Annotated in this window: 112 protein-coding genes, 1 tRNA gene, 1 other RNA gene and 1 riboswitch (1 of these 115 only partly in view); of the genes, 50 read left to right on the top strand and 64 right to left on the bottom strand. The window is 67.6% G+C overall.

Features of this window, described 5'->3' with window-relative positions; all coding sequences use genetic code 11:
* Together VGV37_RS19155 and rpoH are read left to right on the top strand one after the other, a co-directional pair.
* Window positions 1-425, top strand: partial view of an RluA family pseudouridine synthase gene (locus tag VGV37_RS19155; protein WP_326881341.1) — the 3' portion only. It extends 556 nt beyond the left edge of the window; 425 of the gene's 981 nt are visible here — the last part of the coding sequence; its start codon lies beyond the left edge, outside the window; it ends in the stop codon at window positions 423-425.
* Between the two features lie 126 nt (window positions 426-551).
* Complete coding sequence (rpoH, locus tag VGV37_RS19150; protein ID WP_326881340.1) at window positions 552-1,439, top strand: RNA polymerase sigma factor RpoH; 888 nt, start codon at window positions 552-554, stop codon at window positions 1,437-1,439.
* A gap of 18 nt (window positions 1,440-1,457) precedes the next feature.
* Here rpoH and VGV37_RS19145 read toward each other — a convergent pair whose 3' ends face one another.
* From VGV37_RS19145 to VGV37_RS19115, 7 genes are all read right to left on the bottom strand, one after another.
* Entirely contained in the window at window positions 1,458-2,630 is a 1,173-nt protein-coding gene (locus VGV37_RS19145) for an acyltransferase (RefSeq protein WP_326881339.1), read from the bottom strand.
* A 96-nt stretch (window positions 2,631-2,726) separates the two neighbouring features.
* Window positions 2,727-3,263 carry a hypothetical protein gene (locus tag VGV37_RS19140; RefSeq protein WP_326881338.1) on the bottom strand — a complete coding sequence of 179 codons (537 nt, stop codon included), beginning with the start codon at window positions 3,261-3,263 and terminating at the stop codon, window positions 2,727-2,729.
* A 1-nt stretch (window position 3,264) separates the two neighbouring features.
* Window positions 3,265-5,277 carry a hypothetical protein gene (locus VGV37_RS19135; protein WP_326881337.1) on the bottom strand — a complete coding sequence of 671 codons (2,013 nt, stop codon included), beginning with the start codon at window positions 5,275-5,277 and terminating at the stop codon, window positions 3,265-3,267.
* A 139-nt stretch (window positions 5,278-5,416) separates the two neighbouring features.
* Window positions 5,417-5,959, bottom strand: coding sequence for a hypothetical protein (locus VGV37_RS19130; RefSeq protein WP_326881336.1), 543 nt, complete (start codon window positions 5,957-5,959; stop codon window positions 5,417-5,419).
* A gap of 8 nt (window positions 5,960-5,967) precedes the next feature.
* A complete protein-coding gene (locus tag VGV37_RS19125; protein ID WP_326881335.1) occupies window positions 5,968-7,998 on the bottom strand; it encodes a serine/threonine-protein kinase in 2,031 nt (676 codons plus the stop codon).
* Window positions 7,999-8,092: 94 nt separating this feature from the next.
* Window positions 8,093-9,385, bottom strand: coding sequence for an adenylosuccinate synthase (locus tag VGV37_RS19120; RefSeq protein WP_326881334.1), 1,293 nt, complete (start codon window positions 9,383-9,385; stop codon window positions 8,093-8,095).
* A gap of 103 nt (window positions 9,386-9,488) precedes the next feature.
* Window positions 9,489-10,667 (bottom strand): ATP phosphoribosyltransferase regulatory subunit, encoded by a 1,179-nt coding sequence (locus VGV37_RS19115; protein WP_326881420.1) that lies wholly within the window; start codon window positions 10,665-10,667, stop codon window positions 9,489-9,491.
* 143 nt (window positions 10,668-10,810) lie between these two features.
* Between VGV37_RS19115 and VGV37_RS19110 the strand changes: the two genes are divergently transcribed.
* Window positions 10,811-11,977 (top strand): mandelate racemase/muconate lactonizing enzyme family protein, encoded by a 1,167-nt coding sequence (locus tag VGV37_RS19110; protein ID WP_326881333.1) that lies wholly within the window; start codon window positions 10,811-10,813, stop codon window positions 11,975-11,977.
* A gap of 83 nt (window positions 11,978-12,060) precedes the next feature.
* Here the strand turns inward: VGV37_RS19110 and VGV37_RS19105 are convergent, their stop codons facing one another.
* The 4 genes from VGV37_RS19105 to VGV37_RS19090 form a co-directional block, all read right to left on the bottom strand.
* Entirely contained in the window at window positions 12,061-13,209 is a 1,149-nt protein-coding gene (locus VGV37_RS19105) for a phosphoserine transaminase (protein WP_326881332.1), read from the bottom strand.
* A gap of 205 nt (window positions 13,210-13,414) precedes the next feature.
* Complete coding sequence (locus VGV37_RS19100) at window positions 13,415-14,383, bottom strand: threo-3-hydroxy-L-aspartate ammonia-lyase (RefSeq protein WP_326881331.1); 969 nt, start codon at window positions 14,381-14,383, stop codon at window positions 13,415-13,417.
* 25 nt (window positions 14,384-14,408) lie between these two features.
* Window positions 14,409-15,221, bottom strand: coding sequence for a PhzF family phenazine biosynthesis protein (locus VGV37_RS19095; RefSeq protein WP_326881330.1), 813 nt, complete (start codon window positions 15,219-15,221; stop codon window positions 14,409-14,411).
* An 18-nt stretch (window positions 15,222-15,239) separates the two neighbouring features.
* Window positions 15,240-15,455, bottom strand: a complete 216-nt coding sequence (locus VGV37_RS19090; protein ID WP_326881329.1) for a hypothetical protein — start codon at window positions 15,453-15,455, stop codon at window positions 15,240-15,242.
* 91 nt (window positions 15,456-15,546) lie between these two features.
* Between VGV37_RS19090 and VGV37_RS19085 the strand changes: the two genes are divergently transcribed.
* Together VGV37_RS19085 and VGV37_RS19080 are read left to right on the top strand one after the other, a co-directional pair.
* Window positions 15,547-16,935, top strand: coding sequence for a PLP-dependent aminotransferase family protein (locus VGV37_RS19085; RefSeq protein WP_326881328.1), 1,389 nt, complete (start codon window positions 15,547-15,549; stop codon window positions 16,933-16,935).
* A gap of 72 nt (window positions 16,936-17,007) precedes the next feature.
* Complete coding sequence (locus VGV37_RS19080) at window positions 17,008-17,226, top strand: glycine zipper 2TM domain-containing protein (protein ID WP_326881327.1); 219 nt, start codon at window positions 17,008-17,010, stop codon at window positions 17,224-17,226.
* Between the two features lie 25 nt (window positions 17,227-17,251).
* On the opposite strand, the gene lspA is transcribed toward VGV37_RS19080, so the two are convergent.
* The 22 genes from lspA to VGV37_RS18970 form a co-directional block, all read right to left on the bottom strand.
* Window positions 17,252-17,746 carry a signal peptidase II gene (gene lspA, locus VGV37_RS19075; RefSeq protein ID WP_326881326.1) on the bottom strand — a complete coding sequence of 165 codons (495 nt, stop codon included), beginning with the start codon at window positions 17,744-17,746 and terminating at the stop codon, window positions 17,252-17,254.
* Between the two features lie 15 nt (window positions 17,747-17,761).
* Entirely contained in the window at window positions 17,762-18,556 is a 795-nt protein-coding gene (gene thiD / locus VGV37_RS19070) for a bifunctional hydroxymethylpyrimidine kinase/phosphomethylpyrimidine kinase (protein WP_326881325.1), read from the bottom strand.
* Complete coding sequence (glmM, locus tag VGV37_RS19065; RefSeq protein WP_414638035.1) at window positions 18,553-19,926, bottom strand: phosphoglucosamine mutase; 1,374 nt, start codon at window positions 19,924-19,926, stop codon at window positions 18,553-18,555. Before glmM ends, thiD begins: the two co-directional genes overlap by 4 nt.
* On the bottom strand, window positions 19,923-21,014 hold the full coding sequence (gene folP, locus VGV37_RS19060) for a dihydropteroate synthase (RefSeq protein WP_326881323.1): 1,092 nt from the start codon (window positions 21,012-21,014) through the stop codon (window positions 19,923-19,925). The genes glmM and folP overlap by 4 nt, the downstream gene beginning before the upstream one ends.
* 137 nt (window positions 21,015-21,151) lie before the next feature.
* Window positions 21,152-23,083, bottom strand: a complete 1,932-nt coding sequence (ftsH, locus tag VGV37_RS19055; RefSeq protein WP_326881322.1) for an ATP-dependent zinc metalloprotease FtsH — start codon at window positions 23,081-23,083, stop codon at window positions 21,152-21,154.
* 126 nt (window positions 23,084-23,209) lie between these two features.
* A complete protein-coding gene (tilS, locus tag VGV37_RS19050; protein ID WP_326881321.1) occupies window positions 23,210-24,526 on the bottom strand; it encodes a tRNA lysidine(34) synthetase TilS in 1,317 nt (438 codons plus the stop codon).
* 53 nt (window positions 24,527-24,579) lie between these two features.
* Window positions 24,580-25,587, bottom strand: coding sequence for a tol-pal system protein YbgF (gene ybgF, locus VGV37_RS19045; RefSeq protein ID WP_326881320.1), 1,008 nt, complete (start codon window positions 25,585-25,587; stop codon window positions 24,580-24,582).
* Between the two features lie 257 nt (window positions 25,588-25,844).
* Window positions 25,845-26,324, bottom strand: coding sequence for a peptidoglycan-associated lipoprotein Pal (gene pal, locus VGV37_RS19040; RefSeq protein WP_326881319.1), 480 nt, complete (start codon window positions 26,322-26,324; stop codon window positions 25,845-25,847).
* A gap of 157 nt (window positions 26,325-26,481) precedes the next feature.
* Complete coding sequence (gene tolB, locus VGV37_RS19035) at window positions 26,482-27,828, bottom strand: Tol-Pal system beta propeller repeat protein TolB (RefSeq protein WP_326881318.1); 1,347 nt, start codon at window positions 27,826-27,828, stop codon at window positions 26,482-26,484.
* Complete coding sequence (locus VGV37_RS19030) at window positions 27,825-28,793, bottom strand: cell envelope integrity protein TolA (RefSeq protein WP_326881317.1); 969 nt, start codon at window positions 28,791-28,793, stop codon at window positions 27,825-27,827. The genes tolB and VGV37_RS19030 overlap by 4 nt, the downstream gene beginning before the upstream one ends.
* A 104-nt stretch (window positions 28,794-28,897) precedes the next feature.
* Window positions 28,898-29,371: a protein TolR gene (gene tolR, locus VGV37_RS19025; protein WP_326881316.1), complete on the bottom strand. Its 474-nt coding sequence runs from the start codon at window positions 29,369-29,371 to the stop codon at window positions 28,898-28,900.
* Window positions 29,372-29,375: 4 nt separating this feature from the next.
* Window positions 29,376-30,098: a protein TolQ gene (tolQ, locus tag VGV37_RS19020; protein ID WP_326881315.1), complete on the bottom strand. Its 723-nt coding sequence runs from the start codon at window positions 30,096-30,098 to the stop codon at window positions 29,376-29,378.
* On the bottom strand, window positions 30,077-30,565 hold the full coding sequence (ybgC, locus tag VGV37_RS19015) for a tol-pal system-associated acyl-CoA thioesterase (RefSeq protein ID WP_326881314.1): 489 nt from the start codon (window positions 30,563-30,565) through the stop codon (window positions 30,077-30,079). Before ybgC ends, tolQ begins: the two co-directional genes overlap by 22 nt.
* Window positions 30,562-31,551 (bottom strand): Holliday junction branch migration DNA helicase RuvB, encoded by a 990-nt coding sequence (ruvB, locus tag VGV37_RS19010; protein WP_414638039.1) that lies wholly within the window; start codon window positions 31,549-31,551, stop codon window positions 30,562-30,564. Before ruvB ends, ybgC begins: the two co-directional genes overlap by 4 nt.
* Window positions 31,552-31,610: 59 nt before the next feature.
* Complete coding sequence (ruvA, locus tag VGV37_RS19005; RefSeq protein WP_326881419.1) at window positions 31,611-32,234, bottom strand: Holliday junction branch migration protein RuvA; 624 nt, start codon at window positions 32,232-32,234, stop codon at window positions 31,611-31,613.
* Window positions 32,234-32,752, bottom strand: coding sequence for a crossover junction endodeoxyribonuclease RuvC (gene ruvC, locus VGV37_RS19000; protein ID WP_326881312.1), 519 nt, complete (start codon window positions 32,750-32,752; stop codon window positions 32,234-32,236). The genes ruvA and ruvC overlap by 1 nt, the downstream gene beginning before the upstream one ends.
* Before the next feature lie 10 nt (window positions 32,753-32,762).
* Window positions 32,763-33,515 carry a YebC/PmpR family DNA-binding transcriptional regulator gene (locus VGV37_RS18995; RefSeq protein WP_326881311.1) on the bottom strand — a complete coding sequence of 251 codons (753 nt, stop codon included), beginning with the start codon at window positions 33,513-33,515 and terminating at the stop codon, window positions 32,763-32,765.
* A gap of 160 nt (window positions 33,516-33,675) precedes the next feature.
* On the bottom strand, window positions 33,676-34,488 hold the full coding sequence (locus tag VGV37_RS18990; protein WP_326881310.1) for a TIGR00282 family metallophosphoesterase: 813 nt from the start codon (window positions 34,486-34,488) through the stop codon (window positions 33,676-33,678).
* Between the two features lie 55 nt (window positions 34,489-34,543).
* On the bottom strand, window positions 34,544-35,128 hold the full coding sequence (locus tag VGV37_RS18985) for a 5-formyltetrahydrofolate cyclo-ligase (RefSeq protein ID WP_326881309.1): 585 nt from the start codon (window positions 35,126-35,128) through the stop codon (window positions 34,544-34,546).
* Between the two features lie 34 nt (window positions 35,129-35,162).
* Window positions 35,163-35,319, bottom strand: a non-coding RNA gene (ssrS, locus tag VGV37_RS18980) — 6S RNA.
* A gap of 8 nt (window positions 35,320-35,327) precedes the next feature.
* The gene (locus tag VGV37_RS18975) at window positions 35,328-35,717 is read right to left on the bottom strand and encodes a cell division protein ZapA (protein ID WP_326881308.1); all 390 of its coding nucleotides are present in this window, start codon (window positions 35,715-35,717) and stop codon (window positions 35,328-35,330) included.
* Between the two features lie 3 nt (window positions 35,718-35,720).
* On the bottom strand, window positions 35,721-35,945 hold the full coding sequence (locus tag VGV37_RS18970; protein ID WP_326881307.1) for a hypothetical protein: 225 nt from the start codon (window positions 35,943-35,945) through the stop codon (window positions 35,721-35,723).
* A 306-nt stretch (window positions 35,946-36,251) separates the two neighbouring features.
* Between VGV37_RS18970 and tkt the strand changes: the two genes are divergently transcribed.
* The 5 genes from tkt (at window position 36,252) to thiE (ending at window position 41,511) form a co-directional block, all read left to right on the top strand.
* Window positions 36,252-38,279 (top strand): transketolase, encoded by a 2,028-nt coding sequence (gene tkt, locus VGV37_RS18965; protein WP_326881306.1) that lies wholly within the window; start codon window positions 36,252-36,254, stop codon window positions 38,277-38,279.
* A 98-nt stretch (window positions 38,280-38,377) separates the two neighbouring features.
* Window positions 38,378-39,388 (top strand): type I glyceraldehyde-3-phosphate dehydrogenase, encoded by a 1,011-nt coding sequence (gap, locus tag VGV37_RS18960; RefSeq protein WP_326881305.1) that lies wholly within the window; start codon window positions 38,378-38,380, stop codon window positions 39,386-39,388.
* A 9-nt stretch (window positions 39,389-39,397) separates the two neighbouring features.
* On the top strand, window positions 39,398-39,826 hold the full coding sequence (locus VGV37_RS18955) for a hypothetical protein (RefSeq protein ID WP_326881304.1): 429 nt from the start codon (window positions 39,398-39,400) through the stop codon (window positions 39,824-39,826).
* Between the two features lie 102 nt (window positions 39,827-39,928).
* Window positions 39,929-40,858, top strand: coding sequence for a class I fructose-bisphosphate aldolase (locus VGV37_RS18950; RefSeq protein WP_326881303.1), 930 nt, complete (start codon window positions 39,929-39,931; stop codon window positions 40,856-40,858).
* Window positions 40,858-41,511, top strand: a complete 654-nt coding sequence (gene thiE / locus VGV37_RS18945) for a thiamine phosphate synthase (RefSeq protein ID WP_326881302.1) — start codon at window positions 40,858-40,860, stop codon at window positions 41,509-41,511. The genes VGV37_RS18950 and thiE overlap by 1 nt, the downstream gene beginning before the upstream one ends.
* Here thiE and VGV37_RS18940 read toward each other — a convergent pair.
* A complete protein-coding gene (locus tag VGV37_RS18940) occupies window positions 41,508-42,347 on the bottom strand; it encodes an EamA family transporter (RefSeq protein WP_326881301.1) in 840 nt (279 codons plus the stop codon). The two genes, thiE and VGV37_RS18940, sit on opposite strands and share 4 nt — an antisense overlap.
* Before the next feature lie 104 nt (window positions 42,348-42,451).
* On the opposite strand from VGV37_RS18940, the gene gcvA reads away from it, so the two are divergent.
* Window positions 42,452-43,429 (top strand): transcriptional regulator GcvA, encoded by a 978-nt coding sequence (gcvA, locus tag VGV37_RS18935; protein ID WP_326881300.1) that lies wholly within the window; start codon window positions 42,452-42,454, stop codon window positions 43,427-43,429.
* On the opposite strand, the gene VGV37_RS18930 is transcribed toward gcvA, so the two are convergent.
* Both VGV37_RS18930 and epmA read right to left on the bottom strand, forming a co-directional pair.
* Window positions 43,330-43,806, bottom strand: coding sequence for a cytochrome c (locus VGV37_RS18930; protein WP_326881299.1), 477 nt, complete (start codon window positions 43,804-43,806; stop codon window positions 43,330-43,332). The two genes, gcvA and VGV37_RS18930, sit on opposite strands and share 100 nt — an antisense overlap.
* 76 nt (window positions 43,807-43,882) lie before the next feature.
* On the bottom strand, window positions 43,883-44,920 hold the full coding sequence (epmA, locus tag VGV37_RS18925; protein WP_326881298.1) for an EF-P lysine aminoacylase EpmA: 1,038 nt from the start codon (window positions 44,918-44,920) through the stop codon (window positions 43,883-43,885).
* Between the two features lie 151 nt (window positions 44,921-45,071).
* Here epmA and efp point away from each other — a divergent pair, with 151 nt between their 5' ends.
* The 4 genes from efp (at window position 45,072) to VGV37_RS18905 (ending at window position 48,754) form a co-directional block, all read left to right on the top strand.
* A complete protein-coding gene (efp, locus tag VGV37_RS18920; protein WP_326881297.1) occupies window positions 45,072-45,638 on the top strand; it encodes an elongation factor P in 567 nt (188 codons plus the stop codon).
* 4 nt (window positions 45,639-45,642) lie between these two features.
* The gene (locus VGV37_RS18915; RefSeq protein WP_326881296.1) at window positions 45,643-46,440 is read left to right on the top strand and encodes an inositol monophosphatase family protein; all 798 of its coding nucleotides are present in this window, start codon (window positions 45,643-45,645) and stop codon (window positions 46,438-46,440) included.
* Between the two features lie 160 nt (window positions 46,441-46,600).
* The gene (locus VGV37_RS18910) at window positions 46,601-47,746 is read left to right on the top strand and encodes a flagellar motor protein MotA (RefSeq protein ID WP_326881295.1); all 1,146 of its coding nucleotides are present in this window, start codon (window positions 46,601-46,603) and stop codon (window positions 47,744-47,746) included.
* Between the two features lie 3 nt (window positions 47,747-47,749).
* Complete coding sequence (locus VGV37_RS18905; protein WP_326881294.1) at window positions 47,750-48,754, top strand: peptidoglycan -binding protein; 1,005 nt, start codon at window positions 47,750-47,752, stop codon at window positions 48,752-48,754.
* Window positions 48,755-48,907: 153 nt separating this feature from the next.
* Here the strand turns inward: VGV37_RS18905 and VGV37_RS18900 are convergent, their stop codons facing one another.
* Window positions 48,908-49,135 carry a DUF1127 domain-containing protein gene (locus VGV37_RS18900; protein ID WP_326881293.1) on the bottom strand — a complete coding sequence of 76 codons (228 nt, stop codon included), beginning with the start codon at window positions 49,133-49,135 and terminating at the stop codon, window positions 48,908-48,910.
* Window positions 49,136-49,250: 115 nt separating this feature from the next.
* Here VGV37_RS18900 and VGV37_RS18895 point away from each other — a divergent pair, with 115 nt between their 5' ends.
* A complete protein-coding gene (locus VGV37_RS18895; RefSeq protein ID WP_326881292.1) occupies window positions 49,251-50,171 on the top strand; it encodes a transcriptional regulator GcvA in 921 nt (306 codons plus the stop codon).
* On the opposite strand, the gene mutY is transcribed toward VGV37_RS18895, so the two are convergent.
* Complete coding sequence (mutY, locus tag VGV37_RS18890) at window positions 50,149-51,246, bottom strand: A/G-specific adenine glycosylase (protein WP_326881291.1); 1,098 nt, start codon at window positions 51,244-51,246, stop codon at window positions 50,149-50,151. The two genes, VGV37_RS18895 and mutY, sit on opposite strands and share 23 nt — an antisense overlap.
* Window positions 51,247-51,267: 21 nt before the next feature.
* Here mutY and VGV37_RS18885 point away from each other — a divergent pair, with 21 nt between their 5' ends.
* From VGV37_RS18885 to VGV37_RS18840, 10 genes are all read left to right on the top strand, one after another.
* The gene (locus VGV37_RS18885) at window positions 51,268-51,759 is read left to right on the top strand and encodes a DUF721 domain-containing protein (RefSeq protein ID WP_326881290.1); all 492 of its coding nucleotides are present in this window, start codon (window positions 51,268-51,270) and stop codon (window positions 51,757-51,759) included.
* 27 nt (window positions 51,760-51,786) lie between these two features.
* Entirely contained in the window at window positions 51,787-52,410 is a 624-nt protein-coding gene (locus VGV37_RS18880; protein WP_326881289.1) for a DsbA family protein, read from the top strand.
* 25 nt (window positions 52,411-52,435) lie between these two features.
* Complete coding sequence (gene smc / locus VGV37_RS18875) at window positions 52,436-55,903, top strand: chromosome segregation protein SMC (protein WP_326881288.1); 3,468 nt, start codon at window positions 52,436-52,438, stop codon at window positions 55,901-55,903.
* 78 nt (window positions 55,904-55,981) lie between these two features.
* Window positions 55,982-56,392, top strand: a complete 411-nt coding sequence (locus VGV37_RS18870; protein WP_326881287.1) for an AtpZ/AtpI family protein — start codon at window positions 55,982-55,984, stop codon at window positions 56,390-56,392.
* Window positions 56,393-56,419: 27 nt separating this feature from the next.
* Window positions 56,420-57,145: a F0F1 ATP synthase subunit A gene (locus VGV37_RS18865; RefSeq protein ID WP_326881286.1), complete on the top strand. Its 726-nt coding sequence runs from the start codon at window positions 56,420-56,422 to the stop codon at window positions 57,143-57,145.
* 102 nt (window positions 57,146-57,247) lie between these two features.
* Window positions 57,248-57,472, top strand: coding sequence for an ATP synthase subunit C family protein (locus tag VGV37_RS18860; RefSeq protein ID WP_326881285.1), 225 nt, complete (start codon window positions 57,248-57,250; stop codon window positions 57,470-57,472).
* An 81-nt stretch (window positions 57,473-57,553) separates the two neighbouring features.
* A complete protein-coding gene (locus VGV37_RS18855; protein WP_326881284.1) occupies window positions 57,554-58,045 on the top strand; it encodes a F0F1 ATP synthase subunit B' in 492 nt (163 codons plus the stop codon).
* A complete protein-coding gene (locus VGV37_RS18850; RefSeq protein WP_326881283.1) occupies window positions 58,045-58,533 on the top strand; it encodes a F0F1 ATP synthase subunit B in 489 nt (162 codons plus the stop codon). The genes VGV37_RS18855 and VGV37_RS18850 overlap by 1 nt, the downstream gene beginning before the upstream one ends.
* Before the next feature lie 125 nt (window positions 58,534-58,658).
* Window positions 58,659-60,083 (top strand): cardiolipin synthase, encoded by a 1,425-nt coding sequence (gene cls, locus VGV37_RS18845; protein WP_326881282.1) that lies wholly within the window; start codon window positions 58,659-58,661, stop codon window positions 60,081-60,083.
* Between the two features lie 169 nt (window positions 60,084-60,252).
* A complete protein-coding gene (locus VGV37_RS18840) occupies window positions 60,253-62,088 on the top strand; it encodes a potassium/proton antiporter (protein ID WP_326881281.1) in 1,836 nt (611 codons plus the stop codon).
* 13 nt (window positions 62,089-62,101) lie between these two features.
* On the opposite strand, the gene VGV37_RS18835 is transcribed toward VGV37_RS18840, so the two are convergent.
* Complete coding sequence (locus VGV37_RS18835; RefSeq protein ID WP_326881280.1) at window positions 62,102-62,614, bottom strand: hypothetical protein; 513 nt, start codon at window positions 62,612-62,614, stop codon at window positions 62,102-62,104.
* 261 nt (window positions 62,615-62,875) lie between these two features.
* Between VGV37_RS18835 and VGV37_RS18830 the strand changes: the two genes are divergently transcribed.
* Entirely contained in the window at window positions 62,876-63,835 is a 960-nt protein-coding gene (locus VGV37_RS18830; protein WP_326881418.1) for a homoserine kinase, read from the top strand.
* Window positions 63,825-64,301, top strand: coding sequence for a ribonuclease HI (gene rnhA / locus VGV37_RS18825; RefSeq protein WP_326881279.1), 477 nt, complete (start codon window positions 63,825-63,827; stop codon window positions 64,299-64,301). The genes VGV37_RS18830 and rnhA overlap by 11 nt, the downstream gene beginning before the upstream one ends.
* Before the next feature lie 44 nt (window positions 64,302-64,345).
* Here rnhA and VGV37_RS18820 read toward each other — a convergent pair whose 3' ends face one another.
* Window positions 64,346-64,825 (bottom strand): peroxiredoxin, encoded by a 480-nt coding sequence (locus VGV37_RS18820; RefSeq protein ID WP_326881278.1) that lies wholly within the window; start codon window positions 64,823-64,825, stop codon window positions 64,346-64,348.
* A gap of 86 nt (window positions 64,826-64,911) precedes the next feature.
* Window positions 64,912-67,002 (bottom strand): protein-disulfide reductase DsbD family protein, encoded by a 2,091-nt coding sequence (locus VGV37_RS18815; RefSeq protein WP_326881277.1) that lies wholly within the window; start codon window positions 67,000-67,002, stop codon window positions 64,912-64,914.
* A gap of 112 nt (window positions 67,003-67,114) precedes the next feature.
* Between VGV37_RS18815 and VGV37_RS18810 the strand changes: the two genes are divergently transcribed.
* Window positions 67,115-67,726 (top strand): YqgE/AlgH family protein, encoded by a 612-nt coding sequence (locus tag VGV37_RS18810; RefSeq protein WP_326881276.1) that lies wholly within the window; start codon window positions 67,115-67,117, stop codon window positions 67,724-67,726.
* 143 nt (window positions 67,727-67,869) lie between these two features.
* The gene (locus VGV37_RS18805) at window positions 67,870-69,771 is read left to right on the top strand and encodes a PAS domain S-box protein (protein ID WP_326881275.1); all 1,902 of its coding nucleotides are present in this window, start codon (window positions 67,870-67,872) and stop codon (window positions 69,769-69,771) included.
* Window positions 69,772-69,817: 46 nt separating this feature from the next.
* Here VGV37_RS18805 and VGV37_RS18800 read toward each other — a convergent pair whose 3' ends face one another.
* From VGV37_RS18800 to VGV37_RS18755, 10 genes are all read right to left on the bottom strand, one after another.
* Entirely contained in the window at window positions 69,818-70,447 is a 630-nt protein-coding gene (locus tag VGV37_RS18800) for a GNAT family protein (protein ID WP_326881274.1), read from the bottom strand.
* Window positions 70,448-70,504: 57 nt separating this feature from the next.
* Entirely contained in the window at window positions 70,505-71,764 is a 1,260-nt protein-coding gene (locus VGV37_RS18795) for a pitrilysin family protein (RefSeq protein WP_326881273.1), read from the bottom strand.
* Entirely contained in the window at window positions 71,761-73,179 is a 1,419-nt protein-coding gene (gene thrC, locus VGV37_RS18790; protein ID WP_326881272.1) for a threonine synthase, read from the bottom strand. The genes VGV37_RS18795 and thrC overlap by 4 nt, the downstream gene beginning before the upstream one ends.
* A gap of 90 nt (window positions 73,180-73,269) precedes the next feature.
* Window positions 73,270-74,046: a MetQ/NlpA family ABC transporter substrate-binding protein gene (locus VGV37_RS18785; RefSeq protein ID WP_326881271.1), complete on the bottom strand. Its 777-nt coding sequence runs from the start codon at window positions 74,044-74,046 to the stop codon at window positions 73,270-73,272.
* A gap of 13 nt (window positions 74,047-74,059) precedes the next feature.
* The gene (locus VGV37_RS18780; RefSeq protein ID WP_326881270.1) at window positions 74,060-74,713 is read right to left on the bottom strand and encodes a methionine ABC transporter permease; all 654 of its coding nucleotides are present in this window, start codon (window positions 74,711-74,713) and stop codon (window positions 74,060-74,062) included.
* Window positions 74,682-75,731 (bottom strand): methionine ABC transporter ATP-binding protein, encoded by a 1,050-nt coding sequence (locus VGV37_RS18775; protein WP_414638038.1) that lies wholly within the window; start codon window positions 75,729-75,731, stop codon window positions 74,682-74,684. The genes VGV37_RS18780 and VGV37_RS18775 overlap by 32 nt, the downstream gene beginning before the upstream one ends.
* Window positions 75,732-75,804: 73 nt before the next feature.
* Window positions 75,805-75,882, bottom strand: a riboswitch (SAM riboswitch).
* Window positions 75,883-75,961: 79 nt separating this feature from the next.
* A complete protein-coding gene (locus tag VGV37_RS18770) occupies window positions 75,962-76,468 on the bottom strand; it encodes an RES family NAD+ phosphorylase (protein WP_326881268.1) in 507 nt (168 codons plus the stop codon).
* Entirely contained in the window at window positions 76,465-76,950 is a 486-nt protein-coding gene (gene parS, locus VGV37_RS18765) for a type II toxin-antitoxin system Xre/ParS family antitoxin (RefSeq protein ID WP_326881267.1), read from the bottom strand. The genes VGV37_RS18770 and parS overlap by 4 nt, the downstream gene beginning before the upstream one ends.
* Before the next feature lie 68 nt (window positions 76,951-77,018).
* A complete protein-coding gene (locus VGV37_RS18760) occupies window positions 77,019-78,509 on the bottom strand; it encodes a carboxypeptidase M32 (RefSeq protein ID WP_326881266.1) in 1,491 nt (496 codons plus the stop codon).
* Window positions 78,506-79,285 carry an SURF1 family protein gene (locus VGV37_RS18755; protein WP_326881265.1) on the bottom strand — a complete coding sequence of 260 codons (780 nt, stop codon included), beginning with the start codon at window positions 79,283-79,285 and terminating at the stop codon, window positions 78,506-78,508. Before VGV37_RS18755 ends, VGV37_RS18760 begins: the two co-directional genes overlap by 4 nt.
* Window positions 79,286-79,304: 19 nt before the next feature.
* Between VGV37_RS18755 and VGV37_RS18750 the strand changes: the two genes are divergently transcribed.
* Window positions 79,305-79,418 (top strand) — tRNA-Ser (locus tag VGV37_RS18750).
* Between the two features lie 5 nt (window positions 79,419-79,423).
* Here the strand turns inward: VGV37_RS18750 and VGV37_RS18745 are convergent.
* The 6 genes from VGV37_RS18745 to coxB form a co-directional block, all read right to left on the bottom strand.
* On the bottom strand, window positions 79,424-80,239 hold the full coding sequence (locus VGV37_RS18745; RefSeq protein WP_326881264.1) for a cytochrome c oxidase subunit 3: 816 nt from the start codon (window positions 80,237-80,239) through the stop codon (window positions 79,424-79,426).
* Window positions 80,236-80,892, bottom strand: coding sequence for a cytochrome c oxidase assembly protein (locus tag VGV37_RS18740; RefSeq protein ID WP_326881263.1), 657 nt, complete (start codon window positions 80,890-80,892; stop codon window positions 80,236-80,238). Before VGV37_RS18740 ends, VGV37_RS18745 begins: the two co-directional genes overlap by 4 nt.
* Window positions 80,893-80,896: 4 nt before the next feature.
* Entirely contained in the window at window positions 80,897-81,019 is a 123-nt protein-coding gene (locus tag VGV37_RS18735) for a hypothetical protein (protein WP_326881262.1), read from the bottom strand.
* An 8-nt stretch (window positions 81,020-81,027) separates the two neighbouring features.
* Window positions 81,028-81,948, bottom strand: coding sequence for a heme o synthase (cyoE, locus tag VGV37_RS18730; RefSeq protein ID WP_414638031.1), 921 nt, complete (start codon window positions 81,946-81,948; stop codon window positions 81,028-81,030).
* 76 nt (window positions 81,949-82,024) lie between these two features.
* Window positions 82,025-83,620, bottom strand: coding sequence for a cytochrome c oxidase subunit I (ctaD, locus tag VGV37_RS18725; RefSeq protein WP_326881261.1), 1,596 nt, complete (start codon window positions 83,618-83,620; stop codon window positions 82,025-82,027).
* An 88-nt stretch (window positions 83,621-83,708) separates the two neighbouring features.
* Window positions 83,709-84,548 carry a cytochrome c oxidase subunit II gene (gene coxB / locus VGV37_RS18720; RefSeq protein WP_326881260.1) on the bottom strand — a complete coding sequence of 280 codons (840 nt, stop codon included), beginning with the start codon at window positions 84,546-84,548 and terminating at the stop codon, window positions 83,709-83,711.
* Between the two features lie 301 nt (window positions 84,549-84,849).
* On the opposite strand from coxB, the gene tldD reads away from it, so the two are divergent.
* Genes tldD through VGV37_RS18705 form a run of 3 tightly spaced genes read left to right on the top strand, consistent with a single transcriptional unit; the run spans window position 84,850 to window position 88,880 of the window.
* Window positions 84,850-86,283: a metalloprotease TldD gene (gene tldD / locus VGV37_RS18715; protein WP_326881259.1), complete on the top strand. Its 1,434-nt coding sequence runs from the start codon at window positions 84,850-84,852 to the stop codon at window positions 86,281-86,283.
* A 31-nt stretch (window positions 86,284-86,314) separates the two neighbouring features.
* Entirely contained in the window at window positions 86,315-88,285 is a 1,971-nt protein-coding gene (locus tag VGV37_RS18710) for a hypothetical protein (protein WP_326881258.1), read from the top strand.
* Window positions 88,286-88,292: 7 nt separating this feature from the next.
* Entirely contained in the window at window positions 88,293-88,880 is a 588-nt protein-coding gene (locus tag VGV37_RS18705) for a GNAT family N-acetyltransferase (protein ID WP_326881257.1), read from the top strand.
* Here the strand turns inward: VGV37_RS18705 and VGV37_RS18700 are convergent.
* Together VGV37_RS18700 and VGV37_RS18695 are read right to left on the bottom strand one after the other, a co-directional pair.
* Window positions 88,867-90,024 (bottom strand): MFS transporter, encoded by a 1,158-nt coding sequence (locus VGV37_RS18700; protein WP_326881256.1) that lies wholly within the window; start codon window positions 90,022-90,024, stop codon window positions 88,867-88,869. The two genes, VGV37_RS18705 and VGV37_RS18700, sit on opposite strands and share 14 nt — an antisense overlap.
* The gene (locus tag VGV37_RS18695; protein WP_326881255.1) at window positions 90,021-90,764 is read right to left on the bottom strand and encodes an SDR family NAD(P)-dependent oxidoreductase; all 744 of its coding nucleotides are present in this window, start codon (window positions 90,762-90,764) and stop codon (window positions 90,021-90,023) included. The genes VGV37_RS18700 and VGV37_RS18695 overlap by 4 nt, the downstream gene beginning before the upstream one ends.
* Window positions 90,765-90,862: 98 nt before the next feature.
* Here VGV37_RS18695 and VGV37_RS18690 point away from each other — a divergent pair, with 98 nt between their 5' ends.
* The 3 genes from VGV37_RS18690 to VGV37_RS18680 are packed head-to-tail and all read left to right on the top strand — an operon-like array spanning window position 90,863 to window position 92,398.
* Complete coding sequence (locus tag VGV37_RS18690) at window positions 90,863-91,477, top strand: TetR/AcrR family transcriptional regulator (RefSeq protein ID WP_326881254.1); 615 nt, start codon at window positions 90,863-90,865, stop codon at window positions 91,475-91,477.
* Window positions 91,478-91,508: 31 nt separating this feature from the next.
* Window positions 91,509-91,982 (top strand): hypothetical protein, encoded by a 474-nt coding sequence (locus tag VGV37_RS18685; protein ID WP_326881253.1) that lies wholly within the window; start codon window positions 91,509-91,511, stop codon window positions 91,980-91,982.
* Complete coding sequence (locus VGV37_RS18680) at window positions 91,979-92,398, top strand: secondary thiamine-phosphate synthase enzyme YjbQ (protein WP_326881252.1); 420 nt, start codon at window positions 91,979-91,981, stop codon at window positions 92,396-92,398. The genes VGV37_RS18685 and VGV37_RS18680 overlap by 4 nt, the downstream gene beginning before the upstream one ends.
* Here VGV37_RS18680 and VGV37_RS18675 read toward each other — a convergent pair.
* The 3 genes from VGV37_RS18675 to VGV37_RS18665 are packed head-to-tail and all read right to left on the bottom strand — an operon-like array spanning window position 92,395 to window position 96,030.
* The gene (locus VGV37_RS18675; RefSeq protein ID WP_326881251.1) at window positions 92,395-93,759 is read right to left on the bottom strand and encodes a PQQ-dependent sugar dehydrogenase; all 1,365 of its coding nucleotides are present in this window, start codon (window positions 93,757-93,759) and stop codon (window positions 92,395-92,397) included. The two genes, VGV37_RS18680 and VGV37_RS18675, sit on opposite strands and share 4 nt — an antisense overlap.
* A gap of 58 nt (window positions 93,760-93,817) precedes the next feature.
* On the bottom strand, window positions 93,818-95,182 hold the full coding sequence (locus VGV37_RS18670; protein ID WP_326881250.1) for a glutamate--cysteine ligase: 1,365 nt from the start codon (window positions 95,180-95,182) through the stop codon (window positions 93,818-93,820).
* A 56-nt stretch (window positions 95,183-95,238) separates the two neighbouring features.
* Window positions 95,239-96,030 (bottom strand): 16S rRNA (uracil(1498)-N(3))-methyltransferase, encoded by a 792-nt coding sequence (locus VGV37_RS18665; protein WP_326881249.1) that lies wholly within the window; start codon window positions 96,028-96,030, stop codon window positions 95,239-95,241.
* Window positions 96,031-96,193: 163 nt separating this feature from the next.
* On the opposite strand from VGV37_RS18665, the gene VGV37_RS18660 reads away from it, so the two are divergent.
* The 5 genes from VGV37_RS18660 to VGV37_RS18640 all read left to right on the top strand — a co-directional run bounded on the left by VGV37_RS18660 (window position 96,194) and on the right by VGV37_RS18640 (window position 100,198).
* Complete coding sequence (locus VGV37_RS18660) at window positions 96,194-97,069, top strand: hypothetical protein (RefSeq protein ID WP_326881248.1); 876 nt, start codon at window positions 96,194-96,196, stop codon at window positions 97,067-97,069.
* 27 nt (window positions 97,070-97,096) lie between these two features.
* Window positions 97,097-97,753, top strand: coding sequence for a DUF2491 family protein (locus tag VGV37_RS18655; RefSeq protein ID WP_326881247.1), 657 nt, complete (start codon window positions 97,097-97,099; stop codon window positions 97,751-97,753).
* A 32-nt stretch (window positions 97,754-97,785) separates the two neighbouring features.
* Entirely contained in the window at window positions 97,786-98,562 is a 777-nt protein-coding gene (locus VGV37_RS18650; protein WP_326881246.1) for a hypothetical protein, read from the top strand.
* 62 nt (window positions 98,563-98,624) lie between these two features.
* Window positions 98,625-99,539, top strand: coding sequence for a 4-hydroxybenzoate octaprenyltransferase (ubiA, locus tag VGV37_RS18645; RefSeq protein WP_326881245.1), 915 nt, complete (start codon window positions 98,625-98,627; stop codon window positions 99,537-99,539).
* A complete protein-coding gene (locus VGV37_RS18640; RefSeq protein WP_326881244.1) occupies window positions 99,536-100,198 on the top strand; it encodes a class I SAM-dependent methyltransferase in 663 nt (220 codons plus the stop codon). The genes ubiA and VGV37_RS18640 overlap by 4 nt, the downstream gene beginning before the upstream one ends.
* A 16-nt stretch (window positions 100,199-100,214) precedes the next feature.
* On the opposite strand, the gene VGV37_RS18635 is transcribed toward VGV37_RS18640, so the two are convergent.
* Complete coding sequence (locus VGV37_RS18635) at window positions 100,215-100,454, bottom strand: DUF4170 domain-containing protein (RefSeq protein ID WP_326881243.1); 240 nt, start codon at window positions 100,452-100,454, stop codon at window positions 100,215-100,217.
* Between the two features lie 155 nt (window positions 100,455-100,609).
* Here VGV37_RS18635 and VGV37_RS18630 point away from each other — a divergent pair, with 155 nt between their 5' ends.
* Window positions 100,610-102,118, top strand: a complete 1,509-nt coding sequence (locus VGV37_RS18630; protein ID WP_326881242.1) for a UbiD family decarboxylase — start codon at window positions 100,610-100,612, stop codon at window positions 102,116-102,118.
* A 23-nt stretch (window positions 102,119-102,141) separates the two neighbouring features.
* Entirely contained in the window at window positions 102,142-102,669 is a 528-nt protein-coding gene (locus tag VGV37_RS18625; protein WP_326881241.1) for an O-acetyl-ADP-ribose deacetylase, read from the top strand.
* A gap of 12 nt (window positions 102,670-102,681) precedes the next feature.
* Here VGV37_RS18625 and VGV37_RS18620 read toward each other — a convergent pair whose 3' ends face one another.
* Entirely contained in the window at window positions 102,682-104,367 is a 1,686-nt protein-coding gene (locus VGV37_RS18620) for a formate--tetrahydrofolate ligase (RefSeq protein ID WP_326881240.1), read from the bottom strand.
* 199 nt (window positions 104,368-104,566) lie between these two features.
* On the opposite strand from VGV37_RS18620, the gene VGV37_RS18615 reads away from it, so the two are divergent.
* From VGV37_RS18615 to VGV37_RS18590, 6 genes are all read left to right on the top strand, one after another.
* Window positions 104,567-105,910: a TldD/PmbA family protein gene (locus VGV37_RS18615; RefSeq protein ID WP_326881239.1), complete on the top strand. Its 1,344-nt coding sequence runs from the start codon at window positions 104,567-104,569 to the stop codon at window positions 105,908-105,910.
* Between the two features lie 168 nt (window positions 105,911-106,078).
* Window positions 106,079-106,888, top strand: coding sequence for a UDP-2,3-diacylglucosamine diphosphatase (locus VGV37_RS18610; protein ID WP_326881238.1), 810 nt, complete (start codon window positions 106,079-106,081; stop codon window positions 106,886-106,888).
* 38 nt (window positions 106,889-106,926) lie between these two features.
* Window positions 106,927-107,928 carry a glycosyltransferase family 1 protein gene (locus VGV37_RS18605; RefSeq protein WP_326881237.1) on the top strand — a complete coding sequence of 334 codons (1,002 nt, stop codon included), beginning with the start codon at window positions 106,927-106,929 and terminating at the stop codon, window positions 107,926-107,928.
* Window positions 107,929-108,043: 115 nt separating this feature from the next.
* Window positions 108,044-109,894 carry an ABC transporter ATP-binding protein gene (locus VGV37_RS18600; protein ID WP_326881236.1) on the top strand — a complete coding sequence of 617 codons (1,851 nt, stop codon included), beginning with the start codon at window positions 108,044-108,046 and terminating at the stop codon, window positions 109,892-109,894.
* Window positions 109,895-109,897: 3 nt separating this feature from the next.
* Window positions 109,898-110,599 carry a lysophospholipid acyltransferase family protein gene (locus VGV37_RS18595; protein WP_326881235.1) on the top strand — a complete coding sequence of 234 codons (702 nt, stop codon included), beginning with the start codon at window positions 109,898-109,900 and terminating at the stop codon, window positions 110,597-110,599.
* Entirely contained in the window at window positions 110,596-111,894 is a 1,299-nt protein-coding gene (locus tag VGV37_RS18590; protein ID WP_326881234.1) for a 3-deoxy-D-manno-octulosonic acid transferase, read from the top strand. Before VGV37_RS18595 ends, VGV37_RS18590 begins: the two co-directional genes overlap by 4 nt.
* Window positions 111,895-111,927 lie beyond the last annotated feature (33 nt).

The raw sequence follows: 111,927 nt of genomic DNA, 5'->3' as shown, positions 1-111,927 counted from the left end.
GGGGCATGCCGAACCCGCGCGAGGGCGAGATCGATGGGCCGATCGGCCGCAGTTCGACAAACCGCAAGAAGATGGCGGTCGTCGCCGCCGGCAAACCGGCACTGACCCGCTACAAAGTGGTGCGGCCGCTCGGCCTTGCTGCCGCCCTGGTTGAATGTCGCCTGGCGACGGGACGAACCCACCAGATACGCGTTCACATGACGGAGATCGGCCATCCGCTGATCGGCGACCAGACCTATGGACGGCTTCGGTCCGGCCGTCTCAAGGGCCTCGACCCGGCCGCAGCGACCGCAGCCAGCCAATTCCCCCGCCAGGCCCTGCATGCCTGGCTCCTGGGCTTCGAGCATCCGACCACCGGCGAACATTTGAGTTTCAAGAGCGCGCTGCCCGCAGATCTCGCAGAGCTGGTAGCCATTCTGGAATGATTCAAAACTGGACAGTTTCCAAAACACGTCCTAGTGTTTTGGACATTCGGGCTCAAACGACGGGGGAATCCAGCCGCCGATTTTCGGCGGAAGGAGGCGCGTCGGCCCGAGATATGGAGTGACGAGATGGCTGGTGGCAATCTTCCGAGCCTCAGCGCCGACGGCAACCTGTCGCGGTATCTGCAAGAAATTCGCAAGTTCCCCATGCTCGAACCCGAGCAGGAATTCATGCTGGCCAAGCGCTGGCAGGAGCACGAAGACCCGGCCGCCGCCCAGACGCTGGTGACGAGCCATCTGCGGCTGGTCGCCAAGATCGCGATGGGCTATCGCGGCTACGGTCTACCCCTGTCGGAGCTCGTTTCCGAGGGCAACGTCGGCATGATGCAGGCGGTCAAGCGGTTCGATCCGGACCGTGGCTTCCGGCTCGCGACCTATGCCATGTGGTGGATCCGCGCCGCGATCCAGGAATATATCCTGCACAGCTGGTCGCTGGTGAAGATGGGCACGACGGCGGCCCAGAAGAAGCTGTTCTTCAACCTGCGCAAGCTCAAGGGCCAATTGCAGGCGATCGAGGACGGCGACCTGCCGCCGGAAATCGTGACCACGATCGCGACGAAGCTCGAAGTGCCGGAGAGCGACGTGGTCAACATGAACCGGCGCCTGGCCAGCCCCGACCATTCGCTGAACGCGCCGCTGCGCGTCGATGGCGAGGGCGAGTGGCAGGATTGGCTGGTCGACCAGGAAGAGAGCCAGGAAGCCAAGCTGGGCGACCGGCAGGAACTGGGATTGCGCCGCGACCTGCTGAAGAACGCCATGAAGACTCTGAACGACCGCGAGCGTCACATCCTGACCGAACGGCGCCTGCGCGACGAGCCGGTGACGCTCGAGGATCTTTCGCGCAAATACAACATCTCGCGTGAGCGCGTGCGCCAGATCGAGGTCCGGGCCTTCGAAAAGCTGCAGAAGGCGATCAAGTCGGCCGCCATGGGCCAGCGGCTGCTCAGCGCCAACTGAGCCCGTCGCCGACGGACCTCAGAGTACTCCGGTTTCCGGCTTCGGCGTTGCACTGCCGCGTTGCATGGCATCGATCAGGCGACGCCCGACCCGGATCATCGGGGCTTCGATGGTCTCGTAGCTGACCCAAGAGGCCGCGAAGGTGAGCAGGACGGTCACCGCGAAGCCGACCGCATAGGCGGCGATCGCCGCCACCCCGGGCACCTGGGTGTGCAGCGTGCCGGGAAAGGCCCGGAAGATCTCCAACACGAAGAAATGCAGCAGGTAGGCGCTGAAGCTGACCTTGCCCATCGCCGCGACCGGGCGGCTGACGAGCAGGCTCCGATTGGCCGACAGGGCCAGGACCAGTCCCGCCAAGGGCAGGCTCACGGCCTGACCGGCCGGGATCGGCGGACGGTCCCCCATGAAATGTCCGAGCGGCAGGTATGCCAGGGTGCAGAACGCCAGGATCGAGACGAGGGCCAGCGCCGTGCTCCACCGTGCCAGGACGGCATGAAGATCGCCACGGACCTGCAAGGCACGCAGCGCGAAGAATACGACGCCCCCCAAGGCAAAGACCGCGGCCTCGTTCGGGAACCAGAAGAACAGGAAGTTGCTGATCGTCGCGGCCGGATAGTGCGGGGACAGGATGGCGAGCGCCGCGAGGTTGACACCGGTCCCGACGCCGACGCAAAGCGCGAGAGCGAGCAGGGAGCGCCGGAAACTATCAACGACCGTCGCGAAGATCGGGAACAGCAGATAGAACGTGAATTCGACGCTGATGCTCCAACCGCCCGGAACGACGGACCAGGCGTCCGGTGCGGTCAGCCATGCCGGAGACAAGGCATTGACGAACGTGGCCGTTCTCGCGATCTGCGCCACGCTGAATTCCTCGGGCGGGAAGGCGAAGAAATACAGGATGCCGGCAGCATAATAGGCAGGGGCGATTCGAAAGAACCGTCGAATGAAAAAGGCCCGGACGTCGAGGACGCCGCGTGCCGCTTCCGAATGCCAGGACATGAGCAGCGTCACGGCGCTCGCCAGAAAGAACAACTGGACGCCGAACCACCCGCTGGTGGTGACGATTTTCACCGGATACGGCAGGTCGGGAAATTCGTAGGTCAGATGGCAGGCGATGACCATCAGGATCGCATACCCGCGCAGGCAGTCGATGTAGAGCAGGTGCGGCTTCTTCTTGGTAGTTCCCGGCATTCATCCCATTCCGAGCTGACGTCTGCTGCATTGTAGAAATGAGCTTGTCCAAGAGCCGGCGGATGAAATCATCGACGGTTTAACAAAACTTGAATCTCAGGTCTCGACCTCGTCGCCCCATTCGTCCTTGAGCGCCTGTTGACGCTCGATGGCCGTTTCCCGGGCGCGTTCGATCCGGCGCTGGACCACGGTGGTGATCACCGCCGGCGCCAGATAATACAGCATCCAGCCGAACAGCGCCGCGCCATAGAGCGCTACCCAGGTATAGCCGGTCGACAGGAACGTGAACACCTGGTCCAACGAGTTGTTCTCGTGCCAGAGCTTGATCGCGAAGGGCAGGGAGCTCGCGAAATTGAGCGGCGCCACGGTACGGATCAGCGATTGCCCCGGTGTGTCGTCAATCAGCCAGGCGACCATGGTCGGCACCAGCGCCAGGGTCATCAACAGGCAGATCGGCCGCTCGAACAGGGCCAGCACCAGCATGACCACGACGGCCAACGCCAAAGTAACCTTCTTGCCGTTCCCCGGAGCCGGCGCGCGCCGCTGCACCTCGACGCTGTGCAGGCCTTCGCGACCGCTGTTGCGCGGCGGCGCGGGTTTGGCGCCGGGGCGGGGTGCCGGTGGCCGGGCCATGTCAGATCACCCCCATGGCGAACAGGGTCACGGCGACGATCGCGCTCGAGATCAGGCTGGCGATCTTCACCGCGACCGAGTGGCCGGCGACCTTGGCGGTCGAGTTCAGTTCCTCGGTCTGCCGCTCGCATTTTTCCAGCTGCTTGACCATCTGCTGGAACTCCAGCCGGGCGCGCTGGAAGCGCTGGGCGTCCTTGCGCTGCTCGTCGGCACTGTCGAGATAGTCGGCCAGCTTGCGGAGATTGTTTTCCTTCAGCACCGCCGACAGCCCGTTCTGCAGGCGCGTCCGGGTGTAGCGGCTCTTGAACCGCTCGATCACCGGCTTCGCCTGGTGGGCGAACAGCCCGATCAGTGCCGGCACCAGCTGGGGCCCGTAATTTTCCTGCAGAAAGGCCAACAGCCGCAGGTTTCCCAGGATGCGGGTCGCAGGATCGGCCTGGACGAGCGCGTACAACAGCCCGTCGTCGACATCCATCTCATGGACGGCGATGAAAGCCGCGATATGGCGGTCGACGGGCCAGATGTCGATCGTCTTGGCCTGGACCCCGAATTCGATCGCGGCCAGGAGATCGGGCGTACGATCGACGTAGCGCTGCTCGATGAAGGGCGAAAGGCAGTGCAATCCCGGCATCATCTCGTACGCGACCCGTTCGATGCCGTAGCCCGGCCGCTTGTCCTCCAGATGGCGCAGCATCTTGTCGAAGAAGCGGATCGTCGCCTGGTCCTCGCCCTTCGCCGACCCCTGGCGCAGGCACCAGAACTGCGGCAGACGCGCCTGCAGCAGTTCGGCCGGCAGCAGCAGATCCCCGCCGTTCAGCATGGTCACCGCCAGGAGCGCGCCGATCCCGTCGACCGCGGTCGACGCGTCGCGGTACCGGATCGGTGCCGCGGGATCGAGCGCCATCAGCATGCGGCTGACCAGTTGCGCATTCTGGCCGGCCGGTCCGGCCGTCGAATCGTTGCGCGTCGCGAACGCCGTATTGATCGCCTCGACCACCTGCTTGTCGCCGAGGGTCCGGGTGATCCATTGCTCGAAACTCTGGCCGCGCAGCACCCGGCCGGCCGGCTCGGGCTGCATCATGTCGAGGGCGAGCGCCACGTGCCGCGCCGTCATGCATTCCTCGCCCTCGAGCTCGAAGGCGCGCTGGGCGCGGGCCGGCTGCGGGACCAGTTTGGCGGTCATGCGGCGGCCGTCGAGCCACATCTGGACGTCGCCCAGCCGCCAGCGGCCCTGCGGCTCGTCGATCAGCAGGCCGCGAACCAGCTCGCCGATCCCGGTCGGCACCCGCTGTTCGTTCACCAGGGTGAAGAACGAACCACGCTTGATCTTGTCCTCGACGATCTTCTCTTCGCTGACGCCGGCGCCCGGCATCTTGCCGAACAGCAGATGCAGGACCATCACGCCCAGGGCATAGAGATCCTGGGTCGGCGACCCGGCACCCCGGGCGTGGGACTGGGCCATCGCGCCCTCGATCGTTTCGTAGACGACCGATTGATAGAGGCCGGGCGGCGCCGTCACGCAGTCACCGAGCATGGCGACCCGCCGGTTCGCGTCGCGAAAGAAGATGTTGCCGGGCCGGATGCCGCGATGGGGCAGGCCTTCGCGCTCCAGGTCGATCAGGGTCTGAATGATCGGTGCCACGATATGGGCGACGAGCGCTTCCTCGCTCCATGGCTCGATCACGTTTTCGCCCGGCCCCGCCAGCCGGTCGCCGAGCGGCTGTTCGAACACCATGGCGAACATGCGCCGGTTGGCCGGCGCCCAATCGACCGCGCCGACTTCGACCGGCGTCAGCACGCCGTAGCTCTTCAACAGCTGGAGCTTGCGCACCGCTTCCATGCGCGGCGGCATCTTCGGATCGCAGATCAGGGCGAAATGGCGGCTGCCTTGGGCCTTCGTATCCCGGGCCGCGAAGGCCGGCGCCGATGGCGAACGAAATCCGGCCAGCGGCTCGTCATACTGAATATCGAAGCGGTCTTTCAGCCGCACTGTCGCCCCGGACGTGGCCGACATACCGGGATTCGTCTGCGGCAGGACCGACATCCGCGCCTTTCACTCTCAAAATATGCGGCGCTCTGCCACAGCCGGTACGATCATACCGGCTTCGACTATGGCCATGCAATGATCCGCGAGAAGCTGCCCTGCGTTTATTTCAATCCTGGGTGCCGGCGACTTCCGTGCCCCAATCCGCCCGGAGCCTGGCTTGGAGACTGTCGAGCTTGGCCTTGCGGCTGTTGAGCGAGCGGCCGATGGTGATCGCGACGATCGTAGGCATGCCTAGGAACAGCAACCAGCCGGCACCCGCCGACAGATAGATGACGAGCCACACATAGACGTCTGTCAGCATGTGGACGGCGGCCGGCATGGTGTCGCCGCCGGTCCACAGCCTGAGCAGATAATGCATCAGGCCGGCGAGATTGAGCGGTGCGACCGTAAAGGCCAGCATCGGCCGTTCATTGCGGTCGACCACGTAGGCGACGATGCTCGGCACCATGCCGACCAGCAGCAGCACGCAGGTTGGCGCTGCGAAAGTCGCCAGGCCGATGATCACGAGCCCCAGGAAGAACAGCCGGACGGTCCCGACTTTCTTGGGCGCGACCGGCTTGCGGACCGGGCGGCGTACTGCCTTGACGGCAGCGCCGGAGCGGGGGCGCGCCAGGGCGCGTTGCGGACGGATCGCGGGGGGTTTCGCCATGCCCGACGCTACAGCATGCCGAAATGGAACAGGCTCATCGCGACGGCGATGACGCCGACGACCGTCGAGACCGCCGCGGCGATGACACCGCCCAGCTCGGTCGACGTCTCGGGCAGCCGCAGCCGTTCGGTCTCGATCGCGTGCAGCCCGGCCGACGCCCGGCCGAATTGCCGACGCGCCAGGGTGAAGCGTTGTGCATCGTGCTGACGCTCTTCCAGACTATCGAGAAAATGGACCAGCTTCACCAGGCTGCCCTCGGCGAGGACGGCCGCGAGGTGCGAATCCAGGCGGTCGCGGGTCGGTCGGCTGCGGTAGCGCTCGATCACCGGCGTCGCCTGCCTGCCGAGCAGTTGGGTCAGCGCCGGCACGCTGGGCGGCCCGGACTGGGCCTGCAGAAACGCCAGCAGATAGATCTGGCCCAAAAGACGCGTGGCGGCATCCGGCTGGCCGAGCGCGGTCAGCACCTGGTCGTCCAGGTTCTTCGACCGGTTGGCGACGAAGGCGGCAATGTGCCGGTCGACCGCCAGGCTCTCGATCTTGCCGTCGAGCACCGCCTGTTCCAGCGCCGGCAACAGGTCGCTGGCCTGATCGACATAGTCCCGTTCGATCAGCGGCGACAGGCAATGGAGCATGGGGTTGGCGTCATAGACCAGCCGCTCCAGGCCCAGGCCCGGGCGATGATCGTCGAGCATGCGGCGCATGCGGTCGAATTCGATCGACATGACCGGGTGATCGGACTTCGGGATGGGCTGGCACCGGATCCAGAATTGCGGCAGGCGGCCCATCACGATCTCGATCAGCGGCCTCACGTCCTTCTGCCGGGTCAGCGTCAAGGCCAGCACGCAGCCAAGCCCTTCCGGCGTCACGGCGACGTCGCGATAGCGGATCGGTCCGCTCGGGTCGAGCGCCATCACGACCCGGGCGATCAGCCGGGCGTCGTGAACGCCGGCGGTGCCGGCCGTATCGTCGGCGTCGGCCATGGCGAGCGCGAAGGCATCCGTCGTCGGCTTGTAGGCGAGCGTCCGCTGCAGCCAGACCTCCAGATGATGGCCGCGGATCAGGTGAACCGCCTGATCGCCCTGGCGCACCAGCATCCGGCCGGCCCCGCGCGCGGTGAAGATCTGTTCCTTGCCCAGCTCGAGCGGGCGGACCGCCCGCGGGCTGCCGGCCGGGGATTTGGGCGACATGCGGCGGCCCTGCAGCCACATGTCCATCTCGCGTACGGTCCAGCGATCGGACGGATCGTCGACCAGCAGGCCGCGCAACAGCTCGAGCAGCGATCCGGAAAGGCGCAGCTCACCGCTGAGCGCCGCGTAGGAACCGCGCCGGATCTTCTCGTCGATCAGTTGTTCGTCGGTCAGCGGACCGCCGGGCGTGCGGCCGAGCATCAGATAGAGGATCGTGACGCCCAGGGAGTAGAGATCGTCGGCCGCCGTGCCCACGCCGCGACCGCCCGGCATCGTCATCGCGTTCTCGATCGTCTCGTAGGCCAGCGGCTGGTCGAAGCCCGTCGGCGCCGTGAAACACTCGCCCAGGATCGCCTGTCGGCGTGCCGGATCGCGGAACAGGATGTTGGTCGGCCTGATCGCCCGATGGGCGATGTTTTCCGTGGCGAGCGCCTTCAGGCCGGGAAACAGCGGCTGGATCAGCCGGTGCAGCACGTCGTCGTCCGACCAGGGGGTGATGACCTGATCGTTGCTGGAGACCAGTCGCCCGCCGGCCGGGCGTTCGCAGATCAAGGCCAGGCACCGCCGATCGGCCGGGGCCCAGTCGACCGGGCCGAAATCGATCGGCGTCAGGACCGCCGGATGCTTCATGATCCGGAGTGCCGTCAGGGCCTGGGCACGCGGCGGCAAGGCGGGATCGGCGATCAGGGCGAAAAAGCTCGCCCCGGCCGAGCGCAGATCCTCGACCGCGAACGCGCCGGTGCCGCCCGAGCGCAGATCGTTCAGCGGCACGTCGTTCAGGATGTCGAACCGATCGTGCAGGCGCACGCTCGTTGACTTCGCCCCACCCATTGCCGCTGCGGGTTTCGCCATCGACCCCGATCCGCTGAACGCGTTGTCCCACGAACCACCCCGGAGGTCGGGACCCCGTCAGGGCGGTTCGTGCCGTCTCAGTATAATCGGTGGTTCAATCCGCGAAAGGATCGTGTACCAGGACGGTATCGTCGCGTTCGGGGCTGGTCGAGAACAGGGCCACCGGCGTTTCGATCAGTTCCTCGATCCGGCGGATGTACTTGATCGCCGTCGCCGGCAGTGCCGCCCAGGAGCGTGCGCCGCGGGTCGATTCCTGCCAGCCTTCGCAGATCTCGTAGATCGGTTCGACCAGGGAGTCGGCCAGCAGGCCCGACGGCAGATGATCGTAGGTCCGGCCCTTGTATTTGTAGCCGACGCAGACCTTGATCTCTTTCATGCCGTCCAGCACGTCGAGCTTGGTCAGCGCGATGCCGTGGACGCCGCCGACCTTGCACGCCTGGCGGACCATGACGGCATCGAACCAGCCGCAGCGCCGCTTGCGGCCCGTTACCGTGCCGAATTCGGCACCGCGCTGGCCCAGCAACTCGCCGGTCTCGTCCTTCAGTTCCGTCGGGAACGGCCCGGCGCCGACGCGCGTGGTATAGGCCTTGGCGATGCCCAGCACATAGCCGACGGCGCCGGGACCGATGCCCGAGCCCGCCGCGGCCTGGCCGGCCAGCGTATTGGACGAGGTCACGAACGGATAGGTGCCGTGATCGACGTCGAGCATGACCGCCTGCGCGCCCTCGAACAGGATGCGCTTGCCGGCCCGCTTGGCCTCGTCCAGCACCTTCCAGACCGAGCAGGCGTACGGCAGGATCTTGGGGGCGATCTCGAGCAGGCCCTGGATCAGCGCCTCGCGGTCGACCGCGGGCTCGCCCAGGCCCTTCAGCAGGGCGTTGTGGTGCAGCAACAGGCTGTCGACCTTCTCGCCCAGGGTCTCCGGCTCGGCCAGGTCGCACACGCGGATCGCGCGGCGGCCGACCTTGTCCTCGTACGCGGGACCGATGCCGCGACCGGTCGTGCCGATCTTCTTCTCGCCCCGCGCCTCTTCGCGCAGGCGGTCGAGTACGCCATGGAGCGGCAGGATCAGCGTCGCATTCTCGGCCAGCCGCAGGGACTCGGGCGTGATCGACACGCCCTTGTCCTGGATCGCTGCGATTTCCTTCACCAGATGCCATGGATCGACGACGACGCCATTGCCGATGATCGACAGCTTGCCGGGCCGGACGACGCCCGACGGCAGCAGGCTCAGCTTATAGACGGTCTCGCCGATGACCAGCGTATGACCCGCATTGTGGCCGCCCTGAAAGCGAACCACGATCTCGGCGCGGCTCGAAAGCCAATCGACGATCTTCCCCTTGCCCTCGTCGCCCCACTGGGCGCCGATGACGGCGACATTGGCCATGGGTCTTGCCCCTCTGTCACGGATTAACGAGGGCAGGTACCACTCTTGGACGCCTGACGGCAAGCGCCGACAATGCAGACCGGCCAATCGCGGGTTTTTGCGGTCAGACTTCCGCGGGTTTGCCGTCGACCAGCAGGTGGCTGCAGGCGAGTCGACGCGCCTCGCCCGCGGCATCCGCGACCGGCTCCAGGCCGGCGACGGTGATCCAGCCGGCGGTGCGCAGCTCGACGCCCACGGCATGCTCGACACCCAGCGGCAGGAACACACGGGGCGGCTGCGGCCCGAACACCAGCGCGCGCAGCACCGTATCGGAATAGAGCGTGAAGCCGGTCGAGGGTTGCGGGTCGGGCGCCGTCCGTCTGGCATAGCCGTCTTCGGCCTGGTGGCCGCCGGCGATATAGCGCCCGCCCCGGCCTAGCTCGCCGCGGATATTGCGGGCGAAGATCGTGAAGCTGACGCCGGTGTGATATTCGAAGCCGCGATTCTCGACCGGATCGATCGTCAGCATCAAATCCGGCGCGCGCGCACGGATCAACCGCACGATCTCGGTCAGGGCTGCGACCTGGGTCCGGCCGCCTTCCGGCAGATCGATCGCCGCGATCGCCGCCAAGGTGCGGTCGGCGGGGCCGGCCGCGGCCATCAAACCGCCCAGGATCTCGGCCGAGGGGCCGCCGATCGCGGCGATCGCCGCCGCATCCTTGCGGTCGAGCGCGCCGCGCAGCTGCTCCGCCGCCCGGCCTTCGACGCCCAGCGCCTGCAGGATCACCGGCACCAGCACCGGCAGGGTGAGATCGACCGACAGGCCGGGCACGCCGATCGCGTTCAGCGCCTCGGCCGCGAGCGCTACGACCTCCGCATCGGCCTCGGGAGCCGCCGAGCCGATCAACTCGGCACCGACCTGGCCGACCTGCCGCTCCGGACGCAGCTGGCTGCCGCGCACGCGCAGGACCTGGCCGGCATAGGACAGGCGCAAGGGGCGCGGCGACTTCACCAGCCGCGTCGTCGCGATGCGCGCGATCTGCAGGGTCATGTCGGCGCGCACCGCGATCATGCGGTGGGAAATCGGATCCATCAGCCGGAAGGTCTCGTGGGTCATGGCAACGCCAGGCCCGTCGAGCAGGCTCGATTCGAATTCGACCAGCGGCGGTTTGACCCGGTCGTAGCCATGGTGCCCGAGGATCGCCATCAGGCGCTCGACCGTATCCGCCTCGATCCGCGCGTCGGGCGGCAGGATGTCGCGCAGGCCGTGAGGCAGCAGCGCCGGGTGCAGCGTATCGTCCATCCGCCGGAAATAGCGGGTTTGCGCCTGCCGGGCAATGGAAAGCCGGACGACCGGAGACAAATTGCCGCCCCGTCGCCGATCGAGCATGGCCGGAGCGCGCCGTTCGCGCTAGAGAGGCTGGGAACCATCGGGAGCCCGAAGCCATGCGTATCGTCGACATCCGCGAGCAGACCGCGCCGATCGCCTCGCCGATTGCCAATGCCTATATCGATTTTTCCAAGATGACCTGTTCGGTCGTAGCCGTCGTCACCGACGTGGTGCGCAACGGCAGGCCGGTGGTCGGCTATGGCTTCAATTCCAACGGCCGCTATGGCCAGGGCGCGCTGATCCGCGAGCGGTTCCGGCCGCGCCTGATGGAGGCCGATCCCAAGGACCTGATCGACGAGACAGGCGGGAACCTGGACCCGCACAAGATCTGGGCGACCCTGATGCGCAACGAGAAGCCGGGCGGCCATGGCGAGCGCTCGGTCGCGGTCGGCACGATCGACATGGCGGTATGGGACGCGGTCGCCAAGATCGCAGGCAAGCCGCTGTTCCGGCTGCTGGCCGAACGCTACGGTACCGGCGCCGCCGATCCGCGTGTGTTCGTCTATGCCGCCGGCGGCTATTATTATCCGGGCAAGGGCATCGAGCAGCTGCAGGCCGAGATGCGCGGCTATCTCGACCGTGGTTACACCGTGGTCAAGATGAAGATCGGCGGCGCGCCGCTCGCCGACGACCGCCTGCGCATCGAGGCCGTCCTTGGCATGCTCAAGCCCGGCCAGCGCCTGGCGGTCGACGCCAACGGCCGGTTCGATCTCCAGACGGCAACCGCCTATGCCAAGGCGCTGAGGGAGTACGACCTGTTCTGGTACGAGGAAGCCGGCGACCCGCTCGACTACGCGCTGCAGGCGGCGCTGGCCGAGCATTATCCGAACCCGATGGCGACCGGCGAGAACCTGTTCTCGATGCAGGACGCCCGCAACCTGATCCGCTATGGCGGCATGCGGCCGGACCGCGACTGGCTGCAGTTCGACTGCGCCCTGAGCTACGGCCTGGTCGAGTACCTGCGCACACTCGAGATGCTGAAGGAGGCTGGCTGGTCGCCGCGACGCTGCATCCCCCACGGCGGCCATCAGATGTCGCTCAACATCGCAGCCGGTCTGGGCCTCGGCGGCAATGAATCCTATCCGGACCTGTTCCAGCCCTATGGCGGTTTCCCGGACGGGGTCGCGGTCGTCGACGGCCACATCACCATGCCCGACCTGCCCGGCATCGGCTTCGAGGGCAAGGCCGACCTCTATCGTGCCATGCGGGCGATCGCGGAGTAGGGCGACCTGTCGATGCCACGGCAGGGGTACGCGAGCTGCCTTTCTTCCGTCATCCCCGCGCAGGCGGGGATGACCATGGTGGCTTAACCCGGCCGAACTTCGCCGTAGGCCCAGTCGATCCAGGGCAGCAGCGCGTCGATGTCGGCGGTCTCGACCGTGGCGCCGGCCCAGATGCGCAGGCCGGCAGGGGCGTCGCGGTAGGAGCCGATGTCGAAGGCGACGCCTTCCGCCTCCAGCCTCGCGACCACGTCCTTGGCGACTTTCGCCTGCACGTCGGGCTTCAGGCCCCGGAACCAGTCGTCGACGAACACGAGGCAGACCGAGGTGGTCGAGCGCGTTTCCGGCCGCTCCGCCAGAAACGCGATCCACGGCGTCGCCGCGACCCAGCGCTCGATCGCGGCGAAATTCGCGCGGGTCCGGGCCAGCAGGCCGTCGAGGCCGCCGACGCCCTCTGCCCATTTCAGCCCGTCGACCGCATCTTCGACCGCGAGCATCGAAGGCGTGTTGATCGTCTCGCCCTCGAACAGCCCCTCGATCAGCTTGCCGCCACTGGTCATGCGAAAGATCTTCGGCATCGGCCAGGGCGGCACGGAGCATTCGAGCCGTTCGACCGCGCGCGGGCTCAAGGCGATCATGCCGTGGGCCGCCTCCCCGCCCAGCACCTTCTGCCAGGACCAGGTGACGACATCGAGCTTCGGCCACGGCAGCTCCATGGCGAAGGCGGCGGAGGTCGCGTCGCAGATGGTCAGGCCGGCCCGATCGTCCGCGATCCAGTCGCCGTTCGGCACGCGGACGCCCGAGGTCGTACCGTTCCAGGTGAAGACCAGATCATGGGCCGGATCGGGCACGCCCAGGTCCGGCAATTGCCCATAGGTCGCCGCGATTCGCCGCGCGTTGGGCAGCTTCAGCTGTTTCAGCACGTCGCCGACCCAGCCGTCGCCGAAGCTTTCCCAGGCGAGCAGGTCGACCGGACGGGGCCCGAGCAGCGACCAGAGCGCCATTTCGACCGCCCCGGTGTCGGACGCCGGAACGATGCCGATGCGATAGTCCGCCGGCACGCCCAGGACCCGCCGGCTCCGCTCGATCACCTCATGCAGCCGTCCCTTGCCGAGCTTGGAGCGGTGCGAGCGGCCGATGACCGCCGCTTCGAGCGCGGCCAGGCTCCAGCCCGGACGCTTGGCACAGGGGCCGGAGGAGAAATGGGTGCAGGCGGGACGGCGTTGCGGCTTCATCGGTCTCGTTCGCAGGAGAGAGTGACCCATCGGGGCGGCTCGAATGCCGGTGGCTAGCGTCCAGCCCGCCGTACGCGCGGTCAATCGGGAAGATCGTTCCGCGCGCAACCGATCGCCGATCTTCTCGCGTAACGATTTGGTATGAAAGACAAATCAGGCGAGGAGCGAGAAGTGCATGCCGGGCAAGGCAGACCCGCTTGCCGCCTTAAGCGGCCTGCAGCAACTTCGCGAAATTGCCCAGGTCCACATTGCCGCCGGACAGCACCACGCCGACCCGCTTGCCCTTGAGATCGAGCTGCTGCCCAAAGGCTACGGCCGCGGCCAGGCAGCCCGTCGGCTCGACGATCATCTTCATGCGGCCGGCGAAAAATCTCATCGCCTCGACCAGTTCACCGTCGGTGACGGTCAGAATGTCGTCGACCCGCTGCTGGATCACCGGGAAGGTATGCTGCCCCAGGAACTGGGTCTGCGCGCCATCGGCGATGGTCTTGGGCGTCTCGATGCGCACGATCTGGCCGCTGCGAAAACTGCGCTGCCCGTCGTTGCCGGCCTCCGGCTCGACGCCGATCACGATACAGCCGGGGCTCATCGCCTTGGCGGCCGTGGCGCAGCCGGACAACAGGCCACCGCCGCCGAGCGGAGCGATCAGCACGTCGAGCGACCCGACCTCTTCGATCAGTTCCTTCGCGACGGTGCCCTGCCCGGCCATGATATGCGGATGGTCGTAGGGCGGGATCAGGGTCAGGCCACGCGCTTCGGCCAGGCCTTTACCGATGGCGTCCCGGTCCTCGGTATAGCGATCGTAGAGGACGACTTCCGCCCCATACGCCCGCGTCGCGGCCAGCTTGGTCGCCTGCGCGTCATGCGGCATGACGATCACGGCCGGCACGCCCAGCAGCCGGGCGGCGAGCGCGATGCCCTGGGCATGGTTGCCGGAGGAATAGGCCACGACGCCGCGCGTCCGCTGATCCGGATCGAACTGGGCGATGGCATTGTACGCGCCGCGAAACTTGAAGGCGCCGACGCGCTGCAGGTTCTCGCATTTGAAGAACAATTGCGCGCCGGCGAGCGTGTCGGCCGTGGTCGAGGTCAGGACCGGCGTACGGTGGGCGACCGATGCGATGCGCTCGTGCGCGGCAGCGACATCGTCGAAGGAAATGGCGAGTGGGTTCACGATCAGAGGCTCCGCGAAGGCGGCATCAGGGGCTGTCGATGGGAGACGGCACGAAGATCCGTCCTTCGAGATATAGCACGGCGCGTCCGGCCAGCGTCACCCGCTCGCCCCGATCCTCGCACGACAGCCGGCCGCCACGTGCGGAGATCTGGCGCGCTTCGAGCTTCGCCTTGCCCAGGCGCCGGGACCAGTAAGGCACCAGCACGCAATGGGCCGAACCGGTGACCGGATCCTCGTCGACGCCGGCATGGGGGGCGAAGTAGCGCGACACGAAATCCACACCATCGTTGCCCGGGGCCGTCGCGATCACGCCGAAACAATCGAGCGCCGCGACCCGGCGGAAGTCCGGCTGCAGCGCCTTCACTGCGCCCTCGGTCTCGAACACCGCCAGCAGCTTGCCCGACGCCCAGACCTCGACCGGCTCGGCCCCCAGCGCCTCGACCAGCCCGGCCGGCGGCGAGATGCGCTCGGGCGGACGCGACGGGAAATCCATCGCCAGCCGGTCGCCCTGGACGGTGACGGTCAGCGGGCCGGCCCGGCGGGTCACGAAGGTGACGGAGCGCCGACCCGGATAGAGCATCTCGAACACGACCTGGGCCGAGGCCAGGGTCGCATGACCGCACAGGTCGACCTCGATCTTGGGCGTGAACCAGCGCAGGTGGTACATGTCGCGCTCGGGGACGAGAAAGGCGGTCTCGGCCAAATTGTTCTCGGCGGCGATCTTTTGCAGCAGCGCATCCGGCAGCCATTCCTGCAGCAGAACGACGGCGGCCGGATTGCCCCCGAACAATTCGTCGGTGAAGGCGTCGACCTGATAGATCGAGAGTTCTGTCGTCATGTCCCGCAAAGCTCCGTCTTAGCGCCAGAACGGCTTCAAGGATTCCTGATCGGCCTGGTCTGCGGTCAAGCCGAGATCGGCCAGCACCCGGGGATCGGCCAGCAGCAGCCGCAATTGCCGCCGGGACCGAACGCGCGACAGCCAGCGTGCCGCGAGCGCGAGCAGGCCGACGCCCAGCGATTTTGCCTCGAGCGCGGGAACCCCGCGCTGCCGCTCGACCAGTATTGTACCCATAATTCATCTCCTCCAAGCGAGATGACGGAAAATTGTATCTATTCAATAGAGACATTGACAAGATCCCTCGGTCAAACCGAATATTGTCATCATGACAATGTGGCAACCAGACCTCGCCCGTTTTACCGGGCCCCGCTATCGCGCCATCGCCGAAGCGCTCGCCTTGGACCTGCGCGAAGGCCGGCTGCGATCGGGCGACCGCCTGCCGACCCACCGCGATCTGGCCTGGCATCTGAAAGTCACGGTCGGCACGGTCAGCCGGGCCTATGCCGAGGCCGAGCGGCGCGGCTTGATCGCCGGCGAGGTCGGGCGCGGCACCTTCATCCGCGGCCTCGAGCCGCCAGTGCCGTCCGCGTTGCCGCCCGAGCGCGCGCTCGAGCCGGCCGGGCTGCTCAACCTGGCGCAAAATCATCCGATGCCCGGCGAAGAGACCGCGCTGTTCGCCGAAACCCTGCGCGCCATCGCCGAGAAGCCGGATCTGGGCGAGTTGCTGCGCTATCAGAACCATACCGGCCTGCCGCCGGCCCGGGCGGCCGGCGCCGCCTGGCTGGGGTTGACCGGGGCGGAAACCACGCCCGACCGGATCCTGGTTACCGCGGGCGGCCAGCACTGCCTGTCGACCATCCTCGGCGCCTATGCCAATCCGGGCGACGTGGTGGCGACCGAGGCCATGACCTACCCAGGCCTGAAGGCGGCCTGCCAGCTGCGCCAGGTCCGGCTGGAAGGCATCGCGGTCGACGAACATGGTGTCCTGCCCGATGCCTTCGCCGCGGCCTGCCGGCAATGGCCGATCCGGATGCTGTACCTGACGCCGAACATCAGCAACCCGCTGGGCGGCGTCCTGCCGGTCGACCGCCGGAGGGCGATCGTGGAGATCGCGCGGCGCCACGACGTGCTGATCGTCGAGGACGACGTCTACGGCTTCCTGATCGACCGCCCGACGCCGTTCGCCGCCTTGGCGCCGGAGCGGACCTTCCTGGTGACCAGCCTATCCAAGAGCGCGGCACCCGGCCTGCGCATCGGCTATATCCTGGCGCCGGCCGATCGGGTCGACCGATTGGCCCTCGCCGTGCGATCGACGATCTGGATGGTGCCGCCGCTGATGGTCGAGATCGCGACGCGTTGGATCCTGAGCGGCGCCGCCGAGCGGCTGGCGGCGACCAAGCGACATGAAGCGGCGCAGCGCCAGGCCCTGGCCCGGCGGGTCCTGGGGTCCGACGTGATGGGACATCCCAACGCCTATCACCTGTGGCTGCCGCTCGACGAGCGCTGGCGCGCCAGCGAATTCGTGACCGAGGCCCGGCGGCTGGGCATCGCCGTGACCGGGGCCAACGCCTTCACGGTCGGGCGCATCGCTCCGGTGAACGGTGTGCGTGTCTGCCTCGGCACCGTGGCCGATCTCGGCATCCTGGAGACGGCGCTGGCCACCCTGCGCGACCTGCGCGACGCCGAGCCCGATCCGCTGCTGTCGGTCGTCTGACGCCGCGGGTCGGAACCGTCTGCCCGCTCGCCTGTTGGTCTGGGGTGACAGGTTCGTCAACAGGAGAACGTCATGCGCGATTTTGACACCCAGCGCGCTCGCCCGCTGAAGAAGCTGGCGATCGCGATCATGATCCTTGCCCCCCTGGCCTTGGGCGCGTGCGCCGAGACGGTGGGCGCCGGTGCCGGTGCCTATGCGGGCAACCAGTTCGGCAAGGGCGACGGCAAGACCGCGGCCACGGTGGGTGGCGCCGTCGGCGGCGCCTTGATCGGCCATGAGATCGCCCATTAGCCGATCGGATGGATATCCCGGCCGGTCAGGCGCCCTGGCGTGACCGGCCGTCGCCGCCGAGCAGATTATCCAGCAGGATCAGCGCCACGCCGACGGTGATCGCAGCATCGGCCAGGTTGAAGATCGCGAACGACCAGGTGCCCCAATAGACCTGGATGAAATCGGTCACCTGTCCCTGCACGATCCGATCGATCAAGTTGCCGACCGCCCCGCCCAGCACGATCGCGACGGCTGCCGCAAGCAGGCGCCGGTCCGATGCCATGCGCGCCAGCCAGCCGACCAACACCGCGACGATGACCAGCGCGAAGATCGCGAGGGGCCAGCGCTGCCAGCCGCCGGGCAGCTGCAGGAAGCTGAACGAGACACCGGTGTTGTAGGTCAGCAGGAAATTCAACGACGGCAGGACCGCGACCGGCCGGAACGGCGGCAGCCGCTCGATCAGCAGGATCTTCGAGATCTGGTCGATGGCGGCGACCACGCCCGTCAGCCAGAGCCAGCGCAAGCCGGTTCGCATCATCATGAATGTCCTCGGACTCTAGAATTTACCGACCGTATGGCCGTGGCCGAGCGGGCCGTGGCCGCGCCCGAACCCTGGCGCCGCCCGAATCGCCTCGCGCACATACTCGCGTGCGCGGGCGACCGCCTCGGCCAGCGGCCGACCGGCGCCCAGCCCGGTTGCCAATGCCGATGCGAGCGTGCAACCGGTGCCATGAGTATGGTGGGACGGAATGCGCGGCGCGGAAAATATCCGGATCCCCGACCGGTCGGCCAGCACGTCATGGACCATATCGCCCGGCAGGTGGCCGCCCTTGAGCAGGACTGCCGCCGGCCCGAGGCCTAGTAGGATTCCGGCCGCGCGCTTCATGCCGTCGAGATCGCCGATCGTGAGGCCGAGCAGCGCTTCGGCCTCCGGCAGGTTCGGCGTCAGCACCGTGGTTCGGGGCAACAGCAATCGCTTCAACGCGTCGATCGCATCGGGATCGAGTAAAGCGGCCCCGCCCTTGGCGACCATCACGGGATCGACCACCAGCGGCACCCCGTCCGGCAATTCTTCGGCGACCGCCGCAATGATGCCGGCATCCTTCAGCATGCCGGTCTTGACCGCATCGGCGCCGAGATCGTCGAGCACGACCCGCATCTGGCGGCGCACGAACGAGGCCGGCACGGGCAGGACCTCGTGTACGCCCAGAGTATTCTGGGCGGTCAGCGCCGTGACCGCGGTCATGCCGTAGCCGCCGAGCGCCAGCACGGTCTTGAGGTCGGCCTGCAGGCCGGCACCGCCGCCGGAATCCGAGCCGGCGACGATCAGGATGCGCGGCGGGGCGGTCAATGCCCAGCCGGGCCCGAACCGCCGGCCGTCTCGGCGATGAGCCCGGACAGGCTGTCGACGACCGCGGTGACCAGCGCCTCGTCCTCGCCCTCCGCCATGACGCGGATGACCGGCTCCGTGCCGGACTTGCGCAGCAGCAGGCGGCCGTTGCCGACCAGTTGGGCCTCGGCCGCGCGGATCGCCTCCATAATCCGCGGCATCTTCAGGGGCTCGCTGCCAGCGGCGAAGCGGACGCTCTTCAGGCGCTGGGGCAGCGGCGTGAAGACACGGCCGACCTCGCTCAGGGGCGCATTGCGCTCGATCATCGCGGCCAGCACCTGCAGCGCCGCCAGCAGCCCGTCGCCGGTCGTGGAATGGTCGGTCAGGATGATGTGGCCCGACTGCTCGCCGCCGACATTGAAGCCGTGCTCGCGCATGTGCTCGAACACGTAGCGGTCGCCGACCGCCGTACGCGCCAAGCTGAGGCCGAGGCCGTCCAGGTAGCGTTCCAGCCCGAGGTTGGACATGACCGTCGCGACCAGGCCGCCGCCCTTGAGGTTGCCGGCGCGATGGGCGCGGCTGGCGATCAGACCCATCAGCTGGTCGCCGTCGAGCAGCTGTCCGGTCTCGTCGGCCACCAACAGGCGATCGGCATCGCCGTCGAGCGCCAGGCCCAGATGCGCCTTGTGCTCGACCACGGCCTGCTGCATGGCGCGGGGCGACATGGCGCCCGAATCCCGGTTGATGTTGAACCCGTCGGGCGAGACGCCCAGGGGAATGACCTCGGCGCCCAGTTCGTAGAGCACGCTGGGCGCCACCTTGTAGGCAGCGCCGTGGGCGCAATCGATCACGATGCGGATGCCGTCGAGCCGCATGCCGCGCGGCAGGGTGTTCTTGACCCATTCGATGTAGCGGCCGCCATTGTCCTCGAGCCGGCGGGCGCGGCCCAGATGGGCCGAAGGCGCCAGATCCTCGTTGGTGCCGGTCGCAACAGAGGATTCGATCGCCGCCTCGATATCGTCGGACAGTTTCTGGCCGTCGGGACCGAACAGCTTCAGGCCGTTGTCTTCATAGGGATTGTGCGAGGCGGAGATCATCACGCCCAGGTCGGCGCGCAGCGAGCGGGTCAGCATGGCGACCGCCGGGGTCGGGATCGGGCCGACCAGCACGCAATCCATGCCCATGGAAATGAAGCCGGCGGTCAGCGCCGGTTCCAGCATGTAGCCGGACAGCCGCGTGTCCTTGCCGATGACGACGACATGGCGGTGATTGCCCCGGCGGAAATGGCGCGCCGCCGCGACCGCGACCTTGAGCGCGATATCGGCGGTCATGGGCGCCGTGTTGGCCGTGCCCCGGATCCCGTCGGTACCGAAAAGTTTCCGCGTCATCATTCATTCCTCCGGCTGATCGCCGCTGCCTCTATAGCAAGTGCCTCGCCCGCGCGCGAGCTAAGCTGGGCGCGCGCCTCCGCAATTGCCTGGGCAACGCGCAGCGCCTGGATCGTCTCGGCCACGTCATGCACCCGGACAATCTGGGCGCCCCGCCCCCATCCGTCCAGGGCAGCGGCCAGCGAGCCGCCCAGGCGGCGCCTGGGATCGGCGCTGCCATCGATCTTGCCGATGAAGCTCTTGCGCGACACGCCCAGCAGGATGCCGGTGCCCAGCGTGTGAAGGAGCCCGAGAGCCGCGAGGATTCCGAGATTATGACCGAGCGCCTTGCCGAAACCGATGCCGGGATCGACCAGGATGCGGTCGCGCGGCAGGCCGGCCGCCCCGCAGGCGGCAACGCGGGCGTCCAGCCAGTCGAACACGTCGAGTGCAGCGACGTCGTAGCGGGGCGAGGCCTGCATGGTGCGCGGCTCCCCCTGCATGTGCATGAGTGCGACGGGGGCCTGGGTCTTCGCCGCCAACGCCAGGGTGCCGGGCTGGGTCAGCGCCTGCACGTCGTTCAGGATGACGGCTCCCGCATCGAGCGCCGCTGCCATGACGGCGGCCCGCCGCGTGTCGACCGAGACAAGCGCGCCCTCGGCGACCAGCCCGCGGATCACCGGCACGACCCGCTCGATCTCCGCCTCGACCGACACCCCGGCGGCACCCGGCCGGGTCGATTCGCCCCCGACGTCGAGGATCGCCGCCCCGGCCGCGCGCAACGCCATGCCGTGGGCGACCGCCGCCTCGATGCCATCATGGTCGCCGCCGTCGGAGAAACTGTCGGGCGTGGTGTTGACGATACCCATGGCGTGGGGTCGATCCAGGGCCAAGCCGGCCCAGGGTGCACGCGGAGTCTGCAGCCGTTCGGCAAGCTCGCGCAGGCGTCGGGCAGCGGCACCGTCAGTCTCGCCGAGCCAAGCGGATAGTTCCGGAACCGAAACGATAAGCCTGTCGGCGCCGCCGTCGGGATTGCGCACGAAGATCTCGATGAGGGTCGCGGCCATCCAGCCGCCGGCGACACGCCAGGCGAGGCCGGCATCGATGGCCATGCTGGCGGTCGCGCCGGCCAGGAATCCTTGGGGGCAAAGATACAGCGATGTCGGCGGCAGGCGTTCCAACGAATCGAGGCCCCGTCTTGCGGCGGGGCCTCGAAGTTCGGAACGACCGGCCGGATTGGCCGGCGCCATCAGGTATTCGGCTGCGGCTCGGGTTCGAGACCGCCCGCCGGCTTGTCCTTGCGCCCACCGGCCGGCGGGATCGAGGACCGGCGCGGGGTAGCCGGGCGGGTGTCGTCGTCGGTCAGATCGCGTTCGATCTTCTCGCCGGCGATGATCTTGCGGCACTCGTCACCCGATAGCGTCTCGTATTCGAGCAACGCCCGGGCAATCGCATGCAGTTCATCGACATGCTCGGTCAGCACCTTGCGCGCCGTCGCCTCGCCGGTCTCGACGATGCGCCGGATCTCGTCGTCGATCAGCTTTGCCGTCGCATCCGACACATTTTTGCGCTGGGTGACCGAGTGGCCGAGGAACACCTCTTCCTCGTTGTCGCTGTAGCGAATCCGGCCGAGCGTCTCCGACATGCCCCATTCGGTTACCATCCGGCGGGCAGTCGAGGTCGCCTGATGGATGTCGCTCGCGGCACCGGTCGTCACGTTCTCTTCGCCGAAGATGATTTCCTCAGCGACACGGCCGCCGAAGGTCGACGCGATGCGGCCGGTCAGTTCCTTCAAGGACTGGCTGAGCTGATCCCGCTCCGGCAGGTACCAGGTGACGCCCAGCGCCCGGCCCCGGGGAATGATCGTGACCTTGTGCAGCGGGTGATGCAGCGGCTGATAGAGCGCGACCAGGGCATGACCGGCCTCGTGATAGGCGGTCAGTTCCTTTTCCTTGTCGGTCATGACCATGGAGCGGCGTTCCGCGCCCAGCATGACCTTGTCCTTGGCCTGCTCGAATTCGAGCATGGAGACGGATCGTTTGCCCTTGCGCGCCGCCATCAGCGCCGCCTCGTTGACGAGGTTGGCGAGATCGGCACCGGAGAAGCCCGGCGTGCCGCGCGCCACGACCTTGGCCTCGACGTCGGCCGCGAGCGGGACCTTGCGCATATGGACCTTGAGGATCTTCTCGCGGCCCAGCACGTCCGGGTTCGGCACCACGACCTGGCGGTCGAAGCGGCCGGGGCGCAGCAGGGCTGGATCGAGCACGTCCGGGCGGTTGGTGGCCGCGATCAGGATCACGCCCTCGTTCGCCTCGAACCCGTCCATCTCGACCAGAAGCTGGTTCAGGGTCTGTTCGCGCTCGTCGTTGCCGCCGCCCAGGCCGGCACCGCGATGGCGGCCGACCGCGTCGATTTCATCGATGAAGATGATGCACGGGGCGTTTTTCTTGCCTTGTTCGAACATGTCGCGGACGCGGGACGCGCCGACACCGACGAACATCTCAACGAAATCGGAGCCCGAGATGGTGAAGAACGGCACGTTCGCCTCGCCGGCGATGGCGCGCGCCAGCAGCGTCTTGCCGGTACCCGGCGGGCCCACGAGCAGACAGCCCTTGGGGATCTTGCCGCCCAGGCGCTGGAACTTCTGCGGGTCCTTCAGGTACTCGACGATCTCTTCGAGGTCCTGCTTCGCCTCGTCGACGCCGGCGACGTCGTCGAAAGTGATGCGGCCGACCTTCTCGGTCAGCAGGCGGGCGCGCGACTTGCCGAAGCCCATGGCCCGGCCGCCGCCGCCCTGCATCTGGCGCATGAAGAAGATCCAGACGCCGATCAGCAGCAGCATCGGGAACCAGTTGATCAGGATGCCGAACAGCGACGGGACGTTATCCTCGATCGGCTGCGCGGTGATCCGGACCTTCTTCTCGGTCAGGTGACCGACCAGCCCCGGATCGTTCGGCGTATAGGTCGAGAAGGCACGACCGTCCGTATAATGGCCGTTGAGCGTGGGTCCCTGGATCGTGACATCGGAAACCTGGTTCCGGTCCACGTCGCTGAGGAACTCCGAATAGGCGATGCTGGTCTGGGGACCGCGGCTGGAAGAGCTCTGGAACAGATTGAAGAGCGCAACGAGCAACAGCGCGATAATGATCCAGAGCGCCAGATTCTTCCCGAAATTGTTCACGGTCGAGGCCTTTCGTTCCGTCCGTCGACGTATACCCACGTCACGGTACCATACCACCTGCTGGCACCCACTCGAAGCGAGCCGACCAAACGACCACACTCGAGATCACATAAGGCGCGCCGTCCACTAAACAACGGTAAATCCGCTGCCAGTCAACGATCGTGTCGGCCGAAACCGGATCACGGCACCCGCGCGCATCCAACCAAGATGGGGGACACTGAGCAGAGTACCTTCCCGCCAGAAAGCGGGCAAGGACGGCCGCACTCCTGAGGGCAAATGGGGTGTACCAAGCGCTTGCACAATCCCGCTCATGGTCGCCGGGCCCTCGATACCGAAGGCGCCGATGCGAAAGCCGCGCCAATCCGGCCCAGCCGGGAGGGTCACGAGGAACCGGCGATCCCAGGATAGAGTCCCGCCGGCCACGGGAAAATCCATCGGCGGGGCGACCGATGCCGGTTCGCGCAGCACCAGCACCCTGCCCCGCCACGGCAGGATCCGGCAGCCGCCGAGCGTCCGGCCGCCGCCGAGCGCGCCGTCGAAGATCGCCCGGGCCGCCCGTTCCAGGCGGTCGAACCGCGGCGGAAATTCTTCGCCGCCGATGGTGGCGACGATCGCGGCGAGCGCGCGCAGACCGATCTCGTCGGGTGCCAGCGCGAACGGGCGTGGGTCGAGCAGGGCGAAGCCGGCCGGATGCAGGTCGACGCCCGCGACCAGCACGCGCTCGACCTGCCGTTCCTGCGCGGCTCTCGCCCGCCCCAGGTGGCGGCTGGTATCGGCCAGGCGCTCGGGCGTCAGGCCGACGTCGGCGAGCAGGGTTTTCCGGGTCCGGACGCGGACCCGGGCAAAGGCGGGATTGTCGTTACTCGGATCTTCGAGCCAGGGCTGGCCCATACTTTCCAGCGCTGCCTTGAGGCGCGCCGCCGGCACGCCCAGCAAAGGCCGCAGCAGCCGATGATGGTCGGCCTCGACGATCGGCGCCATGCCCGCAAGACCGGCGAGGCCGCTGCCGCGCCCGAGCCGCAGGATCAGGGTTTCCGCCTGGTCGTCCTGATGATGCGCAGTCAGCAGATGCAGCACGCCGGCCCGCCGGCACCATTCGCCGAGCAGCCGGTACCGCGCGGCGCGGGCCGCCGCCTGCAGATCGTGGAGCGGATATGGCCCTTGCCACGCCAGGGTTTCGTGCCGGATGCCGCGGGCACCGAGCCACCGGGCGACCTGGCCGGCTTCGGCGGTCGAGGCCGCGCGCAGCCGATGGTCGACGGTAAGCGCCACGACGCTGCCGCCATGCGCCCGAACCCAACGGTCGGCCAACAGCACCAGGGCCAGGGAATCGGCACCACCCGAAACCGCAACGGCCAGGTCGGGAGCCGGTTCGAACGGACCGACAGCGGCCATGGCGCTCGCGAATGCCGCGTCGTCGAGCGGGGTGCGACCTGCCGCCACGGCGCCGGGACGATGAGGCGAGGGATCGACCGGAGCGCCGCCCGCCAAAGGGGTCAGCAGCCCAGCCGCTGCTTTTCGCGCACCGCCCGGTCCTTGTTCGTCGGGGCGAGGTTCGGGAAGTCGCGCTCCAGCTTGCCGAAGATCAGGCAGGCTTCCTGCTTGCGCCCGGTGTTGCCCAGCGAGACGCCGAGCTTCAGCAGGTTGTCCTGCGCCTTGGGACTCTTTGGATATTGCTGGTAGCCCTTGGCGAAGGCCGCCGCCGCCGACGCGTAGTCGTTGCGCACGAAGAAGGTCTCGCCCAGCCAATATTGCGCGTTGCCGGCCAGTTCATCCTGCGGATGCTTCAGGACGAACTGGCTGAAGGCGGATTCCGCGGCCGGATAGTCCTGGCTGCGCAGCAGGCCGAAAGCGAAATTATACTGGTCGGTGGTCGAGCCGGCCGGCAGGGCCACCGCCTTGCCCGGCGGCGGGCTCGCGGGCTTGCCGCCGCCCCCGCCCGGAGAACTCAGGAAGCCGCCGGTGCTGGCCGGCGCATCCATGTTGCCGGCGCCGCCCGGCGAAGCAGGCTTGCCCGGCGACGCGGAGATCGGGGCATCGACCGCCTGGGCACCGCCCCGCGGCGGCGGTGCGCCACCCCCATCCGGATGTTCCAGCGCCTGCAGCCGCTGCTCGTTGTCCTGCTGCTGCTTGTCGAGCCGGTTCTTCAGTTCGGAAACGCCGTTCTGTACCTCTTCGAGCTGGCCGGTCATGGTGCGCATCTGCTGCTCGAGCTGATCCATGCGGATCTCGGCATTGAGCGCCGGGGTCCCGCCGTCACCGGACGGCGCCACGCCGGGCGGTCCGCTGACCGGCACCTCGTTGCGATAGAGCTGGCGCTGGACCTGGTTCAGGTCGCGCTCCAGCCGGTCGAGCCGATCGTTGGTCGAACGGTCCTGGGCGAACGCCGACCCCATGGCCGAAACGGCGCCGAGGCTCAGGAGAATTGCGGCCAGACCGGAACAGAACTTGTGCATGAAGATCCCGCTAGACGAACGGACGCCGACGCCGACCAGATACTTCATGTCGGCATGCCCCCTTCCCGTCAACGGTCGAGAGGGCAAAGCATCGCGAATGGCGCATCGGACGGCATCGACCGTCTGATTTCCGCCACAGCCCGGACGTGGCACCCGAAAGTGAGGCGATCCCGAACAGGCGTCATCTATCGCCCCGAATCGGGCAAAAAAAGGGCGTCGGGAGCGCGCTCTCACGAGCCGATCCCGACGCCGGTCTTCATCCGCTGCGGGCGGCGGCGCACGCGACGCCGCCCGTCGACGGAATGTTAGTTGACGACCGTCACAGCGCGGCGGTTCTGGGCGTAGGCGGCGTCATTGTTGCCAACGACTGCCGGACGCTCCTTGCCGTAGCTGATGGTCTGCAGGCGGCCACCGGCGACGCCGAGAGCCACCAGGCCGTTCTTAGCCGAGGTCGCACGACGCTCGCCGAGGGCGAGGTTGTACTCACGCGTGCCGCGCTGGTCGCAATGGCCTTCGATCGTGAAGGTCGCCGACGGATACTTCTGCATGAACGCGGCCTGACGGGTCAGGATGGCGCGAGCCTCCGGCGAGATGTCCGACTTGTCGTAGGCGAACAGGACCCGGTCACCGACCTGGGTCTTCAGCTCGTCGGCGAGCGAGGTCGACGGAGCAGAGGTCGTCGGGGTCGACGCGGTGCTCGTGCCGGTGTTGGTGTTGGTCGGCGTCGTGTCGCAAGCGGCCAGGACGGTCATGGCGGCCATCAGGCCGAGGAGTTGAATCCGCATTTTTGTGTTCCTTCAGCGTAACCAGATTCGGGAGAAAGTCGGGACCTACCGGGTGGCAGCCTCGTATTGCGGCACGCGAGCCGCCACCCACCGCGCGCGAACGGTTGGTGAAAACGGCCGGAATATACCGACCTTTCTCCATCCGTTCAAGGGGTTCTCACTGAAGTAGTGGCGACCAGGCCGGATCCGAACCGTCTTGGGGCGTCACAACCTCTCGTTCATTGAAGCCGGTCAAATCGATCGAATAGAGACGCGTCGAGTCACCGCGACCCGAGGCATCCGAAGGGCTTTGCTTGAAATACATCAATACGCGGCCGTTCGGCGCCCAAGTCGGACCTTCAACCAGGAACCCACTGGTCAGTATACGCTCGCGCTGTCCGTCCGGTTGCATGACACCAATCGAAAAATTACCGCCCTCCTGCTTGGTGAAGGCGATGAGGTCGCCGCGCGGCGACCAGACCGGCGTCGCATAGCGGCCGGTCCCGAAGCTGACGCGATGCTGGTTGGAGCCGTCGGCGTTCATGACATAGACCTGCTGCGTACCGCCGCGATCGGATTCGAACGTGATCTGACTACCGTCGGGCGAATAGCTGGGTCCGGTGTCGATGGCAGCGCTCGACGTGATCTGGGTGACCTTCCGCGTCCGCAGGTCCTGGGTATAGATCTGGGAATTGGCACCGCCCGACAGGCTGAAGATGATCTTGTTGCCGTCCGGCGAGAAGCGGGGCGCGAAGGTCATGCCCGGGAACTGGCCCAGCACTTCCTGCTGGCGCGTGTCGATATTGAACAGGAACACCTGCGGCACACCCTGAGCGTAGGATAGATAGGTGATTTCCTGCGACCCTGGTGCCGGCGAGAAGCGCGGCGTCAGCACCAGCGCGCGACCGTCGGTCAGCTGCTTATTGTTGAAGCCGTCCTGGTCCATGATGGCGAGGCGCTTGATCCGCCGCTGGGCCGGTCCGCTTTCCGAAATATAGACGATGCGGGTATTGAAGTAACCGTCCTCGCCGGTAATGCGTTTGTAGATCTGGTCCGAAATGATATGGGCGATTTCGCGCCAGTTCGACGTCGGGGTATTGTAACTGAACCCCACCATCTGGGTACCGCCCAGCACGTCCCACAGCCGGAAGTCGATCTTGAGATGGCCGTCGGGCTGCGCCGTCACCGCGCCGGAAACCAGCGCCTGGGCATTGATCAGCTTCCAATCGGCGAAGCGCGGCACGGGCACCAGGGCGGCGGGATCCTGGATGAACGCACGCGGATCGAGCGGCTTGAACAGTCCGGAACGCTCGAGATCCGCCGAGACGACTTGGCTGACCTGGGTGCCGACCTGCGCGTCACCCCCTTGGCCGAGGAAACCCGGGATCGCGATCGGCAAGGGTTGTGGGTTGCCCCTCGTGATGTCGAGTGTGAGATCCGCCCGCGCGTCGGGCGCGAAACTGAGGAGCCCGAGTACGATCGCACAGAGGCCGCTGAACCGAACGCGCCGAAAATCTCGTTTCATAGGAGGTCCCTTGGATCGAAATTGAGGGTCATATTCTTCCACTGGTCGAACTTGTCCGGCGGCACCTTCAGTGGCACGCAATTCGGGTTGTGTATCGCCCGAACCGCGCTGTCCGCGGCCGCCCGGAAGAAACCGTCGCTGGTGTAACGCCCCTGATCGACGATCTGCACCGTTTGGGCCGTGCCATCCGACGCCAATTGAACGCGCAGCGTGATGATCAGGTTCTTCGCGTCTTTGGCGCCCATCGGCGGACTCCAGCATTTTTCAATCTGCGCGATGATTGTGTCTTTTTCCGATGTGGAAAGTTGTGAGCCCAACGGCGCGTTCGGCTGCGCGGAGGCCGCTGCCGTCGCGACCTGTTTCGTCGGCTTCGGCGGCGTGTCCTGCTTTTCCTGGGCGGTCGCCTTGGCGGTCAGGTTCTTCAGCAGGTCGTCGACCTGCAGGTCCTGTTTGGTCTTGTCCGGCTTGGGCGGCGTCGGCTTCGCGGCCGGCTTCGGCGGCTCCGGCTTGGGTTCCGGCTTCGGCGGGTCGGGCTTGGGCGGTTCCGGCTTCGGCTCCGGCGGCTTCGGCGCCGGGATCGGATCCGGCGTCGGCGGCGGCGGGGGTGGCGGCGGCGAAGGCTTCGGCGGCTGGGGCGGTGGCGGCGGCGACGGCGGGGCCGATTGCGAGGACGGCGGCGGGCTGGGCGGCGGCGGGGTCAGCGGATCGGGCTTCGGTTCCGGCTTCACGGCCGGCACCGGCGGCGGCGGCGTGTCGATCTCGGCCTTCTCGACCGGCTTCGGATTGCGCTGGGTCGCCCGCGTCACGTCGGCGAGGTTGATCAGCTTGACCGCGATCGCCGTCTCCTCCGGCGGCGGATCCTTCTTCAGGAAATCCGGCAGGCCCAGGAGGATGACCAGGATGATCGCCGTGTGCAGCACGGACGAGACGACCAGGCCCTCGCGCATTTCGTCGAAGCGCTTCACGGGCGCGCTCCGCGTCGGGAAGCGCCGCAAAGCCGCCAAAGGATCGGAAATTCAATGTCCATCATCGGTAGAACGCCAAGAGAGGCCATCATGTCACAACGGAATCATGGCTTCTTTGCAGGCGCCTTGCCGGCGGCCCCGCCGGATTGCGGCAATTCCGCGATGAGCGAGACTTTGGTATAGCCGGCCGACGCGATCAGCCCCATCACCTCCATCACCCGGCCATAGTTGATCGCCTTGTCGCCGCGCACGTAGATCGTGGCGTCCTGGTTGTTCTCGGTGATCGCCTGCAGCTTGGGCAGCAGCGCATCCGCCTCGATCGGCGTCTCCTGCACGAAGATCTGGCCTTCGGCCTTGATCGTGACGACCAGCGGTTCCTTCTGCTCGTTGATCGTCGGCGCCTGGGTCTTGGGCAGGTCGACCGGCACGCCCACGGTCAGGAGCGGGGCCGCGACCATGAACACGATCAGGAGCACCAGCATGACGTCGACCATCGGCGTCACGTTGATTTCCGACATCGGCCGTCGGCTGTTGCGGCCGTGGCGGCCCCGACCGCCACCCATCAAGGATCCGGCCATGGCGTTAGACCTTTTCCTCGAGCTGGCGCGACAGGATGGCGCTGAATTCGGACGCGAAATTATCGAGCCGGTTGCCGTAGCGCCCGAGGTCGGTCGTCAGCTTGTTGTAGCCCACGACCGCCGGGATGGCCGCGATCAGGCCGAGCGCGGTCGTGAACAGCGCCTCGGCGATGCCCGGCGCCACGACGGCCAGGCTGGTGTTCTTGCTGGCGGCGATGGCCTCGAACGAGTTCATGATGCCCCAGACCGTGCCGAACAGGCCCACGAACGGCGCGGTCGAGCCGACGGTCGCCAGGAACGACATGTAGCGTTCCGCCCGCTCCAGCTCGCGGCCGACCGTTACGTTCATCGCCTTTTCGATGCGTTCCTTGAGGCTGGCCTGCAGGGCGCCGACCACGACCAGGCCCTTGGCGGCCGAGCGGCGCCATTCCAGCATGGCGGCGGCGAAGGTCGCCGACATGGGATCGACCGGGCGCGAGCCGATGCGGTCGTACAGGTCCTCGATCGAACCGCCGGACCAGAAGCTCTCCTCGAAGGCATCGGCCGCGCGGACCAGGCGTTTCACCTTCAGCACTTTGTCGAAGATGATCGCCCAACTCCAGAACGAGGCGGCGAGAAGCAGCACCATCACGCCCTTCACGATCAGATCCGCCTGCAGGAACAGGGAGATCATCGAGAGTGTGGGGGCGGCGGCGCCGCCAAGATTCACGGTGTCGACGGCTTGCATGGCTCTGGCGCGCTCACTTCGGCGGTTACGGAGACGAGGAAAGGACGGATCGCGTCGGCGAGCGACGCGGGGATGCGGCCGGGACGCCCGGCGGGCGTCAGCAGCACCAATTCAAGATCGAGGCCAACCAGCAGGTCGGCCCCGCGATGCACGGTCTGGCGCGCGGTCATGCGCGCGCCCTTCATGTCCATGAGCCGGGTTTCGACCACCAGCGCATCGTCGAGGCGGGCCGGCAGGCGAAAATCGATGGTCGCCCGGCGCACGACCCAGCCGAGCCCGGTTTCGGCCAGCAGGCGGTCGTACTGCCAGCCGACGACGCGCAGGCATTCCGACCGCGCCCGCTCGGCAAAGCGCAGGTAGTTCGCGTGATAGACGATGCCGCCGGCATCCGTGTCTTCGTAATAGACCCGGATCGGGAAGCGGTGGACGCCGTCCGCGACATGGCCGCTGGTCGGATCGAGGCTCAAACGTCGGCCTCCTCTTCCGCGGCGAGCAGGTCGAGTTGCAGGCCGGCGGGGCGCACGACCGCCATGCCGATATGGCCGAACGCCTTGTCGGTCAGCAGCCGGCCGCGCGGCGTGCGCTGCAGGAAGCCCTGCTGGATCAGGTAGGGCTCGATCACGTCCTCGATCACGTCGCGCTGTTCGGACAACACCGCCGCCATGGTGTCGACGCCGACCGGCCCGCCGGCATAATGCTCGGCGATGGCCTGGAGGTAGCGGCGATCCATGGCGTCGAGGCCGGAGCGATCGACCTCCAGCCGGTTCAGGGCATGGTCGGCCGCCAGGGCATCGATCCGGTCCAGGCCGGCCACGGCGGCGAAATCGCGCACCCGGCGCAGCAGCCGGCCGGCGACGCGCGGCGTGCCGCGCGCACGGCGGGCGATCTCGGCGGCACCATCGGGAGCGAGTTCCATGGCGAGCAAACGCGCGCCGCGCTGAATGATCCGTTCCAGCTCGTCCGGCTCGTAGAATTGCAGCCGCAACGGAATGCCGAACCGTTCCCGGAGCGGCCGGGTGATGCGGCCCGAGCGGGTCGTGGCGCCGACGAGCGTGAAGGGCGGCAGGTCGATGCGGATCGAGCGCGCGGCCGGTCCCTCGCCGATGATCAGGTCGAGCTGGAAATCCTCCATCGCGGGATAGAGCACCTCCTCGACCGCCGGCTGCAGCCGGTGGATCTCGTCGATGAACAGCACGTCGTGGGGCTGGAGATTGGTCAGGAGCGCCGCCAGATCGCCGGCGCGCTGGATGATCGGCCCCGAGGTGGCGCGGAAGCCCGCGCCCATTTCGGCGGCCACGATCTGCGCGAGGGTCGTCTTGCCCAGGCCCGGCGGCCCGTGAAACAGCACGTGGTCGAGCGCCTCGCCCCGCCCCTTGGCGGCGGCGATGAACACGCGCAGGTTCTCGCGCACCTGGCGCTGGCCGACGAAATCATCGAGCGACAGCGGCCGCATCGCGACCTCCGGCCGGTCGGCCGTGCCCTTTTCCGCGCCCACGATCCGGTCGGAGTCGCTCACGACGCGATCTCTTTCAAGCCGGCGCGGATCAGGTCGGTGACCGTCATGCCGTCACCCAGCTTGCGCTGGGCGGTCGCGACCGCGATCAGCGCCTCGGGCCGGCGATAGCCGAGGTTGACCAGCGCGGAGATCGCATCCTCGGCGGGCCCGGCCAGATTGGTCGGGACCGGGGGAAGCGCCATCACCGTGCCGGTCGGCGCCGCCGGCGCCAGCCCGTGGGCCGCCGCCTTGTCCTTCAGTTCCGTCACCAGGCGCGCCGCCAGCTTCGGGCCGACCCCGTCGGCGCGCGCGAGCGACGCCTTGTCCTGGGCCAGGATCGCCCGGGTCAGATGGTCGGGCGACAGCACCGACAGGATGGCGAGCGCCACCCGGCCGCCGACCCCCTGGACGGTCGTCAGCGTGCGGAACCAGTCGCGCTCGGCCCGGTCGATGAAGCCGAACAGGCTCCAATGATCCTCGCGGATCTGCATTTCGGTCAGCAGCGACGCGGTCTCGCCCTTGGACGGCAGCTCGGCGCGGGTCCGGGTCGAAACCATCAGCAGATAGCCCACGCCCTGGACGTCGAGCATGACGCCGTCGAGCCCGACGTCATCCACTTGACCGGTCAGGCGGACGATCATCACCGGGCCGCCACGGCGGCGAACCGGCGCGTCTGGGCATGGTGCGCATGGCAGATCGCGACGGCCAGCGCATCGGCGGCGTCGGCCTGGGTCACGGACGAGCCGGGCAGCAGGCGGCGCACCATCATCTGGATCTGCGCCTTGTCGGCATGGCCGGCGCCGACCACGGTCTTCTTGATCAGGTTCGGCGAATATTCGGCGACCTGCAGCCCGCGCAGCGCCGGCGCCAGCATGGCCACGCCGCGTGCCTGGCCCAGCTTCAGGGTCGAAGCCGGATTCTTGTTGACGAACGTCTCCTCGACTGCCGCCTCGTCGGGCTTCCATTCGTCCAGGACCCGGTTGATGCCGGTCAGCAGTTCGACCAGCCGGTCGGCCATGTCGCGCGTCTCGTCGCTCGTGACCACGCCGGACGCGACGTAGCGCAGATGGTGTCCGGCCATGTCCACGATGCCCCAGCCGGTGCGGCGGAGGCCGGGATCGAGGCCGAGCAGGCGGCGCGGGGGCGGACCGGCGGTCATCGGGTCTCCGTCAGCCCTCGAGCTTCGCCATCAACTCGTCGGGAATGTCGAAATTGGCATAGACGGTCTGGACGTCGTCATTGTCCTCCAGCACGTCCATGAATTTGAACAGCGACTGGGCGACATCTTCGTCCGTGACCGGCGCGGTCGTGGCCGGGCGCCAGACCAGCTTGGCCGAGGACGACGGACCGAACGTCGCTTCGAGCGCGTCGCGCACCGCCGACAGGTCGTCGGGCGCGCACAGGATCGCATGCTCCTCTTCGCCGCTCTCGACATCGTCGGCACCGGCCTCGATGGCGCCTTCGAGCATGGCGTCGGCCGTCGCGATCTTGGCGGGATAGATCACCTGGCCCAGGCGCTGGAACATGAAGCTGACGCTGTTGGTCTCGCCCAGTGCGCCGCCGGCCTTGTTGAAGGCGGTCCGCACGTCGCCCGCGGTGCGGTTGCGGTTGTCGGTCAGCGCCTCGACGATGAGCGCGACGCCGCCGGGACCATAACCCTCGTAGCGCACTTCCTCGTAGTTCGTGCCGTCTTCGCCGCCGGCGCCGCGCTTGATCGCGCGATCGATCGTGTCCTTGGACATGTTGCCGGCGCGCGCCGAGATGATCGCGGCGCGCAGGCGCGGATTGGAGGCCGGGTCGGGCAACCCGGACCGGGCGGCGACCGTCAGCTCGCGGATGATCTTGGTGAAGACCTTCGCGCGCTTGGCGTCCTGGGCACCTTTGCGGTGCATGATATTCTTGAATTGGGAATGGCCAGCCATCGAACGATCGACCCAACTAATGCGGAGTTATGGGTGTTGGATACCACATGTGGTGGCGAGAGCAATGTCCGCTCTGGTTCCCTGCAGCATCCGACGTGAATAACAGCCCAATATGGCGGGATTTGGGCCGTGTCCCGCGAGTATTTAGCGGGTCTGCTTCTCAGGTGGGCCAGGCCGGCTGCAGGCGGCCGCCGACGCGGATCGGCGCGATCCGCCTGGCGAGGCCGGTCGCATCGTCGGTCTCGACGAATACGCCGCACACGGTCGCCTCGCCCTCGGCCGGCGTCAGGCGCTCGCCCGGCGTCTTGCGCACGAAGCGGTGGATCGCCGCTTCCTTCTGCATGCCGATGACGGAATCATAATCGCCGCACATGCCGGCATCGGTCAGATAGGCCGTGCCCTTGGTCAGGATCTGGGCGTCCGCCGTCGGGATGTGGGAGTGGGTCCCGACGACGAGCGAGGCGCGACCGTCGAGATAGTGGCCAATCGCCATCTTCTCGCTGGTCGCCTCGCCATGGACGTCGACCAGCACGGCGGCGACATTGCCGCCCAGCTGGCGCCCGGCCAGTTCCCGGTCGAGGCAGGCGAACGGATCGTCGAGCGGATCCATGAACAGCCGACACATGACGTTGATCACGACGATGCGGCGGCCGTCGGACAGCTGGAACGTGCGCAGACCCTTGCCGGGCGTGCCGGCCGGGAAGTTCGCCGGCCGCAGCAGCCGGGGATCGCCGTCGATCGAGCCCATCAGCTCACGCTGGTCCCAGACATGGTTGCCGGTGGTGATCGCGTCGACGCCCACGTCGTAGAAGCTCTTGGCGATCTTGTCGGTGATGCCGAAGCCGGCGGCCGCGTTCTCGCCGTTGACCACGACGAAATCGGCCGCGAGCTCGCTCTTGAGCCGTGGCATTTCCTTGATCACGGCGTCCCGGCCGGATCGGCCCAGCACGTCACCCAAAAACAACAGGCGCATCGATACTTCCCATTGGGCGGGGCCGCGTCTGCGCGGCGCCGGCATTCGCATGAATTCAGATGAGACCGCGCTCGGTCAGGATCAGGTCGAGCCGTTCGTCGTGATCGCAGGTCGGCACTTCGGCCACTTCCTGCGCGGCATAGGCGATGCCGACCGCGGTGACCGGCCCGGCCGACCGCAGCGCCGCCAAGGTCCGGTCGTAGAAGCCGGCACCGTAGCCCAGGCGATGCCGGCGCCGGTCGAAGGCGAGCAGCGGCACCAGGATCAGGTCCGGCACCAGCACGGGCTCGCTTTCGGCCGGATGGGCCGTTCCGAACGGCCCGGCGACCATCGGCATGCCGACGTGCCAGCGGCGGAAGACCAGGCTCTGGCCCCGTCCCATCACCACCGGCATGGCCAGCATCGCCCCGGTCGCCGATGCCAGCGTCAGCATGAGCGGACGGACGTCGATCTCGCTCTGGATCGACCAGAAGCCCGACACGATCCGGGGTTGCAGTGCCGCGAGTGCGTCGAAGCCCTGGTGGACCAGCCGTCCGCTGGCGGTCCCACCTTCGATTTCATGGGCCTGGGTGCGCCGTTCCGCCGCCTGTCCGCGCAAGATCGACTTGGCCTGGCTCAACGGATCGGGCGCAGACGGCATGGCGGACTTTCGGCAAGGCGGAGGAGAGATCTAGAGCGGAGCCGCGACGGCCGTTGGACTTGTCGTACCCTCGTGGCCTGCTAGTGCAGGTGGGGACCGCGTATCGGAACCACGGCTCCGACAGAGACAGCCCCCGAGAGGTACATTATGGCCCCGGGGTTTGAACTGCCTGACGCGCTGCGCAGCCCCGCCCTAGTCCTTAGAGGTAGTCCTGCTCGAGCTCCGCTGCAATGGCTTCGATGCGATCGGCCAAAGTTTCCAGCGCTTCGGCCAGCACGGACTCATGCGGTGGCGGTGCCGGTGGCGAGATGACGCCCGTCGGCAGGACAAACGGTTCGCCGGCCTTGCCGCCCTGGGCCGCTGCGTTCTTGAGCTGGGTCAACGCCTGGTCGGTATCGACCAGCTCGTCCGTGATCATCAGGCTGGCCATGACCAGCAGGCGGGCGTCGCCGACCTGGCCGACCGCCTTGACCAGTTGCCCGACCTTCTGTTCGAGATAGGAGCCAAGGCGCACCACATGCGCCTCCTGCCCCTCGTCGCAGGCGACCGAATAGGCGCGGCCGTTGACGGTAACCTGGACCGATCCCATCGCTCAGGCCTCCAGCGCGGTCTTGATCAGGTCGATGGCGCCGTCGAGCCGATCGCCCAGCCCCTCCGTCCGCTGGGTCAGCTGGGCGAATTCGGCCTGGGCGGACGCGAGCTCGCCGGCCATGCGCCCGCGCGTCTCGGCGCCGCGCCCGCGCTGGTCCACCATCGCCGTCTCGAGCCGATCCACTGCCCGCGTCAATCGCGCCGCCGCCGCCGCCAGATCTGCCATCGCCTGCCATGCCTTCGGTGAAACCCGCAGAGAGCGTTAGCCTCCAGGATATCCGCGGTCAATCAAAAGGCATGGATGCAGGGCAGCCGACCTATCCGCATTTGCCGATGATGGCGGCCGCAGGATCGCCGCCCCGGCTTCCCGCCAATTCCCGCATCGCGTCACGTTCGAGGGTTCCAGCAGAACCGCCTTGCGCTCGCGTGTGTTGACCAAGGCGCGCTTGCGCCGCAATGTGCGCCCGCTTTTTGAATGATGCGGGTCCGCGTCGCGCGGGTTCCCGCATTCCAGTTTCGAGAGACCGCGCCCATGAGCTCGTCAGACACCACGGCCAAGCCCGCCGACCTCACCCCGCTGAAGCAGGACCCGACCTATGGCCGTATGGCTAATGCGTTGCGGGCGCTGGCCATGGATGCGGTCGAGGCGGCGAACTCGGGTCATCCCGGCATGCCGATGGGCATGGCCGATGTCGCGACCGTGCTGTTTGCCGAGCATCTGAAATTCGATCCGACCGACCCGCATTGGCCCGATCGCGACCGCTTCGTGCTGTCGGCCGGCCATGGCTCGATGCTGCTCTACGGGTTGCTGCACCTGACGGGATATCCGGGCGTCACGCTCGACGAGATCAAGCATTTCCGCCAGTTGGGCCACATGACCGCCGGCCATCCGGAATACGGCCATATCGTCGGTGCGGAAGTGACGACCGGGCCGCTGGGCCAGGGCATCACCAACGCGGTCGGCATGGCCTTCGCCGAGCGGCTGCTGAACGCCCGCTTCGGCGACGCGCTGGTCGACCACCATACCTACGTCATCGCCGGCGACGGTTGCCTGATGGAGGGCATCAGCCACGAGGCCATGTCGATCGCCGGGCACTACCAGCTGGGCAAGCTGATCGTGTTCTGGGACAATAACTCGATCTCGATCGACGGCGCGACGGACCTCGCCGTGTCGGACGACCAGGAAATGCGTTTCCGCTCCCATGGCTGGCACGTGCAGGCGGTCGATGGTCATGACCCGCAGGCGGTGTCGCGCGCGATCGCGGCCGCCAAGGCCGTGACCGACAAGCCGTCGATGATCGCGTGCAAGACCACGATCGGCCTGGGCGCGCCCAGCAAGGCCGGCACTGCCGGCGCCCATGGTGCCGCCCTCGGCGCCGAAGAGATCGAAGGCGCCCGGATCAAGCTGAACTGGCCGTACGATGCGTTCGAGGTGCCGGACGACATCCGCGCCCAGTGGAAGGCGGTCGCCGCCAAGGGCGCCGCACCCCATGCCGCCTGGAAAAGGCGTCATGCCGCGGCCAAGGCCGAGGTGCGCGAGACGTTCGACCGCCAGATCGCCGGCGAGCTGACCCCGGGCTGGGACAAGGCGATCGTCGAGATCGTCGCCAAGTTCGCGGCCGAGCGGCCGAAGATCGCGACCCGCCAGGCCTCGCAGCAGGTGCTGAACGCGCTGGCCCCGGTCATGCCGGAGCTGCTGGGCGGCTCGGCCGACCTGACGCCGTCGAACCTGACCCAGGCCAAGACCCAGACCGTAGCGACACCGAAGGATTTCTCCGGCAGCTACGTCCATTGGGGCGTGCGGGAGCATGGCATGGCCGCGGCGATGAACGGCATCGCGGTCCATGGCGGTCTGGTGCCTTATGGCGGTACGTTCCTGGTGTTCGCTGATTACAACCGCCCGTCGATCCGGTTGGCGGCGCTGATGGGCATCCGGGTCATCCATGTCATGACCCATGATTCGATCGGCCTCGGCGAAGACGGCCCGACCCATCAGCCGGTCGAGACCCTGGCGGCTTTGCGCGCCATCCCGAACCTGCTGGTGTTCCGCCCGGCCGATCCGATCGAGACGGCGGAATGCTGGGCGCTGGCGCTCCAGCATAAGACACGGCCGTCGATCCTGGCCTTGTCGCGCCAGGGCATTCCGACGCTGCGGGCAAGCGGTGCCGAGAACAGCTCCTCGCGCGGCGCCTATGTGCTGGCCCCCGCGTCGGGTCCGCGCAAGGCGACGATCCTTGCGACCGGCACCGAAGTGGCGCTCGCCATGGCCGCCCGCGAGAAGCTGGAGGCCGAGGGCATCCCGACCGCCGTCGTCTCGATGCCGAGCTGGGAGCTGTTTGCCGAACAGACCCACGCCTATCGCACCGAGGTCCTGGGCGAGACCGACAATCGCATCGGCGTCGAGGCCGCCGTGGGATTCGGCTGGGAGCGCTGGATCGGCACCAAGGGCCGCTTCGTCGGCATGTCGAGCTTCGGCGCGTCCGGTCCGGCGGACAAGCTCTATCAGCATTTCGGCATCACGGTCGAAGCCGTGGTCGCCGCCGCCAAGGAAGGCGTCTAGCAACCTCAAGCCGCCGGGAAACCCCTTCCGGCGGCTTTTCCTTTGATGTGAGATAAGCCGGCTCGTCGGACGACGTCGGTACCTTTCGGGAGATCAGCATGGCAGTGAAGGTTGCAATCAACGGCTTCGGGCGCATCGGCCGCCTGGTGCTGCGCGCGATCATCGAGTCGGGCCGCACCGACCTCGATGTCGTCGGCATCAACGATCTGGGCGATGTCGCGACCAACGCGCATCTCCTGAGCTACGATAGCGTGCACGGGCGCCTCAAGGCCGAGGTCACGACCGGCGAGGGCTGGATGGACGTCGGCCGCGGCAAGATCCGCGTCACCGCCGAGCGCGATCCGGCCAAGCTGCCCTGGGGCGAGCTGGGCGTGGACGTGGCGCTGGAATGCACCGGCATCTTCACCAAGCGCGAGACGGCGGCGAAGCATCTCGAAGCCGGTGCCAAGCGCGTGCTGGTGTCGGCCCCGGCCGACGGCGTCGACCTGACGGTCGTCATGGGCGTCAACCAGGACCAGCTGACGAGCGCGCACCACGTCGTCTCGAACGCGTCCTGCACGACGAATTGCCTGGCGCCGGTCGCCTATGTGCTGAACGAGGCGTTCGGCATCGAGCGCGGCTACATGACCACGATCCATGCCTATACCGGCGACCAGAACACGGTCGACACGCTCCATAAGGACCTGCGTCGCGCCCGCGCCGCAGCGCTGTCGATGATCCCGACCTCGACCGGTGCCGCCAAGGCCGTGGGCCTGGTGCTGCCGGCCTTGAAGGGCAAGCTCGACGGCACCTCGATCCGCGTGCCGACCGCGAATGTCTCGGTCATCGACCTGACCTTCGTCACCGCGCGCGATACCTCGGTCGAGGAAATCAACGCCGTGATGAAGGAAGCGGCCGGCTCGGCCCGGTTCAAGGGCATCCTCGGGACCAATTCGGCCCCGCTGGTGTCGGTCGACTTCAACCATGATTCCCATTCGTCGACCTTCGACCTGACGCAGACGGTCGTGATGGACAAGCGCTTCTGTCGCGTCCTCAGCTGGTACGACAATGAATGGGGCTTCTCGAACCGCATGGCCGACACGGCCGTCGCGATCGGCAAGCTGATCTGATACCGGACGATGATCGCCGGTAGCGCGCCGCCGGCGATCATCGTCCATTCGCTGGCCCAGGCGCTGGTCGCGGCCGAGGCCGCGGCGGCGCTGGGCAAGCCGCTGACCTTGCGCAGCGCCGCCGGTGCCGGCAGCACGGTCGGGGTCGGATGGTTCGCGAGCCTGGGCACGATCCTGTTCGAACGTCATCCCGCACTCGACCTCACCCTGGTGCTGGATTGCGCCGACGAAGCCGGCACGGCGCTGGGCGCGTTGCGCCGGGGCCTGAAGGCGGTCCGGGTCGCGGGATCGCCGGACGTGCTGGCGAAGCTCGCGGCGCTGGCCGACGGCTATGGCGCGCGGCTCGACCGGGACGAACGGCCCTGCCTCGACCTGATTGGCGGGCTGGCGGAACAAGTCGATCTCGCCGCCCGTTGTCGGGACTGGCTCAAGGACTGAATGCTGGCCGCCGTTGCCTGGCACGGCCGGCTGGTTTAGGACTTTTTGAAATTCACGGGCGGCCCGGGGAACGGCCGCTCTTCCTTTGATTGGAGATACCGGATGTCGATCACGCCCCAAGTCAAAAAGATCCTGGATAATTACGAGAGCGACAATCCGGGTACCAAGGCGAACCTCGCCCGCATCCTGATGCAGGGCAAGCTCGGCGGCACCGGCAAGCTCGTCATCCTGCCGGTCGACCAGGGCTTCGAGCATGGCCCGGCGCGCTCCTTCGCGCCGAATCCGGCCGGCTACGACCCGCACTATCATCATTCGCTGGCGATCGAGGCCGGCCTGTCGGCCTATGCGACCGCGCTCGGCATGATGGAAGCCAGCTCCAGCACCTTCGCCGGCCAGATCCCCACGATCCTCAAGGTCAATTCGTCGAACAGCCTGTCGACCGCCAAGGAAGCGCCCAGCCAGGCGATCACCGGCTCGGTCTCCGACGCGCTGCGCCTCGGCTGCTCGGCCATCGGCTTCACGATCTACCCCGGCTCGGACGCGCAGTTCGAGATGATGGAGCAGATCCGCGAGATGGCCGAAGAGGCGAAGGCCGTCGGCCTCGCCGTCGTCGTCTGGTCCTACCCGCGCGGCGGCACGCTGTCCAAGGCCGGCGAGACCGCGATCGACATCTGCGCCTATGCCGCCCATATGGCCGCATTGCTCGGCGCCCACATCATCAAGGTCAAGCCGCCGACCGACGTCTTGGAACTGGCCGCGGCCAAGCCGACCTACGAGAAGCAGAAGATCGACATCTCGACCCAGGCCAAGCGCTACGAGCATGTCGTGCAGGCGTGCTTCGCCGGCCGCCGCATCGTCGTGTTCTCCGGCGGCGAGGCGAAGGATGTCGACAGCGTCGTGAACGAAGCCCGCGCGATCCGCGACGGCGGCGGCAACGGCTCCATCATCGGACGCAACACGTTCCAGCGTCCGAAGGCCGAGGCGCTGGCGTTGCTCGACAAGCTCGTCAACGTCTATCTCGGCAAGGACTGATGTCGAACCCGGGCGAGCCGGCGTCCTGCCGGCTCTACCTCGTGACGCCGGAGCGTCTCGAGCCTGCCGCCTTCGCGGGTCAGCTGGCAGCGGCGCTCGACGGCGGCGACGTCGCGTCGGTGCAACTGCGCCTGAAGAACGTCGACGACGACGCGATCAAGCGCGCCTGCGAGCTGTTGCTGCCGGTCTCGACCGCGCGCAACGTGGCGTTCCTGCTGAACGACCGTCCCGACCTGGCTGCGGCATGCGGCTGCGACGGGGTTCATGTCGGCCAGAGCGATATGCCCTACGAGGCGGCGCGCAAGAAGCTGGGGCCCGACCGCATCGTCGGCGTCACCTGCCACGACAGCCGGCACCTGGCCATGGAAGCGGCCGAGGCCGGGGCCGACTATGTCGCGTTCGGCGCGTTCTATCCGACCATGACCAAGCCGTCGAACTACCGGCCCGAGCCCGACCTGCTGCAATGGTGGAGCGAGTTCATGACCGTGCCCTCCGTCGCGATCGGCGGCATCACGCCCGCCAATTGCGCTCCGCTGGTCAAGGCCGGAGCCGACTTCATCGCCGTGGTCAGCGCCGTCTGGCAACACCCGGACGGCCCGGGCGCCGCCGTGAAGGCGTTCAACGAGGCGATCGCCGCGGCGCTTGCGTCTTAAGCCGCAAGCCCCAGGCAAATCGCGCCGATCGCGACGAGACTGCAACCGGCGAGCCGTCGTCCGGTGAGCCGTTCACCCAGGAAGAAGCGGCCGAGCAGGGCTGCCGCCAGCACGCTCGTTTCGCGCAATGCCGAGACCGCACCCATGGGCGCGAACGAGACCGCGACGATCACCAGGCCGTAGGCCAACAGCGAGATCACGCCGCCACCTGCCGCCTTGGCCGTGTCGTAGGTCCAGACCGGCGGCAGGAACCGGCCGCGCTGATACCAGTGGATCACCAGCATCGGCGGCCCGTCGATGACGAAGAGCCAGGCGGCATAGCCGGACGCGTCGATCGAGATCCGCGCGCCCAGCCCGTCCGTCACGGTATAGCCGGCAATGAACAGGCTGGTCACGAACGCCGGCAGCAGCGCCGCGCGGCCGGTCTTGGCCGCGGCGAGGCCCAGGATGCCGATGGAGACGAGGCAGATCCCCATCAGCGCCGCAACCGGCAGATGCTCGCCCACGAACAGGGCGGCGGACAATGTGACCAGCAGCGGAGCCGCCCCCCGCGCCAGCGGGTAGACCTGGCCCAGCTCGCCGTGGCGATAGGCCCAGACCAGCGCCAGATTGTAGCCGACGTGCAGGATGGCCGAGATGATCAGCATCGGCCAGGCGCCCGCCAGCGGCACACCGGACATGATCGCCCACGGCAGGGCCACGAGGCTGGATGCGGCGCTCATCACCACGATGGCAGAGAACCGGTCGCCGCCGCTGCGCAGCATGGCGTTCCATCCGGCATGGAGCAGGGCCGCCGTCAGGGCGAGCATGATGGCGACGAGAGGGATAGTGCTCAAGACGGGAAGCCTTGCTGAAAACGGGCCTGGAGCATGCCCGGCCCAGCCGAACGTCACAAATGAGTAATATTGCGACTTCGTGTGATCTGCATTCATATGAACCGATGCGAAACCTGCCCCCGCTCAATGCTCTGCGCGCCTTCGAGGCTGCCGCGCGTCACCTGAGTTTCACCCGCGCCGCCGACGAGCTGCGCGTGACCCATGGTGCGGTCAGCCGGGCGGTCAGCGGGTTGGAGCAATGGCTGGGTTCTGCGCTGTTCCGGCGCTTCAACCGCCGGATCGAGCTGACCGACGCCGGCAGCCGCTACCTGGGCGAGATCGGCGCCTCGCTCGACCGGATCGCGCTGGCGAGCGAGCGCATCAAGGGCACCGGCGCGCGGCGCGTGCTACGGGTCAACAGTATCGCCACCTTCACCATCCGCTGGCTGATCCCGCGGCTTTCGAGCTTCCAGCAGCGTCATCCGACGATCGAGGTCCGGCTGACCACGTCGAGCGAGCCGCCGCAGCACCTGGGCGAAACCGCCGACGTGATCATCCGCGGCGGGCCGGACACGATCATGGGATTCCAATGCGGCCTGTTTCTCGACGAGGCGCGCCTGCCTGTGCTGTCGCCGTCGCTGCGCGCCCGGTTGCCGCTCGACCGGCCGGCGGATCTGGCCCGGCACACCCTGCTGCACACCGACAGCCTGCCGGCGCTGTGGCACGACTGGCTGCGCCTCGCCGGGGTGGGCGGCCTGGTGCCGGCGCAGGAGCTGACGCTCGAGCATTTCTATCTGACGATCCAGGCGGCGGTGGATGGCCTGGGCGTCGCCATCGGCCCGACGGCGCTGGTGGCGGACGAGATCGAAGCCGGCCGCCTGATGGCGCCCTTCCCCGCTCTCAGCCTGCCGGCACGCGGCTATTGCTGGTACCTGCCGACCGACAAGACCATCGATCCGGCCGCGATCGCCTTTCGCGATTGGCTCGTCGACGTTGGTGGGCGTCAGTCGAGCGGCGCGCGAAACTTTTCGTGGCACGCGCCGCAGCCGACACGGCCGACCGCTCCCAGCTCCGTGGCGGTTCCTGACCGGTCGCTACGCTGAATCGCGGCGACCAGGGCCTGGCTCTGGCCGGCGAGCCGTGCCGCCGTCGCGCGGAATCCTTCGTTGTCGCCCCAAATTTCGGGCTTGGCGTGAGTCTTCACCCCCGGCAGGTCGACAAGGCTGGTGCCCTCGGGAAACAAGGTGGGAAGCCGTTGGGCCGTATCGAAGATCGCTTGGGCCGCTTCGAGTGCCGCCGGACCATTATCCTCGCCATCGGCGAAACTCTTGATCAGGCGCACTTTCTTGGCGAAGCCCTGCATCGTTGCCTGGCGGTCCGCGACGATGGCGGCACCGCCGGACGTTTCGGCCAGGGCCGCGCCGAGAGAAAGACAGCTCATCGCCACCCAGGCGAACATGCGTACGGAAGGTTCAGGCATTCGATCATCCTCCTTTCAGGCGTCGAGACGGGGCGCCGGGTAAGTGGACTGCCGGCGACACGATCTTATGCCGGCCTCATTGTACCGGCGCCCACAGCACGTCGTCGATCTCGTCGGCATGGACCGCGAGCATGACCAGCCGATCCAGGCCGAGGGCACTGCCGGCCGAGGGCGGCATGCCGTGGGCGAGGGCATCGAGGAAATCCTCGTCGATCGGATAGCGCTCGCCGTAGAGCCGCTGCTTCAGCTCCATGTCGGCCTCGAAGCGGGCGCGCTGGGTCGCGGGATCGGTCAGTTCGCCGAACGCATTCGCCAGTTCGACACCGCAGGCATAGAGCTCGAACCGTTCGGCCAGGCGCGGATCCTCCGGCTTCGGCCGGGCGAGCGCCGCCATCGAGATCGGGTAGTCGGCGAGGAAGGTCGGCCGCCCCATGCCCAGGTGCGGCTCGATCCGGTCGAGCATGATGCGGAAGAACAGGTCTTCCCAGCTGTCGCCCTCGTGCGGCCTGATGCCCAGCGGGGCGGCCGCGGCGGCCAGCAGGGCCAGGTCTGGCGCGGCCGGATCGGGGGCGGTGGCGAGCAGGTCGATGCCGCAATGGCGCCGGAATGCTTCCGGCACGGTCAGCACCTCGAACGGCTGGAACGGGTCGGCCTCGTGTCCTTGCCACCGGAGCGTCTTTGCCCCCGCGATCTCGGCCGCGCGCCGGACCACCGCCTCGCAATCCGCCATCAGCGTCCGGTAGCCGTCATGCGCCCGGTACCATTCCAGCATGGTGAATTCCGGGCTGTGCCGCCCGGCACGTTCGCCATTGCGGAACACGTGGCCCATCTGGAAGATCCGGGGCAGGCCTGCCACCAGCAGCTTCTTCATGGTGAATTCGGGCGACGTGTGCAGATAGCGCGTGAGCCGTTCGCCCTCCGGCCGGACCAGCTCGGTCGCGAACGCGATCAGGTGGGGCTCGAGGCCGGGGCTGACCTGCAGCGCCGGCGTATCGACCTCGAGGAAGCCGCCGGCCGCGAACCAGGCCCTCAAGCCATCGACGATCCGGGCGCGTTTCTGCAGCAGCGGCAGGCGCCGGGCGAAGCGGTCCGGGTGCCACCAGGGCACGGTCATACGCCCACTGCCCGCGCCCGCCGGGTGGCTCCCCTGCCCGAGCCGCACGGCCTGCGAGGCGGTTCTGGCTTCCTTTGCCGCCCGGTTGCTGCTAGGACACGCGCCATTCTTTCCCCCATCTCATCCAAGTTTAGCGGACTATCGAGCAGCCATGAAGATCGGTGCCAACGAAATCAAGCCCGGTGTCGTCCTCCAGCTTGAGGGCAAGCTGTTCGTCGTGCTGAAGCGAGACACGGTTCAGCCCGGCAAGGGCGGCGCCTTCGCTGCGGTCGAAATGCGGGATCTCAAGACCGGCACGAAGACCATCGAGCGGTTTCGCACATCCGAGACGGTCGAGCGCGCGCACCTCGACGAGACCGAGATGCAGTTCCTGTTCATGGAAGGCGAGAACGCCACGTTCATGGACCAGGAGACCTACGAGCAGCACCAGATCCCTAAGGAACTGATCGGCGAGCCCGCCGATTTCCTGAAGGACGGCATGGTCGTCACCGTCAAGCTGTTCGAGGGCACGCCGCTGTCGTGCGACCTGCCGCAGACCGTGATCATGGAGCTGGTCGAGGCCGATCCGGTCGTCAAGGGTCAGACCGCCTCGTCGTCCTACAAGCCCGGCAAGCTGGAAAACGGCCGCCGCGTACTGATTCCGCCGCATATCGAGCAGGGCACCCGCATCGTCGTGAACACGGCGGACGGTACCTACCTCGAGCGGGCGAAGGACTGAGCCCATGGCGGTCCGTTCCGCCGTCATCAACGTCATGGCCGCAGCCGCCCGCAAGGCCGGCCGGGGGCTGATCCGCGACTTCGGCGAGGTCGAGAACCTGCAGGTCTCGCAGAAGGGTCCATCCGACTTCGTCTCGACCGCCGACCTCAAGGCCGAGAAGACGCTGCGGCAGGAGCTGGAGAAGGCCCGTCCCGGCTATGGCTTCATGATGGAAGAGAGCGCCGAGACGATCGGGGACGGCCATCATCGCTGGATCGTCGACCCGCTCGACGGCACGCTGAACTTCCTGCACGGCATCCCGCATTTCTGCATTTCGGTGGCCCTGGAGCGCGATGGCGAGATCGTCGCCGGCGTGGTCTACGAGCCGCTGAAGGACGAGGAATTCTGGGCTGAAAAAGGTTCAGGCGCCTTCGTCAGCGATCGGCGCATCCGTGTGTCGGGTCGCCGCGACCTGGGCCAGTCGGTCATCGGCACCGGCATGCCGTTCCGCGGCAAGGAAGCCCATCCGGGCTATGCCCGCACGCTGAACGCCGTCATGGCGGAGACCGCGGGCGTCCGCCGCATGGGCGCCGCCGCGCTGGACCTGGCCTATGTCGCCGCCGGTCGGTTCGACGGTTTCTGGGAATTCGGCCTGAAGCCCTGGGACATGGCGGCCGGCCTGCTGCTGGTCAAGGAAGCCGGCGGCTATTGCAGCGAGCCCGACGGCAGCGGCCACGACATGATGAAGACCGGCAACGTGCTGGCCGCCAACGACCACCTGCATCTGCCGCTGGGTCGGCTGATGCGTCAGGCGCTGAAGTAACTCACCACTATCGCATTGCGAGAAGTAGACGCAGGCGGGCTTTTGCCCGCCTGCGTCATTGTTCTGCCACAAGTCTGTCTGTACCCTCGCCGACGAATCGTCGCGCGAGGCGTTAGTCTTGGCGTCGAGACCTCGTCTCTCCCAGCAAACGGATCCGCCCGTGACTCGCCCGCAACGCTACCTTCTGCGCATGGCCCTGTTCGTGGTGATCGTCGCCGCGATCCTGGTGGCCCTTTCGCCGGCGCTGGCCCCCGCCTTCGAGGCGAACCTGCCGCTCAACAGCATCATCGCGGCGATCCTGGTGATCGGCATCTTCTACATCTTCCGCCAGGTGTGGATGCTCAACCCCGAGGTGGCGTGGATCGAGAATTTCCGCAAGAACGACCGGGCCGTGCTGTCGGGCGACCTGCCGCGGCTGATGTCGCCGATGGCCAACATGCTGGGCGAGCGCTCGGGCAAGCGCCTTTCCTTGTCGCCGGTCTCGATGCGCACTCTGCTGGACGGCATCGCGGCCCGGCTGGACGAACAGCGCGAAACCTCGCGCTACCTGATCGGCACGCTCGTGTTCATGGGCCTGCTCGGCACGTTCTACGGCCTGTTGCAGACGGTCCATTCCGTGGGCGGCGTGCTGGGCAGCCTGAGTGTCAGCGGCGGCGACGTCGGCAAGGCAATGGCCGATCTCAAGGGCAGCCTGCAGGCACCGTTGAACGGCATGGCCACCGCCTTCAGCTCGTCGCTGTTCGGCCTGTCCGGCTCGCTGATCCTGGGCTTCCTCGACCTGCAGGCCGGCCAGGCCCACAACCGCTTCTTCAACGATCTCGAGGAATGGCTGTCCAGCCTGACCCGGATCGGTGGTGCCGGCGTTTCGGCCGAGGGCGGCGAGCAATCGGTGCCGGCGTTCATCCAGGCGCTCCTGGAGCAGACCGCCGACAGCCTCGACAACCTGCAGCGCATCATGGCGCGGGGCGAGGAGAGCCGGGTTTCGGCCAACCAGGGCCTGCAGCAGCTGGGCGACCGGTTGTCGCTGATGACGGAGCAGATGCGGACGGAACAGAGCGTGCTGCTGCGCTTCGCCGAGACCCAGTCCGAGATGAAGCCGATCCTGGCCAAGCTGGCCGATGCGCGCGCCGGCGGCGGCAGCGTCGACGACGTCTCGCGCGGCTATCTGCGCAGCCTGGAGCAGAACGTCGGCAAGCTCGCCCACGAGCTCACGGTCGGCCGCGAGGCGACGGTGTCGGAGATCCGCACCGAGATCCGCCTGCTGGCCCGAACCATCGCCGCCCTGGCCGAAGAAGGCGAGCGCTAGGCGATGGCGCTGTCGCGGCGGTCGCGTCCGTCCTCCATCAACATCTGGCCGGGCTTCGTCGACGCGCTCGCCCAGTTGCTGATGGTGATCATCTTCATCCTGCTGGTCTTCACCGTCGGGCAATTCTACCTGTCTGGCGCCGTCAGCGACCGGGACCTGGAGATCAAGAAGCTGACCCAGCAGCTGAACCAGCTGACCGACATGCTGTCGCTGGAAAAGCGGGCGAGCGACGAGCTTCGGCTCAATATGGCGACCCTCGGCACCCAGGCACAACAGGCATCGCGCGACAAGGACGCCCTCGCCACCAAGCTGGCCCAGGCGAACGCCGATGCCCAGGCGCAGGCCCAGGACCTGGACAGGGCGCGCGACAAGCTCGCGGCCGGCGACGCGACGATCGCGACGCTCAACGCCAATGTCGTCGCACTGCGCCAGCAACTCGACGAACTGGCCAAGGCGCTCGACCTCGCCCAGGCACAGAACAAGGACCAGCAGGTCCAGATCGCAGACCTCGGCAGCAAGCTCAACCTGGCGCTCGCCGCAAAGGTCGAGGAACTGGCCAAGTATCGCTCCGAATTCTTCGGACGCCTGCGGCAGATCCTGGGCGACCGGCCCGACATCCGCGTGGTCGGCGACCGGTTCGTGTTCCAGTCCGAAGTGCTGTTCGACCCGGGCATGGCCGATTTCGAGGCGGGCGCGCGCCAGAAGCTGGAGCCGGTGGTGAGCGCGCTGAAGCAGATCGAGGCCGGCATTCCGCCGGGCATCAACTGGATCCTGGAAGTCGACGGCCATACCGATCCGCGGCCGATTTCCACGGCGCAATTCAAGTCGAACTGGGAATTGTCGACGGCCCGGGCCGTCTCCGTCGTGAAGTTCCTGATCGACCAGGGCATCCCGGCCGAACATCTGGCCGCCGCCGGCTTCGGCGAATGGCAGCCGCTGGAAAAGGGTAGCGGCGAAGACGCCTATCGCAAGAATCGCCGGATCGAGCTCAGACTGACCCAGCACTGAGCGGGCCGGCCGCTGGCGTGGACGGCCGCCGGCCCCGTGTCGAAAAAGAGTGCGCGAGCGCGCTTGCATGACATGGGGCGCTGTCCCGGGCATCGACCGTCGATGTCCCCCGTCCTATCTCACGCCAAAGCGCGCTCGGCTCGGCAAGCTCTATCACCGGCGCCAAAACGGCTTCTCGACCTCGCCTTCGGCGTCGAGACGACTGATCCCGATGTCATGGAGGACATGGTCGCTCGCCGCCGACAGCAGGCGCCGCTGCGCGGCCCGGTCACCCCAAGCGCCGATCGCGTCGAACATCCGAGTCGCGAAGCCGGCGACATGGTGGCTGGTCGTGCCCCGGGACAGCGCTGCGCTGCCGGCGGTCATCGTTAACTTCGTCATGATCTTCTCCTCATGAATGCGATCATCCATGAGGGAAAGATCGGCATTCAGACCCCGAGCGACAAACCAGTGTTTCTGATAGTATGGCTTAGCTGAGCTATGTCATGGAGCCCGCATGTCGCGCCGATTGCCCCCGTTGAACGCACTCCGCGCGTTCGAGGCCGCCGCCCGCCACCTCAGTTTTCTCAAGGCGGCCGAGGAGTTGCACGTCACCGCTGGTGCCGTCAGCCAGCAGATCAAGACGCTCGAAGATCATCTGGGTCTCAAACTATTTCGCCGGCAGCCGCGCGGCGTGCTGCTGACGGACGCGGGTCAGCTCTACGGCAAGCGCATCGGTGAACTGCTGGACCAGGTCGCGGTGGCGACCCGCGACCTGGCGCGCCAGAGCAGCGGACCGGTGCTGACCGTCACCACCATGCCCAGCTTCGCCGCCCGCTGGCTGATCCCGCGCCTTGGCGCCTTCGGCCGCATCCATCCGGGCATCGCCATCCGCACACTGGCCGACGACAAGCTCGCGACCTTCAAGGACGACGACGTCGACGTGGCGCTGCGCTTCGGCGCCGGCAAGTATCCGGGCCTGATCGCGGATTTCCTATTCCGTGAGGAAGTGTTTCCGGTCTGCAGTCCGCGGTTGCTCGACGGGCCGCTGCCCCTGCGCAGGCTGGCGGACCTGTCGGGCCACATCCTGCTGCATGACGAGCCGCATCCGGGCCTGCACGAACTGGAATGGAGCGAATGGCTGGCCAAGCAGGGTGTCCATCACATCGACGCCCGCCAGGGGCCGCGCTTCACCTATACCCATATGAGCCTCACCGCCGCGGCGATGGGCCAGGGCGTGGCGCTGGGCACCAGCGTGCTGTGCGCCGACGACCTGGAAAGCGGCCGGCTGGTCCGACCCTTTCCCAACAAGATCGTCGCCGACTTCGCCTATTACCTGGTGTTCCCGCCGGTGGCGCTCGACCGGCCGCTCGTCGTGGCGTTCCGGAACTGGCTGCTCGAAGTATCCGCAGCCTTCAGGGTGTCGGCGGCGGCTTGAGACCGGCCAAGGCATGCTTGACCAACTTCTTGACGACGGTCGGCAGGGCATGCTCGCCCAGCCGCTCGGGCCGGACCCACACGCCCGCGTCCGTCGTGTCCGTCGGCGTGCCGACCAGGATCGAGAGTTCCAGGTGGAAATGGGTGAAGGTATGCCCGACCGACCCGTTGAGCAGGCGCCACTCCGCCGTGACCGGGGCATGGGCCAGCGCATCGGTCGCGGCCCAGCGCGCCTCCACCCAGGGGGTCGAGGGCACCTCCATCAATCCGCCCAGCAGGCCTTCGGGCGCACGCTTGCGGATCAGGATCGCGCCGTCGGGACGGACTGCCCAGAACGCCACGCCGTGGCGCGTCGGCCGCGCCGCCTTCGCGCGCTTCAGCGGCAGCCGTTCCGCATCGCCGGCGCGGTGCGCGGCACAGGAGCGTTCCCACGGGCACAGCATGCAGCGCGGCTTGCGGGGTGTGCAGACCGTGGCGCCCAGGTCCATTACCGCCTGGGCATAGTCGCCCGGCCGCCGGCGGGGCGTCAGTTCGGCTGCATGGGCGCGCAGGATCGGTTTCGCGTCGGGCAGCGGCACCTCGACCCGGCGCAGCCGGGCCATGACGCGTTCGATATTGCCGTCGAGCACGGTCGCCGGCCGGTCGAACGCGATGGCCGCGATCGCCGCCGCGGTATAGGCGCCGATGCCCGGCAGGGCCAGCAGGCCCGCCTCGGTATCGGGAAACACGCCGCCATGCTGCCCGGCCACGGCCTTGGCGCAGGCATGGAGGTTGCGCGCTCGGGCGTAGTATCCGAGCCCTTGCCAGGCGTGCAACACCTGGTCGAGGTCGGCGGCCGCCAGATCCGCGACCGTCGGCCAGCGCGACAGGAAGTCGCGGAAGTAGGGTCCGACCGTTGCGACGGTGGTCTGCTGCAGCATAATCTCGCTCAGCCAGATGGCGTAGGGGTCAGACCCCCGACCCGGCTCGGCGCGCCAGGGCAGCACCCGGCGATGCCGGTCGTACCAGGCGAGCATGGCGGCGGCCAGATCGGGCGCATCCGATGCCGGCTGGACGGTCACGGACGGGTGGGACATGGGCGGCATAGGATCTCTGCCATGAAATCGATCGCGATCAGTGTGTCGAAGGTTGCGGCCCCGGTCCTGGGCCGGCGCGGCCTGGCGGAGGCCGAGATGATTCTGGGCTGGGCGGCCGTCGTCGGCGAGGATCTGGCGCGCGACACCCTGCCGATCAAACTCGCCTTCGGCAAGGGCGACCGCGTCGATGGCACGCTCCATCTCAAGGTGGTCTCGGCCGCCGCCCCCGAGGTACGCCATCGCGAGCCGCAGATCATCGAGCGCATCAACGGCTTCTTCGGCTATCGCGCGGTCGCCCACCTGAAACTGACCCAGGGCCCCCTGCCGAACGCGGCGATACCGTCGCCCAAGCCGCCCCGGCCGCTTGCCGCCGCCGAAACGACGGCACTTCACGACAGCCTGGACGGCATCTCGGATCCGGAATTGAAGGCGGCCCTCGAACGCTGGGGCCAGGCCGTGCTGGGCGATCAGCCGGCTTCGCGCCCGCTTGCACCCCATCGCAAATCTCGATAACCTCAATATCTAGTGTTGGAGACGTTAATGCACCGCATTCTGTTGATCGCGCTGGCCTCGTTCGCCACGCTGGCCCAGGCCCAGGCGGCCGCCCCCGCGACGCCGGTCGTGGAAGTGGCGGCGGCGCCGGCGATCCGGCCGGACGACGTGGTCCTGGGCAAGTCCGACGCCCCGATCACGGTCTTCGAATATGCCTCGCTCACCTGTCCCCATTGCGGCGATTTTTCGACCAAGACCTTTCCGCAAGTGAAGAAGGACTGGATCGATACCGGCAAGGTGCGCTGGGTCTATCGCGACTTCCCGTTCGACCCGGTCGCCCTCAAGGCGCACATCATCGCCCATTGCGGCGGGCCGGAGCGGTTCTACGGCTTCCTCGACGTGTTCTATGCCCAGCAGCGCAGCTGGTTCCGCAACAACCCGGACGAATCGGTCGCGGCGCTGACCCAGCTCACCAAGTTCGGCGGCGTGTCGGAAGCCCAGGTCAAGGCCTGCCTCAGCGACGACAAGCTGTCGAAGCTGGTCGTGACCAACCGCCAGTCCGGCGACGATGCCGGGGTCGATTCGACGCCGACCTTCTTCATCAACGGGTCGAAATCGACCGGCTTCAAGGAATACGACGAGTTCCAGAAGCTGCTCGCCGCCGCCTCCTGACCGATCGGGGAGGGTCCGGCCCGACTTGCAGTTCACCAAGCTTCGCCTTAGCGGCTTCAAGTCGTTCGTCGAACCCACCGAGCTTCTGATCGAAGCCGGGCTGACGGGTATCGTCGGCCCGAACGGCTGCGGCAAGTCCAACCTCGTCGAAGCGCTGCAATGGGTGATGGGCGAGACCTCCGCCCGGCGGCTCCGCGGCGGCGACATGGACGACGTCATCTTCGGCGGCACCACGACCAAGCCGGCGCGCAACGTGGCCTCGGTCGCAGTCCGGATGGACAACAGCGATCGCACCGCGCCGGCGATGCTGAACGACCAGGACGAGTTGGAGATCGAGCGCCGCATCGACCGCGGCAAGGGCTCGACATATCGGGTCAATGCCCGAGAGACCCGCGCCAAGGACGTGCAATTGCTGTTCGCCGACGCCTCTTCGGGCGCCGGCTCCTCCGCCCTGGTCGGCCAGGGCCGCATCGGCTGGCTGATCAATGCCAAGCCGAACGAGCGCCGCCTGCTGCTGGAGGAAGCCGCCGGTATCGGCGGATTGCAGTCGCGCCGGCACGAGGCCGAGCTGAAGCTATCCGCCGCCGAAACCAACCTCACGCGGCTCGACGACGTGGCTCAGTCGCTCGACGTCCAGATCGAGCGGCTGCGCAAGCAGGCGCGCCAGGCCGAACGCTACCGCCGCCTGTCCGACCAGATCCGCAAGGCCGAGGCGCTGGTGCTGCACCGGGCCTGGTGTGATCAGACCGCCCGGCTGGCCGCCGCTTCGACCCGGCTCGCCCAGGCCGAGGCCCGCGTGGCGGCCTCGACCGAGGCCGCCGAGACCGCTCAAGCCCAGCGGCTCGAAGCCCAGGAGGCCCTGCCCGGCCTGCGCCAGGCCGCCGCCGAGGCCCGTCACCAAGTCGAACGCCTGGCCGCGGGCCTGGCCTCGCTCGCCGCCGAGACGACCCGGATCGCTCAGGCGCTGCGCGACAACCAGCATCGCCTGGCCCTGCTCGACCAGGACATCCAGCGCGAGAAGCGGCTGGCGGCCGAAGCGCAATCGGCGCTGGCCCGGCTCCATGGCGAGCGCGACGGGCTCACGGCCCAGCAGGATGGCGAGGCCGACGAGCAGCAGAGCGCGTCGGAACTGGTGTTCGCCGCCAAGAACGCCGTCAGCCTCGCCGAGGGCGGCCTCAGCCAGGCGACGGCCCGGGCGGCCGCCCGCGAGGCCGAACGGGCCGCCCTGGTCCGCCGCATCGCGACGATCGAGGAGCGCCGGCTGCGCCTGAAGCGGCAATGGGCCGAGGCCGAGGCGAAGACGCGCGAACTCGACCTGCTCGCCATCGGCCCGGAACGGCTGGCCGAGGCCGCGACCGAGGTCGCCGAAGCCGAGGAGGCGCTCGCCGTCGCCCGCGAAATGGCCGAGATCGCTGAAGGCGCCATCGAAGTCGCCCAGGCGGCCGAAGCCGAGGCCCGCCAGCCGGTCCAGGCGGCCGAACGGCAGACGGTCAAGCTGAAGGCCGAGATCGAGGGCCTGCGCGCCGTTGTCGCGTCCGGCACGACCAAGGGCTTCGCGCCGGTGCTGGACCAGGTCCGGGTCGGCAAGGGCCTGGAGAAGGCGCTGGGCGCGGCCCTGGGCGACGATCTGTCGGCCGCGCTGGATGCCGGCGCCGCGATCCATTGGGCGAACCTGCCGGACGAGATCGACGCGTTCGCACCCCTGCCCGACGGTGCCGAGCCCTTCATCGCCTTCGTCGAGGCACCGGCGGCGCTCGCCCGCCGCCTGCGCCGGATCGGTCTCGTCGCCGACGCCGAGACCGGCCGGCGGCTGCAGCCGGGCCTGGCGCCCGGCCAGCGGCTCGCGACCCGCGACGGTGCCGTCTGGCGTTGGGACGGCCTGACCATCGCGGCCGGGGCGCCCAGCGCCGCCGCCACCCGTCTCGCCCAGCGCAACCATCTGGACGATCTGGAGGCCGAACGGGAAGGGGCGGCGGCCGAACTCGCGCGCCTGCAGGAGGTCCATCGCCATGCGGCCCGGGCGGTCGAGGCCGCCCAGGCTCAGGACCGGTCCGCCCGCGAGGCGGTGCGTGCCGCGACCCAGCGCATCGCGACCACGCGCAATGCCGAGGCCAACCTGGTCGCCCAGGCCAACGCCGCCGCGGCACGCCACCAGGCCGCGACCGAGGCCAAGGCGCGGCTGACCCAGGAACTGGCCGAAAGCGACGCCCAGTCCGATGAAGCCGAGAAGGAGCGCCAGGCCCTGCCCGATCCGGCGTTCGACCGGCAGGAGGTCGAGCGGCTGCGCGCCGAGGTCGGCCGGCTGCGTGCCGAGGAGAGCCTGCAGCAGCGCGAGCTGGACCGGCTGGTGCGCGACGCGCAGAACCGGCGCAACCGCCTCGCCTCGATCGAGATCGAGGCACGCGCCTGGATCGACCGGCTCGACGGCGCCGCGGTCCAGCAGGCCGAGTTGGATCAACGACGCGAACAGCTCGACACCGAGATCCGGCAATTGGCGATTCGGCCGGAAGAGCTGGCGGCCGAGCGGGACGAGCTGGAGCAGCAGATCGCCGAAGCCCGCGCGGCGGCCGAGACGATCGCGGCGGGCCTGCGCCATTCGGAGAGCGCCGCCGCCGATTCCGAACGCACCTTCGAGGCCGCGAACCGCAGCCTGGGCGAGGCGCGCGAAGACCGGGTCCGCGCCGAAGCCGGCTTCGAGCAGGCGACCGAGGCACTGGCCATGGCGACCCAACGGATCCAGGACGTGTTCGAGACTCTGCCGGCACAGTTGCCGGCCCTGGCCGAGATCCCGGAGCAACCGGGCGACGAGACGCCGGCCGAGCTCGAGGCACGGTTCGACCGGCTGAAGCGCGAGCGCGAGGCGATCGGCCCGGTCAACCTGATGGCCGAGACCGAGATGGCGCAACTCAGCGAGGAGTTGGAGACGATCCGCCGCGAATCGGCCGACCTGACCGCGGCGATCGCACGGCTGCGCCAAGCGATCCAGCAGTTGAACCGCGAGGGGCGCGAACGGTTGACCCAGGCGTTCGAGGCGGTGAACGCCCATTTCCAGGACCTGTTCGTGCGGCTGTTCGGCGGCGGCCGGGCTTATCTGGAGCTGGTCCAGCACGAGACCGATCCGCTGCAGGCCGGTCTCGAGATCATGGCGAGCCCGCCGGGCAAGAAGCTGCAGGTACTTTCGCTGCTGTCCGGCGGCGAGCGGGCGCTGACGGCGCTGGCGCTGGTCTTCGCCGTGTTCCTGACCAATCCGGCGCCGATCTGTGTGCTGGACGAGGTCGACGCCCCGCTCGACGACGCCAATGTCGAGCGCTTCGTCACCCTGGTGCGCGAGATCGGCCAGCGCACCGGAACGCGTTTCCTGATCATCACCCACCACCGGGTCTCGATGGCACGGATGGACCGGCTCTACGGCGTCACCATGGCCGAGAAGGGCGTCTCGCAGCTGGTTTCCGTCGAGCTGTCGACCGCCGACCGGCTGCGGCAGAGCGCCTGATCCCGGGATCGCCAAACCGAGCGAAAAACGAGGGCCGGCCGCGCGTTTCCGCCATGCGGCAGGCTGCGGCGTTTCGCCTTGACAGCCGGTTTTGGCAGCACCTATGTTCCGCCGCGTCTTTTTGGCCGAAAGGCTATTGGCTCCATGCCGAATTCTGACAAGCCGGACCCGCTCGAAGGGCTGGCGGCGCGCATCGCGGAAGCGAAGGGGCGTCGGCGGACTCGATCGGAAGAGGGCGGAAACCGGGACGAATCGACCGGCCGCTTCATGAGTATGGCGATGCGGATCGGTGTCGAGCTGGTGGCGGCCTTGGTCGTCGCCATGGGAGCGGGTTGGCTGCTGGATCGGTGGCTCGGCACGCGGCCGTGGCTGATGATCGTGTTTTTCTTTCTGGGCTCCGCGGCCGGCATCATGAATGTCTATCGCGCAGTCAACGGTCTGGGTCTGGCGGCTGGTTACAAGCGTCCGGACGAAGAGGGACGGGAATGATTCTGATCAATAGAGGTGGGCATCGCCGTGGCTGAGAGTCCGCTCGAACAGTTCAAGATCGAACGCATCGCCGAATTCCACATCGGCGGCTATGACGCGTCCTTCACCAACTCGTCGCTGCTGATGGTCATCGCCGTCGTGGCGATCACCGCCTTCCTGGTCCTGGGCAGCGCCAAGTCGGCGCTGGTGCCGGGGCGCTGGCAGTCGATGGCGGAGCTCGCCTACGAATTCATCGCAAACATGGTGCATGAGAACGCCGGCACCGCGGGGATGAAGTATTTCCCGTGGGTATTCACGATCTTCATGTTCGTGCTGTTCGGCAACGTGCTGGGCATGATCCCCTACAGCTTCACCTTCACCAGCCATATCGTGGTGACCTTCGCGCTCGCCGCGATGGTGTTCATCACCGTGACCCTGGTGGCGCTGTTCCGCCACGGGCTGCATTTCTTCAGCTTCTTCTTCCCCCACGGCGCGCCCGTCGCGATGGCGCCGCTGATCGTGCCGATCGAGATCCTGTCGTATCTCTCGCGCCCGATCAGCCTGTCGATCCGACTGTTCGCCAACATGATGGCCGGCCACACGATGCTGTTCGTGTTCGGCACCTTCACCGTGGCGCTGGGCGTGTTCGGCATCGCGCCGTTCGCGGTGAACGTGGCGCTCATCCTGTTCGAATTCCTGGTCGCGGTCCTGCAGGCTTACGTCTTCACGATCCTGACCTGCCTCTATCTCAAGGACGCGATCGAGCTCCACTAGGCTCGCGACCCCATCCTCGGGATCTCCAATCGGCGTCGATGGCCAAACAAGCCCCATCGGCGCCGGTTCCATGACAAACGACAAGCGTAAGAGGACTAAAAAATGGACGTTCAAGCCGCTCGGTATATTGGTGCAGGCCTCGCCGTCATCGCCCTGATGGGTGTGGGCGTCGGTATCGGCAACATCTTCGCCACGCTGATCAGCTCGGTTGCCCGCAACCCGGCATCGCGCAACCAGGTGTTCGGTATCGGCATTCTGGGCTTCGCGCTGACGGAAGCCGTGGCCCTGTTCGCCCTGCTGATCGCGTTCCTGATCCTCTTCGCATAAAGCATCTGTCGTTACGCCGGACGGTGAACGCGCCGTCCGGCGAACGGTGATGGACGAACCTGGATTTCCGGAGCGCCCGCCATGCCGCAACTCGACCCGACATCGTTTTCGCCGCAGCTGATCTGGCTGGCGATCACGTTCGTCGTTCTTTTCTTCCTGATGGCCAAGGTGGCCCTGCCGCGGGTCGGCGCTGCCATCGACCGCCGCAAGGTGCAGATCGACGGCGACCTCGACCGGGCGACCAAGCTCAAGGCCGAGATCGACATCGTCATCCAGGCCTATGAGCGGGCATTGGCCGAGGCGCGCACGCAAGCCAGCGCCACGGTCAATGAGACCAAGGAACGGCTGTCCGAGATCGCGTCCAAGCGCAGCCAGGCAGCGATCGCGGCCCTGGCCGAGAAGACCGCCACGGCCGAGGCGCGCATCGCCGCCGCCAAGACCGAGGCGCTGGCCAACGTCCGCACCATCGCCGTCGAGGCGGCCCGGGCCGCAACCTCGCGCCTGATCGGTGACGACATCGACGACACGCAGCTCGGTGCGACCGTCGACCAAGTGATGAAGGGCCGCGCCTGATGGAACTGTTCCACGACGTCGAGTTCTGGATCGCCCTCGCCTTCATCGTGGCGGTGGTGGTCCTGATCAAGAAGGCCGCGCCGGGCGTCACCGGCGGGCTCGATGCCCGTGCAGCCCGGATCCGCGACGAGATCGAGGAAGCCAAGCGCCTGCGCGCCGAGGCCGAGGCGACGCTCGCCGACTACCAACGCAAGCAGCGCGACGCCTTGGCCGAGGCGCAGAACATCGTCGCCCGCGCCAAGGAAGATGCGGAACGCATCGGCCGCGAGGCGGAAGCCGAGCTCGATGCCGCCCTGCGCCGCCGCGAGGCTTCGACCCTGGACAAGATCGCCCAGGCTGAAGCCAAGGCGTTGGCCGAGGTGCGCCATGTCGCGGTCGACGTCGCGATCGAGGCGACCCGCGTCCTGTTGCGCGAGACCCTGGACCAGGCCCGCGGCTCGAAGCTGATCGACGAAGCGATCGGGGAATTGCCGAAGCGGCTGCATTAGGCGCCCGCTTCCTCAAGGTCCTCCGGAAAAACCGCCCCGCGGCTCGTGCCTCGGGGCGGTTTTCTTTTGCAGATCATGGCATAAGGGGCCAGGTCTAACCGGCCTGGCTCCAAAGGAGGCGCCGCGTGCTCGAACAATTGAGTCATGTCGGCGGACAGGTGTTCGCCGAAACGCACCTGCTGCTGGCGGTGGCAGTGACCCTCCATGTGCTGCTGCGCAAGCGCGACATCGGCGGTTCCATCGGCTGGATCGGCATCGCCTGGCTGGCGCCGTTCCTGGGCTCCGTCCTCTATCTCGTGTTCGGCATCAACCGTGTCACCCGGCGCGCCCATCGGCTGCGCGCACGCCGGCCCTGGCGCGGCGCCGGCGGCCAGCCGGAACCGCAGATCGAGCGCACGGATCACCTGGCAGCACTCGACCGCACCGCCCGGCGCCTGACCCGCCGGCCGGCCGAAGGTGGCAACAGCATCGCGATGTTGCGGAACGGCGACGAGGCCTATCCGATGATGCTCGAGGCGATCGGCCAGGCCCGGACCAGCGTCGCCCTGTCGAGCTATATCTTCCGGGCCGACCTGGCCGGGATGGCGATGATCGAGGCCCTGATCGCGGCCCACCGGCGCGGCGTGGCGGTGCGGGTGCTGATCGACGGCTACGGCAGCGGCTATTTCTGGGCCGCGACCTACCGCCGGCTGCGCCGCGCCAAGGTTCCGGCCGCGCGCTTCCTGCATTCGCACCTGCCGTGGCGCATGCCCTTCATCAATCTTCGCACCCATAAGAAGATCCTGTGCATCGACGGGTATCTGGGCTTCACCGGCGGCCTCAACATCGGTGCCGAGAACCTGGTGGCAGCCGACCTCGGGTCGGACGAGCTGGTCCGCGACACGCATTTCCGCATCGAGGGGCCGGTCGTCGGCCAATTGACCGATGCGTTCGCCGAGGATTGGGTCTTCACGACCGGCGAGTCGCTGAGCGGCGAGACCTGGTTCCCGCCCCCGGTGGCGGCCGGCGCCGTGATCGCCCGCGTCGTGACCTCCGGTCCGGACCAGGACCTGGAGAAGATCGAATATCTGGCGCTGCAGGCCATCGCGTCGGCCGAGCGCTCGATCCGCATCATGACCCCCTATTTCCTGCCCGACGATCGCATGCTGACGGCACTCGGCCTGGCCGCGATCCGCGGCGTGCGGGTCGACATCATCGTGCCCCGGCGCAGCGATCATCGCCCGGTCGACTGGGCCTTCCGCGCCCAGATCGGCCCGCTGGCCGCGACCGGTGCCAAGATCTGGTTGAGCCCGCCGCCGTTCGAGCATTCCAAGCTGATGACGGTCGACGGGCTGTGGTGCCTGATCGGCAGCTCGAACTGGGACATGCGCAGCTTCCGCCTGAATTTCGAGCTGAACATGGAAGTCTACGACGCGGACCTGGCGGCCCGGCTCGACCAGTTCATGATCCGCGCCCAGCGCCGCCGCCTGTCCGCCCGCCGCCTCGCCAAACGCGCCCTGCCCTGGCGCCTGCGCGATGCCGCGGCGAGGCTGATGCTGCCCTATCTTTGAGGATGTCGCCTTGAGGCCTCCGGCCCGCGCGATACTCATCCGACACACCGGCGGCACCAATCATTGGTGGTGTGAAACCAACGGTTCGCAGTTTGTCGCGCCCGTGCCACGCTCTTGCCCGAATCGCTTTCGTAATATCCTTGCAGACAAAGGATTTTCGGAGAAAAGCATGGAGCAGGCCCATCAGCTCGTGTTCATCGGATCGCTGCTGCTGCTGGCCGGCATCGTCGCCGGCATGCTGTCGAGCCGCGTCGGTGCGCCCTTGCTGCTGGCCTTCCTGGCGCTGGGCATGGTCGCGGGCGTCGACGGGCTGGGCCTGCATTTCACCTCGACCGGCACCGCCTACCTGATCGGCAGCGCCGCCCTCGCCATCATCCTGTTCGACGGCGGCCTGCATACGCGCCGACGCGTGTTCAAGCTGGCGCTCGGGCCGTCGGTCGTGCTGGCCAGCGTCGGCGTCGCGGTCACGGCGACGATCGCCGGGGCGGCCGCCGTGTTCCTGCTCGATCTCGGCTGGACCCAGGGGCTGTTGATCGGCGCAATCGTGTCCTCGACCGATGCCGCCGCCGTGTTCCTGCTGCTGCATCAGCGCGGCCGCGACATCAGCGAGCGTGTGGCCGCCACGCTGGAGACCGAGGCCGGTTTCAACGATCCGTTCGCCGTATTCCTGACCACCACGCTCGTGGCCCTGGCCGCCGGTCACGATGGCCAGCCGTTCGCGGCATTGCTGCTGTCACTTGCGCGCCAGGCGCTGTTGGGCGCCGCCATCGGCGTGGCCGGCGGTATGTTGCTGGTCCAGTTGGTCAATCGTCTGACCTTGGCCGGCGGCCTGCAACCGATCCTGGCGATGGCGGCGGCGCTATGCCTGTTCGCCGGGACCCAGCTGCTCGAAGGCTCCGGCTTTCTCGCCGTCTACCTGGCCGGGCTGATCGCCGGCAACAGCCGGCTGAAATCGAGCCAGACCATCCTGCGCTTCCACGAGGGCATGGCGTGGCTGAGCCAGCTCATCCTGTTCATCATGCTGGGCCTGCTGGTAACACCCCATCATCTGTTGCCCCAGGCGCCGGCAGCCCTCGGCGTGGCACTGGTGCTGATCCTGGTGGCCCGGCCGGTCGCCGTCTGGATCTGCCTGACACCGTTCCGCTTCAGCGTGCAGGAACGCCTGTTCGTCGCCTGGGTCGGCTTGCGCGGCGCCGTGCCGATCTTTCTGGCCATGATTCCGACTCTGGCCGGCCTGCCTCAGTCGGAGACCTATTTCCACGTGGCCTTCCTGGTCGTGCTCGCCTCGCTGGTGCTGCAGGGCTGGACCGTGGCGCCGGCCGCGCGCTGGCTGAGGCTGGAGATGCCGAGCGACAAGGGCCACGGCCAGCGGCTGGACCTGGAGATCGCGGCTGCCGGCTCGCGCGAGATCTCGGCCTATCGCGTGCCGACCGGGGCGCCCGCGCTCGATCGCTCGTTCGAGCAACTGCCCCTGCCGCGCCGCACCCGGCTGATCGCGGTGCTCCGCGACGGCGTCGTGATGAACCGCGCCCAGCTCGACCGGTTGCAGCCGAACGACGTGGTGCTGGCGCTGACCCCGCCCGAGACGACCGCCATGCTGGATCGCCTGTTCGCGGAGCGGAGCGGGCCGCTCGCCGAATCGGCGCTCGGCGATTTCGTGCTCGATCCCAGCGTGCCGATGGCGACCTTCGTCGACCTCTACGGCCTGCCGGCCACGCTCGGCGACCGTGCCAAGCCCGTGGGCACGTTCCTGCGCCAGCGCCTGGGCCGGCGTCCGGCGATCGGCGACCGGGTGCATCTGGGGCTGGTCGACCTGATCGTCCGCACGCTCGATGGCGATCGGATCACCGAAATCGGCGTCGTGCTGGAGCCGGAGCGCGATCCGCTCGACGGGCTCAGCATCCGTCGGCGCCTGAAGCGGTGGGCCGGCGGTGCCCGGCGCGCGGCCCGGCGACGCGGCTTCGGCGCCACGAAGCCGCAAGCGGACGATCAGGAGACGGGCTGAACCCCAGGCGGGATCAGTGGCCGCCGCGATTGTACGACAGCTCTTCCTGGCTCAGCTGGAAGCCGACCTCGACCCGATATTTGCCGGCCTGGTGATAGTCTTTGAGCGGGATGCGCTGGTCGATGGTTTCGACCGAACCGCGGCTCTGCTGGCCGGCGGCGAACGCGATCGGGGCCGGGAAGACCTTCTTGGCGACGATCGTGCCGGCCGGATCGAGGATCGCCACGAAATAGGCGAAGTCGGCATTGCGATCGGTCATCGCCGGCCCGGCGTGGGCGACCAGCGAAACGTTCATACTGACCGTGATGCCTTCCTTGTCGAACGAGCAGTCGCCCTTGAGGTCGCTGAGCCGCGCGGAGACCGCCAGGCTGGCGAAATCGGTACCCTGGCCGCGGAAATGCGAGACGGTCGCCAGATCGTCGGGAATGCCGACGACGGGGCATTTGCCATCGTCATAGGTTCCCTTGAACCAGCTGCAGCCGGAAAGCGCGCCGCCGACGGCGAGGATCAGCGCGAGGGGCGCCATGCGACGCCGGAGCGTGCGACGGAAGGAAGACTGAACGGGCATGGATGACCTAGATCGCGTTGGGCCGTCGTTGGGACGCAGCCGGACGGTGCGAGACGCACCCTGGAGAACGGGCGGGATTGTAGGGGGCGGCGCCGGTCCGCACAAGTCCACCGGCTGGTACCACCGGATAGCCCTTGTTCACCAGGCCCTTGATGCCGTTGAATGGCGCCCCTCACCCGGACCCGATCCGGCGACCCGTTCTGGAGCCCCGCGCGCACGATGGCCGTCTATACCGATGTCTCCGACGGGGAACTCACCCAATTCGTCGCCGAATATGACCTGGGCGCGGTCCTGTCCTGCAAAGGCATCGCGGAGGGGGTGGAAAATTCCAACTACCTGATCCAGACCGAGCAGGCGAGCTTCATCCTGACGCTGTACGAGAAGCGGGTGAAGGAGGCGGACCTGCCGTTCTTCCTGGGCCTGATGGAGCATCTGGCTGCCCGCGGCTTCGTCTGCCCGACGCCGATCAAGGCGCGCGACGGGGTCGCCTTGCGCCGCCTGTGCGGCCGCCCGGCCGTGCTCATCAGCTTCCTCGAAGGGCTGTGGCCGCGCACGGTCGAGCCGTTCCACTGCACCGGCATCGGCGATGCGCTGGCACGGTTCCACCTGGCCGGCGCCGACTTCCCGATGCGGCGGCCAAACGACCTGTCGCTGCCCGGCTGGCGGCGCCTGGTCGAGGCGACGCGCGAGCGGGCCGACGAGGTGGCACCTGGCCTCGCCCAGGAACTGGCCGACGAGCTGGCTGCGATCGAGGCCGCCTGGCCCCAGGACCTGCCGACCGGCGTCTGCCATGCCGACCTGTTCCCCGACAACGTGTTCTTTCGCGACGAGACGGTGTCGGGGGTCATCGATTTCTATTTCGCCTGCACCGAGTTCCTGGCCTACGACTTGGCGATCTGCCTCAACGCCTGGAGCTTCGACGACGAGGCCCGGTTCAACCCGGCCAAGGCCGCGGCCCTGGTTCAGGCCTATCAGGCGCGCCGGCCCTTGAGCGACGCCGAACGCCACGCATTGCCGATCCTCGCCCGCGGCAGCGCGCTTCGCTTTTTGCTGACGAGGCTCTATGACTGGCTCAATCAGCAGCCGGGCGCCCTGGTCCGGCCCAAGGACCCGCGCGAATACCTGCAGAAATTGCGGTTCCACCGCACCATCAGCCACGCGGAAGACTATGGACTCTAGCGAATTGCCGACCATCGAGATCTTCACCGACGGGGCGTGCAGCGGCAACCCGGGACCCGGCGGCTGGGGTGCCATCCTACGCTATGGCGAGACCGAAAAGGAACTGCACGGCGGCGAGATGCCGACGACCAACAACCGGATGGAGATGACGGCCGCGGTGCAGGCGCTGAGCGCGCTGAAGCGCCCGGCCCTGGTCAAGCTTCATACGGACAGCCAGTACCTGAAGGACGGCATCACGCGCTTCATCCACGGCTGGAAACGCAACGGCTGGAAGACCGCCGACAAGAAGCCGGTCAAGAACATCGACCTGTGGCTGGCGCTGGAAGAGGCGCTGAAAGGCCACCAGATCGAATGGATCTGGGTCAAGGGCCATGCCGGCCATCCGGAGAACGAACGGGCCGACGCGCTCGCCCGCCTGGGCGTGGTCGAAGCGCGCGCCGCGGCACTGGCGAAGGCCGCCCTCTGACACCCGCCATTCCCGCTTGCGCGGGAATGGCGGGATGAACCGTCTTAGAGTGCCGCCAGGATGGTCTCGGCGGTCGAGACCTCGAACGCGCCCGGCTTCTCGACGTTCAGTACTTTCACCACGCCGTCTTCGAGCAGCATGGCATAGCGCTGCGAGCGGGTGCCCATGCCATAGCCGGTGAAATCGGCATCGAGCCCGACCGCCTTGGTGAAATCGGCATTGCCGTCGGCCAGCATCAGGACCTTGTCCTCGGCCTTCTGGTCCTTGCCCCAGGCACCCATGACGAACGCGTCATTGACCGACAGGCAGGCGATCAGTTCGACGCCCTTGGCCTTCAGCGCATCGAAACTATTCACGAAACCGGGTACGTGCTTGGCCGAGCAGGTCGGCGTGAACGCGCCCGGCAGGGCGAACAGCACGGCTTTCTTGCCGGCGAACAGCTCGTCCGACAGCGCCTCTTTCGGGCCGTCGGCGGTCATGTGCTTCAGCTTCACCGACGGGATCTTCTCACCGACCTTGATCATGGCTCGCGGGTCCTTGTTCGTTTGGGATGGGGGAATGAAAATGCTCGGCCGCGACCATAGCCGCGCCGGACGACAAAATCACGCTCTCAGGATTTGGCGACGCCCTTCGCCTTCGCGAGCGCCGCTTCGACCGCGGTGCTGGTCAGGACTTCCGACAAGGGCAGGCCGTCCGGCGCACCCGGACCATAGACCACGTTGAACGGAATGCCGTAGCGGCCATAATGCTTCAGGAAATCGGTGATCGCCGGGTCGGGTCGGGTCCAGTCAGCGCGCATGGCGACCACGCCGGCCGCACCGAGCGAAGCCTTTACGTCGGGCTTGTCCAGCACCAGCCGCTCGTTGACCTGGCAGGTCAGGCACCAGCTCGCCGTCACGTCGACGAACACGACCTGCCCCTTGGCGACCGCCGGCGCGATCGCGGCCTGGTCGAAGCGCGCCCAGCCGGCGCCGAGCGCGGCCGCGTCCCCGGTCCGGGCCAGGAAGGCGGGCGGCGCCAGCATCCCGAGCAGCAGGATGGCGGAAACCGGCGCGAACCCGCGGCCGAGGCGGGGAACCCGATGGCCGAAAGCCAGCGCGGCCGTCGCCGCGATGCCGAGAACCGCGACGGCGCCGGCCGCGACGGTGCCCGCCTGCTCGCGCAGCACCCAGACCAGCCACACCGCCGTGCCGGCCAGCAGCAGGCCCAGGATCCGGCGCAAGGTCACCATCCACGAGCCCGGTCGCGGCAGGAAGCGGGCGAGCGCCGGTAGTGCGGCCACGACCAGATAGGGCAGCGCCAGGCCGATGCCCAGGCAGGCGAAGATCAGGAAGATGTCGGCCGGTCCGCCGGCCAGCGCGAAGCCCACCGCCGTGCCGAGGAAGGGCGCCGAACAGGGCGTCGCCAGCAAGGTAGCGAAGGCGCCCGACAAGAAGCTGCCGGCGAGCGAGGATCCGCCGCCCTGCAGCCGTCCGGCCAGCCACCAGGGCAGCTGGATCTCGAACCAGCCCATCAGGTTGCAGGCAAACAGGGTGACGAGGGCTGCGAGCGCCGCCAGGAAGACCGGTTCCTGAAACTGCACGCCCCAGCCGATCGACAGGCCGGCCGATTTGGCCGTGACGAGCGCCGCCGCCATGACCAGGAACGACGACAGAATGCCCACCGCCGTCGCGAGGAAGCTCGCCCGCGCCCGCTGCCGCCCCTGCCCCGCCTCGCCGACCAGTGCCAGCAGCTTGATCGACAGCACCGGCAGGACGCAGGGCATGAAGTTCAGGATGAAGCCGCCGAGCACCGCCACCGCCATCACCGCCAACAGATCGGCCGCGCTGCCGCCGTCGGCGAGGGGCGCCACGACCAGGGTGACGGTCGCTGCGCGGGGCGCATCGGCCGGTGCCGACCGGTCGATCACCGTGATGGTCAGCGGGGCGCCGACCAGCTTCGCCAACCCATCGGCGCCGTCGAGCGCCGACAGCACCAGATGGGTCTCCAACCCGCCGGCCGCCATGGTCGGCGGCCCGAACACGACCGGTGACGCGCCCTCGACGATCGCGTCGGGCTGGCCCATGGGGGGCGTCGTCCGCAGCGTGAGATCGAGCCGCGCCGCTTTGCCCGTGCCCCCGGCCGAGGCTGCTTCGAGCGTCAGCCCGCCCGTGCTGCCGTCGCCCGGAACGCGGGCCTGGAACTGGTCGATCAACTCGCCATAGGGCCCCGGTCCTTCAAGCCCCGCGGGCACGGTCAGGTCGAGCGTCACGTTGTTCGGGACGCACAGCTCGCGGCAGGTCAGGAAATCGACGGCGGCGCTCAGATGGACCGGCTCGCCCGGATGGGGCACGGCGACCGCTACCGGCAGCACCACCTCGCCTTCGTAGCCGAAGGTTTCGAGGCCGGACAGCTCGAACCGCTCCGGCACCGGCCAGGCGAACTCACCGACCTCCGCGTTTTCCGTCCCGGTCCAATCGGCCGTCGGCGGCAGGCCGGCATCGCCCGGCGAGCGCCAGTAGATCTTCCAGTGCGGTTCGAGCCGGAATGCCAGGCCCAGGCGCAGCGCACCGTCCCTGGTCGGCGCTACGACGAGGCGGACGGCGCCCTGCTCGGTGCGCGCCCAGTCGGAGGCGTAGTCCTCGGCACGGGCCTGGCCGTGAGCAAGCGGGCAGAGAGCGAGGAGAGCGGCGAGCCGGAGCAGCCAGGACCTTGGGAACATGATGATCTTCTTGTACCGCAACGGCGCCCAAGTCCAGGTTCAACTTGTCGCGACCAGCCCGTGCCGGGCGTTGCCGCTTGCGGGCGACCGGGTGCAGCGCTATCTGTGAAACATGCGACGCGCGACGATCCCTTCGACGACCATACCGACCGGCTCCGAAGCGCCCGGGTCCGGCTACCTGACCGGGCAGTTGCTGATCGCCATGCCGCAGATGCGCGACATCCGCTTCCACCGCTCGGTCATCTACATCTGCGCGCACACGCCCGACGGCGCCATGGGCCTGGTCGTCAACAAGACGCTCGACAGCCTGACCGTGCCCGAACTGATGGAGCATCTGTCGGTCGATACCGAAAGCGAACTGGAACCGACCAAGGTGCATTTCGGCGGCCCGGTCGAGACCGCGCGCGGCTTCGTGCTGCACAGCTGCGACTATGTCGAGGAAGGCACCCTGGTCGTGGGTCACGATCTGGCCCTGACCGCGACGCTCGACATCCTGCGCGCCATCGGCAAGGGCAGCGGTCCGCGCCAGACCTTGCTGGCACTGGGCTATGCCGGCTGGGGGCCCGGCCAGCTCGACATCGAGATCCAGGCGAACAGCTGGCTCCACGCGCCGGCCGACGAAACCATCGTGTTCGACCAGGTGCACGATACCAAATGGGACCGCGCCATCGGCCGCCTGGGTATCGATGCCCGCATGCTGTCGACCGAGGCCGGACACGCCTGAGGCGAGCGCGAGGGTAACGACAGCCTTGCGCTGAGGGACGGAACGCCTATTCTCAGAAGCAGTTGGCGGCATGAGCGGCAGATTGCCGCAGCACTCACCGTTCCTGCCGACCGGAATTCTCGCCGTGGTCCGAAAGAATCGAAATGGCTGACAAAGCCTTGCCGGACAAAGAGCTTCTATCGATTCTCCAGGCTTTCGTCGGGAAAGCGAAAGAGACGATCCTCATTACCGACGCGGACTTGAACGTGCCAGGCGGGCCGATGATCCTGCACGCCAACGACGCGGTCGAAAGCTCCTCCGGCTATACCGCCCGCGACCTGATCGGACAGCGCCTGGGCATTCTCTATCCGGCCGAATCCCTGCCGGGCCTGATCGCGCAATTGCGCGACGCCGCCCAATCCGGCCAGCCGATCCAGATCGAGGCGCTGGCGACGTCCAAGGCGGGGAAGCCGCACTGGATGGAAGTCAGCACCATCGCCATCCTGTCCCCCGCCGGGGTCATCACCCATTTCGTCCGCATGGGACGCGACGTCACCGCCCGCAAGCGGGCCGAGAGCGAGCGCGAGACGACACAGCGCCTGCTGGCCTCGGTCTTCGGCGTGCTCGATCAGGCCTTGGGCGTGATCGACGACCACGGCCGTTTCGCCATGGTGAATACTGCCGTCACCCGACAGTTCGGCTGGAGCGTGTTCGATCTGATCGGCAAGCCGTACACCGAGATCATCGACCCGGCGGAGCGGCCGACGGTCGAGCGTCAATTGGCGACCGGCGACGAGATGACCTGCCGCATGTCGGTTCGGCTGCGTCATCGCAAGGGCGACCTGCTGCCAGGCGAGATCGTGGTGACGACCATCCCGCAGCCGGACGGTCGCCCCTATCGCGTGATGATGGTGACCCAGCGCGCCGACATGCCGGTCGACAAGAGCTTCGAGCAGGCGGTGCGCAAAGCGCTGCAGGGGGTCGGCAAATCGGGCACCGTCGTCGCCGGCAAGGTCCAGCTCGTCGGGCTGGCCGAGGTGCGAGCCGCCCTCGGCGATCGCTGGCCGGCCGTTGCGGACCGGTCGTTCCAGGCCGCCGAAAACATCCTGCGCAAGCATCTGGGCGACACGGACGTGTTCAGCCGTACGGCCGACGACGGATTCCTCGTCTGTTTTGCCGAACTCGACGAATCGGAAGCGCAGTTCAAAGCGCGCACGATCGGCAACGAGATCCGGGAAAAGCTGGTCGGCGAATTCCCGGAAATGGCCGGGACCGACGTCACCAGCTTCGCCACCACGATCCAGGTCGACGCCGACGACATGATGCCGGAAAACGCCATCGTCAATGCGCTGGAGGCCCGGCTGACGCGCGAGCGCAAGCGGTTGGAAGACGCCGCGATCAAGGCGATGCGCGCGAAGCTGACGACGGCCGAAGTCTGGTTTCAGATCGTCAGGACCGATACGAACCACGCCGCACCGATCGTGCTGACGCGCCTGCCGGCCGATATCGAGGATGCGCAATCGACCCTGCTGGCGCTCGGCCGCTCAGAATATGTGCCGCAGACCGAATTGCTGCTGCTGACCGGAGCCGCGGAACGGGTCCTCGCCGAATTGAAGCAGGACCGCACCGACCTGATCCTGACGCCGGTGCGCCTGGCCACGCTCACGCACCGCCGCGACGCGGAGCATTGGCTGCAAGTCGCCCGTACGTTGGGCGGCCCGGGCAAGAAGCGGTTGGTCGTGGAGATCCGGGAGCTGGGCCGCGACACGGCGCGGGCACGGCTGACCGACGTCACCATGATGGTTTCGTCGCTGTTCCGAGCCGTCGCGTTCGAACTGCCGACGACCGACCCGGCGTTCATCGCTCATCTGCCGATAACCGCCCCGCTGGTGACGATCGAAGCCCGGCTGCTGGGCGACAATGCCACCGTGCCCGTCACCCGGCTGCTCAAGACGCTGCTGCCCCGGCGCTGCCGGCTGATCGTCAAGAACGTCGCCTCGTCGACGCTGGCTGTCACGCTCGCCAAGGCGGGCGTGCCGCTGATCGCGACCAACACCCCGGACTGACGCGCCGTCACCGGACCGTCGCCGAGGTGCAGCGGTCGGATCGCCCTCAGGCCTCGATGCCGCCGGTCGGCAGGCGGCCCGCGCGCCATTCCTCGCGCAATTGGGCATAGAGCACATGGTCTTGCCAGACGCCATCGATGCACAGGTATTTCCGCGCATAGCCTTCTTCGCGGAAGCCGGACTTGGTCAGCAGGCCGCGGCTGGGCGCATTGGTCGGCAGGCAGGCTGCCTCGATCCGGTGCAGGCGCAGCCGCTCGAACGTGAAGACCATCATGAGCCGCAGCGCCTCGGTCATGTAGCCCTTGCGCGCGAAGCGCTGGCCGGTCCAATAGCCGAGGCTCGCCGTCTCCGCCACGCCACGGCGCACGTTCGACAAGCCGATACCGCCCACGAGCTCGCCATCGACATTGTCGAACACGAAGAAGGCGTAGCCCTCGTCGTCGCGCCAGTCGAGCGCATAGCGCGCGAGCCGGCGGCGGAACGCGGCCTTGCCGACCGCATCGTCGGTCCAGGCTGGTTCCCAGGGCTGCAGGAACGCACGGGAGGCGGCACGCAGCTCGCTCCAGGCGACCCAGTCGGCCCGGTCGGGCGGCCGGAGATGGACCCGCCCGCCATCGAGCCGCACCGACGGCGGCTGCACCGCGAAGAAGCCGGCGAGGCGCGGCACGTCCGGCATGTCAGCCCGCCACCCGAGGGCGACGGAGGCCGCTGCAGAAGGCCATCGCCCGCTCGCTCATGCCTTGAGACGATCGACGATCCGGTCGAAGCTCTCGACCTTGGCGATCGGCCCCAGCGCGGTGAAGGTGGGTGCGCCGGCGAAGATGCGTCGCGCCAGGCGTTGCACCGCGTCCAGGTCGACCTCGTCGATCTTGCGCACCAGCTCCTGGGTCTCGATCGGCCGGCCATAGATCAGCAGCTGGCTTGCTACATGCTCGCAGCGCGCCGACGTGCTTTCCAGGCCCATCAGGATGCTGGCCTTCAGCTGTGCACGGGCGCGGGCGACTTCCTCCTCGGTCAGGGTCGCGGTCGACTTGACGATCTCGTCGCACAGCACCGGCATCAGTTCCCCGACCTCGTCCTCGCCGGTGCCGGCATAGACGCCGAAGATCCCACCGTCGGCGTAGGACGAGGCGAAGGAATAGACCGTGTAGACGAGGCCGCGCTTTTCGCGGATCTCCTGGAACAGGCGCGAGGACATGCCGCCGCCGAGCACCGTCGACAAGGTGGAGGCGACGTAATAGTCGTCGTCGGTGTAGGAGACGCCCGGAAAGCCCAGCACCAGGTGGACCTGCTCCAGGTCCTTCTCCTCGCGCAGGTCGCCGCCCTGGTAACGTGCGCCCTCGACCGCCTCGCCCCGATAGGCCGGCAGTGCCGTGAAAGCCTCGCCGGCGAGTGCCACCAGCCGGTCGTGATCGACGGCGCCGGCCGCCGACAGCACCATGCGGTCGGCGGCATAATGCCGGTTCATGTAGCCGGCGACCGCGTCGCGGCCGATCGTCTTGATGATCTCCGCCTCGCCCAGCACCGGCCGACCCATGGACTGGTCGGGATAGGCCCGTTCCTGGAACTTGTCGAAGATCACGTCGTCGGGCGTGTCCGCCGCCTGGCCGATCTCCTGGATGATGACCGTGCGCTCGCGCTCCAGCTCGTCCGCATCGAAGGTCGAATGCTGCAGGATGTCCGACAGGATATCGACGCCCAGCGGCACGTCCTCCTTCAGCACCTTGGCGTAGAAGGCGGTCTGCTCGCGCGAGGTATAGGCGTTCAGATGACCGCCGACGTTCTCGATCTCCTCGGCGATGGCCCGGGCCGAGCGCCGCTCCGTGCCCTTGAACGCCATATGCTCCAGGAGATGAGCGACGCCGTTGATCTCGGCCGGCTCGTTGCGCGTGCCAACGTCGACCCAGACGCCCAGCGACACCGTTTCGACCCAGGGCATGTCCTCGGACACGATACGCAGGCCATTGGCGAGCGTGGTGATCCTGGCGCTCATGCCCGGGCCTCGTCGGCGCCGGTGACGTTGGCGGCGACATAGGCCTCGATGGCGGCCAGATCGTTCGCGATCGGCGTCTCGCGCTCCGTCCGGGTCATGAGGTCGGCCAGATGGGCCGGCAGTGCCGGATAGAGCCCGGTCGCCTCATCGACCACGTCGGGGAACTTGGCCGGATGCGCGCAGGCAAGTGCCACGCGCGGCGTGCCGTCCCGCAATCCCTTGGCGCGCGAGGCGGCAACGGCAATGGCACTGTGGGGATCGAGCAACTCGCCGGTCTCGCGATGGATCTGGGCGATCATGGCGCGCGTCTCGTCGTCGCCGACCCGATGGGCGCGGATGAGTTCGCGGGTCGCGGCCCAGGTCTCGGGGCTGGCCGGCAGATTGCCGGTCCTGCGGAAGGCGGCCATGGCATCGGCCAGCGCCGCGCCGTCGCGGCCGGAAACCTCGAACAGCAGCCGTTCGAAATTGCTCGACACCTGGATGTCCATGCTGGGGCTGAGGCTCGGTTCGACCGAACTGATGCGCATCTCGCCCGTTTCGATGAAGCGATAGAGGATATCATTGCGGTTCGTGCCGATGACAAGCTCCGCGATCGGCAGGCCCATCTTGCGGGCGATATGGCCGGCATAGACGTTGCCGAAATTGCCGGTCGGCACCGCGAACGAGATCGGCACGTCGGGTGCGCCCAGCGCCACGGCGGCGGCGAAGTAATAGACGACCTGGGCGGCGATGCGCGCCCAGTTGATCGAATTTACCGCCGACAGCCGGTGCCGCTCGCGGAACGGCACGTCGGCGAACATCGCCTTCACCAGGTCCTGGCAATCGTCGAAGCTGCCCTCGACCGCGAGCGTCCGCACGTTCGGCGCCTGGACCGTGGTCATCTGGCGCCGCTGGACTGCGGAGGTGCGGCCGTGGGGATAGAGGATGAAGATGTCGAGATTGTCGCGATCCCGGCAGGCCTCGATGGCGGCCGAGCCGGTGTCGCCCGAGGTGGCGCCGACGATGGTCGCCCGCTCGCCGCGCCGCGCCAGCACGGCATCGAACAGGCGGCCCAGCACCTGCAGCGCGTAATCCTTGAACGCGATCGTCGGCCCGTGGAACAGCTCGAGCAGGAACTCGGCCTGGCCCAGCTGCTTCAAGGGCGCCACTGCCCGATGGTCGAAGCCGGCATAGGCGTCCTCGAGGATGCCCAGCAACTCGTCGCGATGGAACGCGTCGCCGACGAAGGGCGTCAGGATCTCGGCCGCCAGTTCCGGATAACGCAGCGACCGGAACCGGCGGATCTCCGCTGCCGAGAACACGGGGATTTCGGTCGGCACGTAGAGGCCGCCATCCGGCGCCAAGCCGGCGATCAGGACGTCTTCGAAGCCGAGCGTCGGCGTGCCGGCGGTCTGGCGAGTGCTGATATAGCGCAAAGGCAGGGTTCCAAACGAAAACGGGGTGTGATGAAATCCTACCGTTCACCACACCTCGCCGCAACCGACCAGACCGTTGGCGGACCTGCGTTACCAGGCGGGAATGGCCGCCTTCTGATACTTCTGGTCGATGAAGGCCTTGACCGCGCCGGAATGGTAGGCGGCGATCAGCTTCTGCACCCAGGGCTTGTCCTTGTCCTTGATCTGCACCGCCAGCACGTTGACGTAGGCCGAATCGGCGCCGTCCAGGATGATCGCATCCCTGGACGGGGTCAGGCCCGCCGTGATCGCATAGTTCGTGTTGATCGCCGATGCGGACAGATCGTCGAGCGTGCGCGGCAGCTGCGGCGCCTCGATTTCGACGATCTTCACCTTCTTTGGATTGGCAACGATGTCGAGCGGCGTCGACTTCAGCCCCTTCGACGGGTCGAGCTTGAACACGCCGGCATTCTGCAGCAGCAGCAGCGCACGGCCGCCATTCGTCGGGTCGTTCGGGATGCCGATCTGCGCACCGTTAGGCAGGTCGGCCAGGCTCTTGACCTTCTTGGAGTAAATGCCCATCGGGAACACGACGGTCTTTGCGACCGAAACGATCTTGTAGCCGCGATCGGCGATCTGCTGATCGAGGAACGGCTGATGCTGGTACGAATTGGCGTCGAGATCGCCTTGGGCGAGAGCCGCGTTCGGCTGGATATAGTCGGAGAACTCGACGATCTTGAGGTCGAGGCCCGACTTGGCCGCCTCGGCCTTCACGGCCTCCATGATCTCGGCATGCGGTCCACCGGTCACGCCGATCTTGATGGTTTCGGCCGTGGCCGCGGTCGAGAGCAGTGCTGCCAATGCGGCTGCCAGGAACGTGAGCTTCATCGCGGAAATCTCCTTACTTTTTCTGCAGGCGCCGGGCCGCGAGATCGCCCAGGCTCTGCACCAGCTGCACGAGGATGATCAGCACCGCGACCACGGCCAGCATGACCGTCGGGTTGAAGCGCTGGTAACCGTACCGGATGCCGAGATCGCCCAGCCCGCCGCCGCCGACCGCGCCCGCCATGGCGGAATAGCCGATCAGGCTGATGATGGTCAGCGTCAGGCCGCGCAGCAGTGCCGGCAGCGCTTCGGGCAGCAGCACCTTGGCCAGGATCTGCCGGGGCGTGGCGCCCATCGCCTGGGCGGCCTCGATCAGGCCGCGATCGACCTCGCGCAGGGCCGACTCGACCAGACGGGCGAAGAACGGCACGGCCGCGACCGCCAGCGGCACGATCGCCGCCCCGGTTCCGATCGAGGTGCCGGCGATCAGCCGAGTGAACGGGATGATCGCGACCATCAGGATGATGAACGGGGTCGAGCGGGTGGCATTGACCAGGGCGCCCAGCACGCGATTGGTCGCCGGTTGGCGCCACAGCCCTCGCTCGGTGGTCGCGAACAGCACGAGCCCCAGGATGGTGCCGAGCAGCAGCGCCACCAGCGAGGCGGTACCGACCATCAGCAGCGTGTCGGTCAGACTGTCAAAGAGCTGTTCTAAGAGCGCTTCGGACATAGCCCAGCACCTCCACACCGAGTTCGAGGGATTTCAGATGGCCGATGACCGGGTCGACCGCGCCGGTGACCTCGACCTTCATCACGCCGTAGGGCCGGCCCTGGATATGGTCGATCGTGCCCGACAGGATGTTGAGGTCGACGTTGAAGCGTCGCACCAACTCGGCGATGACAGGCGATTCGGCATGGGGCCCGCTGAAGGCGACACGCAGCAGCGTGCTGCCGCCCGGCACGGGCAGGGCCGAGAACCGGTCGCCGAACAGCTGGTCGAGCTTCAATTCCGGCTCCAGCCCGCGCGCGATTTCCCGGGCCAGCGGATGGGTCGGCCGGGTGAGCACGTCGAAGGTCGAGCCCAGCTCGACGATGCGCCCCGTCTCCATGACCGCGACCCGGTCGCAGATCTCGCGCACCACCGACATCTCGTGGGTGATCAGCACGATGGTCAGGCCAAGCCGCTGGTTGATGTCCTTGAGCAGGCGGAGGATCGATCGGGTGGTCTGCGGGTCGAGCGCGGAGGTGGCCTCGTCGGACAGCAGGATCTTGGGTTCGGCCGCGAGCGCGCGGGCGATGCCGACGCGCTGCTTCTGGCCGCCCGACAGCTTGGCCGGCACCTGGCCCGCCTTGTCGGAAAGCCCGACCAGCTCCAGGAGCGGCAGGACCCGCGCGCGGATCTCACCCTTCGACAGGCCGGCCAATTCGAGCGGCAGGGCGACATTGTCGAACACGCTGCGCCGGGACAGCAGGTTGAAATGCTGGAAGATCATGCCGATGCGTCGGCGCTCGAGCCTGAGCGCATCAGGCGCCAGGCCCATCAGATCGACGCCGCCGACCAGCACGCGGCCGCTGTCCGGCCGTTCCAGCAAGTTGATCGCGCGCAGCAAGGTCGACTTGCCGGCGCCGGAGCGGCCGATCACGCCGAAGATCTCGCCTTCGGCAATGGTCAGCGACACGTCGTCGATCGCCGTCACCAGGCCTGCAGGTCCCTGGAACCGCTTGGCGAGCGCGTCGAGCGTGATCATCGCGCCGTTGCTCATGAGATGCCGCAACCTCCGGAAAAGACAAAACCGCCGCGGCGACAAGCCGGGCGGTCCCATTACGAGGTCCACCCCCGCTTTAGCCGTATTTGTAAGGCGCCCGCAAGCTGAGGAGCAAATCGGCGCCGATGCACAGGATCATATCGGGCTGCGCATCGTTTTCACGAGCAATAATTGTGCATTGCAGCATCGCCTGCGCTGCAGGGGCGCGCCGCTCATCCGACTGGCGGGTGCAGCCGCGTGTCGAGCGCGAACGCCTCCTGGGAGCGCCTGGCATAGGCGCCGGCCGCGACGGTACGATCGAAGATCAGGTTCCAGCTGTGGGTCGAGACGGCGCTGGGGATCACCACGAACCGGTGGGCGGCGAGCAATGCATCGCCGAATTGCTGCTGGCCAGCGCTGGGGATGCCGGGCCGCAGCCAGTTCGGGTTGGGCACGTCGGCCGGATCGACGACGTGAACCGTCGCAGGGTCGGAGACAACCAGCGACGTCAGGCTATGCGGGACCGTGTCGAGCGTCCGGAAACCCTTGTGTACGGCAACCTCCAGAAGCGCAGTCGAGGGGTCGATCGAGCAATAGACCGCCCGGATCCCCCGGCTATTCCAACGGCCGCCCAGTTGGTAGGCACCTTCGCCGCTGTCCCAGGTGGCCGCGAATTTCGCGTGGTCGAGCCGCCAGGCGACCACTTCAGTACCGCCAAACGGCGACGGCAGCGGCGTCAAGCGTAGACGCCGTACTCGAGGCGGCGCAGGAAGGTCTCGACCAGTTCCGCCCCCGCCGGCGTCTGCAGCAGGTCGATCGGACGCTCCTGGTTGAGGCCGACCGCGGGCTGCTCCAGCCACATTTCAGCCTCCTGCTGCGAGCCCAACACTGCCGTCGCCTTGGCCAGGATACCGGCGAACTTCCAGGTCCGCCCGCTTTGCTCCACGCTCAGATGTTTTTCCGGCGAGTCCTTCAGCCGCTGGAAGGTGCGCAGGCTCATGCCCACGGCTTTTTCGATGGATTCGGTCTTGGCGAGTACGACCAGCTTGCCCAGCAGGTGGCGCAAGGCAGCCTGGGGCAGGCCGCCCAGCAACATGCGATGGGCGTCCATCGTGCTGGTCGGCGACTGCCGGAGCGCGCGGCTGCCACCGAGCAGACCGACGACCTGCTGGATCTCCAGGGCTTCCGCCGTGGGCATCTCGCGCAGTTTCGGCAGCGCCATTTCAGCCTCCGCGTCAATTGTCGTTTTTAATATGAAAATTGACGCGGAGAACTTCAAGCCCGTCCTCGTCAGTCGGCGAGGTAGCGGTTCTGCAGATGCCGCTGGAACGCGTCCGTGTCGAGCGGCTTGCCGGTCGCATCGGTCAGCAGTTCGGAGGCCGAGACCGACGAGGCGCGGGTGTGGATATTCTCGCGCAACCAGCGCAGCAGCGGAGTGAAATCGCCCTTGGACAGGCCGGCGCGGATCGAGCTGTCCTGCGCCGTCGCCGCCTGGAACAGCTGGGCCGCGGTCATCGCACCCAGCGTATAGGTCGGGAAATAGCCCCACAGGCCGGCATACCAGTGGATGTCCTGCAGGCAGCCGTCGCGATCGTCCGACGGCACGATGCCGACCAGCTCGCGCATACCGTCGTTCCAGGCGCCGGGCAGGTCGGCCAGCTGCAGCCGGTCCTCGATCATCGCGCGCTCCAGCCGGTAGCGCAGGATGACATGGGCCGGATAGGTCGCCTCGTCGGCATCGACCCGGATCAGGCTGCGCGAAACGCGGGTGTTCAGGCGATAGAGGTTGTCGGCATCCCAGGCCGGCCCCGACCCGCCGAACGTGTCGCGCAACAGCGGTGCCGCGAATTCGATGAATTCGCGTGAGCGGCAGGCCTGCATCTCCATCAGCAGGGACTGGCTTTCATGCAGGCTCATGCCGCGGGCGCGCCCGACCGGCTGGCGCCGCCAATCGGCCGGCAGGCCGCGCTCGTAGAGCGCGTGGCCGGTCTCGTGCAGCACGCCCATCATGGCACGGGCGAAATCATCCTCGCGGTAGCGTGTGGTGATGCGCACGTCGTCCGGCGTGCCACCGCAGAACGGATGGGCCGAGACGTCGAGCCTTCCATGGTCGAAATCGAAGCCCAGCGCCGCCATGAACTTCAGGCCGACCTGCTTCTGCCGCTCGATCGGGAACGGACCCTCCGGCTGCAAGGGGGCCGGCCGGGCCTTCTGCCGGTCGATCGCCGCACCGATGGCGCCCGGCAGAAAGGCCGACAGGGCCGCGAACTGCCGGTCGATCTCGGCGGCGGACCCGTCGGGCTCGTAGGCGTCGAGCAGCGAATCGTAGAGCGGTTTGCCAAGCTTTGCCGCCTTGGCCGCCGCGACCTCGCGCGTCAGCTTCAGCACGGTTTCGAGCTTGGGCAGGACCCGGGCGAAATCATTGGCCGGACGGGCCTCGCGCCACAGCATCTCGCATTCCAGGCTGGCCTTGGACAGCGCCTCGACCAGGGTACCGGGCACCGCCGTCGCATGCAGCCAGTCACGCCGCATTTCCTTGAGGTTGGCGCGCTGCCACGGGTCGAGCTCGTTCTGGCCCTGCGCCCCGTCGAACAGGTCCGGCAACTCGGCTGCGGTCAGGATCTCGTGGGCCATGACCTCCAGCGTCGAGATCTGCTCGCCGCGCGCCTTGGCGCCGCCCGTCGGCATCATAGCGCTATGGTCCCAGCCCAGGACGGCGAGGGCTTCCTGAAGCGTGCCGCGACGGGCGAAACGGGATTCGAGTTGCTGATAGGGCGTCATCGGGTAGGACCTCGAGGCTGGTCCGGCGCGGTGCCGGGCTTGCGATAGTGGTAGATCAGATAGATCGCGGCCAGGATGACCGCGAAACTGTACCAGGTGATGGCATATTGCAGATGGTCGTTCGGCAGCGAGATGCGAGTCTGGCCGCCGACGGGAAAGCCGCCTGGATTCTTGGCCGGCCCGGCCTCGGCGTAGAACGGCAGCACCTGGGCCGGATCCAGCCCGCCCTTGGCGACCATGCCGGGCACGTCGACATAGAACCAGAAATTCTCGTTCGGCCGGTTCACCGGCGTCGGCACCAGGCTGCTGAACATGCTCTTGGGCACGACCGGGATGCGCAGGATGCCGTCCATGGTCGTCGGCCCCTGGATCTGCCCGTCGGCCCGGCTGGCCGGATCCTTGCGCGCCTCGGGCACCCAGCCGCGGTTGACCAGCAGGATCTTGCCGCTATCGAGGCGGAACGGCGTCACGACCTGGTAGCCCTCGACGTCGCGCGTCGAGAAGGCGCCGATATAGAGTTCCTTGTCGTTGAGGAACACGCCATCGCCCGCTACCCGATGGAAATCGAGCGTCCGCGCGGCGTCGAGCGTTTCCGGCACCGGGACCGGCGGGGCCGAGAGTGCGGCCTCGCGGCCCGCGATCAGTGCCGTCTTCCAGGCCAGCCGCTGGACCTGCCAGGTGCCGAGCCAGAGCGTCAGCAGGATCACCGGAATGGTGAAGACGGTCGGCCAGAAGGTGAAGCGGAAGCGGCTCTTCAGAAGCTGGAGGGTGGACATGCTGGAACTCGGATGGCCCGGCAGGTGGCGGGGCCATGAAAAATGGCGGCGCCGTCGTCGGCATACTCGAGCCGACAGCCGGGCGCCGCCATGGGTTCGGGGCCGCCGGATCAATTCCGGCCGCTGCCCGCCATTCGGTTATTCGGCCGGCGGCACGATGCCGTGACCGCCCCAGACATAGACGCCCAGGAACAGGAACAGCCAGACCACGTCGACGAAATGCCAGTACCAGGCCGCGGCCTCAAAGCCGAAATGATGATCCGGCTTGAACTGGCCCTTGTAGGCGCGGACCCAGCAGACGGCGAGGAAGATGGTGCCGACCATCACGTGGAAACCGTGGAAGCCGGTCGCCATGAAGAATGTCGCGCCGAAGATGTTGCCGTCGAAGGTGAACAAGGCGTCGCCATACTCGATCGCCTGCAGGCAGGTGAAGGTCAGGCCCAGCAGCACGGTGATGCCCAGGCCCTGCAGCAGGCCCTTGCGATCGCCCTCGATCAGCGAATGATGCGCCCAGGTGACCGTGGTACCCGACAGCAACAGGATCAGCGTGTTCAGGAACGGCAGATGGAACGGGTCGAACGGGGTGATGCCCTTGGGCGGCCAGACGCCGCCGACCGGATAGAGGCTCGACGCGAAGAACGCCCAGAAGAAGGCGACGAAGAACATCACTTCGGACGAGATGAACAGGGTCATGCCGTAGCGCAGGCCGATCTGCACGATCGGCGTGTGGTGCTTTTCGACCACCGCCTCCTTGATGACGTCGCGCCACCACATGAACATGCAGAACAGCACGAACATGAAGCCGACCTCGGCCAGGATCCAGCCATGCCCGTGCAGGCCGAGCACGGTGCCGCCGAACATGGCGCCGGCCGACAGGGACGAGATCAGAGGCCATATGCTGGGGGCGACCAGGTGGAACTGGTGCTTGGGATGACCGGCGGTGGTTTCGCTCATCGGGAAGACTCTTTCACGGGACGAAGTGAAGGCGTTGAGGCGGTCGGCACGAGCGCGCCGACCTGGATCGGTGCCGCATCGGCCGGACCGGACCGGCTCTCGGCCGTCGGCTTGGCCGGATTTTTGGCCTGAAAAAACGTATAAGACAAGGTTATCGCGTCGAGGTCGCGCGTGTTCTTGTCCTTGAGGATCTCCGGCGACACGAAAAACGTCACCGGCAGGTCGGCGCTCTCGCCCGGCTGCAGGGTCTGTTCGGTGAAGCAGAAGCACTCAATCTTGTCGAAATACGCACCCACGATCAGCGGCGTGACGTTGAAGGCGGCGGTGCCCACGATCGCGTGGTTCGAAACATTGGTCGCGCGGAATGCGACCAGGGTCTGCTCGCCCGGGTGCACCCGCACATAGGGCTGCACCGGCTGGAAGCGCCAGGGCAGTTCCGGCGAGACGTCGGCATTGAAGCGCACGGTATAGAGCTTGCCGCCGACCGCGCCCGGCGCCTTGGCCGCACGCTGGGTCGTCCCGTCGAACCCGGTCGCCTGGCAGAACACGCGATAGAGCGGCGCCGAGGCGAAGGCGAGCCCGGTCATGGCCGAGACGACGGCGACCAGCAGCACCAGGGTCCGTCGGTTGCGGGGCGATGAGGAACGGGCCATCGGCCTAATGCGTCAGCCGGACGATCGTGATGGCGTAGAACAGCACGCACAGCCCGACCAGCACGGCCAGGATCGCACGGTTGCGCGCCTTGCGCCGCTTCAGGAATTCTTCCATCGAAACCGACATGGCGCCCATCAGCCCAAAAGCCCGCCAGGCGCGCGGTCCAGGATCAGGATCGCGAACAGCAGGGTGAGATACAGGATCGAAAAGGCGAACATCCGCTTTGGCCACTTGTCGGTCGGGTCGAACCAGACCAGGACCGAGAAGGCGGTGAAGCAGACCGACAGCACGGCCGCGAGCGCGCCATAGACCGCGCCCGCGATGCCCATGACATAGGGCGCCACCGCGATCGGCCACAGCACGAGCGTGTAGATCAGCATCTGCTTCTTGGTTTCGCGCGGACCGGCCACGACCGGCATCATCGGCACGCCAGCCTTCTGGTAGTCGCCCGAGCGGAACAGGGCAAGCGCCCAGAAATGCGGCGGCGTCCAGAAGAAGATCAGCGCGAACAGCACGAGCGACGGCAGGCCGATGTCGCCGGTGACGGCGGTCCAGCCGACCATCGGCGGAAAGGCGCCCGCGGCCCCGCCGATCACGATGTTCTGCGGCGTCCTGCGCTTCAGCCACATGGTGTAGATGAAGACGTAGAAGCCGATCGTGCCGGCCAGCAACGCGCCGGCCGCGGCATTGATCGCGAGGCCCATGATCAAGACCGACCCCGACGCCAGGATCACCCCGAAGGCCAGCGCCTCGTTCGGCTGCATCCGCCCGGCTGGCAGAGGGCGGCCGATCGTCCGGGTCATGATCGCGTCGATATCGCGGTCATACCACATGTTGATGGCGGCGGACGCGCCGGCGCCGACGGCGATGCACAGGATGGCCACGGCCGCCAGCACCGGATGGATATGGCCCGGTGCCAGCCACAGGCCGGCGAAGCCGGTGAAGACGACGAGCGACATCACCCGCGGCTTCAGGAGAGCCCAGTAATCGCCGACGCCGGCAGCGCTCAATTGAACGTCGCCGGCGACGTATTCGGCAGAGGTCACGTCGGTCAAAGTCACAATCCGAAGATCGTCCGGCCGCAGGTCACGAAGAGACCGGCGGCCGGAGCGAGGGTTCTAGGCCGTCCGGTTACTTGATGACCGGCAACTCGTCGAAAGTATGGAACGGCGGCGGCGAGGAAACGGTCCATTCGAGCGTCGTGGCGCCTTCGCCCCACGGGTTGTTCGCGACCTTCTTTCCAGCGGCGAGCGTGTAGAGCACGATGCCGACGAAGAACAGGGTCGCGCCGTACGAGATGTAGGCGCCGATCGAGGCGACGAAGTTCCAGCCGGCGAACGCCTCGGGATAATCGACATAACGGCGCGGCATGCCGGCCAGACCCAGGAAATGCATCGGGAAGAACGTCAGGTTGACGCCGATGAAGGTCATCCAGAAATGCAGCTTGCCTGCCCATTCCGGATATTGCCGGCCCGACATCTTGCCGAACCAGTAGTAGAAGCCGGCGAACATCGCGAACACCGCACCCAGGCTGAGCACGTAGTGGAAATGCGCGATGACGTAATAGGTGTTGTGCAGCGCCACATCGAGGCCGGCGTTCGACAGCACGACGCCGGTAACGCCGCCGAGCGTGAACAGGAAAATGAACCCCACGGCAAACAGCATCGGCGTCTTGAACTCGATCGAGCCGCCCCACATTGTCGCGATCCACGAGAAGATCTTGATGCCGGTCGGCACCGCGATGACCATGGTCGCGGCCGTGAAATAGGCGCGCGTGTCGGGATCGAGGCCGACTGTATACATGTGATGCGCCCACACGACGAATCCCACCACACCGATGCCGACCATGGCGTAGGCCATGCCGAGATAGCCGAAGATCGGCTTCTTGGAGAAGGTCGAGATGATGTGGCTGATCATGCCGAAGCCCGGCAGAATCATGATGTAGACTTCCGGGTGCCCGAAGAACCAGAACAGGTGCAGGAACAGGATCGGGTCGCCGCCGCCGGCCGGGTCGAAGAAGGTCGTGCCGAAGTTGCGGTCGGTCAGCAGCATGGTGATGGCGCCGCCCAGAACAGGCAGCGACAGCAGCAGCAGGAACGCGGTCACCAGCACCGACCAGGCGAACAGCGGCATCTTGTGCAAGGTCATGCCCGGCGCGCGCATGTTCATGATCGTGGTGATGAAGTTGATGGCGCCCAGGATCGAGGACGCACCGGCCAGATGCAGCGAGAAGATCGCCATGTCGACCGCGGCGCCTGGATGCCCGATCTTGCTCGACAGTGGCGGATAGATCGTCCAGCCGGTGCCGGCGCCGCCATCGACGAAGGCCGAGCCCAGCAGCAGGGCGAAGGACGGGATCAGCAGCCAGAAGCTGATGTTGTTCAGCCGGGGAAACGCCATGTCCGGCGCGCCGATCATCAGCGGCACGAACCAGTTGCCGAACCCGCCGATCATCGCCGGCATGACCACGAAGAACACCATGATCAGGCCGTGCGCGGTCGCGATCACGTTGTAGAGCTGGTGGTCGTCATGGAACAGCACGGCGCCGGGCTGCTGCAGATTGATGCGCATCAGCACGGAAAAACCGCCGCCGATCAGGCCGGCGATGATCGAGAAGATCAGGTAGAGCGTGCCGATGTCCTTGTGATTGGTGGACATCAGCCAGCGCTGGACGAATCCGGGATGGTGGTGCCCGTGGTCGTCGTGAGCGTGGGTTGCTTCAGCCATGGTCTTGCCCTTCGGTCCTCTCGTCTTGTCGGGGGCTGCGGCCGGGCGCTGCGTTCGATCGCCGCGCGCCCGGTGCCGTGCCTATGGATTATTCCGCTGCGGCCAGCTTGGTTGCGGTCGGGCCAGTGTCCTCGCGGGCGAACTTCTGCTTTGCGGTCTCGGTCCACTTGGCAAACTCGTCCTTGGAGACGACGCGGATCTTGATCGGCATCTCGGAATGGTTCACGCCGCAGATCTGGTTGCACTCGCCGTAATAAGTGCCTTCCTTCTCGACGTTCAGCCAGACCTCGTTCAGATGGCCGACCACGGCGTATTTCTGCACCGCGAGCGAGGGCACGAACCAGCTGTGCATCACGTCGTTGCCGGCGATCTGCACGCGGACGTTCGTGTTGACCGGCAGCACGACCTCGTTGTCGACGTCGAGCAGGCGCAGCTGGCCGGGCTTCAGGTCTTTCTCGCCGATGCCGTAACTGTCGAAGCCGAAGTCGCCGTTGTCCGGATAGGCATAGTGCCAATACCACTGCAGGCCCGTCACCTTGAGCGTGATCGGCGACTCCGGCACGCGCTCCTGGAAATAGAGCAGTTTGAACGAGGGGAAAGCGATCACGACCAGGATCAGGATCGGAATCACCGTCCAGGCGATCTCGATCAGCGTGTTGTGCGAAGTCTTGGATGCGACCGGGTTCTTCGACGCACGGAAGCGATAGGCGACATAGAGCAGCAGCACGGCCACGAACAGCGTGATGATCGTGATGATCCACATCAGCAATACGTGCAGCGACTCCAGCCTGTCGCCGACCGGGGTCACCATCTCCTGGAACCCGATCTGCCAATCATGCGGCTGGTCGGCCAACGCAACGCCCGAGAAAAGCGCGAGGGCGACCAGTGCCGCGAAACTCCGGAATACCCGCCCGACGGTTCGCTTCATATTCTTCCTGCCTGCCAAATAGGTGCTCGAGCCATCGCCCCTCACAAAAACCGCTCGCCGATATCGGTCCGACGAGCATCCAGACGCGTGAAGGATGAGGCCAATTCAAGGAATGGCGGGCACCCTACCGCAACTGCGCATCGGGTCACAACACCCAGAACTGTCGCACGAGCCTTGCTTTGGCGGGAGTGTGGCATCGATACGGCAGGGGGGCGGCATTTCGGCTGTTCCCGAGGCGGAACCATCGCTCTATCATGATTCTTTGTCACTCATTCGTAGCGCTGCCCGGAGTTCCCGTTCCATGACCGATCTTGCCGCGACCGATTCGCTGTTTTTCGAACGCACCGGCATGGATCCCGCGCGCGTCGAAAAGCTGGTGGGCACGGCCCTCGACGGCATGGACGACGGCGAGCTGTTCCTGGAATACAGCCAGTCCGAGGCCCTGTCGTTCGACGACGGCAAGCTGAAGAGCGCCAGTTTCGATACCGCCCAGGGCTTCGGCCTGCGCGCCATTTCGGGCGAGGCGACCGGCTATGCCCATTCCGGCGAACTGAGCGAGGCCGCGATCCGCCGGGCCGGCGACACGGTGCGCGCGGTCAAGACGGGCCGCGGCGGCACCCAGGCCGAAGCACCGCGCGGCACGAACCACGCGCTCTATACCGACCTCAATCCACTGTCGGCCGTGCCGTTCGAGGCCAAGGTGAAGCTGCTGGCCGAGATCGACGCCTATGCCCGGGCACGCGACCCGCGGGTACGTCAGGTCATGTGCTCGCTGATGGGCGAATGGAGCGCCGTGCAGATCCTGCGCGCCGACGGCGTGCGCGTCGGCGACATCCGCCCGCTCGTGCGCCTCAACGTCTCGGTCGTGGTCGGCGACGGCGACCGGATGGAAACCGGCTCGGCCGGTGCCGGCGGGCGCACCGCCTATGATCTCTACCTCGATCCCGGCCAGTGGCGCGGCCAGGTCGACGAGGCGCTGCGGACGGCACTGGTCAATCTGGAGGCGGTGCCGGCCCCGGCCGGCGAAATGACTGTGGTGCTGGGCGCCGGCTGGCCCGGCATCATGCTGCACGAGGCGGTCGGCCACGGGCTCGAGGGCGACTTCAACCGCAAGGGCCTGTCGACCTTTTCGAACCGGGTCGGCCAGCGCATCGCCGCTCCCGGCGTCACGGTGGTGGACGACGGCACCATCCCGAACCGCCGCGGCTCGATTACGGTCGACGACGAGGGCACGCCGTCGAGCCGCACCGTGCTGATCGAGGACGGCATCCTGATGGGCTACATGCAGGACCGCCTGAACGCCCGCCTGATGGGCGTGCCGGCGACCGGCAACGGCCGGCGCCAGAGCTATGCCCACCATCCGATGCCGCGCATGACCAACACGCTGATGCTGGCGGGCAGCCACGCGCCGGACGAGATCCTGAAATCGGTGAAGCGCGGCCTCTATGCCGCCAATTTCGGCGGCGGCCAAGTCGACATCACCAACGGCAAGTTCGTGTTCTCGGCGTCCGAGGCCTATCTGATCGAGGATGGCAAGATCGGCCGGCCGGTCAAGGGCGCCACCCTGATCGGCAACGGGCCGGACGCGCTGCACAAGATCACCATGATCGGCAACGACCTGAAGCTCGACGACGGCATCGGAACCTGCGGCAAGGACGGTCAGGGCGTGCCGGTCGGCGTCGGCCAGCCGACCCTGCGCATGGATGGGCTGACCGTCGGCGGCACGGCGGCCTGAGGCCGCCCGACCCGAGCCGCGGCACCTCTCGATGAACCGGTTTTCGTACCTTCTGGCCGCATGCGGCCTGGGCCTCGCCCTCGGCGGCCCGGTCGCCGCGGCGCGGGCGGACGGACCGGCCTGCGATCTCGACCATGCGCCGTCGAGCCGCTGGACCGTCACCCGCGACCATGGCATCGCCTGGCTGGCGACGCCGTGCGGCGAGCGGTTCTTCTCGACCGGCGTCAACGTGCTCGACGGCGGCGCGCCCGAGCGCGTCGCGAACGACCGTGTCTGGTACAGCTGGACCGCCTTTGCGCCCAGCCTCGCGGCCTGGGTCGACGAGGCCACGAGCCGGGTCAAGTCCTGGGGCTTCAATTCGGCCGGCGGCTGGTCGCTGCCGCCCGACCAGTTGAAGCTGCCGCAGATCCCCGACCTGGAGCTGGGCCGGCTCGGCCGCTTCCACTGGTTCGATCCGTTCGACCCTGCGACCGAGCAGGCGATGCGCGACGAAGCCGTCACCCTGGTCCGTCCCTACAAAGACAGTCCCTATCGCATCGGCTATTTCTCGGACAACGAGGTCGGCTGGTGGAACGGCGCGCTGTTCGTGTTCTACAGCAAGGCGCCTGCCACGAATTTCACCAAGCAGCGCTGGGTGGCTTTTCTCCAGGACTTCTACGGCAGCGACTGGCAGCGGTTCGCCGCCGATTTCCAGCCGCCCGCCGAGGCGACGGACTGGCCCCGGCTGCTCGCCACGCAATCGGTGACCCGGCTGCGCCCGGGCGGCAACGGCATCCAGGCCGTGCGCGCCTGGACCGGCGTCGTGGCCGAGCATTATTACGCGCTGGTCGAACGGTCGATCCGCGCCGCCGACCCGCAGGCGCTGATCTTCGGCGACCGGTTGCCGATCTATTACGACCCGGTTGCGATCCGGGCCGAGGCGCGGCATGTCGACGTCATCGCCACCAATTACAACGTCGACAGCCCTGACGGCTGGGTCGCCCGCTATTTCTTCGACGGGCTGCATCAATTGACCGATGGCAAGCCGGTGCTGGTATCGGAATGGTTCTATGCCGCGAACGAGAACCGCACCGGCAACAAGAACAACGGCCACCTGATGACGGTCGAGACCCAGGCCGAGCGCGCCCAGGGGGCCGCGACCGCGATCAGGCAGTTCGCGCGCATTCCCGATCTGGTCGGCATGCACTGGTTCCAATATGCCGATCATCCGAAGGGCGGCCGGGCCGATGGCGAGGATTATGATTTCGGCCTGGTCGACATCGACAACCGGCCCTACGAGCGACTGTTGACGGCGGTGTCCGCGGTCAATGGGCAGGTGCCGGCGCTGCATGCCGCAGCCGGAACCGACATTTCCCGCCAGACCGACCGCAAGGAAATCTCGATCCCCTATGCCGAGGTCATGGTCGGCGACAAGACACTGGCCGACTGGCCGAAACAGGCGACCCTGCTGCCCCCGCTGGTCGCGGCACCCGGCGAGGTGCCGTTCGGCGAGGCCTATCTCGCCTGGAACCGCGACGGGCTGGCGCTCGCCACGATCGGGCAGGACTATTACGACCTGGACCTGCTGGCCTATGACGGCGCCTTTCCCCTGGCCGAGGCGTACCGGGTCGAGTTGGGCGTCGATGCCGGCAACGGCGTGAAGCATTTCACGCTCTATTTCCTGCCGCCGCGCACCAGCCTGAAAGATCACCCGCCGATGACCGCGCTGCTGTGCGCCGGCATCGCCGCCGTGCCGGCGGATCCGGCTCCGCAATGCCGCCCGGTCACGGGCGCGCGCACCAGCTATTTTGGCGCCGACCAGCCGCGCATCACGTCGGAAAGCCTGCTGCCCTGGGGCGCCCTCGGGCTCGACGGTCCGCCGGCCGGAGGCCAGATGCGCGTCGAGGTGTCGGCCACAGCCTGGCACCGGTCGCGCTGGATGTCGCTGTCGGGCATGCCGCCGGAACAGGGATGGGCACGGCCCAAGCGCTGGTCGGTGGCCCGGCTGGGTCGGGTGTCGTGAGCCGCCGATGACCGCCGCTCCCGTAGCGCCGCTGACCCGGATCGAGACGCCGCGCCTGACCCTGACCCTCGCCCCGCCCGAGGCGGCCCCGCGGGTCGTGGCTTATCAGCGGGAAAACTGGGATCATATGGCGCGCTGGAGCGGGCCGCGCGGCAGCGACGAACTGTCGGTCGCGAACTGGCGCCGCCGGCTCGAGCAATTCGCCGCCGACGAAAAGGCCGGCATGGCACTGCGGCTGATGCTGTTCACGGAGCGCGACCTTGCGGGCCCGGTGCGGGGCGTGGTGAACTTCACCCAGATCTTCCGTGGGCCGTTCCAGGCCTGCTATCTGGGTTATGCGCTCGATTATCGGCTGGAGGGCCGAGGGCTGATGCGCGAGGCGCTGGAGGCCGCGATCCGCCACGTGTTCGACGTGCTGAAACTGCACCGGATCATGGTGAACTACATGCCGGCCAACGAGCGCAGCGCCGCACTGGCCCGGCGCCTGGGCTTCGTGCCGGAGGGCATCGCCCGCGACTACCTTTATATCGACGGTGCCTGGCGCGACCACGTGCTGACCGCGCTGACCAATCCCGGCGCGCTCAAGCCGAGCTAGCGGCGGTCCGGTAGGGCGCCCCGAGCGCCAGGGCCAATGTGACGGCGCAGAGCGCCAGTCCCGCCGCCGACAATCCCGGCAGACCACCGGCCGCAAGCGCCTGCCCACCCGCCATCGATCCGCCGGCAATGCCGAAATTGGCGGCCGAGATGTTCAGCGCCGCCGCGAGCCGCGGTGCCGCGGGCGCCGATCGCGTCACCCGGAGTTGACAGATCACGAACGACGCCGAGTGCGCAGCACCCCAGGCGCACAGAACGGCCGGCAGCAGGAACGGCGCCGATCCGAGCCACGGCAGCGCGAGGCTGGCCAGGCTAAGAACGGTGATGGTGAAGACCGCGCCAACCCGCGTCTTTTCCGCGGACAACCGCCCGGCGGCAATATTCCCGACGGCCCCGGCCAGCCCGAACAGCAGCAGCCATCCGCCGGTCGCGTGCGCCGCCACGCCGTCCTGCTGCAGAATGCCGGCGAGAAACGCGTAGGTGCAGAACATCGCGGCGAAGTGCGCCAGCGAGACGAGAAGGTGCCTGCGGACCGCGGGGCTCGCCAGCAGCGCCACGTCATCGCGCAAGCCGTTTCCCGATACCGGTCTCACGCGCAGTGGTTTCCGGATGAGGATGCCGATCATGGCGAGCAGCGTGACGGCGCCCAGCAGTTCGAAGCACGGTTGCCAACCGACGAGGTCGGCAAGTGCCGCGCCGGCCGGTGCCGCGAACATGCTGCCGAACACGACACCCAGATAGAGGCGCGCCGTGGCCCTGGCATCGTTGCCCCACACGCGGCCCAGCGTGTCGCCGGCAACGCTGATGAACAAGGGCAATGCCGCACCCTGGACGACCCGCAGCAGACAGAAGCACCAGGCCTGCCCGAACAGCGGCACGAGCATTGCGGCCGAGAATGGCAGAAGCGCCCCCAGCATTGCCCGGTCGGCCCGGAGGGACCGGGCGGCCAGGGCCGCGAAAGGCCCCAGCATCGCCGATCCCAAGGCAAAGCTGGTCACGAACCAGCCGGCCTGTTCCAGGGTCAGCGCGAAGCTTTGGGCCATGGGCGGCGCCAGGCCGATGACGATGAACTCGCTGGCGACCACGACGGTCGCCCCGAATGCCAGGATTGCGCCATCCCATCGCCCGACTCCGCGACGGCTCACGCGTTGGCGCCATTGTCGATGGTCCAGGCGGCGCCGGTGACCGAGCGCGCTTCGGGCGAGGCGAGAAACGCCACGACGCGGGCGATTTCGGCCGGATCGGCAAAGCCGCCCGTCGTCGCCATGCGCGACCGCTGGTTCGCCGAGGCAGGGCCATCGGCCGGGTTCATATCCGTGTCGGTCGAGCCGGGATGGACGACATTGACCGTGATGCCGCGCGGACCCAGGTCGCGCGCCAGCCCCTGGCTCAGGCCGACCAGCGCCGCCTTGCTGGCGGTATAGAGGCTGATGCCGGGATTGGGCGCGCTGACGGCCAGATTGCTGCCGATCGAGACGATCCGGCCCCCCTCGCCCATGATCGCGGCCGCGGCCTTGGCGGCGACGAAGGCGGCCCGCAGGTTCACGGCGATGGTCGCATCGAAATCCTCGATCGTCAGAACGTCGACCGTCCCCCGGCGGAAGATGCCGGCGTTGTTCACTAGGATGTCGAGGCGCCCGAAGGCCTGGGCGGTCGCGGCCACGGCCGCTTCCACTTGCGCAGCACTGATGTTGTCGGCCCGGATCGCCAAGGCGCGGCGGCCCAGTGCCTCGATCTCGCCGACCACGACGGCCGCTTCGCGTTCGCCCTTGACGAAGGTCAGGGCCACGTCGGCCCCGTCCGCCGCGAGGCGGCGTGCGATCGCGGCGCCGATGCCGCGGCTGCCGCCGGTGACCAGTGCAACTTTCCCGGTGAGATTCGACATGGCGCATTCTTTCTGTGTTGATTGATACAGAATTAATGAACGGCTTGCCGATACCGGTCAAGCTATTTATATATCGGACGACACAGAAAGAGAGATCCATGGCTGAACGCGGCCGCCCCCGGAGCTTCGACCGCCAAACCGCGCTGCTGCGCGCGATGGAGCTGTTTTGGGCGAAGGGATTCGAGGACAGCTCGATGACCGATCTCACCCAGGCCATGGGCATCGGCTCGCCCAGCCTCTACGCGGCCTTCGGCAGCAAGGAGGCGCTGTTCCGGGAGGCGGTCGAGCTGTATCAGGCGACCGTCGGGCTCAGGATCTGGCAGTCGCTCGACGACGAGACGACGATCGCCGGCGCGATCGAACGGTTCCTGCTGGCAACGGCGGAGGCTTACAGCACTCCGGGCGAGCCGCCCGGCTGCCTGATCGTGCTGGGCGCCAGCCTCAGCGGCCGCGGTGATGCGGTGGTGTGCGAAACGCTGCGCACCCGTCGTGCCGACAATGTCGCCCGCCTCGACCAGCGGTTCGCACGCGCCGTCGCGGATGGTGAGCTGCCGTCGGATTTCGACCATGGGGCCGCCGCCGCATTCTACGCAGCCCTGCAGCACGGCATGTCGATCATGGCGCGGGACGGCGCCGACGCGGCCACGCTGCAGGCGATCGCCCGCACCGGCATCCGGTCGTTGTATGCCCTGCGCACGGCCGATGCCGCTTGATGCCCCGTCGGAATCATGGTTGGAAAGACCGATGAGCATCATCGAGCCGCCTCCTGCCCTCGCGCCGACCGCGCCGCAGGACGAACGAGCAATCCTGGCCCGGTTGCGCACCCTGCACGAGACGGCGCAGATCCGGGTCGCGATCGATCGCAAGAAATTGTCCCACATGGATTTCCCGTTGGCGCTCGAGGCCGACGGCAATCGCTGGGCCTATGCGATCGTGATCCTGGTCGGCCTGGTCTGGTGGCACTTCGGCCTGGTGCCCGGCCTGACCGGCGCCGTGGTGGGCTTCCTGATCTATCAGACCATCGGTCAACGCTGGGTCGCGCACCGGCTGGAGCGACGCGTACACGACCGGGGGCTGGGCGAGCTCGATAACTGGCGCAAGCTGTGGCGCTTCGGCGGGGTGATCCTGACCGATCCGACGACCGGCGAAACTTGCCAAGGGCCGGAAGGCCGCTGGATGGGCTTCGTCGAGGCGATCGATCGGCGCACCCAGCCATGAGGCAGGCCCGGACGCGGCTCAGCATCGAGACCGGCGGCGGCGACCTGACCGATGTCACCGGCCGCGTGGTCCGCTGGCTGGGCGAGACCGGCCTCAGCGACGGGCTGCTGACGATCTTCTGCCGCCATACCTCCGCTTCGCTGCTCGTCCAGGAGAATGCCGACCCGGACGTGCAGCGCGACCTGATCGCGTTCTTCCGCCGGCTGGTGCCGGAGGGCGACCCGCTCTATCGCCATACCGACGAGGGACCGGACGACATGCCGGCCCATGTTCGCGCTGCCCTGACCCAGACCCAGCTGTCGATCCCGTTCGAACAGGGCCGGATGGTGCTCGGCACCTGGCAGGGCATCTATGTCTTCGAGCACCGCCGCCGGCCGCACCGGCGCGAGCTGGCGCTGCACGCACTGGGCGATTAGCGGCCCGTGGGCGCGATACGCCAGATCGTGCCGTTGCCGTCCTCGGTCATCAGCAATGCGCCGTCATGGGCGACGGCGACGCTGACCGGGCGGCCCCAGACCGCATCGTCGCTGGCGACGAAGCCGGTCAGGAAATCCCGGTAGCTGCCGTCGGACACGCCGTCCTTGAGCGGCAGGCGCACCAGCTTGTAGCCGGTCCGCCTCAAGCGGTTCCACGAGCCATGCAGGGTGACGAAGGCGCTGCCGCGATACTCCTCCGGGAAAGCGGCCTCGGCACCCGCCGGCGGATCGTAGAAGGCGATGCCGAGCGGCGCCGAATGGGGCTGCAGCAGCACGTCCGGGACCGTGAGATGGCCGGCGAGATCGGGGCGTTCGCCCTTGTGGCGCGGGTCCTCGTGATCGCCGATGTAGAACCAGGGCCAGCCATAGAAGCCGCCATCGCGCACGGCGGTCGCATAGTCCGGCGGCAGGTTGTCGCCGAGGCCGTCGCGCTCGTTGGTCACGCACCAGGGCACGCCGTGGGCGGGCTCGAACGCCAGGCTGACGCAGTTGCGCAAGCCCGTCGCGTAGGGATGCGGCGCCCCGCCCTCGGGCGTGAAGACCAGCACGTCGGCCTTGTTCTCCTCCGCACCCCAGGCGGCACCGACGCCATGGGTGGTTTCCCAGGCGGCCCGCGCCTCCGCACCGCGTACTGGCAGCCCTTCGGCATCGTTCGAGCCGGAGCCGATCGAGACGAACATCCGCTTGCCGTCCGGCGAGAACTGGATGTCGCGCGTCCAGTGGCCGCCGGTCGAGGGCGTCAGGCGCGGCACTACGACCTCGACCTTGCCGAGCGGCTTCAACTCGCCCGATCGATAGGGGAAGCGCACGACGGAATTGTTGTTGGCGACATAGAGATAGGTCGGACGGGGGCCGGGCGGATAGAAGGCGATGCCAAACGGCTGGTCCAGCCCGTCGGCGAAGACCTGGCTGGTCAACGGCGTCGCGGCGCCATCGGCCGCGCGCAACACCCGGATCCGGTCTGCCTCGCTCTCGGCGACGAAGATGTCGCCGTTCGGCGCCACCCGGATCTGGCGTGGATTGGTCAGGCCGTGGGCGAATTCGGCAACGGCGAAGCCCGGCGGCACCCGGAGCGTCGCGCCGGCCGGCCGCGCGACCACGCTCGGCGTGCTGCTGGCCGACCGGCTGGCATAGGGCGGCGGCGTGTCGCCCGGACGGATCAGCCGTGCCATGTCGGGCGCATCGCTGTGCCAATCGCCATAGGCATCGGCCCCGGTAAGCGATGTGCCGTCCGCCTTGGCGCGGGACAAGGGCATGGCCGCGACGATCAGGGCCACGAGAACGGTCTGGATCGCGCGCATCGGGTCCTCCGGTCAGGCCCTCGGTTCCCGCCCGTGACGGGAAAGGCGGCCACGCCGCTCAGTAGGCGTAGTCGGTAAACACCGGATCGACCGAGCCGTGCCATTTCGCCTCGTAGTCCGACAGCAGTTCCTCGGCCGGGGTCCGGCCGGAGCCGGCGATCTGGAACAGCGTGTCGAGGAAGAAGCCCTCGTCGTCGCCGACATTGTTGCGCCGGGCGCGGCGATGCAGGCCACCGCGGGCGATCGCCAGTACGTCGAGCGACACTTCGCGCAGGGTGCGCCCGCGGAACGGCACGGCCAGGCCCTGGCGCGGCACCGCCGCGCGCAGCTGAGTGATTTCCTCGACCGTCCAATCCTTGATCAGCTCGTGCGCCGCATCGAGCGCCTGGGCGTCGTAGAGCAGGCCGACCCATAGGGCCGGCAACGCACAGAGCCGGCGCCACGGGCCGCCGTCGGCGCCGCGCATCTCCAGGAATTTCTTCAGGCGCACTTCGGGAAACGCCGTCGTCAGATGGTCCGACCAATCGCCCATGTGCGGCAGCTCGCCCGGCAGCGCTGGCAGGCGGCCGGCGATGAAGTCGCGGAACGACTGGCCCGCCGCGTCGATGTACTTGCCGTCGCGGTAGACGAAATACATCGGCACGTCGAGCAGGTAGTCGACATAGCGCTCGAAGCCGAAGCCTTGCTCGAACACGAAAGGCAGCATTCCCGATCGGTCGTTGTCCGTGTCGGTCCAGACGTTGCTGCGGTAGGACAGGAAGCCGTTCGGCTTGCCCTCGGAAAAGGGCGAGTTCGCGAACAGCGCCGTCCCGATCGGCTGCAACGCCAAGCTGGTGCGGAATTTCTTGACCATGTCGGCTTCGGACGAGAAGTCGAGATTGACCTGGACCGTGCAGGTCCGGTGCATCATGTCGAGGCCGAGCGTGCCGACCTTGGGCATGTAGCGCCGCATGATGTCGCTGCGCGCCTTGGGCATCGGCTGCATTTCGGCACGGGTCCATTTCGGCTCGAATCCCAGGCCGATCATGCCGATGCCCAGCTCGCCCGCGACCTCGCGCACCTGGCGCAGATGGCCGTTCACTTCGGCGCAGGTCTCATGGATCGTCTCGAGCGGCGCGCCCGACAGCTCGAACTGGCCGCCCGGTTCGAGCGTGATCGAGCACAGGCCCTGCAACAGCGCCACGGGCTGGTCGTTCTCGTAGACCGGTTCCCAGCCGAAGCGCTGCATGCCTTCGAGCAGCGCGCGGATGCCTTGCGGCCCGTCGTAGCCGACCGGGCGATGGTCGGCCAGGCGGAACACGAATTTCTCGTGCTCCGTGCCGATACGCCACGCCGCCTCGGGCTTGGAGCCCTCGGCCAGATATTCCACGAGCTGATGCTTGTGGGCGATGGTGGCGCCGCGCGCGTTCGGGGGTGCGGACATGGCGGTCGGGGCCTCTGGCGAAAGTGCGACCCCGGGGGGTCTGGATAAGGAATGGATCAGATGGGGACGGCGGCAGCCGAAAGAAGGGTCCCGCGTGCGGTATTCCAATCGCCCGCGAGCGCCTGGAAAACCGCCAGGGCCGCCAGCGCCGCCGTGTCGGCGCGCAGGACCCGGGGCCCCAGCCCGACGGCGGTAACAAACGGAAGTTTACGAAGGGCGTCAAGCTCTTCGGGCGCAAAGCCGCCCTCGGGCCCGATCAGGATCGCCCAGTCCGCGGCTCTCGCCACGGGATCTGCCAGCAGGGTGGCGATCGACGGCGCCCTGCCGGTCTCGTCGCACACCATCAGGCGCCGTCCGGCGGGGAACCCGTCCAGCAGCCGATCGAGCGGCTGCGGCGCGTCCACCTGCGGCACGCTCAACCGTTCGGTCTGCTCGGCCGCCTCGCGCGCGTTCGCCTGCAGGCGCTCGACGTTGACGCGGGCCACGTTGGTCCGCCGGGTCATGACCGGCAGCAGGCGGGTGACGCCCAGCTCGGTCGCCTTCTCGGCGATATAATCGATCCGCGCGCGCTTCACCGGCGCGAAGGCCAGCCACAGGTCGCGTTCGGCCGCCTGGGCGCGGGTCCGGGCCTCGAGCGCGATCAGGCCCTTGTGCTTGCCCAGCTCGACCAGGCGGCCACGCCATTCCCCGTCCCGGCCATTGAACAGGCTGATCGCGCCGCCCGGGCCGAGCCGCAACACCGCGCGCAGGTAGTGCGCCTGGTCGGCATCGAGCGGCACCGCGAGGCCGGCCGCGAGCGGCGCGGTCACGTACAGGCGGGCGGCGATATCCTGGTCTTCCTCATCCATGGCGAGCGGCATAGCATCGTCGCGGAGGCCGGGGAAGCCCGCCGTTCTGCCGACCGAGGCCCCCGGGCAGCGATCGGCCCTTGCGCCCGATGCGTCGGACGCTATATCTCCGAACGCAATTCACCGCGGCCGGCAATCAGACAAGAGGCATCGGACTCCGCTCATGCGCAATTGGGTGAATGCAGCCGTCGTTTTAGTGATGTCGGCGTTCCTGGTATTGAACCCGGGCTCGGCCGATGCCAAATCCGCCGGTTCCTCGTCGTCCGGGCGGTCCTCGAACGGCTACAGCCGACCTGTCTCCCCGGCACCGGCGCCGCAGCAGGCGGCACCGTCCTCGTCCAGCAGCGGCTCTTCAGCCCGGGGCTATGCGCTGCCCGGCCAGGCGCCATCGACGACGACGGCAGCGCCCCGCCCGGCGCAATCCGGCAGCGACGCGGCACTATCGCGCCAGGCGTCTGGCAGCGCGCTCAAAAACTATAGTGCCCAGCAGGAACGGGCGGCCTACGCGAAGTCGGCGCCGCCCGCCCCGGTGACGCCCGCGTTCAGCGGTTATTCGGGCCGCTACACCAGCTACGACAGCTGGTATTCCAGCCGCAGCAGCTGGTACGGCGGCATGGGCTGGGGGCCGCCCGTCTATGCCTATCGGTCTTACTCGTCGTTCGGCATGTGGGACGCGCTGTTCCTGTGGTTCATGCTCGATTCGGTCAGCAACGCCAGCCACGCCGCCTGGTTCTACAATCACCAGCAGGACCCGGGTTATACCGACTGGCGGCGCGAGGCCGACCGGCTGTCGGCCGACAATGCCGACCTGCGCCAGAAGCTGAACGATCTGGACGCCCGCACCCAGGCGATGAACGGCCAGCCGCGCGATCCGAACTATATGCCGCCCGACACCAAGCCGGAGCTGGCGCTGGCCTCGGAACATGTGGTGGCGCCGCAGCCCGCGCCGAGCAGCGGCCATCCCGTGCTCTATTTCGTGCTGGGTATGGCGGTCGTGGTCGGCGGGCTGATGCTGTTCCGCCGCTCGCGCCTCGCCTGATCTCCCTTAGCGTAAGGTCTTCCGCCGATGTCGACGTTCCAGGCGCTTGCGAACCTGATCAAATACAAGCTGTCGGGCGCGCCCTATCATCACAGCCTGTTCCGCGTCGGCATGGTTATGGAGCCCGATCCGACGCCGTTCGTGCTGGCAGCCGGCGCCACCAAGGTCCAGGACCCGACCGGTGGCGACAAGCTGGTCGTTTCGGCCGTGTCGCTGCTGCAATCGGGCGCAGTCTCGCTGACGCGCCTGCACCTGGGCGACAGCGGCGCCTTCCTGCAGCTGGCGGTTTCGCCGGCCGGCCAGGTCGAGGAATGCCGCTTCTTCACCCTGCTCGACCGCGAATCGCCGCCGGACGAGGAGACCTGGGACGTCTGGCTCAATCCCGACCAGGGTCTGGTCGGCTGGCCGCAATTCCAGACGCTGGATGGGCAGCTCTATGACCGCGTCTGGTCGCCGGGCTCCAGCCGGATCGACCCGATCGCCTTCGATACCTCCGTCACCACCGTCACCGGCAAGCTGTCGATCGCGACCCGCGCCATGCTCTACGCGCGTCCGACCGGGCTCGCCGACCCGGCACCGCCGACCGAATATCTGATGGTCGGCGTCGTCGAGGACCGGGACCAGGCATGGGTCGACCTCCATGCCGGCATCGATCTCAATCCGGCCGCGCTCACGCTCGCCTGATCGGCGGGCATTCACGAAACGGGAGAATTCCTATGGGCCTATCCTTCTTCAAGAACCTGTTGGGCGTCAAAGCCGACCAGGCCGTGCAGAGCGGCATCGAGCTCTACGTGAAATGGGACCCGACGGGCGCGTCGGAAGCCGAGCTCAAGACCATGGAAGGCAAGCTGGACGAGCTGGGCCTGAACGTGGCCAAGGCGCGGGCGCGCTTCACCGAGACCCAGAAGTCGCTCGACACGGCAAACACGCTGCTGCACCAGCGCATGACTGCCGCCGACAGCCTGCAGGCGCAGATCGAGGCCACGGAGGATCCGGCGCGCAAGGCGTCGCTGGAAAAGAGCCTGGCGACCCTCATCGGCCTCTTGGAGCAGATGACGCCCGAAGTCGAGCAGGGCAAGAAGGACGCGGCCGACGCCCATGACTTCGTGGCCCAGCTCGAAGATGCCTACAGCACGCTCGGCGAAAAGCTGAAGGGCGCGCGCGGCGACCTGGAACGCGCCCAGCGCGACATGGAGCGCGCGCGCATGGCCAAGCAGGCCGCCGCCGACCGGGCCGACATGGCGCGTAGCGCCGCGGGCCTGGGCTCCAGCGGGTCGAGCGTCAACATCGCGCTGAAGGCGATGCATGACGCGGCCGAGAAGGACCGGCAGGCGGCCGAGGCGCAGAACGCCAAGGCGGCGCTGCTGAAGCCGACCTCGCCCGAGACCGACGATCCGAACATCGCGGCCGCGCTTGCCCATGCCGAGGGCAAGCCCGCCCAGCCGCAGAGCCTGAGCGAGCGGCTGGCCGCGCTCAAGAACAGCGCCGCCTGATCCGCAACGGCGGCGGGTCGAAGCATCTTCCCGCCGCCGCCGATCCGGGCTAGAGCTTGCCCATGCGCACGATGATGGGCGGCTTCACCGATATCCGCACCGGCGGCTGGCTCGACCGGATCCTGCCGGGTTGGGCCATGCCCTATGCCCAGCTGGCCCGCCTCGACCGGCCGATCGGCTGGTGGCTGCTGCTGCTGCCGGGCTGGTGGAGCCTGGCGCTGGCGGCGCCGAACGGACCCGACCTCGGCCTGTTCTTCCTGTTCTGGCTGGGTGCCGTCGCCATGCGCGGTGCCGGCTGCACGCTCAACGACATCGTCGACCGCAAGTACGACGGCGCGGTCGAGCGCACGCGCGGCCGGCCGATTCCGTCTGGCCGGGTCGCGGTCTGGCAGGCAGCCTTGTTCATGGTGCTGCAACTGGCGATCGGCGCGGCCGCGCTGTCGAGCATGAACTGGCTCGCGGTCGGGTTGGGCGTCTCGATCCTGGCGATCGTCGTCGCCTACCCGTTCATGAAGCGCATCACCTATTGGCCGCAGCTGTTCCTGGGCCTGAACTTCAACTGGGGCGCCATGATCGCCTGGGCCGCGGTCACCGATCGCATCGGCCTGCCGGCGATCCTGCTCTATCTGGCCGGCATCGCCTGGACGCTGCATTACGACACGATCTATGCCCATCAGGACAAGGCCGACGACATCGAGATCGGCGTGAAATCGACCGCCTTGCGGTTCGGTGCGCGCAGCAAGCACTGGATTTCCGGCTTCGCGCTGGCGACGCTCGCCGGCATCGGCCTCGCCTTTGCCGTGGTCGGCGCCGGATGGCCGGCCTATCTGGCGCTCGCCGCCCTCGCCGGGCATTTCGTCTGGCAGATCGCGACCTGGCGGATGGACGACCAGGCGGATTGCCTGGCCAAGTTCAAATCCAACCGCGATGCCGGACTGATCGTCCTGCTCGGCTGCCTGCTGGCGCCGATCCATTGACACCGCTTCGGGGTGCCAAGGCGTATGATTTCATCGCGGTGAATACGACGGTCGCCAGCCCCTCGCTGCTCCCGGAAATGAAGCTGCATCTCGCGACCGAGATCACGCCGATCTGGCAGGCGAGCGAGGTGGCCCTGCAGCAGGCGAATATTCCTCCGCCGTTCTGGGCGTTCGCCTGGGCCGGCGGCCAAGCCTTGGCGCGCCATGTGCTGGATTGCCCGCGCGACCATTGGGCGAACCGCCGCGTGCTCGATTTCGGTGCCGGCTCCGGGCTGGTCGGCATCGCCGCCGCCATGGCGGGCGCCCGTCTGGTTCGGGCGGCCGAGATCGACCCGGTCGCCTGCGCCGCGATCGGGCTGAACGCCGAACTGAACGATGTTGAGATCGAGATCGTCGAAGAAGACGTCATCGACCGGGACCCGGCCGTCGACATCATCCTGGTCGGCGACATGTGCTATGAGAAGCCGCTGGCCGAGCGGCTGATCGCGTGGCTGCGCCCGCTCGCCGGGCGCGGCATCGAGGTCTGGATCGGCGATCCCGGCCGCACATATCGGCCGACCCACGGCCTGGCCGAAATCGCGCGCTACATGGTGCCGACCAGCCTGGAACTGGAGGACCGCGAAACGCGCGAGGGGATCGTCTGGAAGTTGCTGCCGTAGCGCCGGCAGCAGAGCGTCAATGCCTGGCGGGCTGGCCTTCGGCGAGCGCCGGGCCGGTGCCGGGCTCAGTCTCCGTGCCTTCGACGATGCGAAAACGCGACTGGCAATCGTCGACCGTCGCCCAGGCGCGCGATGCCCAGACGTCGTGGGCATGCTGATAGTCCACGAAGGGGCCGTGCCGCTCGAGCGTCTTGCCCGCCGCGATCGTCGTGAAATCCGTGCCGGTATACTCACCGCCGACAACCCAGAATGCCATCGGGTGCCTCATGAAACAGCTGGGGAAACGATGGCCCGAATCATGCCCCACGCCATACCGCGCCGCAAGATGGCTGTGTTCAGCCCTGCCTTGCTCTGGTGGCCACCAGCTGGGTTCGCGCTATAGTCGGGCAGCTTTCCTGCCGAGGTTCCCGAATGCCCTATGCCAGCCTGCGTGACTTCATCGACCGGCTCGAAGCCGCCGGCCGGCTGGTGCGCGTCGCGACCCCGGTGTCGACGGCGCTGGAGATGACCGAGATCCAGACCCGCCTGCTGGCGGAAAAGGGGCCGGCCGTGCTGTTCGAGAACGTTACCATGGCGGACGGCACGCGCTCGTCCATGCCGGTGCTGGTCAATCTGTTCGGCACGGTCGAGCGCGTCGCCTGGGGCATGGACCGCGAGCCGCACCAACTACGCGAGGTCGGCGAGACCCTGGCCTTCCTGAAACAGCCGGAACCGCCCGGCGGCTGGCGCGAGGCGCTGGAACTGCTGCCGCTGCTGAAGACCGTGCTGGCCATGAAACCGAAGACGGTCGGTTCGGCGCCATGCCAGGAAATCGTGCTGCGCGGCGACGAGATCGATCTCACTGCCTTGCCGATCCAGGGCTGCTGGCCGGGCGAGCCGGCCCCGCTCATCACCTGGCCGCTGATCGTGACCAAGGGGCCGGGCGCGGCGCGCGAGGACGGGTTCAACCTGGGCATCTACCGCATGCAGGTGACGTCGAAGAACACCACCCTGATGCGCTGGCTGAAGCACCGCGGGGGGGCGCAGCACTATCGGCGCTGGGGCGCCGAGAAGCGTGAGCCGCTGCCGGCCGCGGCCGTGATCGGTGCCGATCCGGGCACGATCCTGGCCGCCGTAACCCCGGTGCCCGACACCCTGTCGGAATATCAGTTCGCTGGCTTGTTGCGCGGCAAGAAGGTCGAGTTGGTCGACTGCGTCTCGGTGCCCTTGAAGGTCCCGGCCCAGGCCGAGATCGTGATCGAGGGCCATGTCATGCTCGATGAGTTCGGCGACGAAGGCCCGTACGGCGACCACACCGGCTATTACAACAATGTCGAGCCGTTCCCGGTGTTCCGCGTCTCCGCCATTACCATGCGCCGCAACCCGATCTATCTCTCGACCTTCACCGGCCGGCCACCCGACGAGCCGTCGGTGCTGGGCGAGGCGCTGAACGAGGTGTTCATCCCGCTCTTGACCCAGCAGTTCCCCGAGATCGTCGATTTCTGGCTGCCGCCCGAAGGCTGTTCCTACCGGATCGCCGTCGTGTCGATGAAGAAGGCCTACCCGGGTCATGCCAAGCGCGTGATGATGGGCGTCTGGTCGTTCTTGCGCCAGTTCATGTACACGAAGTTCGTCATCGTCGTGGACGACGACATCGATGCGCGTGAATGGAAGGACGTGATGTGGGCGATCTCGACCCGCATGGACCCGGCCCGCGATATCACGGTGATCGAAGGCACGCCGATCGACTATATGGATTTCGCGTCGCCCGAAAGCGGCCTCGGCGGCAAGATCGGCTTGGATGCCACCAACAAATGGCCGCCCGAGACCCATCGGGAATGGGGTACCAAAATCCGCATGACCGATGAGATCGTGGATAGGGTCACGCAGAAATGGGCGAGCTACGGGCTGCCGGGCTCGGGCAAGCCGATCTGGAAATAGAGGTCGGACGTCGGAGCGGAGGAATGCGCATGCCCCCGGAAGACCGGATGATCGTCATCGATGACGACATCACCAGGCTCGCGGTCGATGCCATCGTCAATGCCGCCAACAGTTCGTTGCTGGGCGGCGGCGGTGTCGATGGCGCGATCCATCGGGCGGCCGGGCCGGAACTGGTGCAGGAATGCCGGCTGCTGGGCGGCTGCAAGACCGGCCAGGCCAAGGTGACGCGAGGCTATCGGCTGCCAGCGAAGCTCGTCATCCACACGGTCGGGCCGGTCTGGCAGGGCGGAGGACAGGGCGAGCCCGCGCTGTTGGCCAGCTGTTATCGCGAGAGCCTGGCGCGGGCGACGGAACAGGATGCCCGCACCATCGCCTTTCCGGCGATCAGCTGCGGCATCTATGGCTACCCGGTCCGTGAAGCCGCCGTCATCGCGGTCGCCGAGGTGGCCGATTTCCTGGTGACGCATGATGCGATCGAGCGCGTGACGTTCGCCTGCCGGGGCGATGCCGTCAGCGCGGCCTATCGGGACGCCCTGGCCGGCTTGTCGTGACGGCCCCGGCCCCTAGCTCAGACCGGTGATCTGCCCGTTCGCATCCACGCCGATCAGCTCCGCCGCCGGGCGGCGCGGCAATCCTGGCATGGTCATGATGTCGCCGCACAGCACGACGACGAATCCCGCGCCGGCCGACAGGCGCACGTCTCGCACCGGCACGATATGGCCCTCGGGCGCACCGCGCAGGTCGGGGTCGGTCGAGAAGCTGTATTGGGTCTTGGCCATGCAGACCGGCAGATAGCCGAAGCCGTCGGCCTCCAGCGCCGCCAGCTTCTTGGCGGCGGCCGGCGCGATCGCGATGTCCTTGGCGCCATAGATCTCGCGCGCGATGGTCGCGATCTTCTGGGCCAGCGGCATATCGCTCGGATAGAGCGGCTTGAACCGGGCGACGCCACTTTCGGCCAGACGGGCGACCTCTTCGGCGAGACCGGTCGCCCCGGCACCGCCCTCGGCCCAATGCCGGCAGACATGGACGGCGACGTCCAGTTCACCGCACATCTCGCGGACCGCGTGGGCCTCGGCCGCCGTGTCGGAGGTGAAGTGGTTGAGCGCCACCACGACCGGCAGGCCGAATTTCTGCAGGTTGGTGACATGGCGCCGGAGATTGGCGGCACCCGCCCGGACGGCGGCGACGTTTTCGGCGCCCAGATCGGTCTTCGGCACGCCGCCATGCATCTTGAGCGCCCGGATGGTGGCGACCACGACCGCGGCCGAAGGGGCGAGGCCCGCCATGCGGCACTTGATGTCGAGGAACTTCTCGGCACCCAGATCGGCACCGAAGCCGGCTTCGGTCACGACATAGTCGGCGACGCCGAGCGCCGTCTGCGTCGCCAGCACCGAGTTGCAGCCATGGGCGATGTTGGCGAACGGGCCGCCATGGACGAAGGCCGGCGTGTGCTCGATCGTCTGCACCAGGTTGGGCTGGAACGCGTCTTTCAGCAGCGCGGTGAGCGCGCCATGGGCGTTCAGCTCCGACGCCAGCACCCGGCGCCGACTGCGCGTCTCGCCGATCACGATCCGGCCCAGCCGCTCCTTCAGATCCTCGAGCGAGGTCGCGAGGCAGAAGATCGCCATGATCTCGCTGGCGACCGTGATGTCGAAGCCGTCCTCGCGCGCCGCGCCATTGTTGCCCAGGCCGACCACGATCTGGCGCAGCGCCCGGTCGTTCAGGTCCATGGCACGCTTCCAGGTGATGCGGCGCGGGTCGATGTCGAGCAGGTTGCCCCAATAGATATGGTTGTCGATCAGGGCAGCCAGCAGGTTGTTGGCGGCACCGATCGCGTGGAAATCGCCGGTGAAATGCAGGTTGATCTCGTCCATCGGCACGACCTGGGCATGCCCGCCGCCGGCAGCCCCGCCCTTGGCGCCGAAGCAAGGGCCGAGCGACGGTTCGCGCAGGCAGATCGCGACGCGCTTGCCGATGCGCTTCAGGGCATCGCCCAACCCGACGGTGGTCGTGGTCTTGCCTTCGCCGGCCGGCGTCGGGCTGATCGCCGTGACCAGGATCAGCTTGCCGCGGGCCGCTGCGCGGGCGCTGCTGACGAAGCTCATCGCCAGCTTCGCCTTGTGCGGGCCATGGCGATAGACCGCTTCGGCCGGGATGCCGAGCTGGGCCGCGATCTCTTCGATCGGCGCCGGGCGCGCCGCGCGCGCGATCTCGATGTCGGACAGCGGCTCGGAATTTGTCTGGTTCACCGGCAGGACCCTTCGCGGCGTTCGATGCTGGGGCGGCGGCGTTTGCGCGCGAACGAACGCCTGTCATGCCGTCTACACCAGCCGGCGGCGAAGCGGAAGCGGCCTTGAAACGATGCCTACGTTCCTGCCCCTGGCCGCCGCCCCACGAGCCGGCCTAGAATGGCCGAACCGATCCGATTCCGCCTTCGAAGGAAACCCGATGACGCCGACCGACCAAGCCCTCGACCTGCTGACCGACCTGATCGCCCGTGCCAAGCGCGCCGGCGCCGACCAGGCCGACGGCGTGCTGTTCGAGGGGATCTCGATCGCCCATGCCCAACGCCTGGGCGAGATCGAGAAGCTCGAGCGATCGGAGGGCTACGATCTGGGCCTGCGCGTGCTGATCGGCAAGCGCCAGGCGATCGTGTCGTCGAACGACCGCACGGCATCGGCCCTCGACGCCCTGGTCGAGCGCGCCATCGCCATGGCCCGCGTCGTGCCCGAGGACGAATTCTGCGGCATCGCCGATCCGGACCAGATCGCGCGGACCTGGCCCGAACTCGACATGGTCGACCCGGACGAGCCGGCGACCGCCGTGCTGATCGACCGTGCGACCCGGGCCGAGCAGACCGCGCGCGGCGTGGCCGGCGTCACCAATTCCGACGGGGCGGAGGCCAGCTGGAGCTACAGCCGCGTGGCGCTGGCCGCCTCGAACGGCTTCGCCGGCGGCTATGCCGGCTCCGGCCACGGTGTCAGCGTCTCGGTCATCGCCGGCACCGGCGATGGCATGGAGCGCGAATACGACTATTCGAGTGCCGTCTATGGCGCCGACCTCGACGATCCGCACCTGGTCGGCCAACGCGCCGGCGAACGGGCCGTACGCCGGGTCGGCGCCCGCAAGATGCCGACCGCCAAGGTGCCGGTCGTCTATGATCCCCGCGTCGCGTCGGGCCTGGTCGGCCATCTGGCCGGCGCGATCTCGGGACCGTCGATCGCGCGCAAGACCAGCTTTCTCAAGGACAAGCTGGGCCAACGGCTGTTCCCCGCCGCCATCAACATCATCGACGATCCCCACCGCCAGCGCGGCCACCGCTCCAAGCCGTTCGACGGCGAGGGCATCGCGAACCAGCGGCGCGCCCTGATCGAGGACGGCGTGCTGACCACCTGGCTGCTCGATCTGCGCTCGGCCCGGCAGCTGGGCCTGACGACGACCGGCCATGCCTCGCGCGGCACATCCGGCCCGCCGGGTCCGTCCACGACCAACCTCTACCTGGCGGCCGGGACCGTAAGCCCGAAGGACCTGATCGCCGATATCGAAAGCGGCCTCTACATCACCTCGCTGATGGGCCAGGGCATCAACGGCGTAACCGGCGACTATAGCCGCGGCGCATCCGGCTTCTGGATCGAGCGCGGCGAGATCGCCTTTCCGGTCAACGAGATCACCGTCGCCGGCAACCTGATCGAAATGTTCCAGCACGTGACCGCGGCGAACGACCTGGAGTTCCACGGCGGCACCAACGCGCCGACCCTGCGGGTCGACGGCATGACCGTCGCCGGCGCTTGATTCAATAATGACAGAGAAACGGAATGTGAATACTTTGTGACAACTCGATGAACTTGCCATCTCTACAATATTACATTTAGTAGTTTCCGCTTATTGCTTGACACTAAATGTAGAATCACTATGTTCTGCGCAGAGGAAATCATCTGAAGGCGCGGAGCGCGACGGACCATGACTTATCTCGGCCCGGACAGAGAGTATCGCGCCATCTGGATCTCCGACGTGCATTTGGGCACGCGGGGATCCCAGGCGGAATTCCTGCTCGATTTCCTGCGCTACAACGAATCGGAATATCTGTACCTGGTCGGCGACATTTTCGACGGCTGGCGCATGAAGAAATCCTGGTTCTGGGCGCAGAGCCACAATGACGTGATCCAGAAAATCCTGCGCAAGGTGCGCAAGGGCACCAAGGTCGTCTATATCCCGGGCAACCACGACGAATGCCTGCGCGACTTCTCCAGCGCCGCCCTGCAGTTCGGTGGCATCCAGTTGCAGGACGAGGCGATCCACGTGACGGCCGACGGCAAGCGGCTGCTGGTCATCCATGGCGACGCGTTCGACGGCGTGGTGAAATACGCCAAATGGCTGGCCCATCTGGGCGACTGGGCATATTCGACCGTGCTGGGCCTGAACGTCGTGTTCAACCTGATCCGCCGCCGCTTCGGCTATGGCTACTGGTCGCTGTCGGCGTATCTCAAGGCCAAGGTCAAGAACGCGGTCGAGTTCGTCGGCGACTATGAAAAGGCCGTCGCCGAGGAAGCACGGCGCCGCGGCGTCGACGGCATCGTGTGCGGCCATATCCACAAGGCCGAGATGCGTTCGATCGACGGCGTGCTCTACTGCAACGACGGCGACTGGGTCGAGAGCTGCACGGCCCTGGTCGAGCATTTCGACGGCAAGCTGGAGATCGTCCATTGGATGGAGCGCCGGGCATTCGATCCGCTGACCCGCGAAGTGCGCGCCGCACTGCCGGTCGCTTGACGCCCGGCACCCCGCTCGGACCCGGGCCGGCGACCCCCATGTGCATCGCGATCGTGACCGACGCCTGGTTGCCCCAAACCAACGGCGTCGTCCGCACGCTGATGGCCCTGAAGCACGAGCTGGAACTGGTCGGCCATGACGTACTGATGGTGACGCCGGCGCAATTCACCACCGTGCCCTGCCCGACCTATCACGAGATCCGGCTGGCCGTGGTGCCCGGCTTCGAGATCGAGCGGATCTTGAGCCAGGCGAAGCCGGACTCGATCCATATCGTGACCGAAGGACCGCTGGGCCTGGCCGCCCGGCGCTTCTGCCGCCGCCACGGCCTGCCCTTCACCACCTCGTTCCATACCAAGTTCCCGGACTATATCGAAGCGCGCTTCGGCATCCCGCCCAAATGGACCTACGAGCTGCTGCGGCGTTTCCATGCGCCGGCGGCCTCCGTCATGGTCGCGACCGAATCGATCCGGCAGGAACTGGCCGCGCACGGCTTCACCCAATTGTCGCGCTGGACCCGGGGCGTGGACCTCGCCCAGTTCCGACCGCTGGCGGCCAAGCCAGCGACCGACTGGCCGCGGCCGATCTTCACCTATGTCGGCCGGGTCGCGGTCGAGAAGAACCTGCCCGCCTTCCTCGACCTGGACCTGCCCGGCACCAAGCTGGTGGTGGGCGACGGACCGGAGCGCGACGCCCTGCAGCGCCGCTATCCGGACGCGCGCTTCGTGGGCCGCCAGGAAGGCCAGGACCTGGCCAATTTCTACGCCACGAGCGACGTGTTCGTGTTCCCCAGCAAGACCGACACGTTCGGCCTGGTCATGCTGGAAGCGCTCGCGTCCGGTGTACCGATCGCTGCATTGCCGGTACCGGGTCCGCTCGACCTGATCGAGGATTCCGGCGTCGGCGTGCTGGATTGGGACCTGCGCCGGGCAGCGCTCGCCTGCCTCGCCATCGATCCCGAGGCGTGCCGGGCGCGCGCGCTCGATTTCTCCTGGGCGACCTCGGCGCAGCAGTTCCTGTCGAACCTGCATCGTTTCGGATAGAATCAAGGAGGCCCGGGTCGCGCGCGGCGCAAGGCCGTCCGACTCGTGTCCTGATTGCCAGCGGGCCGGTCTGGGCGCTACAAGCGCGCTGCCCCCTCGATGAAAAGGCGTATCCTTGACCGACCCGGCCACCGACAAGGCCAACACCCCGCAGGTACCGCCGTCCCGTCCCGATCGGGGCGCAACCATCGGCGCGCCCCGCCTGATGCGTCGGCTGATGCGCGACTTCGCCCGGCCCCATTGGCCGAAGCTGGTGATTTCGGTGCTCTGCGGCGCGGTGGCCGCGCTGTCGACCTCGGCCAATGCCATCCTGGTCAAATACGTACTCGACGACGCGTTCAAGGAGAACGCGGCGTTCCAGACGCTGTATCTGATCGCCGGCGCCGCCGTGACGCTGGCCGTCGTCAAGGGCATCGCCGGCTATTTCCAGACCGTGCTGATGACCACGGTCGGCCAACGGGTCGTCGCCGATATCCAGAACCGGCTGTTCGGCCGTCTGGTCCATGCCGATCTGGCATTTTTCCAGGCGACGCCCAGCGGCCAGCTGATCTCGCGTTTCACGACCGACGCCAACCAGCTGCGCTTCGCTTCGACCCAGGTCTTCACCGTGCTGGGCCAGCAGGCGCTGACGCTGATCGGCCTCTTGGCGAACATGTTCTACCAGGACTGGCTGCTGGCGATCGTCGCGTTCTTCGTCTTCCCGGTCGCGATCATCCCGGTGCGCCGGATGAGCCGGCGCATGCGCAAGGTCTCGCTCAATTTCCAGGACGAGATGGGCCATTTCAATGCGCTGCTGAGCCAGGTGTTTCAGGGTGCCCGCCACGTAAAGGCCTATGGCATGGAGGCGCACGAGACGGCGCGCGCCGAGATGCTGACCGAAAAGATCTATCGCCTGTTCGAGCGGGCTTCGCGCGTGCGCAGCGCCGCCTCGCCGCTGATGGAGAGCCTGGGCGGTGTCGGCGTCGCGCTGGTCATCCTCTACGGCGGCTGGCAAGTGACCCATGGCGCTCGAACCGCCGGTGACTTCGTCTCCTTCGTCATGTCGCTGCTGCTGGCCTACCAGCCGTTCAAGCAGCTGAGCAGCCTCAACGTCACGATCCAGGAAGGCATGGCGGCCGCCCAGCGGATCTTCGAGCTGATCGACATCGAGCCGGCGATCCGGGACCGCCCCGGCGCGCGACCGCTGGTGGTGCGCGAGGGCACCATCCGGCTGGAGAAGGTCAGCTTTTCCTACGGCACCGGCGAGCCGGTGCTGAACGGGATCGATCTCGACATTCCCGCCGGCCGCAAGGTCGCCCTGGTCGGCCCCTCCGGTGCCGGAAAATCGACCGTGCTCAACCTCATTCCCCGGTTCTACGACGTCGGCGCCGGGTGCCTGACCATCGACGGCCAGGATGTGCGCGACGCCACGCTCACTTCGCTGCGCGGCGCCATCGGCCTGGTCAGCCAGGAAGTCAGCCTGTTCGACGATACGGTCCGCGCCAACATCGCCTATGGCCGGCCCGATGCCGACGAGGCCGCCATCGTCGCCGCGGCCAAGTCGGCGGCGGCGCACGACTTCATCCTGGACCTGCCGAACGGCTACGACACGATCGTGGGCGAGCTGGGCACACGCCTGTCGGGCGGCCAGCGCCAGCGTCTGTCGATCGCACGCGCGATGCTGAAGAACGCGCCGATCCTGCTGCTGGACGAGGCGACCTCGGCGCTCGACACCGAGTCGGAGCGGCAGGTGCAGGACGCGCTCAAGCTACTGATGGCCGGCCGGACCTCGGTCGTGATCGCCCATCGCCTGTCGACCATCGTCGATGCCGATCTGATCTACGCGATCGATGGCGGCCAGGTCGTCGAGGTCGGGCGGCACCAGGAACTGCTGCAGCGCCAGGGCGTCTATGCCCGTCTGTGGGCAATGCAGTTCGCCGAGCAGGACCCCGTGCCCGACGGGCTGCTGGCGGAGGTTCGCGGCTGATCCATGGCCTGGACCAAACGGCTTCTGCGTGCGGACGGGACCCGGCGGATTCTCTGCTGGCTGGTCGCGGCCTACATCCGGCTGGTCCATAGCACCAGCCGCTTCACGACCGAGGCCGACGCCGTTCCGTCGACCTTCTGGCGCGCCCGCAAGCCGTTCATCCTGGCCTTCTGGCACGGCCGCCTGCTGATGGCGCCGATGGCCTGGCCCCGCGACGCCGCCATGAACATGCTGATCTCCGGCCATAACGACGGCCGCATCATCGCCGATGCCATCCATCATTTCGGGCTCGGAACGATCGTCGGATCGAAATCGAAGGGCGGATCCGGTGCGTTGCGGGCGATCGTGCGGGCGCTGAACGCCGGCCAAAACGTGGGCTTCACCCCCGATGGCCCGCGCGGACCCTGCATGCGGGCCAGCGCCGGCGTGATCGCTGCGGCCAGGCTCGGTCGCGTGCCGATCATTCCCTTGAGCTATGCCACCACACGCCGCCGCATCTTGGGCAGCTGGGACCGGTTCCATCTGGCTCTGCCATTCAGCCGGGGCCTGTTCCTGTGGGGCGAGGCGCTGCAGGTGCCGCCCGACGCGGACGCGACCGAGCAGGAGCGCCTGCGCCTGGTACTGGAGGCGCGGATGAACGCGCTGACCGCCGAGGCCGACCGGCGCTGCGGCCACGCGCCGGTCGAACCGGCGCCCGTCCCGTGAGCTGGCTCGCCATCTATCGCCTGGCTACAACGGCGGCCCTGCCGCTGGTCACGCGGCTGCTGGCCCGGCGCGCCCGGCGCGGCAAGGAGGATCCGGCCCGGCGGGGCGAACGGTTGGGCTTTGCCGCCCATCCGCGCGCGGCCGGCCCGCTGGTCTGGGCCCATGCCGCGAGCGTCGGCGAGTCCCTGTCCCTGCTGCCGCTGATCGATCGCTTGCTCGACCGGCTGCCGGCCGCGCGGATACTGGTGACTTCCGGCACGGTAACCTCCGCCACCCTGTTGGCCCCCCGCCTGCCGTCGCGGGCGTTCCATCAGTATGTGCCGATCGACCATCCGGGCGCGGTCGCGCGCTTCCTCGACCATTGGCGCCCGGATCTGGCGCTCTGGGTCGAATCGGAGCTCTGGCCCAACCTGGTGTCGGACACCCACCGTCGCGGCGTGCCGATGGTGCTGGTCAATGCCAAGATGTCGGAACGCTCCATGCGCGGCTGGTTGCGCTTTCCCGGCATGATCCGCGATCTGCTCGGCTCGTTCGCCTTGGTGCTGGCCCAGGACGAGAGCCAGGCGGTGCGTCTCAACCGGATGGGCGCCCGGGCCGCACTCACGGTCGGCGACCTCAAATCCTCGGCGACGCCCCTGCCGGCCGATCCGGCCGAGCTCGACCGCATGAACCAGGCGATCGGCGAGCGGCCGGTCTGGCTGGCCGCCCAGACCCACGAAGGCGAAGAGACCATCGTGGCCGACGCTCATCGCATACTCGCCACCACGCGGCCAGGCCTCCTGACCCTCCTGGCACCCCGCCACCCGAATCGGGCCGCTGCCATCGCCGCCCTGCTGGCCGGGCGCGGCCTGAGCGTCGCCCGACGCTCGGCCGGCGAGCCGATCGGCCCCGCGACCGACGTTTACCTGGCCGATACTCTGGGCGAGATGGGGCTGTTCTATCGCCTGGGCCGCATCGTGCTCGTCGCGGGCTCGCTCCTGCCGCCCGGCACGCTCGGCGGCCATAATCCGATCGAGCCGGCCCTGCTCGGCGCTGCGATCCTGCATGGCCCCGACATGGTGAATTGCGCCGCCAACGCCCTGGCGCTCGACGAGGCGGGCGCCGCGATCCCGGTCGAGGATGCGGCCAGCCTGGCCGCTGCCGTTGGTGCACTGCTCGGCGACACGGCGCGCCGCCAGGCGATGGGCGCCGCGGCCCTCGCCGTCGCCGCCGGCCAGGCCGGCGTGGTCGACCGGGTGCTGGCGCAGATGGAACCGCTGGTCGCATCGATCGAGGCCGCCCATGCAGGCGCCTGACTTCTGGCGCCGGCGCGGCTGGCAGTCCCTGGC

The organism is Aliidongia sp., from assembly GCF_035943795.1.
Classification (GTDB): Bacteria; Pseudomonadota; Alphaproteobacteria; order ATCC43930; family CGMCC-115725; genus Aliidongia.
This window is presented reverse-complemented; position numbering and strand designations above follow the sequence as displayed.

Coding starts and splice junctions, on each gene's coding strand:
- coxB (WP_326881260.1), bottom strand. CDS start 84,548: ATGAAGCGAACCGTCGGGCGGGTATTCCGGAGTTTCGCGGCACTGGTC.
- glmM (WP_414638035.1), bottom strand. CDS start 19,926: ATGATGACGCGGAAACTTTTCGGTACCGACGGGATCCGGGGCACGGCC.
- parS (WP_326881267.1), bottom strand. CDS start 76,950: ATGGCGCTGCCGAAACTGCGCGAGATGCCCACGGCGGAAGCCCTGGAG.
- VGV37_RS18605 (WP_326881237.1), top strand. CDS start 106,927: ATGTGCATCGCGATCGTGACCGACGCCTGGTTGCCCCAAACCAACGGC.
- folP (WP_326881323.1), bottom strand. CDS start 21,014: ATGGCCATCGATGCCGGCCTCGCCTGGCGTGTCGCCGGCGGCTGGATG.
- VGV37_RS18740 (WP_326881263.1), bottom strand. CDS start 80,892: ATGGCCCGTTCCTCATCGCCCCGCAACCGACGGACCCTGGTGCTGCTG.
- VGV37_RS18975 (WP_326881308.1), bottom strand. CDS start 35,717: ATGGGATCGGTCCAGGTTACCGTCAACGGCCGCGCCTATTCGGTCGCC.
- VGV37_RS18680 (WP_326881252.1), top strand. CDS start 91,979: ATGAGGCAGGCCCGGACGCGGCTCAGCATCGAGACCGGCGGCGGCGAC.
- VGV37_RS18635 (WP_326881243.1), bottom strand. CDS start 100,454: ATGGCATTCTGGGTTGTCGGCGGTGAGTATACCGGCACGGATTTCACG.
- gcvA (WP_326881300.1), top strand. CDS start 42,452: ATGCGAAACCTGCCCCCGCTCAATGCTCTGCGCGCCTTCGAGGCTGCC.
- VGV37_RS19080 (WP_326881327.1), top strand. CDS start 17,008: ATGCGCGATTTTGACACCCAGCGCGCTCGCCCGCTGAAGAAGCTGGCG.
- VGV37_RS18800 (WP_326881274.1), bottom strand. CDS start 70,447: ATGCCGGACGTGCCGCGCCTCGCCGGCTTCTTCGCGGTGCAGCCGCCG.
- VGV37_RS18850 (WP_326881283.1), top strand. CDS start 58,045: ATGGAACTGTTCCACGACGTCGAGTTCTGGATCGCCCTCGCCTTCATC.
- ruvA (WP_326881419.1), bottom strand. CDS start 32,234: ATGATCGTCCGCCTGACCGGTCAAGTGGATGACGTCGGGCTCGACGGC.
- VGV37_RS18690 (WP_326881254.1), top strand. CDS start 90,863: ATGGCTGAACGCGGCCGCCCCCGGAGCTTCGACCGCCAAACCGCGCTG.
- VGV37_RS18820 (WP_326881278.1), bottom strand. CDS start 64,825: ATGATCAAGGTCGGTGAGAAGATCCCGTCGGTGAAGCTGAAGCACATG.
- tolB (WP_326881318.1), bottom strand. CDS start 27,828: ATGAAACGAGATTTTCGGCGCGTTCGGTTCAGCGGCCTCTGTGCGATC.
- rpoH (WP_326881340.1), top strand. CDS start 552: ATGGCTGGTGGCAATCTTCCGAGCCTCAGCGCCGACGGCAACCTGTCG.
- VGV37_RS18815 (WP_326881277.1), bottom strand. CDS start 67,002: ATGTTCCCAAGGTCCTGGCTGCTCCGGCTCGCCGCTCTCCTCGCTCTC.
- efp (WP_326881297.1), top strand. CDS start 45,072: ATGAAGATCGGTGCCAACGAAATCAAGCCCGGTGTCGTCCTCCAGCTT.
- VGV37_RS18950 (WP_326881303.1), top strand. CDS start 39,929: ATGTCGATCACGCCCCAAGTCAAAAAGATCCTGGATAATTACGAGAGC.
- VGV37_RS18900 (WP_326881293.1), bottom strand. CDS start 49,135: ATGACGAAGTTAACGATGACCGCCGGCAGCGCAGCGCTGTCCCGGGGC.
- VGV37_RS19085 (WP_326881328.1), top strand. CDS start 15,547: ATGACAATGTGGCAACCAGACCTCGCCCGTTTTACCGGGCCCCGCTAT.
- VGV37_RS18930 (WP_326881299.1), bottom strand. CDS start 43,806: ATGCCTGAACCTTCCGTACGCATGTTCGCCTGGGTGGCGATGAGCTGT.
- thiE (WP_326881302.1), top strand. CDS start 40,858: ATGTCGAACCCGGGCGAGCCGGCGTCCTGCCGGCTCTACCTCGTGACG.
- VGV37_RS19090 (WP_326881329.1), bottom strand. CDS start 15,455: ATGGGTACAATACTGGTCGAGCGGCAGCGCGGGGTTCCCGCGCTCGAG.
- VGV37_RS18855 (WP_326881284.1), top strand. CDS start 57,554: ATGCCGCAACTCGACCCGACATCGTTTTCGCCGCAGCTGATCTGGCTG.
- ruvB (WP_414638039.1), bottom strand. CDS start 31,551: ATGCGGCCGCTGTCGCTCGATGATTTCGTCGGCCAGCGCCAGGTGCGC.
- VGV37_RS18985 (WP_326881309.1), bottom strand. CDS start 35,128: ATGCCGTCTGCGCCCGATCCGTTGAGCCAGGCCAAGTCGATCTTGCGC.
- VGV37_RS19130 (WP_326881336.1), bottom strand. CDS start 5,959: ATGGCGAAACCCCCCGCGATCCGTCCGCAACGCGCCCTGGCGCGCCCC.
- VGV37_RS18675 (WP_326881251.1), bottom strand. CDS start 93,759: ATGCGCGCGATCCAGACCGTTCTCGTGGCCCTGATCGTCGCGGCCATG.
- VGV37_RS18970 (WP_326881307.1), bottom strand. CDS start 35,945: ATGGCAGATCTGGCGGCGGCGGCGGCGCGATTGACGCGGGCAGTGGAT.
- VGV37_RS18830 (WP_326881418.1), top strand. CDS start 62,876: ATGGCCGTCTATACCGATGTCTCCGACGGGGAACTCACCCAATTCGTC.
- tolR (WP_326881316.1), bottom strand. CDS start 29,371: ATGGCCGGATCCTTGATGGGTGGCGGTCGGGGCCGCCACGGCCGCAAC.
- VGV37_RS19115 (WP_326881420.1), bottom strand. CDS start 10,667: ATGGACGATACGCTGCACCCGGCGCTGCTGCCTCACGGCCTGCGCGAC.
- VGV37_RS18895 (WP_326881292.1), top strand. CDS start 49,251: ATGTCGCGCCGATTGCCCCCGTTGAACGCACTCCGCGCGTTCGAGGCC.
- VGV37_RS18745 (WP_326881264.1), bottom strand. CDS start 80,239: ATGAGCGAAACCACCGCCGGTCATCCCAAGCACCAGTTCCACCTGGTC.
- lspA (WP_326881326.1), bottom strand. CDS start 17,746: ATGATGATGCGAACCGGCTTGCGCTGGCTCTGGCTGACGGGCGTGGTC.
- VGV37_RS19125 (WP_326881335.1), bottom strand. CDS start 7,998: ATGGCGAAACCCGCAGCGGCAATGGGTGGGGCGAAGTCAACGAGCGTG.
- VGV37_RS18805 (WP_326881275.1), top strand. CDS start 67,870: ATGGCTGACAAAGCCTTGCCGGACAAAGAGCTTCTATCGATTCTCCAG.
- VGV37_RS18880 (WP_326881289.1), top strand. CDS start 51,787: ATGCACCGCATTCTGTTGATCGCGCTGGCCTCGTTCGCCACGCTGGCC.
- VGV37_RS18990 (WP_326881310.1), bottom strand. CDS start 34,488: ATGCGCCTGTTGTTTTTGGGTGACGTGCTGGGCCGATCCGGCCGGGAC.
- tldD (WP_326881259.1), top strand. CDS start 84,850: ATGACCGATCTTGCCGCGACCGATTCGCTGTTTTTCGAACGCACCGGC.
- VGV37_RS18755 (WP_326881265.1), bottom strand. CDS start 79,285: ATGTCCACCCTCCAGCTTCTGAAGAGCCGCTTCCGCTTCACCTTCTGG.
- VGV37_RS18735 (WP_326881262.1), bottom strand. CDS start 81,019: ATGTCGGTTTCGATGGAAGAATTCCTGAAGCGGCGCAAGGCGCGCAAC.
- VGV37_RS18610 (WP_326881238.1), top strand. CDS start 106,079: ATGACTTATCTCGGCCCGGACAGAGAGTATCGCGCCATCTGGATCTCC.
- tkt (WP_326881306.1), top strand. CDS start 36,252: ATGAGCTCGTCAGACACCACGGCCAAGCCCGCCGACCTCACCCCGCTG.
- VGV37_RS18775 (WP_414638038.1), bottom strand. CDS start 75,731: ATGATCACGCTCGACGCGCTCGCCAAGCGGTTCCAGGGACCTGCAGGC.
- gap (WP_326881305.1), top strand. CDS start 38,378: ATGGCAGTGAAGGTTGCAATCAACGGCTTCGGGCGCATCGGCCGCCTG.
- VGV37_RS18695 (WP_326881255.1), bottom strand. CDS start 90,764: ATGTCGAATCTCACCGGGAAAGTTGCACTGGTCACCGGCGGCAGCCGC.
- VGV37_RS18860 (WP_326881285.1), top strand. CDS start 57,248: ATGGACGTTCAAGCCGCTCGGTATATTGGTGCAGGCCTCGCCGTCATC.
- VGV37_RS18885 (WP_326881290.1), top strand. CDS start 51,268: ATGAAATCGATCGCGATCAGTGTGTCGAAGGTTGCGGCCCCGGTCCTG.
- VGV37_RS18810 (WP_326881276.1), top strand. CDS start 67,115: ATGCGACGCGCGACGATCCCTTCGACGACCATACCGACCGGCTCCGAA.
- rnhA (WP_326881279.1), top strand. CDS start 63,825: ATGGACTCTAGCGAATTGCCGACCATCGAGATCTTCACCGACGGGGCG.
- VGV37_RS18780 (WP_326881270.1), bottom strand. CDS start 74,713: ATGTCCGAAGCGCTCTTAGAACAGCTCTTTGACAGTCTGACCGACACG.
- VGV37_RS18710 (WP_326881258.1), top strand. CDS start 86,315: ATGAACCGGTTTTCGTACCTTCTGGCCGCATGCGGCCTGGGCCTCGCC.
- VGV37_RS18660 (WP_326881248.1), top strand. CDS start 96,194: ATGCGCAATTGGGTGAATGCAGCCGTCGTTTTAGTGATGTCGGCGTTC.
- pal (WP_326881319.1), bottom strand. CDS start 26,324: ATGCGGATTCAACTCCTCGGCCTGATGGCCGCCATGACCGTCCTGGCC.
- VGV37_RS18995 (WP_326881311.1), bottom strand. CDS start 33,515: ATGGCTGGCCATTCCCAATTCAAGAATATCATGCACCGCAAAGGTGCC.
- VGV37_RS19105 (WP_326881332.1), bottom strand. CDS start 13,209: ATGAAGCCGCAACGCCGTCCCGCCTGCACCCATTTCTCCTCCGGCCCC.
- VGV37_RS18685 (WP_326881253.1), top strand. CDS start 91,509: ATGAGCATCATCGAGCCGCCTCCTGCCCTCGCGCCGACCGCGCCGCAG.
- VGV37_RS19135 (WP_326881337.1), bottom strand. CDS start 5,277: ATGTCGGCCACGTCCGGGGCGACAGTGCGGCTGAAAGACCGCTTCGAT.
- VGV37_RS18655 (WP_326881247.1), top strand. CDS start 97,097: ATGTCGACGTTCCAGGCGCTTGCGAACCTGATCAAATACAAGCTGTCG.
- VGV37_RS18595 (WP_326881235.1), top strand. CDS start 109,898: ATGGCCTGGACCAAACGGCTTCTGCGTGCGGACGGGACCCGGCGGATT.
- VGV37_RS18915 (WP_326881296.1), top strand. CDS start 45,643: ATGGCGGTCCGTTCCGCCGTCATCAACGTCATGGCCGCAGCCGCCCGC.
- VGV37_RS18795 (WP_326881273.1), bottom strand. CDS start 71,764: ATGAGCGCCAGGATCACCACGCTCGCCAATGGCCTGCGTATCGTGTCC.
- VGV37_RS19095 (WP_326881330.1), bottom strand. CDS start 15,221: ATGACGACAGAACTCTCGATCTATCAGGTCGACGCCTTCACCGACGAA.
- VGV37_RS18835 (WP_326881280.1), bottom strand. CDS start 62,614: ATGGCGCCCCTCGCGCTGATCCTCGCCGTCGGCGGCGCGCTTTCCGGC.
- epmA (WP_326881298.1), bottom strand. CDS start 44,920: ATGACCGTGCCCTGGTGGCACCCGGACCGCTTCGCCCGGCGCCTGCCG.
- VGV37_RS19120 (WP_326881334.1), bottom strand. CDS start 9,385: ATGGCCAATGTCGCCGTCATCGGCGCCCAGTGGGGCGACGAGGGCAAG.
- VGV37_RS18615 (WP_326881239.1), top strand. CDS start 104,567: ATGACGCCGACCGACCAAGCCCTCGACCTGCTGACCGACCTGATCGCC.
- VGV37_RS18760 (WP_326881266.1), bottom strand. CDS start 78,509: ATGACGCCCTATCAGCAACTCGAATCCCGTTTCGCCCGTCGCGGCACG.
- VGV37_RS18905 (WP_326881294.1), top strand. CDS start 47,750: ATGGCGCTGTCGCGGCGGTCGCGTCCGTCCTCCATCAACATCTGGCCG.
- VGV37_RS18650 (WP_326881246.1), top strand. CDS start 97,786: ATGGGCCTATCCTTCTTCAAGAACCTGTTGGGCGTCAAAGCCGACCAG.
- VGV37_RS19145 (WP_326881339.1), bottom strand. CDS start 2,630: ATGCCGGGAACTACCAAGAAGAAGCCGCACCTGCTCTACATCGACTGC.
- VGV37_RS18670 (WP_326881250.1), bottom strand. CDS start 95,182: ATGTCCGCACCCCCGAACGCGCGCGGCGCCACCATCGCCCACAAGCAT.
- VGV37_RS18665 (WP_326881249.1), bottom strand. CDS start 96,030: ATGGATGAGGAAGACCAGGATATCGCCGCCCGCCTGTACGTGACCGCG.
- VGV37_RS18705 (WP_326881257.1), top strand. CDS start 88,293: ATGACCGCCGCTCCCGTAGCGCCGCTGACCCGGATCGAGACGCCGCGC.
- VGV37_RS19110 (WP_326881333.1), top strand. CDS start 10,811: ATGCGTATCGTCGACATCCGCGAGCAGACCGCGCCGATCGCCTCGCCG.
- VGV37_RS18955 (WP_326881304.1), top strand. CDS start 39,398: ATGATCGCCGGTAGCGCGCCGCCGGCGATCATCGTCCATTCGCTGGCC.
- mutY (WP_326881291.1), bottom strand. CDS start 51,246: ATGTCCCACCCGTCCGTGACCGTCCAGCCGGCATCGGATGCGCCCGAT.
- ubiA (WP_326881245.1), top strand. CDS start 98,625: ATGCGCACGATGATGGGCGGCTTCACCGATATCCGCACCGGCGGCTGG.
- ctaD (WP_326881261.1), bottom strand. CDS start 83,620: ATGGCTGAAGCAACCCACGCTCACGACGACCACGGGCACCACCATCCC.
- VGV37_RS18840 (WP_326881281.1), top strand. CDS start 60,253: ATGGAGCAGGCCCATCAGCTCGTGTTCATCGGATCGCTGCTGCTGCTG.
- VGV37_RS18625 (WP_326881241.1), top strand. CDS start 102,142: ATGCGCATGCCCCCGGAAGACCGGATGATCGTCATCGATGACGACATC.
- tolQ (WP_326881315.1), bottom strand. CDS start 30,098: ATGCAAGCCGTCGACACCGTGAATCTTGGCGGCGCCGCCGCCCCCACA.
- ruvC (WP_326881312.1), bottom strand. CDS start 32,752: ATGACCGCCGGTCCGCCCCCGCGCCGCCTGCTCGGCCTCGATCCCGGC.
- VGV37_RS19140 (WP_326881338.1), bottom strand. CDS start 3,263: ATGGCCCGGCCACCGGCACCCCGCCCCGGCGCCAAACCCGCGCCGCCG.
- VGV37_RS18630 (WP_326881242.1), top strand. CDS start 100,610: ATGCCCTATGCCAGCCTGCGTGACTTCATCGACCGGCTCGAAGCCGCC.
- ybgF (WP_326881320.1), bottom strand. CDS start 25,587: ATGAAGTATCTGGTCGGCGTCGGCGTCCGTTCGTCTAGCGGGATCTTC.
- VGV37_RS18785 (WP_326881271.1), bottom strand. CDS start 74,046: ATGAAGCTCACGTTCCTGGCAGCCGCATTGGCAGCACTGCTCTCGACC.